Annotated in this window: 106 protein-coding genes, 2 tRNA genes and 1 pseudogene (1 of these 109 running past the window's edge); 69 read left to right on the forward strand and 40 right to left on the reverse strand. The window is 71.8% G+C overall.

Features of this window, described 5'->3' with window-relative positions; genetic code table 11:
• Together AC5L34_RS14885 and AC5L34_RS14890 are read right to left on the reverse strand one after the other, a co-directional pair.
• On the reverse strand, window positions 1–161 hold a 161-nt coding region (locus AC5L34_RS14885), incomplete at its 3' end, for a glycogen/starch synthase (protein WP_494825758.1).
• A gap of 144 nt (window positions 162–305) precedes the next feature.
• A complete protein-coding gene (locus AC5L34_RS14890; RefSeq protein ID WP_494825380.1) occupies window positions 306–2249 on the reverse strand; it encodes an amylo-alpha-1,6-glucosidase in 1944 nt (647 codons plus the stop codon).
• A gap of 42 nt (window positions 2250–2291) precedes the next feature.
• Here AC5L34_RS14890 and AC5L34_RS14895 point away from each other — a divergent pair, with 42 nt between their 5' ends.
• From AC5L34_RS14895 to AC5L34_RS14905, 3 genes are all read left to right on the forward strand, one after another.
• Entirely contained in the window at window positions 2292–5000 is a 2709-nt protein-coding gene (locus tag AC5L34_RS14895) for an MGH1-like glycoside hydrolase domain-containing protein (protein ID WP_494825382.1), read from the forward strand.
• Between the two features lie 72 nt (window positions 5001–5072).
• Window positions 5073–5693 carry a TetR/AcrR family transcriptional regulator gene (locus AC5L34_RS14900; RefSeq protein ID WP_494825384.1) on the forward strand — a complete coding sequence of 207 codons (621 nt, stop codon included), beginning with the start codon at window positions 5073–5075 and terminating at the stop codon, window positions 5691–5693.
• A 55-nt stretch (window positions 5694–5748) separates the two neighbouring features.
• The gene (locus AC5L34_RS14905) at window positions 5749–6456 is read left to right on the forward strand and encodes an HAD family hydrolase (protein WP_494825386.1); all 708 of its coding nucleotides are present in this window, start codon (window positions 5749–5751) and stop codon (window positions 6454–6456) included.
• An 813-nt stretch (window positions 6457–7269) separates the two neighbouring features.
• Here AC5L34_RS14905 and AC5L34_RS14910 read toward each other — a convergent pair.
• The 4 genes from AC5L34_RS14910 to AC5L34_RS14925 all read right to left on the reverse strand — a co-directional run bounded on the left by AC5L34_RS14910 (window position 7270) and on the right by AC5L34_RS14925 (window position 9297).
• Window positions 7270–7650: a YccF domain-containing protein gene (locus AC5L34_RS14910; protein ID WP_441176002.1), complete on the reverse strand. Its 381-nt coding sequence runs from the start codon at window positions 7648–7650 to the stop codon at window positions 7270–7272.
• A gap of 96 nt (window positions 7651–7746) precedes the next feature.
• Entirely contained in the window at window positions 7747–8022 is a 276-nt protein-coding gene (locus tag AC5L34_RS14915; RefSeq protein ID WP_441176001.1) for a hypothetical protein, read from the reverse strand.
• Window positions 8023–8069: 47 nt separating this feature from the next.
• Window positions 8070–8501, reverse strand: a complete 432-nt coding sequence (locus tag AC5L34_RS14920) for a RusA family crossover junction endodeoxyribonuclease (RefSeq protein WP_101411474.1) — start codon at window positions 8499–8501, stop codon at window positions 8070–8072.
• Window positions 8502–8718: 217 nt separating this feature from the next.
• The gene (locus AC5L34_RS14925; protein WP_441175999.1) at window positions 8719–9297 is read right to left on the reverse strand and encodes a mycothiol-dependent nitroreductase Rv2466c family protein; all 579 of its coding nucleotides are present in this window, start codon (window positions 9295–9297) and stop codon (window positions 8719–8721) included.
• Window positions 9298–9528: 231 nt separating this feature from the next.
• Here AC5L34_RS14925 and AC5L34_RS14930 point away from each other — a divergent pair, with 231 nt between their 5' ends.
• Genes AC5L34_RS14930 through AC5L34_RS14945 form a run of 4 tightly spaced genes read left to right on the forward strand, consistent with a single transcriptional unit; the run spans window position 9529 to window position 13913 of the window.
• Window positions 9529–10818, forward strand: coding sequence for an ABC transporter substrate-binding protein (locus tag AC5L34_RS14930; RefSeq protein ID WP_441175998.1), 1290 nt, complete (start codon window positions 9529–9531; stop codon window positions 10816–10818).
• Between the two features lie 46 nt (window positions 10819–10864).
• On the forward strand, window positions 10865–11863 hold the full coding sequence (locus tag AC5L34_RS14935) for a carbohydrate ABC transporter permease (protein ID WP_441175997.1): 999 nt from the start codon (window positions 10865–10867) through the stop codon (window positions 11861–11863).
• A gap of 1 nt (window position 11864) precedes the next feature.
• On the forward strand, window positions 11865–12698 hold the full coding sequence (locus tag AC5L34_RS14940) for a carbohydrate ABC transporter permease (protein WP_088999481.1): 834 nt from the start codon (window positions 11865–11867) through the stop codon (window positions 12696–12698).
• 9 nt (window positions 12699–12707) lie between these two features.
• The gene (locus AC5L34_RS14945; RefSeq protein WP_441175996.1) at window positions 12708–13913 is read left to right on the forward strand and encodes an ABC transporter ATP-binding protein; all 1206 of its coding nucleotides are present in this window, start codon (window positions 12708–12710) and stop codon (window positions 13911–13913) included.
• Between the two features lie 95 nt (window positions 13914–14008).
• Here the strand turns inward: AC5L34_RS14945 and AC5L34_RS14950 are convergent, their stop codons facing one another.
• Both AC5L34_RS14950 and AC5L34_RS14955 read right to left on the reverse strand, forming a co-directional pair.
• Window positions 14009–14743: a YsnF/AvaK domain-containing protein gene (locus tag AC5L34_RS14950; protein WP_441175994.1), complete on the reverse strand. Its 735-nt coding sequence runs from the start codon at window positions 14741–14743 to the stop codon at window positions 14009–14011.
• 170 nt (window positions 14744–14913) lie between these two features.
• The gene (locus tag AC5L34_RS14955) at window positions 14914–16023 is read right to left on the reverse strand and encodes a winged helix DNA-binding domain-containing protein (RefSeq protein ID WP_441175993.1); all 1110 of its coding nucleotides are present in this window, start codon (window positions 16021–16023) and stop codon (window positions 14914–14916) included.
• A 139-nt stretch (window positions 16024–16162) separates the two neighbouring features.
• On the opposite strand from AC5L34_RS14955, the gene AC5L34_RS14960 reads away from it, so the two are divergent.
• Entirely contained in the window at window positions 16163–16558 is a 396-nt protein-coding gene (locus AC5L34_RS14960) for a DUF4190 domain-containing protein (protein ID WP_441175992.1), read from the forward strand.
• A 211-nt stretch (window positions 16559–16769) separates the two neighbouring features.
• On the opposite strand, the gene AC5L34_RS14965 is transcribed toward AC5L34_RS14960, so the two are convergent.
• Entirely contained in the window at window positions 16770–17258 is a 489-nt protein-coding gene (locus AC5L34_RS14965) for a GNAT family N-acetyltransferase (RefSeq protein ID WP_441175991.1), read from the reverse strand.
• Between the two features lie 118 nt (window positions 17259–17376).
• Between AC5L34_RS14965 and wrbA the strand changes: the two genes are divergently transcribed.
• Complete coding sequence (gene wrbA / locus AC5L34_RS14970; protein WP_494825392.1) at window positions 17377–17994, forward strand: NAD(P)H:quinone oxidoreductase; 618 nt, start codon at window positions 17377–17379, stop codon at window positions 17992–17994.
• 136 nt (window positions 17995–18130) lie between these two features.
• Here wrbA and AC5L34_RS14975 read toward each other — a convergent pair whose 3' ends face one another.
• Window positions 18131–20059, reverse strand: a complete 1929-nt coding sequence (locus AC5L34_RS14975; RefSeq protein WP_494825394.1) for an anthranilate synthase family protein — start codon at window positions 20057–20059, stop codon at window positions 18131–18133.
• Window positions 20060–20313: 254 nt separating this feature from the next.
• Between AC5L34_RS14975 and AC5L34_RS14980 the strand changes: the two genes are divergently transcribed.
• From AC5L34_RS14980 to AC5L34_RS14990, 3 genes are all read left to right on the forward strand, one after another.
• A complete protein-coding gene (locus AC5L34_RS14980) occupies window positions 20314–21693 on the forward strand; it encodes an FGGY family carbohydrate kinase (RefSeq protein ID WP_441175988.1) in 1380 nt (459 codons plus the stop codon).
• Between the two features lie 99 nt (window positions 21694–21792).
• Window positions 21793–24342, forward strand: a complete 2550-nt coding sequence (locus AC5L34_RS14985) for a sensor histidine kinase (protein WP_494825396.1) — start codon at window positions 21793–21795, stop codon at window positions 24340–24342.
• The gene (locus tag AC5L34_RS14990; RefSeq protein ID WP_088999490.1) at window positions 24339–24761 is read left to right on the forward strand and encodes a roadblock/LC7 domain-containing protein; all 423 of its coding nucleotides are present in this window, start codon (window positions 24339–24341) and stop codon (window positions 24759–24761) included. The genes AC5L34_RS14985 and AC5L34_RS14990 overlap by 4 nt, the downstream gene beginning before the upstream one ends.
• A gap of 72 nt (window positions 24762–24833) precedes the next feature.
• Here AC5L34_RS14990 and AC5L34_RS14995 read toward each other — a convergent pair whose 3' ends face one another.
• Window positions 24834–26291, reverse strand: a complete 1458-nt coding sequence (locus tag AC5L34_RS14995) for a GH1 family beta-glucosidase (protein ID WP_441175986.1) — start codon at window positions 26289–26291, stop codon at window positions 24834–24836.
• 958 nt (window positions 26292–27249) lie between these two features.
• On the opposite strand from AC5L34_RS14995, the gene AC5L34_RS15000 reads away from it, so the two are divergent.
• The gene (locus AC5L34_RS15000) at window positions 27250–30141 is read left to right on the forward strand and encodes a glycoside hydrolase family 48 protein (protein ID WP_494825760.1); all 2892 of its coding nucleotides are present in this window, start codon (window positions 27250–27252) and stop codon (window positions 30139–30141) included.
• A 284-nt stretch (window positions 30142–30425) separates the two neighbouring features.
• On the opposite strand, the gene AC5L34_RS15005 is transcribed toward AC5L34_RS15000, so the two are convergent.
• Window positions 30426–31118, reverse strand: coding sequence for a DUF3159 domain-containing protein (locus AC5L34_RS15005; protein ID WP_494825399.1), 693 nt, complete (start codon window positions 31116–31118; stop codon window positions 30426–30428).
• A gap of 84 nt (window positions 31119–31202) precedes the next feature.
• On the opposite strand from AC5L34_RS15005, the gene AC5L34_RS15010 reads away from it, so the two are divergent.
• Window positions 31203–32099, forward strand: coding sequence for a phosphatase PAP2 family protein (locus AC5L34_RS15010; RefSeq protein ID WP_494825401.1), 897 nt, complete (start codon window positions 31203–31205; stop codon window positions 32097–32099).
• 4 nt (window positions 32100–32103) lie between these two features.
• Here AC5L34_RS15010 and AC5L34_RS15015 read toward each other — a convergent pair whose 3' ends face one another.
• The gene (locus tag AC5L34_RS15015; protein ID WP_494825403.1) at window positions 32104–32556 is read right to left on the reverse strand and encodes a YbhB/YbcL family Raf kinase inhibitor-like protein; all 453 of its coding nucleotides are present in this window, start codon (window positions 32554–32556) and stop codon (window positions 32104–32106) included.
• A 109-nt stretch (window positions 32557–32665) separates the two neighbouring features.
• On the opposite strand from AC5L34_RS15015, the gene AC5L34_RS15020 reads away from it, so the two are divergent.
• Window positions 32666–33334 carry a maleylpyruvate isomerase N-terminal domain-containing protein gene (locus AC5L34_RS15020; RefSeq protein ID WP_494825404.1) on the forward strand — a complete coding sequence of 223 codons (669 nt, stop codon included), beginning with the start codon at window positions 32666–32668 and terminating at the stop codon, window positions 33332–33334.
• A 73-nt stretch (window positions 33335–33407) separates the two neighbouring features.
• On the opposite strand, the gene AC5L34_RS15025 is transcribed toward AC5L34_RS15020, so the two are convergent.
• The 3 genes from AC5L34_RS15025 to AC5L34_RS15035 are packed head-to-tail and all read right to left on the reverse strand — an operon-like array spanning window position 33408 to window position 35795.
• Window positions 33408–34292 (reverse strand): DUF1028 domain-containing protein, encoded by an 885-nt coding sequence (locus AC5L34_RS15025; RefSeq protein ID WP_494825406.1) that lies wholly within the window; start codon window positions 34290–34292, stop codon window positions 33408–33410.
• 10 nt (window positions 34293–34302) lie between these two features.
• Window positions 34303–35067 (reverse strand): ABC transporter permease, encoded by a 765-nt coding sequence (locus AC5L34_RS15030; RefSeq protein WP_441175980.1) that lies wholly within the window; start codon window positions 35065–35067, stop codon window positions 34303–34305.
• Entirely contained in the window at window positions 35064–35795 is a 732-nt protein-coding gene (locus AC5L34_RS15035; protein ID WP_441175979.1) for an ABC transporter ATP-binding protein, read from the reverse strand. Before AC5L34_RS15035 ends, AC5L34_RS15030 begins: the two co-directional genes overlap by 4 nt.
• A gap of 112 nt (window positions 35796–35907) precedes the next feature.
• Here AC5L34_RS15035 and AC5L34_RS15040 point away from each other — a divergent pair, with 112 nt between their 5' ends.
• The 4 genes from AC5L34_RS15040 to AC5L34_RS15055 all read left to right on the forward strand — a co-directional run bounded on the left by AC5L34_RS15040 (window position 35908) and on the right by AC5L34_RS15055 (window position 39626).
• A complete protein-coding gene (locus AC5L34_RS15040) occupies window positions 35908–37014 on the forward strand; it encodes a sensor histidine kinase (protein ID WP_494825408.1) in 1107 nt (368 codons plus the stop codon).
• Window positions 37015–37067: 53 nt separating this feature from the next.
• Complete coding sequence (locus AC5L34_RS15045; RefSeq protein ID WP_441175977.1) at window positions 37068–37712, forward strand: response regulator; 645 nt, start codon at window positions 37068–37070, stop codon at window positions 37710–37712.
• A gap of 151 nt (window positions 37713–37863) precedes the next feature.
• Window positions 37864–38838 carry an LLM class F420-dependent oxidoreductase gene (locus AC5L34_RS15050; RefSeq protein WP_494825762.1) on the forward strand — a complete coding sequence of 325 codons (975 nt, stop codon included), beginning with the start codon at window positions 37864–37866 and terminating at the stop codon, window positions 38836–38838.
• Complete coding sequence (locus tag AC5L34_RS15055) at window positions 38835–39626, forward strand: SDR family oxidoreductase (protein ID WP_441175976.1); 792 nt, start codon at window positions 38835–38837, stop codon at window positions 39624–39626. Before AC5L34_RS15050 ends, AC5L34_RS15055 begins: the two co-directional genes overlap by 4 nt.
• A gap of 53 nt (window positions 39627–39679) precedes the next feature.
• Here AC5L34_RS15055 and AC5L34_RS15060 read toward each other — a convergent pair whose 3' ends face one another.
• Window positions 39680–41440: a substrate-binding and vWA domain-containing protein gene (locus AC5L34_RS15060; protein ID WP_441175975.1), complete on the reverse strand. Its 1761-nt coding sequence runs from the start codon at window positions 41438–41440 to the stop codon at window positions 39680–39682.
• Between the two features lie 644 nt (window positions 41441–42084).
• Here AC5L34_RS15060 and AC5L34_RS15065 point away from each other — a divergent pair.
• The 4 genes from AC5L34_RS15065 to AC5L34_RS15080 all read left to right on the forward strand — a co-directional run bounded on the left by AC5L34_RS15065 (window position 42085) and on the right by AC5L34_RS15080 (window position 47056).
• A complete protein-coding gene (locus AC5L34_RS15065) occupies window positions 42085–42906 on the forward strand; it encodes a DedA family protein (RefSeq protein ID WP_441175974.1) in 822 nt (273 codons plus the stop codon).
• Window positions 42907–42959: 53 nt separating this feature from the next.
• Window positions 42960–45164 (forward strand): MMPL family transporter, encoded by a 2205-nt coding sequence (locus AC5L34_RS15070; protein ID WP_441175973.1) that lies wholly within the window; start codon window positions 42960–42962, stop codon window positions 45162–45164.
• An 81-nt stretch (window positions 45165–45245) separates the two neighbouring features.
• On the forward strand, window positions 45246–46421 hold the full coding sequence (locus AC5L34_RS15075; protein ID WP_441175972.1) for a sensor histidine kinase: 1176 nt from the start codon (window positions 45246–45248) through the stop codon (window positions 46419–46421).
• On the forward strand, window positions 46412–47056 hold the full coding sequence (locus AC5L34_RS15080; RefSeq protein WP_441175971.1) for a response regulator: 645 nt from the start codon (window positions 46412–46414) through the stop codon (window positions 47054–47056). Before AC5L34_RS15075 ends, AC5L34_RS15080 begins: the two co-directional genes overlap by 10 nt.
• A 61-nt stretch (window positions 47057–47117) precedes the next feature.
• Here the strand turns inward: AC5L34_RS15080 and AC5L34_RS15085 are convergent, their stop codons facing one another.
• From AC5L34_RS15085 to AC5L34_RS15110, 6 genes are all read right to left on the reverse strand, one after another.
• Window positions 47118–48185: a DUF2855 family protein gene (locus tag AC5L34_RS15085; protein ID WP_441175970.1), complete on the reverse strand. Its 1068-nt coding sequence runs from the start codon at window positions 48183–48185 to the stop codon at window positions 47118–47120.
• An 88-nt stretch (window positions 48186–48273) separates the two neighbouring features.
• Window positions 48274–50511, reverse strand: coding sequence for a transglutaminaseTgpA domain-containing protein (locus AC5L34_RS15090; RefSeq protein ID WP_441175969.1), 2238 nt, complete (start codon window positions 50509–50511; stop codon window positions 48274–48276).
• A gap of 170 nt (window positions 50512–50681) precedes the next feature.
• Entirely contained in the window at window positions 50682–51848 is a 1167-nt protein-coding gene (locus AC5L34_RS15095; RefSeq protein WP_441175968.1) for a DUF58 domain-containing protein, read from the reverse strand.
• 12 nt (window positions 51849–51860) lie between these two features.
• Window positions 51861–52856: an AAA family ATPase gene (locus AC5L34_RS15100; RefSeq protein ID WP_494825413.1), complete on the reverse strand. Its 996-nt coding sequence runs from the start codon at window positions 52854–52856 to the stop codon at window positions 51861–51863.
• Between the two features lie 27 nt (window positions 52857–52883).
• A complete protein-coding gene (locus AC5L34_RS15105; protein WP_494825764.1) occupies window positions 52884–55454 on the reverse strand; it encodes a fibronectin type III domain-containing protein in 2571 nt (856 codons plus the stop codon).
• 219 nt (window positions 55455–55673) lie between these two features.
• Window positions 55674–56465, reverse strand: a complete 792-nt coding sequence (locus AC5L34_RS15110) for a fibronectin type III domain-containing protein (RefSeq protein ID WP_441176020.1) — start codon at window positions 56463–56465, stop codon at window positions 55674–55676.
• On the opposite strand from AC5L34_RS15110, the gene AC5L34_RS15115 reads away from it, so the two are divergent.
• Window positions 56443–57510, forward strand: a complete 1068-nt coding sequence (locus tag AC5L34_RS15115) for a hypothetical protein (RefSeq protein ID WP_494825769.1) — start codon at window positions 56443–56445, stop codon at window positions 57508–57510. The genes AC5L34_RS15110 and AC5L34_RS15115 overlap by 23 nt on opposite strands.
• A gap of 560 nt (window positions 57511–58070) precedes the next feature.
• On the opposite strand, the pseudogene AC5L34_RS15120 reads toward AC5L34_RS15115, so the two are convergent.
• Window positions 58071–58715 (reverse strand): annotated as a pseudogene (locus AC5L34_RS15120) (tetratricopeptide repeat protein); the annotation flags it as partial.
• Window positions 58716–58936: 221 nt separating this feature from the next.
• Between AC5L34_RS15120 and AC5L34_RS15125 the strand changes: the two are divergent.
• From AC5L34_RS15125 to AC5L34_RS15140, 4 genes are all read left to right on the forward strand, one after another.
• A tRNA-Leu gene (locus AC5L34_RS15125) sits at window positions 58937–59023 on the forward strand.
• Window positions 59024–59276: 253 nt separating this feature from the next.
• Window positions 59277–60482 carry a tyrosine-type recombinase/integrase gene (locus AC5L34_RS15130; protein ID WP_494825414.1) on the forward strand — a complete coding sequence of 402 codons (1206 nt, stop codon included), beginning with the start codon at window positions 59277–59279 and terminating at the stop codon, window positions 60480–60482.
• A 288-nt stretch (window positions 60483–60770) separates the two neighbouring features.
• A complete protein-coding gene (locus tag AC5L34_RS15135) occupies window positions 60771–61463 on the forward strand; it encodes a hypothetical protein (RefSeq protein WP_494825416.1) in 693 nt (230 codons plus the stop codon).
• A 108-nt stretch (window positions 61464–61571) separates the two neighbouring features.
• The gene (locus tag AC5L34_RS15140; protein WP_494825417.1) at window positions 61572–63470 is read left to right on the forward strand and encodes a DUF7380 domain-containing protein; all 1899 of its coding nucleotides are present in this window, start codon (window positions 61572–61574) and stop codon (window positions 63468–63470) included.
• Window positions 63471–63692: 222 nt separating this feature from the next.
• On the opposite strand, the gene AC5L34_RS15145 is transcribed toward AC5L34_RS15140, so the two are convergent.
• Window positions 63693–63875: a helix-turn-helix domain-containing protein gene (locus tag AC5L34_RS15145; protein WP_494825419.1), complete on the reverse strand. Its 183-nt coding sequence runs from the start codon at window positions 63873–63875 to the stop codon at window positions 63693–63695.
• Between the two features lie 173 nt (window positions 63876–64048).
• Between AC5L34_RS15145 and AC5L34_RS15150 the strand changes: the two genes are divergently transcribed.
• The 3 genes from AC5L34_RS15150 (at window position 64049) to AC5L34_RS15160 (ending at window position 66414) form a co-directional block, all read left to right on the forward strand.
• Window positions 64049–64120, forward strand: a tRNA-Gly gene (locus tag AC5L34_RS15150).
• A 36-nt stretch (window positions 64121–64156) separates the two neighbouring features.
• Window positions 64157–65500 carry a putative antirestriction adenine methyltransferase gene (locus AC5L34_RS15155; protein ID WP_494825421.1) on the forward strand — a complete coding sequence of 448 codons (1344 nt, stop codon included), beginning with the start codon at window positions 64157–64159 and terminating at the stop codon, window positions 65498–65500.
• On the forward strand, window positions 65497–66414 hold the full coding sequence (locus tag AC5L34_RS15160) for a ParB N-terminal domain-containing protein (RefSeq protein WP_494825423.1): 918 nt from the start codon (window positions 65497–65499) through the stop codon (window positions 66412–66414). The genes AC5L34_RS15155 and AC5L34_RS15160 overlap by 4 nt, the downstream gene beginning before the upstream one ends.
• Window positions 66415–66457: 43 nt before the next feature.
• Here the strand turns inward: AC5L34_RS15160 and AC5L34_RS15165 are convergent, their stop codons facing one another.
• On the reverse strand, window positions 66458–67066 hold the full coding sequence (locus tag AC5L34_RS15165) for a hypothetical protein (RefSeq protein WP_494825425.1): 609 nt from the start codon (window positions 67064–67066) through the stop codon (window positions 66458–66460).
• A 164-nt stretch (window positions 67067–67230) separates the two neighbouring features.
• On the opposite strand from AC5L34_RS15165, the gene AC5L34_RS15170 reads away from it, so the two are divergent.
• The 6 genes from AC5L34_RS15170 (at window position 67231) to AC5L34_RS15195 (ending at window position 72571) form a co-directional block, all read left to right on the forward strand.
• Entirely contained in the window at window positions 67231–67848 is a 618-nt protein-coding gene (locus AC5L34_RS15170; protein WP_494825427.1) for a hypothetical protein, read from the forward strand.
• Window positions 67849–67974: 126 nt separating this feature from the next.
• Window positions 67975–68331, forward strand: coding sequence for a hypothetical protein (locus AC5L34_RS15175; RefSeq protein ID WP_494825429.1), 357 nt, complete (start codon window positions 67975–67977; stop codon window positions 68329–68331).
• 3 nt (window positions 68332–68334) lie between these two features.
• Window positions 68335–69732: a terminase large subunit domain-containing protein gene (locus AC5L34_RS15180; protein WP_494825431.1), complete on the forward strand. Its 1398-nt coding sequence runs from the start codon at window positions 68335–68337 to the stop codon at window positions 69730–69732.
• An 86-nt stretch (window positions 69733–69818) separates the two neighbouring features.
• A complete protein-coding gene (locus AC5L34_RS15185) occupies window positions 69819–71408 on the forward strand; it encodes a ParB/RepB/Spo0J family partition protein (RefSeq protein ID WP_494825433.1) in 1590 nt (529 codons plus the stop codon).
• Window positions 71405–72262, forward strand: coding sequence for a hypothetical protein (locus AC5L34_RS15190; protein WP_494825434.1), 858 nt, complete (start codon window positions 71405–71407; stop codon window positions 72260–72262). The genes AC5L34_RS15185 and AC5L34_RS15190 overlap by 4 nt, the downstream gene beginning before the upstream one ends.
• Window positions 72263–72274: 12 nt before the next feature.
• Complete coding sequence (locus AC5L34_RS15195) at window positions 72275–72571, forward strand: hypothetical protein (protein WP_494825435.1); 297 nt, start codon at window positions 72275–72277, stop codon at window positions 72569–72571.
• A gap of 733 nt (window positions 72572–73304) precedes the next feature.
• Here the strand turns inward: AC5L34_RS15195 and AC5L34_RS15200 are convergent.
• A complete protein-coding gene (locus tag AC5L34_RS15200) occupies window positions 73305–73664 on the reverse strand; it encodes a hypothetical protein (RefSeq protein ID WP_494825437.1) in 360 nt (119 codons plus the stop codon).
• A 61-nt stretch (window positions 73665–73725) separates the two neighbouring features.
• Between AC5L34_RS15200 and AC5L34_RS15205 the strand changes: the two genes are divergently transcribed.
• Both AC5L34_RS15205 and AC5L34_RS15210 read left to right on the forward strand, forming a co-directional pair.
• Complete coding sequence (locus tag AC5L34_RS15205) at window positions 73726–74637, forward strand: hypothetical protein (protein ID WP_494825439.1); 912 nt, start codon at window positions 73726–73728, stop codon at window positions 74635–74637.
• 385 nt (window positions 74638–75022) lie between these two features.
• Window positions 75023–77602: a DEAD/DEAH box helicase family protein gene (locus AC5L34_RS15210; RefSeq protein ID WP_494825441.1), complete on the forward strand. Its 2580-nt coding sequence runs from the start codon at window positions 75023–75025 to the stop codon at window positions 77600–77602.
• 224 nt (window positions 77603–77826) lie between these two features.
• Here the strand turns inward: AC5L34_RS15210 and AC5L34_RS15215 are convergent, their stop codons facing one another.
• Window positions 77827–78609, reverse strand: coding sequence for a transposase family protein (locus tag AC5L34_RS15215; RefSeq protein ID WP_494825443.1), 783 nt, complete (start codon window positions 78607–78609; stop codon window positions 77827–77829).
• A gap of 581 nt (window positions 78610–79190) precedes the next feature.
• Between AC5L34_RS15215 and AC5L34_RS15220 the strand changes: the two genes are divergently transcribed.
• The 4 genes from AC5L34_RS15220 (at window position 79191) to AC5L34_RS15235 (ending at window position 87082) form a co-directional block, all read left to right on the forward strand.
• Complete coding sequence (locus AC5L34_RS15220; protein ID WP_494825444.1) at window positions 79191–81464, forward strand: type I restriction-modification system subunit M; 2274 nt, start codon at window positions 79191–79193, stop codon at window positions 81462–81464.
• Window positions 81457–82842, forward strand: a complete 1386-nt coding sequence (locus AC5L34_RS15225; protein ID WP_494825446.1) for a restriction endonuclease subunit S — start codon at window positions 81457–81459, stop codon at window positions 82840–82842. The genes AC5L34_RS15220 and AC5L34_RS15225 overlap by 8 nt, the downstream gene beginning before the upstream one ends.
• A 4-nt stretch (window positions 82843–82846) precedes the next feature.
• Window positions 82847–85816, forward strand: coding sequence for a type I restriction endonuclease subunit R (locus AC5L34_RS15230; protein ID WP_494825448.1), 2970 nt, complete (start codon window positions 82847–82849; stop codon window positions 85814–85816).
• A 231-nt stretch (window positions 85817–86047) separates the two neighbouring features.
• Window positions 86048–87082 (forward strand): DUF6615 family protein, encoded by a 1035-nt coding sequence (locus AC5L34_RS15235; RefSeq protein ID WP_494825766.1) that lies wholly within the window; start codon window positions 86048–86050, stop codon window positions 87080–87082.
• A gap of 42 nt (window positions 87083–87124) precedes the next feature.
• Here AC5L34_RS15235 and AC5L34_RS15240 read toward each other — a convergent pair whose 3' ends face one another.
• Window positions 87125–88363, reverse strand: coding sequence for a 5-methylcytosine restriction system specificity protein McrC (locus AC5L34_RS15240; RefSeq protein WP_494825450.1), 1239 nt, complete (start codon window positions 88361–88363; stop codon window positions 87125–87127).
• Window positions 88364–89884 (reverse strand): McrB family protein, encoded by a 1521-nt coding sequence (locus AC5L34_RS15245; RefSeq protein WP_494825452.1) that lies wholly within the window; start codon window positions 89882–89884, stop codon window positions 88364–88366.
• Between the two features lie 119 nt (window positions 89885–90003).
• Between AC5L34_RS15245 and AC5L34_RS15250 the strand changes: the two genes are divergently transcribed.
• The 6 genes from AC5L34_RS15250 to AC5L34_RS15275 are packed head-to-tail and all read left to right on the forward strand — an operon-like array spanning window position 90004 to window position 95050.
• The gene (locus AC5L34_RS15250) at window positions 90004–90318 is read left to right on the forward strand and encodes a hypothetical protein (protein WP_494825454.1); all 315 of its coding nucleotides are present in this window, start codon (window positions 90004–90006) and stop codon (window positions 90316–90318) included.
• 3 nt (window positions 90319–90321) lie between these two features.
• Complete coding sequence (locus tag AC5L34_RS15255) at window positions 90322–92202, forward strand: hypothetical protein (protein ID WP_494825456.1); 1881 nt, start codon at window positions 90322–90324, stop codon at window positions 92200–92202.
• Window positions 92199–92429 carry a hypothetical protein gene (locus tag AC5L34_RS15260; protein ID WP_494825458.1) on the forward strand — a complete coding sequence of 77 codons (231 nt, stop codon included), beginning with the start codon at window positions 92199–92201 and terminating at the stop codon, window positions 92427–92429. The genes AC5L34_RS15255 and AC5L34_RS15260 overlap by 4 nt, the downstream gene beginning before the upstream one ends.
• Entirely contained in the window at window positions 92422–92670 is a 249-nt protein-coding gene (locus AC5L34_RS15265; protein WP_494825460.1) for a hypothetical protein, read from the forward strand. The genes AC5L34_RS15260 and AC5L34_RS15265 overlap by 8 nt, the downstream gene beginning before the upstream one ends.
• Entirely contained in the window at window positions 92667–94877 is a 2211-nt protein-coding gene (locus AC5L34_RS15270; RefSeq protein ID WP_494825462.1) for a phage minor head protein, read from the forward strand. The genes AC5L34_RS15265 and AC5L34_RS15270 overlap by 4 nt, the downstream gene beginning before the upstream one ends.
• 14 nt (window positions 94878–94891) lie before the next feature.
• Window positions 94892–95050, forward strand: coding sequence for a hypothetical protein (locus tag AC5L34_RS15275; protein ID WP_494825464.1), 159 nt, complete (start codon window positions 94892–94894; stop codon window positions 95048–95050).
• A 96-nt stretch (window positions 95051–95146) separates the two neighbouring features.
• Here the strand turns inward: AC5L34_RS15275 and AC5L34_RS15280 are convergent, their stop codons facing one another.
• Together AC5L34_RS15280 and AC5L34_RS15285 are read right to left on the reverse strand one after the other, a co-directional pair.
• Complete coding sequence (locus AC5L34_RS15280; RefSeq protein ID WP_494825466.1) at window positions 95147–95671, reverse strand: hypothetical protein; 525 nt, start codon at window positions 95669–95671, stop codon at window positions 95147–95149.
• The gene (locus AC5L34_RS15285; protein ID WP_494825467.1) at window positions 95668–96000 is read right to left on the reverse strand and encodes a PadR family transcriptional regulator; all 333 of its coding nucleotides are present in this window, start codon (window positions 95998–96000) and stop codon (window positions 95668–95670) included. The genes AC5L34_RS15280 and AC5L34_RS15285 overlap by 4 nt, the downstream gene beginning before the upstream one ends.
• Window positions 96001–96184: 184 nt before the next feature.
• Here AC5L34_RS15285 and AC5L34_RS15290 point away from each other — a divergent pair, with 184 nt between their 5' ends.
• The 19 genes from AC5L34_RS15290 to AC5L34_RS15380 all read left to right on the forward strand — a co-directional run bounded on the left by AC5L34_RS15290 (window position 96185) and on the right by AC5L34_RS15380 (window position 107912).
• Window positions 96185–97876, forward strand: a complete 1692-nt coding sequence (locus AC5L34_RS15290; protein WP_494825469.1) for a major capsid protein — start codon at window positions 96185–96187, stop codon at window positions 97874–97876.
• A gap of 61 nt (window positions 97877–97937) precedes the next feature.
• The gene (locus AC5L34_RS15295) at window positions 97938–98765 is read left to right on the forward strand and encodes a hypothetical protein (RefSeq protein ID WP_494825471.1); all 828 of its coding nucleotides are present in this window, start codon (window positions 97938–97940) and stop codon (window positions 98763–98765) included.
• A gap of 8 nt (window positions 98766–98773) precedes the next feature.
• The gene (locus tag AC5L34_RS15300; protein ID WP_494825473.1) at window positions 98774–99193 is read left to right on the forward strand and encodes a hypothetical protein; all 420 of its coding nucleotides are present in this window, start codon (window positions 98774–98776) and stop codon (window positions 99191–99193) included.
• A 180-nt stretch (window positions 99194–99373) separates the two neighbouring features.
• A complete protein-coding gene (locus tag AC5L34_RS15305) occupies window positions 99374–99700 on the forward strand; it encodes a hypothetical protein (RefSeq protein ID WP_494825475.1) in 327 nt (108 codons plus the stop codon).
• Window positions 99701–99866: 166 nt separating this feature from the next.
• Complete coding sequence (locus AC5L34_RS15310; protein ID WP_494825477.1) at window positions 99867–100208, forward strand: hypothetical protein; 342 nt, start codon at window positions 99867–99869, stop codon at window positions 100206–100208.
• A 90-nt stretch (window positions 100209–100298) separates the two neighbouring features.
• Window positions 100299–101303 (forward strand): N-6 DNA methylase, encoded by a 1005-nt coding sequence (locus AC5L34_RS15315; protein WP_494825479.1) that lies wholly within the window; start codon window positions 100299–100301, stop codon window positions 101301–101303.
• A gap of 103 nt (window positions 101304–101406) precedes the next feature.
• Window positions 101407–101853, forward strand: a complete 447-nt coding sequence (locus tag AC5L34_RS15320; RefSeq protein WP_494825480.1) for a hypothetical protein — start codon at window positions 101407–101409, stop codon at window positions 101851–101853.
• A gap of 148 nt (window positions 101854–102001) precedes the next feature.
• Complete coding sequence (locus tag AC5L34_RS15325) at window positions 102002–102520, forward strand: hypothetical protein (RefSeq protein ID WP_494825482.1); 519 nt, start codon at window positions 102002–102004, stop codon at window positions 102518–102520.
• Window positions 102517–103023: a hypothetical protein gene (locus AC5L34_RS15330; RefSeq protein WP_494825484.1), complete on the forward strand. Its 507-nt coding sequence runs from the start codon at window positions 102517–102519 to the stop codon at window positions 103021–103023. The genes AC5L34_RS15325 and AC5L34_RS15330 overlap by 4 nt, the downstream gene beginning before the upstream one ends.
• Window positions 103020–103403: a hypothetical protein gene (locus AC5L34_RS15335; protein WP_494825486.1), complete on the forward strand. Its 384-nt coding sequence runs from the start codon at window positions 103020–103022 to the stop codon at window positions 103401–103403. Before AC5L34_RS15330 ends, AC5L34_RS15335 begins: the two co-directional genes overlap by 4 nt.
• Window positions 103403–103687 carry a hypothetical protein gene (locus tag AC5L34_RS15340; RefSeq protein WP_494825488.1) on the forward strand — a complete coding sequence of 95 codons (285 nt, stop codon included), beginning with the start codon at window positions 103403–103405 and terminating at the stop codon, window positions 103685–103687. The genes AC5L34_RS15335 and AC5L34_RS15340 overlap by 1 nt, the downstream gene beginning before the upstream one ends.
• 93 nt (window positions 103688–103780) lie before the next feature.
• On the forward strand, window positions 103781–104152 hold the full coding sequence (locus tag AC5L34_RS15345) for a hypothetical protein (protein ID WP_494825490.1): 372 nt from the start codon (window positions 103781–103783) through the stop codon (window positions 104150–104152).
• Between the two features lie 127 nt (window positions 104153–104279).
• On the forward strand, window positions 104280–105224 hold the full coding sequence (locus tag AC5L34_RS15350; protein ID WP_494825492.1) for a PKD domain-containing protein: 945 nt from the start codon (window positions 104280–104282) through the stop codon (window positions 105222–105224).
• Between the two features lie 8 nt (window positions 105225–105232).
• Window positions 105233–106027, forward strand: coding sequence for a hypothetical protein (locus AC5L34_RS15355; protein WP_494825494.1), 795 nt, complete (start codon window positions 105233–105235; stop codon window positions 106025–106027).
• Window positions 106024–106569, forward strand: a complete 546-nt coding sequence (locus AC5L34_RS15360) for a hypothetical protein (protein WP_494825496.1) — start codon at window positions 106024–106026, stop codon at window positions 106567–106569. Before AC5L34_RS15355 ends, AC5L34_RS15360 begins: the two co-directional genes overlap by 4 nt.
• A 5-nt stretch (window positions 106570–106574) precedes the next feature.
• Entirely contained in the window at window positions 106575–106844 is a 270-nt protein-coding gene (locus tag AC5L34_RS15365; RefSeq protein WP_494825498.1) for a hypothetical protein, read from the forward strand.
• Window positions 106844–107275, forward strand: a complete 432-nt coding sequence (locus AC5L34_RS15370; RefSeq protein WP_494825499.1) for a hypothetical protein — start codon at window positions 106844–106846, stop codon at window positions 107273–107275. Before AC5L34_RS15365 ends, AC5L34_RS15370 begins: the two co-directional genes overlap by 1 nt.
• A gap of 11 nt (window positions 107276–107286) precedes the next feature.
• Window positions 107287–107637 (forward strand): hypothetical protein, encoded by a 351-nt coding sequence (locus AC5L34_RS15375; RefSeq protein ID WP_494825501.1) that lies wholly within the window; start codon window positions 107287–107289, stop codon window positions 107635–107637.
• Window positions 107598–107912 (forward strand): hypothetical protein, encoded by a 315-nt coding sequence (locus AC5L34_RS15380; RefSeq protein WP_494825503.1) that lies wholly within the window; start codon window positions 107598–107600, stop codon window positions 107910–107912. Before AC5L34_RS15375 ends, AC5L34_RS15380 begins: the two co-directional genes overlap by 40 nt.
• Before the next feature lie 47 nt (window positions 107913–107959).
• Here AC5L34_RS15380 and AC5L34_RS15385 read toward each other — a convergent pair whose 3' ends face one another.
• From AC5L34_RS15385 to AC5L34_RS15420, 8 genes are all read right to left on the reverse strand, one after another.
• A complete protein-coding gene (locus AC5L34_RS15385; RefSeq protein ID WP_494825505.1) occupies window positions 107960–108277 on the reverse strand; it encodes a hypothetical protein in 318 nt (105 codons plus the stop codon).
• Window positions 108274–108663 carry a hypothetical protein gene (locus AC5L34_RS15390; RefSeq protein ID WP_494825506.1) on the reverse strand — a complete coding sequence of 130 codons (390 nt, stop codon included), beginning with the start codon at window positions 108661–108663 and terminating at the stop codon, window positions 108274–108276. Before AC5L34_RS15390 ends, AC5L34_RS15385 begins: the two co-directional genes overlap by 4 nt.
• Window positions 108664–108674: 11 nt before the next feature.
• On the reverse strand, window positions 108675–109532 hold the full coding sequence (locus AC5L34_RS15395) for a peptidoglycan recognition protein family protein (RefSeq protein WP_494825508.1): 858 nt from the start codon (window positions 109530–109532) through the stop codon (window positions 108675–108677).
• A gap of 360 nt (window positions 109533–109892) precedes the next feature.
• Window positions 109893–110111: a DUF397 domain-containing protein gene (locus AC5L34_RS15400; protein ID WP_494825510.1), complete on the reverse strand. Its 219-nt coding sequence runs from the start codon at window positions 110109–110111 to the stop codon at window positions 109893–109895.
• 50 nt (window positions 110112–110161) lie between these two features.
• The gene (locus AC5L34_RS15405; protein ID WP_494825512.1) at window positions 110162–110488 is read right to left on the reverse strand and encodes a recombinase zinc ribbon domain-containing protein; all 327 of its coding nucleotides are present in this window, start codon (window positions 110486–110488) and stop codon (window positions 110162–110164) included.
• 385 nt (window positions 110489–110873) lie between these two features.
• A complete protein-coding gene (locus AC5L34_RS15410; RefSeq protein ID WP_494825514.1) occupies window positions 110874–111311 on the reverse strand; it encodes a hypothetical protein in 438 nt (145 codons plus the stop codon).
• Window positions 111312–111520: 209 nt separating this feature from the next.
• Window positions 111521–111727, reverse strand: coding sequence for a DUF397 domain-containing protein (locus AC5L34_RS15415; protein ID WP_494825516.1), 207 nt, complete (start codon window positions 111725–111727; stop codon window positions 111521–111523).
• Window positions 111728–111740: 13 nt separating this feature from the next.
• Window positions 111741–112610, reverse strand: a complete 870-nt coding sequence (locus AC5L34_RS15420; protein ID WP_494825518.1) for a helix-turn-helix domain-containing protein — start codon at window positions 112608–112610, stop codon at window positions 111741–111743.
• A gap of 287 nt (window positions 112611–112897) precedes the next feature.
• On the opposite strand from AC5L34_RS15420, the gene AC5L34_RS15425 reads away from it, so the two are divergent.
• Window positions 112898–115343, forward strand: the 5' portion of a protein-coding gene (locus tag AC5L34_RS15425) for a phage tail protein (protein ID WP_494825520.1). Its footprint extends 377 nt past the window's final position; only the first 2446 of its 2823 coding nucleotides appear in the window; the start codon lies at window positions 112898–112900; the stop codon falls past the right edge of the window.

Raw genomic sequence — 115343 nt, forward strand, 5'->3', positions numbered from 1 at the left:
ACGACGGTGACCTCGTGCCCGGCGGCGGCCAGGGCGACCGACAGGGCGTGCACGTGCCGGCCGAGCCCGCCGACCAGCACCGGCGGGTACTCCCAGGAGAGCATCAGCACCCGCAGTCGCCGGGCGGGGTGGATGTCGATCACGTCGGCGTCAGGTGACATTCGGGCGGCCCCCTTTGAGTTGTCCCCGGGCGCACCGCCGGGTACCGGAGACCGGTGCCCGGTGCGGTCGCGAGCGGATCGGAACCCATCCTGCTGGCGGCCGGCTATCCGGCGGAGACGCCGCCGTTGCGGTCGTGTAAAGCGCTACCGGCCGTTTCTGCGGGCGCGTAGCAGCTCGGCGACCGACCACGCCTGGAACGGGCACCCGGTGGCGGCGTGCGGCGCGAGGCCGTCGGCCGTCTCACTCACCGATCCTAGGCCATATTCGGTCAGATGGGCCTCGATGCCGACGAAAAGGTCATCGACCGACATCTTGGCCCGTCGGGCGGCGTCGGCGTACGGGCCGAGCAGCCACGGCCAGACGGTGCCCTGGTGGTAGGCGCCGTCCCGCTCGGCCGGACCGCCCCGGTGCCGCCCGACGAACTCGGGTGAGTCGGGGGAGAGGCTGCGCGGGCCCAGCGGGGTGAGCAGCCCGGCGGCGACCCGGCGCACGGTGGCCTCGTCGGGCTCCAGCGGGGCGTACGGCAGCGACCAGGCCAGCAGCTGGTTGGGGCGCAGCAGGTCGTCGTCGTGGTGCGCGGCCCCGCCCAGCGGGTACGCGGGCGCGGGTGCGTCCACCACGTCGTGCAGCCAGCCCGACGGGGCCGGGAACCGGTCCCGGAACGCGGCGCCGGCGCGCTCGTGCAGCCGCCACAGCGCGCCCGCGTCCCGCCCCGCCAGCTCGGTCAGCTCGGCCAGGCCGGCCAGCCCGTTGACCCAGAGCGCGTTGACCTCCACCGGCTTGCCCGTGCGCGGGGTGACCGGCACCCCGTACACGCGGGCGTCCATCCAGGTCAGTGCCGTGCCCGGGGTGCCGCCCTGGGTGAGCAGCCCGTCGGCCGGGTCGACGGCGATGCCGAAGCGGGTGCCGGCCAGGTGCGCGTCGACGACGCCGTGCAGCGCGGGCAGCAGCTCGTCGCCGAGATCGGTGTCGCCGGTGACCGTGACGTGCCGGCTGACCGCGTGCAGGAACCACAGCGTCGCGTCGACGGTGTTGTACTCCACCCGCCCGGTGTCGGCGGTGTTCGCGAGCATCCCCTCCGACAGCGTCGCCGCGTACGCCCGCAGCAGCTCCCGGCCCTCGCCGGCCCGGTTGGTACAGAGGAACAGCCCCTCGTAGGAGATCATCGTGTCCCGGGACCAGGCGCCGAACCACGGGTAGCCGGCCACCACGTCCGGCCCGGTGGCCGTGTCGACCACGAACGCGTCGGCGGCCAGCGTCAGCGTCGCCTCGACCGCGTCGGCCGGCTTCGCCGCGGCCACCACCCGCCGGTTGCGCTCCCGCGCCGCCGCGACCACCTCGGTCGCCGGGGGCGGCTCCTCGACCAGCTCGTCGGCCCACGCGAGCACCGACACCGTGTCGCCCGGGCGCTCCAGCGCGCCCGAGAACCGGCCCGCGTACCAGAGGTCCTCGTCGGGGTTCAGGCCCCGCGCCGCCTCCTCCCGGTGGTGCGCGCCGAGCCACCACTGGCCCTCCGGGGTCCAGTCCGGCCCGGCGATGCGGAACGCGCCCTCGACCACCGCGCCGCCCGGCACGGACTCCGCCCGGGGGGCCGGGCCGTCGGCGCGGCGCTCGCCGTGCGCGTCCCGCCAGGTGCACACCGCCGCCAGGTCGAGGCGCACCGGCCCACCGGAGACCAGCCGGTGCACCACGGCGACGCAGGGGCGCCCGTGCGTCATCGCCAGCTCCCGCTCGATCACCACGTCGCCGATCCGCCACCGCCACCGGGGCAGGCCGTCGGTCAGGTCGAAGCGTTCCAGCAGCTCGAAGCCGCGCGGATCGACATCGCCGGAGGCCCACTCGTGCGCGCCCAGGCGCACCCGGGCGCCGGAGGGGAACAGCACGGCCGGGTCCAGGCCGACCAGTCCCACCCGGCGGGACGCCGGCGTCTCGCCGGCCACCACGAGCAGGCCGTGGTACCGGCGGGTGCGCAACCCGCTCACCGTGCCGGTGGCGTAGCCGCCGAGACCGTCGGTGACCAGCCACTCCCGGGCGGCGCCGCCGGTCAGGTCGCCGCAGACCTGCGAACCGAAGCGAATGTCGATCAACTTTCCTCCACCGGCGGCGGGGTGCAACACGCCACGACGAGAATGGCTCCTGTGGTGAAGTCCCCCGGCGACGTCGAAGATGTGCGAGTGATCACCGACGTGCCGCCCCCCGACGACCACGCGCCCGACCCCGAACGGCTCCGGCTGGCTCAGGCCGACGCCGGGGAACAGGACTGGCGCGCATGGGGTCCCTATCTGTCCGAGCGGGCGTGGGGGACGGTACGGGAGGACTACAGCGAGCACGGTACGGCCTGGGACTACTTCCCGCACGACCACGCGCGGTCCAGAGCCTACCGGTGGAGCGAGGACGGCATGGGGGGCGTCTGCGACGACCGGCAGACGTTCTGCTTCGCCCTCGCCCTGTGGAACGGAAAGGACCCGATCCTCAAGGAGCGGATGTTCGGCCTCGGCGGCGACGGCGGCAACCACGGCGAGGACGCCAAGGACTACTGGTGGTACGAGGACTCCACCCCCACCCACTCGTGGATGCGCTGGCGCTACCACTACCCGCAGGCCGCCTTCCCGTACGACGAGCTGGTCGCGGTGAACGCGCTGCGCGGGCGCGACGACACCGAGTACGAGCTGGTGGACACCGGCATCTTCGACGACGACCGGTACTGGGCGGTGACCGTCGACTACGCCAAGGCGACGCCGACGGACATGTGCGTCGTCGTCACCGTCGCCAACCGGGGCGACCGGGCGGCCACCCTGCACGTGCTGCCGACGCTCTGGTTCCGCAACACCTGGGCGTGGGGGCTGCCCGGCGGTGACCGGGTGCCCCGGCTGGTCGGCGAGGGATCGCGGCTCGTCGGCGAGCACCGGGTGCTGGGCCAGCTGCTGCTGGAGGGCGACGGGGAGCCCACGCCGCTGCTCTGCGACAACGACACCAACGCCGAGCGGCTCTGGGGCCTGCCCGGCCGCTCTCCCTACCCGAAGGACGGCATCAACGACCACGTGGTCGACGGGGCCCCGACGGTCAACCCGGCCCGGGAGGGCACCAAGGGCGCGCTGCACTACGTGCTGGACGTGCCGGCGGGGGCGCAGCGGCGGATCCGGCTGCGGCTGACCCGTACCGCCCCGCCGCCCGGCGGCACCCCGCCGCCCCCGGCGGACCTGGGCGACGGCTTCGACGCCGTGGTGTGGGCCCGCCGGGCGGAGGCGAACCGGTTCTTCGCCGGGGTGGTCCCGGCCGCCGCGACCTCGGACGAGGCACTCGTCGCCCGGCAGGCGATCGCCGGACTCATGTGGGGCAAGCAGTTCTACCACTTCGACGTCAAGCGCTGGCTGGAGGGCGATCCCGGCTCGTCGCCGCCGCCGTCCGGTCGCCGGCACGGGCGCAACAGCGCCTGGTGGCACATGACGAGCTTCGACGTGATCTCCATGCCGGACCCGTGGGAGTACCCCTGGTACGCGGCCTGGGACCTGGCCTTCCACTGCGTGAGCATCGCCCGGGTCGATCCGGGCTTCGCCAAGGAGCAACTGCTGCTCCTGCTGCGGGAGTGGTACCTGCACCCCAACGGCCAGATCCCGGCGTACGAGTGGGCGTTCGGGGACGTGAACCCGCCGGTGCACGCGTGGGCGGCGCTGAAGGTCTTCGAGATCGACGGGGGCCGTGACCACGAATTCCTGGCCCGGGTGATGCACAAGCTGCTGCTGAACTTCACCTGGTGGGTCAACCGCAAGGACACCGTCGGCAACAACGTCTTCGAGGGCGGCTTCCTCGGGCTGGACAACGTCGGCCCCTTCGACCGCTCGGCGGCCCTGCCGGTCGCCGGGGTGCTGGAGCAGTCCGACGGCACGGCCTGGATGGCCATGTACGCGCTGAACCTGCTCGACATCGCCGTCGTGCTGGCCGAACACGACCGCACCTGGGTCGACACCGCCACCAAGTTCTTCGAGCACTTCGCCTACATCGCCGCCGCCGCGTACGAGCAGGGCCTGTGGGACGCCGAGGACGCGTTCTTCTACGACGTGCTGCGCCTCGCCGACGGCACGAAGGTGCCCCTGAAGGTCCGCTCGGTCGTCGGCCTGCTGCCGTTGGCCGCGACGACCCGGCTCACCGCCCGTACCCTGCACCGGCTGCCCGAACTGCACGCCCGGCTGCGCTGGTTCCTCGCCAACCGCCCCGAGTACGCCGACGTCGTCGGCGCCCGGCGGCTCGGGCCCGACGGTCGCCAGCACCGGCTGCTGTCGATGGTCGGCCCGGAGCAGATCGTCCGCCTGCTCGCCCGGATGCTCGACACCGACGAGTTCCTCTCCGAGTACGGGCTGCGTACGCTGTCGCGCGCCCACCTCGACAAGCCGTTCTCGGTGACCCTCGGCGGCCAGGAGTTCAGCGTCGGCTACGAACCGGCCGAGTCGACCAGCGGCCTGTTCGGGGGCAACTCGAACTGGCGCGGCCCGATCTGGATGCCGACCAACTTCCTGCTGATCAGCGCGCTGCGCGACTACGCCGCCTTCTTCGGCGACGACCTCCAGGTGGAGTATCCGACGCGCTCCGGGGTGAAGCGGACCCTCGACGAGATCGCCGACGACCTCTCCGCGCGGCTGATCTCGCTGTTCACCCGCGACGGCTGGGGTCGGCGGCCGATCTACGGCGCCGCCCAGCTCTTCCAGACCCACCCGGACTGGCGGGACCTGATCTGCTTCCCCGAGTACTTCCACGGCGACAACGGCGCCGGGCTGGGCGCCTGGCACCAGACCGGTTGGACGGCCCTGGTCGCCGACCTGATCCTCACCCTGCGCCGCTGACCCGAGCAGCGTCAGAGTCGCCAATCCGTCGCGTGGGCGTCACCGCCGGTGACGCTCACTAGCATCGGCGGGGTGTCGTCAGCAGATGGAGCAGACGCCGGCCCGGCCGAGTGGGAGCGCGTCGTCCTCGCCGCCCGGGAGCTGGCCGAGGCCGAGGGGTGGGCGGCGGCCACCCACCGCCGGCTGGCCGAGCGGACCGGCGTCGACATCGAGGCCCTCTACCGCCGCTTCCCGGACCCGGCCGCGCTCATGTCCGCCGTGGCGGTGCGCGGCTTCGTCGACCTGGCCGCCGCGCTCGCCGCCGCCCGCGCCGCCCCCGCCGGCCACGGCGACTGGCCGGCGGTGGTGGCGGCCTACCTGGACTTCGCGTACGCCAATCCCGAGGTCTACGACGCGATGCTCGCCCACACCTCGGACCTGACCCTGGGCCGCGACCCGGGGCCGGGCGCGCCCGGCGCCGCCTTCGCCGAGCTGCGTGCCGGCGTGGCCCCGCTGGCCGCCGGCCGGGATCCCGACACGCTCGCCGAACTCGGCTGGGCGCTGCTGCACGGCACGGTCATGCTCACCCGGGGCGGGCGGCTGCGCCCCGACAAGCAGGAGCAGCGGGAGGACATGATCATGTCGGGGCTGCTCGCCGGCCCGGAGGCCCCGGTGCCCGCCAGGGACGAGCCGACCCCGCGAAAACCCGGCTGACCGGGCCGACGGGCCCGCAGTACCGTGGCCCCGGCCAGCACGGGGGAGGAGAGTCATGGGAAACGCCACGCGCCGCCGCGACGGGCAGGTGCTCGTCTTCGACGCCGACGACACGCTCTGGGAGAACAACATCCTGTTCGAGCGGGTGATCGACGACTTCCTGGAGTGGCTGGACCATCCGACCCTCGACCGGGCCGAGATCCGGGCCATCCTGGACGACATCGAGCGGGCCAACGCGGTCGCGCACGGCTACGGCAGCAAGGTGTTCCTGCGCAGCCTCGGGGAGTGCCTGGAGCGGCTGCGGCAGCGTCCCGCCACCGAGGCGGAACGCCGCCAGCTCGACGAGCTGGCGGCGGCCCTGGTGGCGCACCAGGTGGAGCTGATGCCCGGCGTGGCCGAGGCGCTGGACGCCCTGGCCGCCCGGCACCACCTGCTGCTGCTGACCAAGGGCGAACGCGAGGAGCAGCAGCGCAAGCTCGACGCCTGCGGCCTGCTGCACCACTTCCGGGCCGCGCACATCGTGCCGGAGAAGGACGTCGACACCTACCGCTGGCTGGTCCGGGAGCACGGCGTCGACCCCGCCGTCACCTGGATGATCGGCAACTCCCCGAAGTCCGACATCCGGCCCGCCCGCGCCGCCGGCCTCAACGCCGTGTTCATCCCCAACGACAACACCTGGGTGCTGGAGCACGACGAGCTGGATCCGGCCGACCCGGGGGTGCTGCGGCTGTCCGCGTTCCCCGAACTGCTGCGCCACTTCTGAGCCGGTCTTCGGGCCGCCGGCGGTGGGCGTACGGAGCGTCGGACGCAGTGGCCGCCTCGACGGGAAACAGCGCTGGCCGGTAGGGCCGTGTTACGTCGACATGCCGCTTTTTCGCCTTGACATCAATCACCCACGGGGGGCCCGACTCGTCCTTGTCCGGCCCCCTGCGGCACGCCTAGCCTGATTCGGCGCTCACGGCTCCTCGGGGTGAGTCGGGAGCGTGCCGAAGTCCGGTAGTTGGGCACCATGGAGCTGAGTGCAGGCGGCTGGCTCGTCGCGTTGAGCCCGGCGTGGGCGGCGTGCCACGCCCACGCGCTCAGCCGGCGCGCCCGCCACCACGCCGGACGGCTGGGGGCAGGACCGGGGAGTTGCGGCCCCGGTCCTGACACCCTCGGCGGTCGGCCATCGACTCGCCGCGCGGTGGCGGCGGAATGCTGCTGCCACCGAGCCGAAGGGCAACCTGACGCCGGGGGTCGAAGGCGCTTCGTCACCACCAACGGCTACGACGAGATCTGCCAGCTCACCAGCGTCGTCAACGCCGAGGGGCCACAGGATCACCTACGAGTACGACAACGTCGGCAACGTCCGCAAGGTGATCGACCCGGTCAGGAGGCCGACGAGGTCCGCGCCGAGCCGCGGGCGCGGACCGCGCGCCTGGAGGTGCACGGCGGACGCCGGCCGACGGGTGCCGGCTGATCATCGTCGCGGGCGGCTACGGTCGCGCATCGCGGAGGTTGGCAGGGCGGGACGTTCCGCTCCGGCCGGGATCCGACGGGGCGTCACCAGCGGCGCCGGCACGGACGGCCGGGCCTGTCACGGGGCGTCGACGACCTCGCGTCCGAGGGGCCAGATCGCGGCGGGGACGAGTTTGAAGTTGGCGATCCCGAACGGAATGCCGATGACCGTGAGGCACAGCGCGACGCCGGCCAGGACGTGGGACAGGGCCAGCCACCAGCCGGCGAGCACCACCCAGAGGGCGTTGGCCAGCCCGGAGGCGATTCCGGCGCCGGGCTTGGGCACGACGGTGCGCCCGAACGGCCACAGGGAGTAGACCGCGAGCCGGAGCGACGCGACGCCGAACGGAATCGTGACCACCAGGACGAAGCAGATCAGCGCGGCGATGCCGTAGCCGGCGGCGAGGACGATGCCGCCGCCGAAGACGAGCCACAGCACGTTGAGCACAAACCGGATCATGTTTCCGAGCATGACCGATCCGTGCCACCCGCTGTCGACCGGAACCTCCGGGCTGCGGCTTGCCGGCGACGGCCCCGGCCCGTCGGGAACGCTCTCTCAGGAGGTCTCGCCGCGCACGATCGCCACCGCCACCCGGCAGAACTCGTCCATGTCCGGGTTGAATCCGGCGGCGATGTCGGGGTGCAGCCCGGAGCGCGTCTCGTCGAGCAGCCGCTGGCAGACCTGCTCCACCGGCTCGCCGGCGTAGCTGGCGCTGACCCGTTCCGTGGCGGCCTGCAACGCCGAGGTCAGCTGGTTCTCCAGCGGGCCCCGCAGCTTCTGCTGCACGGGATCGAGCCCACGGGGGTCCAGCGTGACATGTGGCTCCGACATCGGCGCTCCCTTCGTCGGCGTCCGCGGTACCCCACCGCGGCCGTCGGTCAAACCACGTTCGGTACGGCGGCGACCCGAACCTGGTACGAGAAGTCCTCCGCCGGCTGCTCCGCGTACGACAGTCGCCGGATCTGCCGGTCGTCGTCGTAGAGTGCGACGTCCACCAGGACGCCGAGGTGCGCCAGGCCGATGCTGGCGACCCGCTTCTTGTCCTGGAGCACCGCGCACACCCCGCCCAGCAGGGTGCTGGCGTCGGAGGTGCGGTGCCCCGGCGGGCAGCGCAGCACGAGGTCCACCTCGATCGGCCCGGACAGCGGGGTCCAGCCGGTGCGCTGGGCCGCCGCACAGGCCGCCTGGAGCAGGGCGCGGACCCTCGTCGCCTGCCGGTGCCCGGCCGCGAAGATGGACAGCGCCTCGGTCTTCACCGGCGGCAGGCCGCTCACCTCGAACGTCAGGGCGAGAGCGCGGGTGTCCTGCACGACGGCACCTCCTCGTTGGGGACGATCCTGCCCAACCGGCCCGGCGGTGGAGGCAGGTTCGCGCGAGAACCCACCGATCGGGGGCGGGCCGGGCGGTCGGAGGCGTGTCGACGTCGACGGCGAACGCGCTGGCTGCGGAGCCAGGAAAACGCTAGCGGACCCACCCGACGCTGGACAGTTCCCGGCTCAACCCGTGGGACGCCCGCGTGGCGGCGGGTCAGTGGCGGGCGCGCTTGACCTCGTGGAAGGCGGGCATCCGGATCAGGGGCAGCAGCGAGTCCCAGATCGTCAGGGCGTCGTCGGTGCCGGGGACCTCGGTGAGGATCGGGCCGTGGATGCCCCGCTCGGCGCCCGGCACCATGAGCACCGGCGCGCCGATGTCCGGGCCGGCCGAGGCGTACGCCAGGGCGTGCGACTCGCGAACCGCCTCGTCCCAGCGGTCGTCGTCGAGAGCCGGCGCCGCGGCACCCAGGCCCGCCGCCTCGACGGCCGCGTCCACGATCGTCGCCGACAGCGGGTTGCCCGCGTCGTGGCTGCGGGCGCCGGTCTCGGCGTAGAAGCGCGCGACGTCGTCGTGGCGGCCCTCGGCGCGCAGCGCCTCGACCAACCGCAGCGCGCGGCTGGAGGCGGCGATCGCGTCGGCGCGCTCCGGCGGCACCTGCCCGGCGTTGAGGATGGCCAGGCTGAACGCCCGCCACTCGATGTGCAGGCCCCGGGCGTCGGCTACGGCGACCAGCCAGCGGGAGGTGCGCCAGGTCCAGGGGCAGGCGGGGTCCAGGAAGAAGGTGGCGTCCATCGGCCGAGCCTACGGGCGGCCGGGGCGAGCCGCAGGGCGGTGATCCGCGCCACGTCCGGCGGTGTCGGCGCCGTCGCGTCGACGCCAGGTTTCGCACCTCCGCAGGTCGGGCAGTGTTGGGCCACGTAACGTCCGGGCGGGCGCAAGCGCTGCTCAGAAGGCCCGAACGCTCGCCGTGCGCCGGGGCACGGAGCCTCACCCCGGCCTTTGGCCGACACGAGGGGAGGGGCGATGAGCGACCCTGACAAGGCCCGACGGCGCCGGCGGCGACGCGTGCGCGCGGTGGCCGCCGGGGCGGCGTTGACGCTGGTGGCGCCGATGGCGGCCGCCTGCGGATCCGGCGGGGACGGCGGCACGCCCACGATCAACCTGTACTACCCGCCGGAGCAGAACCTGCAGAAGGTCGTGGACGACTGCAACGCGCAGGCCCAGGGGCGCTACAAGATTGTCTACCGGGTGCTGCCCCGGCAGGCCGACGACCAGCGGGTGCAGATGGTCCGCCGGCTGGCCGCGCAGGACAGCGGCATGGACGTCCTCGGCCTCGACGTGACCTGGACCCAGGAGTTCGCCAGCGCCGACTGGATCAGGGAGTGGACCGGAAAGGACCGGGCCGAGGTCGAGCAGGGCACCCTCGCCGGCCCGCTGGAGACGGCGCGCTACGAGGACAAGCTCTACGGCGCGCCCAAGAACACCAACGTCCAACTGCTCTGGTACCGCAAGGACCTCGTGCCGCAGCCCCCCAAGACGTGGGATCAGATGATCTCCACCGCCCAGGAGCTGAAGCAGCAGGGCAAGCCGTACCAGGTGCTCACCATGGGCGCCCAGTACGAGGGCCTCGTCGTCCTCTACAACACCCTCGCCGAGAGCGCCGGAGGCAAGATCCTCAGCGAGGACGGCAAGCAGGCCGTCATGGACGAGGGCACCGTACGGGCGCTGGAACAGCTCCAGCGCTTCGCCACGTCGGGCGTGACGTCGCCGTCGTTCAGCAACGCCACCGAGGACCCCGTCCGGCTGGAGTTCCAGTCCGGCGACGGCGCGTTCCAGGTCAACTGGCCGTTCGTGTATCCGGCGATGCAGGAGGCCAACCCGGAGCTGGCGAAGCAGGTCGGCTGGGCGCGCGTCCCGGGCGTCGACGAGAACACCCCGAGCAAGGTCACCATCGGCGGGATCAACATGGCGGTCAGCGCCTACTCGAAGCACCCCGAGGAGTCCTTCGAGGCGGCCCGCTGCATCCGCAACGAGAAGAACCAGAAGTTCTCCGCCGTCAACGACGGCGTGCCGCCGACCATCGAGAAGGTCTACGACGACCCGGAGATGGCCGAGGCGTACCCGATGAAGGACACCATCCTCGAAGAGCTCAAGGAGCCGGCGGTCCGACCGCTCACCCCGGCGTACCAGAGCATCTCCACCGTCATGTCGGCGATCCTGTCGCCGCCGTCGGCGATCCGGCCCCAGCAGACCGCCGACGAGCTGCGTGACGCCATCGCCGACGCCCTCGAATCGAAGGGGGTCCTGCCGTGAGCGAGCGCACCCGCCGCCTCGACGCCGACGGCCGGGAGGTGGCGGCATGAGCGTCAACGCCACCCCGGCGGGCGCCGACGTGGCCGCCGACGAGACGGCCGCCCGGCCCGGCCGGGACGCCAAGGTGCCGGCCCAGCGTGCCGGTCGGGGCCGCAAGGCCCCGCTGAGCGAGAACAAGAAGGCCGAGCGCCGGCTGGGCTGGCTGCTCTGCGCGCCCGCCGCGCTGGTCATGGTGCTGGTGACGGCATACCCGATCATCTACTCGGTCTGGCTGTCGTTGCAGCGCTACGACCTGCGCTTCCCCGCCGAGCGCGAGTTCATCGGGCTGGAGAACTACGTCACCGTGCTGACCAACGAGTTCTGGTGGACGGCGTTCGGGGTCACCGCGCTGATCACGGTGGTCACCGTCGCCGTCGAGTTGGTGCTCGGTATGGGCCTGGCGCTGATCATGCACCGCACGCTGGTCGGCCGGGGCCTGGTACGCACCTCCGCGTTGATCCCGTACGGCATCGTCACGGTCGTCGCGGCCTTCTCCTGGCGGTACGCGTGGACGCCGGGCACGGGTTACCTGGCCAACCTGTTCAGCGACGGCGCGCCGCTGACCGAGCGGGCCAGCTCGCTGGCGATCATCATGCTCGCCGAGATCTGGAAGACCACGCCGTTCATGGCGCTGCTGCTCATGGCCGGCCTGGCCCTGGTACCGGAGGATCTGCTCAAGGCCGCCTCCACCGACGGCGCCACCTCCTGGCAGCGGTTCACGAAGGTGATGCTGCCGGTGATGAAGCCGGCGATCCTGGTCGCGTTGCTGTTCCGCACCCTGGACGCGTTCCGGGTGTTCGACAACATCTTCGTGCTGACCGCGGGCGGCAACGAGACCTCGTCGGTGTCGATGCTCGCCTACAACAACCTGATCCGGGGCCTGAACCTCGGCATCGGGTCGACGATGTCGGTGCTGATCTTCCTCACCGTGGCGATCATCGCCTTCGTCTTCGTGAAGCTGTTCGGTACCGCTGCCCCCGGCAGCGACGACGGGGAGAGGCGTTGAGATGGCTGACACCACCACCCGGGCCAAGCTGCGCTGGGGCCTGCTGGACGCCATCGTGGTCGTCTTCGCGCTGGTGCCGGTGCTCTGGATCATGTCGTTGTCGTTCAAGACCCCGGCGACCCTGACCGACGGGAAGTTCATCCCGCAGGAGTGGACGCTGGACAACTACCGGTCGATCTTCTCCACCGACCAGTTCGTCCGCGCCCTGGTCAACTCGATCGGCATCGCGCTGATCGCGACCGTGATCGCCGTGGTGCTCGGCGCCATGGCGGCGTACGCGATCTCCCGGCTGGACTTCCCCGGCAAGCGGCTGCTGGTCGGGGTGTCCCTGCTGATCGCGATGTTCCCGCAGGTGTCGCTGGTGTCGCCGCTGTTCGAGATCGAGCGGCAGCTCGGCCTCTTCGACACCTGGCCGGGCCTGATCCTGCCGTACATCACCTTCGCGCTGCCGCTGGCGATCTACACGCTGTCGGCGTTCTTCAAGCAGATCCCGTGGGACCTGGAGAAGGCGGCGAAGATGGACGGCGCGACGCAGGCCCAGGCGTTCCGGCGGGTCATCGCCCCGCTGGCCGCGCCGGGACTGTTCACCACGGCGATCCTGGTCTTCATCTTCTGCTGGAACGACTTCCTCTTCGCCATCACGCTGACGTCCACCGAGCGGGCCCGCACGGTGCCGGTGGCGCTGTCGTTCTTCACCGGTGAGTCGCAGTTCGAGGACCCCACCGGGGCGATCTGCGCAGCCGCCGTGGTGATCACCGTTCCGATCATCCTGTTCGTCCTCTTCTTCCAGCGCCGCATCGTCTCCGGCCTGACCTCCGGCGCAGTCAAGGGATAGGTGGTACTCATGGCTGACATCGTGCTCGACAAGGTGAGCAAGAAGTTCCCGGACGGAACCGTCGCGGTGGCCGACGTCGACCTGGAGATCGCCGACGGCGAGTTCGTCATCCTGGTCGGCCCGTCCGGCTGCGGGAAGTCCACCACCCTGAACATGATCGCGGGCCTGGAGGACATCAGCTCCGGCGAGCTGCGCATCGGCGGCGCGCGGGTCAACGACAAGGCCCCCCGGGACCGGGACATCGCGATGGTGTTCCAGTCCTACGCCCTCTACCCGAACATGACCGTCCGGGAGAACATGGCGTTCCCGCTGCGGCTGGCCAAGATGGACAAGGAGACGGTCACCCGGAAGGTGGAGGAGGCGGCGAAGGTCCTGGAGCTGACCGCGCTGCTGGACCGCAAGCCGGCCAACCTCTCCGGCGGCCAGCGCCAGCGGGTCGCGATGGGCCGCGCGATCGTCCGGCAGCCCAAGGCGTTCCTGATGGACGAGCCGCTGTCCAACCTGGACGCGAAGCTGCGGGTGCAGATGCGCACCGTCGTGTCGCGCCTGCAGAAGAAGCTGGGCACCACCACCGTCTACGTCACCCACGACCAGACCGAGGCGATGACGCTCGGCGACCGCGTGGTGATCATGCGGGGCGGCGCGGTGCAGCAGGTCGGCCCGCCGCAGGAGCTGTACGACCACCCGCGCAACCTCTTCGTCGCCGGCTTCATCGGCTCGCCGTCGATGAACTTCCTGCACGCCGCCGTCGAGGACGGCAAGCTGCGTACGGCGCTGGGCGACGTGCCGATCGGCGAGCGGATCCGGCGCGAGCTGGAGGGGGCCGACGCCCCGCGCGAGCTGATCCTCGGCATCCGGCCGGAGCACTTCGAGGACGCCGCGCTGGTCGACGACGACACCCGCCGCCGGGGCATGGAGTTCGAGGCGCCGGTGGACATCGTCGAGTCCATGGGCTCCGACAAGTACGTCTACTTCAGCGTCGAGGGGGAACGGGCCAGCGCCGCCGAACTGGAGGAGCTGGCGGCCGACGCGGGCGCCGACTTCAGCGGCGGCGGCGCCAACCTGGTGACCCGGCTGTCGGCGGAGTCCCCGGTCGAGGAGGGGCAGAACCGGCGGGTCTGGTGCAACCTGGAGAAGATCCACCTGTTCGACCCGTCCAACGGGCGCAACCTGACCCTGCACGAGGGCCGGGCGGCCGGCGCGCTCGGCGACTGACGTACGCCACCGCGCGGCACCGGCCGCCGACCCGACGTACGACGCGACGGGCGGGTGGGTCGCACCGACCCACCCGCCCGTTGCCGTGCCAGCGGTCAGCGGCGTCGCCGGCTGGGCTCCGGGATGTCCGCGTCCACCCGCTCCCGGCGGATCTGGTCGTCGACCGGCTGCTCCTCGACGACCTCCTCCTTGGCCAGGTGGACCCGCTCGACGGGCACCGTCTCCTTACCGACGACGGGTCGCTCGGCCCGCAGGGTCATCTCCTGCTCGGCCTCGCCGATGTCGGCCCGTACGCCACGCGCGTCACGGGCGGCGATGGGCTCCCGCTCCACGTACACCTCGTCGTGCTCGACCGGCACGGTGGTGTGCACGTCCTCGGTCACCACGTACTTGCGCAGCCGTGCCGTACCGGCGGGCTGGCTCTCCGTGCCGACCCGCATCCGCTCCTCGGAACGGATCAGGTCCCCGTCGGCCGACGGCGTGCGACCCCGACCGGCGGTCGGCGGTGCCTGCGGCGCCAGGCGGTAGTGCGCGTAGAGCTGCTCGATCTCCGCCGTGTCCAGCGGCTGTTCGGTGCCGGCGTCCACCGCCGGAGCGTTCTTCACGGTGGCCTTGTCGTAGTCGACCGCCAGCCCGCTGTCGGTGATCCGGGCCTTGTCCAGCGGAGCCATCGACTCCTTGTGGCCCATCAGACCGGTCTTCACACTGACCCAGGTCGGCTCACCGGAGGCGTCGGTCCAGATCTGACCCACACTTCCGATCTTCGACCCCGAGCGGTCCTTGACGTCCTGCCCGTACAGCGAGTTGGCCTGCTGTGCGTTGAGCTTCATGGTCGTCTACCTCCCTCTCGTGTCAGGGGCCGGATACCCGAGCGGCCGGCCCGGATTCGTCATCGGCCGGTCGGATAGGAGCAGCGCCACGGGCCGGCGGCGCCGGGAGCGACCGCCGAGGTCACCAGTGGGACGGGTGGGGCGGGTGGGACCGGCGGAACTTGCGCCGCTCAGCCGGGCCAGTCGACGCGCAGCGGCAGGCCCAGGAAGCCGGCGTAACGGCTCAGGGCACCCTCCACGCGGCCCCGGCTCGGCTCGTCGAGGGGCACCAGCGGCGACACGGTGACCGTCACCCGGTTCTTGCCGACCGTGCGTTGCCAGGTGCCCACGACCCGCCCATCGCGGACGATCGTGGCCCGGAACACGCCGTTGCGGCCCGGCACGATCGCGTCGGCGTGGGCGGGGTCCAGCATCAGTGCGCGGTCCTTGAAGCCCAGCAGGTATTCGTCGAAGCCGGGCAGCACCAGCAGGTCGTCGAGCGGCGTGCGGGGCGCGTCGAGCAGGGCCGCGTCGACGTGCGTCTCCTCCCCGTCGACCCGTACCACCGCCAATGCGTCGCCGGCCGCCGCGAAGCCCCGGCGCGCGTCGGTGAGGGTGAGCCCCGTCCAGCCCGCGAACTCCCGGGCGGTGACCGGCCCGTGCCCGCGGACGTAGCGGTGGGCGAGCATCGCCAGGGCCTCGTCCCGCTCCGGCCGGCGTGCGTCGGGCGCCCACTCGTCGAGCAGGGCGAAGGTCTGCTCGGTGCCCGCGTTGGGCGCGAGGCAGGTGACGCCGCGGACGCTGGCGTACCACAGCAGGTGGTAGCCGCGCTGGTCGCCGGTGTCGATGCCGGCCGCGTTCAGCGCGGCCAGGCACCGTGCGCGGGTGAGCCGGCCGCGGCCGGCCAGCGCGGCGCCGAGCACGTCGAGCGCGCGGTGCGCGTCGGCCTCGGTGAGCCCGAGCCGCGCGCGGCGGGTGGCGGCACCGGCCAGCGAGCGTACGCCGGTCAGCTCCAGCATCCAGCGGGCGTCGCGGGGCGGGACGAGGTGCACGGTGCCCCGCATCGGCCAGGTGCGCAGCGCCTCCCGGCGTTCCAGGGCGGCGTGCACGTCGGCGTGGCCGAGCGCGGGCAGACGCACCCCGAGCGACCACATGCCGCTGGCGAGGTCCTGCGCCTGCATGGCCCCGAACCACTCCACCACGTCGGCGACCCCGCCCGCCGCCGCCGTGGGGTGCGGGCGGAGCAGCAGGCTGGTCATCCGCAGCGCGAGTGCCTCGCGCCCGCCGAGGTCCACCGTCATCGGGCTCCCTTCGCAACAGGTCGGCGTCAGCCTAGGACCGCCCACCGACCTGTCGACGGCACAGGGCGTGCATAAGGGCGGCCGCAGTGGGAAAGCGCCCGGCCGAGATACGCGCAACGGTGCGCGTGGAGGGAGCGACATGACTGCGTCCAGCGAGCCGTCCCGGCGCCGCGCCGTACCGCTAGGCCACGGCGAGGGCGGGGCCGGCACATCGGCCAAGACCAGCGCCGCCGCCGCCTTCGCACTGGTCTTCGGGGTGGCCGCGCTGATCAGCGTGCTGACGGTGATCCTGTCCTGGTTCGGCCTGATCCTGGGCATCATCGGGGTGATCCTGGGCATCGTCGGGCTGAAGATGGCCGGCAGGCCCGGGGTGACCGGCCGGGGCGTGGCGATCGGCGGCCTGGTGCTCAGCGCCCTGGCGGTGTTGATCGGGCTGGCCTTCGCCGCCGGGATCACCACCTTCCTCAACAACGAGGGCGGCGTGGACCGGATCCAACGGGAGGTCGACGACCTGCGCGACCGCCTCGACAACTGAGCCGTGGCCACTTACGCAGGCCCGCCCCGCGCTGATCGCGCTTCGCCGGCGACGCTGCCGGCCAAGCGCGATCCCCCGTTCAGGTTGGCCGGTGCCGGGCGGCTGCCGGTCCGCCGGCACCGGTGCGACCAGCATCGCCGCCCGACGGCCGGATCGGCACCGCAACGCATCGAAACTTGCGGACATCTTGAGCTGTCGGCGGCGGCCGGGATCAGAGCCGGCGGTGCATGACGAGCAGGTCGACGTAGTCCTCGGTCGGGTGCCGGAACGCCTCCGGCACCCGACCGACCACCTCGAAGCCCAGTGACCGCCAGAGCGCCACCGCGCGGGTGTTGGTCGCCACGACGGCGTTGAACTGCATGGCCCGGTAGCCCTCGGCGCGGGCGAGCCCCAGCACGTGCTCACCGAGGGCGCGGCCCACCCCGCGCCCACCGGCGGCGGGATCGACCATGAAGCTGGCGTTGGCCACGTGGTCGCCCGGTCCGAGCTGGTTGGGCACCAGCTTCGCCGAGCCGAGCACCGTGCCGTCCCGGTCGACCGCGACGACCGTGCGCCCCGGCGGCGGCACCAGCCACATCGCCCGGGCCCGCTCCTCGTCGACGTCGCGGGGCCAGGTGTACGTCTCGCCGGCCGCCACGATGGTGCGCAGGAAGGGCCAGATCAGCGGCCAGTCGTCGGGTGTGGCGGGTCTGATCTGCATGCCCCCAGCATCCCTGCCGACGGGCGGGCCCGAGGGGGCGACCTCCGGGACGACCGTTTGACGACGCAAACATCGGGTAGTCGCCGGAGCTGACCCGACATGAGGAGGGAAACATCCGATGGCTGCCCAGACCAAGGTCGCGGTGATCTACTACAGCGCCACCGGCATCACGTACCAGATGGCCCAGGCGGCGTGCGAAGCCGCCGGTGAGGCGGGTGCCGAGGTGCGGCTGCGCAAGGTGCGTGAGCTGGCGCCGGACGAGGCGATCCGCTCCAACTCGGGCTGGCACGCGCACCACATGGAGACCCAGGACGTCCCCGAGGCACAGCTCGACGACCTGTCCTGGGCCGACGTGGTGATCTTCGGGACCCCGACCCGGTACGGCGTGATGGCCGCCCAGCTCAAGCAGTTCATGGACACCACCGGGCCGCTGTGGTCGCAGGGCGTTTTGGCGAACAAGGTCTACTCCGCGTTCTGCTCGACGGCCACCTCCCACGGCGGGCAGGAGGCCACCCTGCTGTCGATGTTCAACGTCTTCTACCACTGGGGCGGGGTCGTGGTGACCCCCGGCTACACCGACCCGAGCCAGTTCGTCGCCGGCAACCCCTACGGCGCCTCGCACACCAGCAACAACGGCGAGACGGCGCCGGACGACATCGCGCTCGGCGCCTGCGCGTTGACCGCCCGGCGGGCCGTGCAGATCGGTAAGGCGCTGAAGGCGGGCCTGGCCGGCTGAGCCGCCACCGGTGCGGCGGCACCGGCGTCCGGGTCGGCCGCGCGCCGCCGACGGGCCACGCGACCGGCGGTCCGGGCGGGGGCTCTCGGCCCGCCCGGCCCGCCGGTCGCAGCACCCCTACCCCCGTTCGGGTCGACTATGCACGCTCCGGCACCCTCCCGGCGGCCGCCGTCGACGGGTTCCGTGGCGGCAGCAGCCTGCCCAGCAGGTCGGCGAGCACGGCCATGCCGTCGGGGCTGAGCACCGACTCCGGGTGGAACTGCACCCCGGCGAAGCCGCGCCCGCGCAGCGCGTGCACCGCGCCGTCGGCCGCGTCGCGGGCCAGCTCGACCGGGCCGTACGGGGTGACCAGCCGGTCGGCGTCGGCGCGCGCCGTGAAGCTGGAGTAGAAGCCGACCCGGCGGCGCGTGCCGAAGAGGTCTATCTCCCGCTGGAGGCCCTGGTAGGGCGCGTGCCGGCGGTGCGGGGTCAGCCCGAGCAGGCCGGCGAGCAACTGGTGACCCAGGCAGACGGCCAGGGTGGGCCGGCCCTCGGCGAGCAGGCCGGCGAGCAGCCCGCGCATCGCACGCATCTTCGGCTCGGTGGCGCTGCCCGGGTCGCCCGGTCCGGGGCCGACCACCACCAGGTCGTGGGCGTCCACGCGGCCGGCGGCGTGCCACGGGCGCAGCGTCACGACGAGGCCGAGCGCGCCCAGTTGGTGGGCCAGCATGCCGGTGAAGGTGTCCTCGCCGTCGACGATCAGCGCCCGCAGCCCGGCCAGCCCGGGCGGGCCGGCGGCGCCCGGCGAGCGCTGGTCCAGCCAGAACCGGGCCAGCGGCGCGTTGCGCGCGGCCAGCGCGGCTCGCACCTCGGGGTCGTCGGCCAGGCGTACGGCGGGGCCCGGGCCGGCGGCGGGTGCCTGCGGGCCGAGGCCCAGCGCGGCCAGTACGCCGGCCGCCTTGGCGTGCGTCTCGGCCACCTCGCCCTCGGCCGTCGAGTGCCGCACCAGCGTGGCGCCGACCGGCACCCGCAGCTCGCCGGCGGGGGAGATCTCGGCGGTACGGATCAGGATCGGCGCGTCCAGGGTCTGCCGGCCGGCGTCGTCGCGCCCGAGCAGCGCCAGCACCCCGGCGTAGTAGCGCCGCCCGGTGCGCTCGTGGCGGGCGATGACGCGGCAGGCGTTCTCCATCGGGCTGCCGGTGACGGTGGGCGCGAACATCGTCTCCCGCAGCACCTCCCGCACGTCCTTCGTGCCCCGGCCGGCGAGCAGGTACTCCGTGTGGGCCAGGTGGGACATCTCCTTGAGGTGGGGCCCGACGACCTGGCCGCCGTGCTCGGCGACCGTGGCCATCATCTTCAGCTCCTCGTCGAGCACCATGTACAGCTCCTCGACCTCCTTGGGGTCGGCGAGGAAGCGCAGCAGCGCGGCGCGGTCGGCCTCCGCGCCGGTGTGCCGGAAGGTGCCGCTGATCGGGTTCATCATGACCAGGCCGTCGTCGACGCTGACATGCCGCTCCGGGCTGGCGCCGACGAGGATGCGGGTGCCGGTGTGCACCAGGAACGTCCAGTACGCCCCCCGTTCGCTCGCCAACAGCCGGCGCAGCGCGGCCAGCGCGGCGGCCAGCGGTGGGCCCTGCACGGTGGCGCGCAGACAGCGGTGGATGACGAAGTTGGCGCCCTCGCCGCGCCCGATCTCCTCGGCGAGGACCCGGCCGACGGTGGCGGCGTACTCGTCGTCGGTGACGTCGAAGCCGGCGTCGGCGGTGCGTACGGGCGCGTCGGGCAGCGCGGCGAGCACCTCGGCGAGGCCGACCCGCTCGTGCCGGGCGATGTGCAGGAACTCCAGCGGGACGCCGTCGTCGACGCAGGCGAGGCCCCGCTCGGTGACCTGCCGGTACGGCACCAGCGCCAGGGTGCGGGGGCCGGGCGGCCCGTCGGGCAGCGGGAGGTCGGCGAGCCGGTCGGCCGTGCGTACCGTGCCGGTGAACAGCTCCAGATGCGTGGCGCCCTCGCGTCGCACGAGCGCGAAGGGGCCGGGGTCGCCGCCGGCGGCGGCGGTGGCGAGCAGCGCGGTCAGGTCGGTCATCGGTTCTCCTCGGGCCGGGCGGCGCCCGGCGGGGCGGCCGGGAGGGCCGGGGAGAAGCCGGCGGCCGCCTCGTCGGGCGGCCGCGTGGGAAGCTACGCGCGGGGGGTGGCCGCCGGGTCGGCGGGCCACCAGCAGGACAGGTGCGCGGGCATGCGATCACCCTACGGTCCGCCGTGAGCGACGGAAAGCCGATCGGGCGTACGGCCCACCCGCTGGGACGCCGGGACACGGCGCACCGGGTAACTTGACCCGCGATGAACATTCTCGCGCTCGACCTGGGCACCTCCTCGGTACGCGGACTCGTGCTGGACACGGACGCCCGCCCGCTGCCCGGCGCGCTGGCCCGGCGCAGGGTGAGCCTCGTCGTGCACGACGACGGCACCGGCACCCTGGACGGTCCCGGCTACCTGGCCTGCCTGGCGGAGTGTCTGGACGAGCTGGCCGCCGGCGGCCACCTGCGCGACGTGTCGCTGGTGGCGACGTCCGCGCAGTGGCACTCGGTGGTGCCGGTGGGCGCCGACGACGTGCCCCTCGGGCCGGTGCTGACCTGGCTCGACACCCGACCGGAGGTGCCGGCCGGGGCGCCCGGCCCGGCCGACCCGGCGGACTTCCACCGGCGTACGGGCACGTGGTGGCACCGCTGCTACTGGTCGGTCCGGCTGCCCTGGCTGCGGGCGCACACCGGCGGCCGGATCGCCCGCTTCGTCGGCCTGGCCGAGTACGTGCTGGGCGAGCTGCTCGGTCGGGTGCCCATGTCGGTCTCCCAGGCCTCCGGCACCGGCCTGCTGGACCTGCGGACGCTGGACTGGGACGCCGAGGCGTGCGCGCTGGCCGGCAGCGGCGCCGGCGAGCTGCCCGAGCTGGCCCCGAGCGGGTGGCGGGGTCGGCTGCGGCCGGCGTACGCGTGGCGCTGGCCGCAGCTCGCCGACGTGCCCTGGGCCGGCCCGGTGGGCGACGGCGCGGCGTCGAACGTCGGCTCGGGCTGCGTCGAGCCGGGCCGGATCGCGGTGACGGTGGGCACGTCGGCGGCGGTGCGGCTGGTGCAGCGCGTTCCTGCGGGGCAGGCCATGCCGGCGCTGCCCGAACAGCTCTGGCGCTACCGGGTCGACCACGAGCACGTGGTGACCGGCGCCGCGTACTCCTCCGGCGGCAACCTCTTCGCCTGGGCCAACCGGGAGCTGCGGTTGCCCGAGGGCGCCGAGCTGGACGCGGCCCTGGCCCGGGTGTCGCACGACCGGGGCATGCCGGTCAACGTGCGCTTCGGCGGGGACCGGCCGCCCGGGATGGCGCCGGCGGGCTCGGGCGTGCTGGGGGGCCTGAGCTTCGGCACCACGGCGGTGGAGATCCTGGCGGGGCTGATGCGCGGCCTGTGCGACCTGGTCGCCGACGACCTGGTGACGTTGGAGTCCACCGTCGACGAGCCGGTCGAGGTGGTGCTCGGCGGGGGAGCGGTGGCGGCCTCCCGCTGGTGGCGTACGACGTTCGCCGCGGCGCTGGCGCCCCGGCCGGTGTGGTACGGCCGCAACCCGGAGGTCGGGGCGAGCGGCGCGGCACTGGTGGCGATGGATCGCCTGGGTGACGCCTCTCGGCTCGCCGCCATCGTCCGGACGGACGACACCGCCTCACCCTCCTGAGTCGCACCTCAGCCCGCCCCGTTGACACCGCTCCCGGGCCTGGTTGGATGGACTCCGCTCCCCGGCTCGCGGCGGACGCGGGACAGGCAGGAGGTAGGGGTGGGGGCAGGTCCGGAACCGTCCGACGGCACGGTGTCGCAGCACCGCCGACGCCGGTTCGACGTCCGGGTCGTGCCGCACCGCCGCCGCTCCCCGTTCCGGCTGCGGGACTGGCGGATGCGCACCAAGCTCGCCACCGTGCTGGTCATTCCGTCGGTCGCGTTCCTGGTGCTGGCTGGCGTGCAGACCCACACCCTGGTGGGGCGGACGACCGCGTTGGGCGACTTCGCCCAGCAGGTGGGCATCGGTCGGGAGGTCGTCGCGCTGGTGCACCAGCTCCAGCAGGAACGCGACCGGGCCGCCGGTGAGCTGGGCGAGCTGCGCCGGGGCGGCGCGGGCGTCGACCGGGACGCGGCGATCGTCGTGCTGAAGCCGTTGCAGGGCGCCACCGACCAGGCGTTGCGTGACCTGCGTCGGGCCGCCGAGCCGCTGGCCGACGCCGACGCCTCCTGGCGGGTCGCGTACTCGGAGGTGCTGGAGGCCTACGACCAGGTCGTCTACATCCGGGCGGCGATCCCCCCGGCGGTGCTGGGCAGCGACACCATCCTGAGCAGCTACCACCGGGCCGTCGACGCGCTGCTGCGCCTGCTCGCCGAGCCGTCGCCGGGCGAGGACCGTCCGGCGCTCAGCGACGCGGTGCTGCGCTACGTGCAGCTGGCCCGGGTCAAGGAACTCTCCTCGCGGGTCCGCGCCCAGCTCTACGAGGCCGCCCGCGCCGGCCGGTACGGCGTCGAGGACCGGGTGGTGCTGAGCGACCTGCGCGCCCAGCAGCTGACGGCGCTCGGGGCGTTCCGGGTCGTCGCCACCGCCGCACAGGTCCGCCGCTACGACGAGACCTCGGTGGACCCGGCGTTCCTGGCGGCCACCCGGCTGGAGGAGCAGAGCCTGCCGACCGGCGCCGCGCCGGCCGTGCTGCCGGCTCCACAGTGGTGGGCGGCCAGCGAGCAGCGTCAGGAGCTGCTGCGCCGGATCGAGGCGTCGGTGCTCGACGACGCCGTACGGCAGGCCGACGAGGTGAGCGCGTCGCAGCTGCGTACGACGCTGCTGGTCGTCGGCAGCATCGTCTCGGTGCTGCTGGTGGCCCTGCTCATCTCCGTGCTCGTCGGCCGGTCCATCGCCCGGTCGATGCGGCTGCTGCGTGGCCAGGCGCTGCGGATCGCCCAGCTGGAGCTGCCGGAGGCCCTCGACCGGCTGCGGACCGTGACGGGGGGCGTGCCCGCGATCGAGGTACCGCCGGCGGTGGTCCGTTCGCTCGACGAGATCGGCGAGCTGGCGGAGGCGTTCGTGGCGGTGCACCGCAGCGCGGTCAACGTCGCCGTCGAGCAGGCGACGACCCGGCGCAACGTCAACGCGATGTTCGTCAACCTCGCCCGGCGCAGCCAGGTGCTCGTGGAGCGCCAGCTGGAGCTGCTCGACGACCTGGAACGCGAGGAGAGCGACCCGGACCAGCTGGAGAACCTCTTCAAGCTCGACCACCTGGCCGCCCGCATGCGGCGCAACGACGACAGCCTGCTGGTGCTCGCCGGGACCGAGTCGACGCGCCGGTGGAACCGGCCGGTGGGGCTCGGGGCGATGCTGCTCGCCGCGAGCGCCGAGATCGAGCAGTACCAGCGGGTGCGGCACGGGGCGGTGGCCGACCTGCACGTCGTCGGCCACGCCGTCGGCGAGCTGGTCCACGTGCTCGCCGAGCTGCTGGAGAACGCCACCTCCTTCTCCCGCCCGGACACGGTCGTCGGGGTCACCGCCCGGGCCGAGGGCGCCGGTGCGGTCATCGAGATCAGCGACCAGGGGCTGGGCATGAGCGCGGCCGCCCTGGCCGAGGCGAACGCCGTCCTCGCCACCCCGCCGGCCGCCGACGTGGCGACGGTCGAACGGATGGGCCTGTTCGTGGTCAGTCACCTGGCCTCCCGGCTGGGCGTCGAGGTGCGCCTCGACGGCGGCGAGGGCGGCCTCGTGGCCCGGGTACGGCTGCCCGGCGGTCTGCTGGCGGCGGCGCCCGATCGGGAGGCGCCCGCCCCGGCGCGGATGCTGACGGCCACGGCGGCGGGCGCGGCGTGGGGCGGCGTGCCGCCGGCGGACGAGCTGCCGGTGGCGGGTCGTCCGCCGGCGTGGGGCGGCGCGCGGCCGGCGGGGGAGCTGCCGGTGGCCGGGCGCCGGGCGGAGACCGCGCCCCGGCAGGCCCGGTCGGTGCCGGTCCGGGCCGAGGACGTGCTCGCCTCGCCGGGACGCCCGCCCGCGTCGGCCGGGGGCGGCTGGTGGTCCCGGCAGGGGCCGTCGCCGGCTTCCGCGCCGCAGGGCTCGCCGACGCCGCCGGCCGTTCCGGTCACCGGTGGGACGAATGAGCGCGGCCTGCCCGTGCGGGTGCCGATGGCGCAGCTCTCCGCCGTCACCCGGCCACAGCAGCCGGTGGCGCGCCACGACCCGGACCCGGAGGCGGTCGGGGGGATGCTGTCGCGGCTCTACAGCGGGGTACGGCGGGCCGAGGCCGAGGACACCACGGAGATTTCCATGCCGCCGGGCGGCGTACGCACCGAAGGGGGACAGCGATGACGACGTTGAGCCGGGAGGCCCGCGACCTGAGCTGGCTGGTCAGCGGATTCGCGGAGCGGGTGCCGGGGGTGGTGCACGCCATCGTGGTCTCCTCCGACGGCCTGCTGGTCGCGATCTCCGACCACCTGCCCCGCGACCACGCCGACAAGCTCGCCGCGGTGACCTCGGGGCTGATGAGCATCACGGCGGGCGCGGCGCAGATGTTCGACGGCGACATCGTCAAGCAGACGGTCGTCGAGATGGGGCGCGGCTACTTCCTGGTCATGCAGGTGCGCGACGGTTCCATCCTGGCCACGCTGGCCGGTGCGGAGGCCGACATCGGCGTGGTCGGCTACGAGATGGCGCGACTGGCGAAGCAGGCGGGGGAGATGCTCACCCCGGCGCTGCGGGCGGAGCTTCAGCAGGCCCTGCCCCGCTGACCGGGGCGGCGCGCCCGCCCGGTGCCCACCCCGGCGCCGTCGACCGGTGCCGGGGTGGCGGGAGCCGGGTGGTCAGAGACCGTTGGCGGCGATGACCTGGCGGTACCAGTGCGCGCTGCGCTTGAGCACGCGCCGCTGGGTCTGGTAGTCCACGTAGACCAGTCCCCAGCGCTCGTCGTATCCCGCGTCCCACTCGAAGTTGTCGAGCAGGGACCACACGTGGTAGCTCTCCAGCGGTACGCCGGCGGCCACGGCCCGGTGGGCGGCGGCGAAGTGGTCGCGCAGGAAGGCCACCCGGCCGGCGTCGTCGACGGTGCCGGCGTCGTCGAGGGTGTCCGGGGTGGGCAGCCCGTTCTCGGTGACGGTGAGCGGGATCGGGCCGTAGTCGCGGGTCACCCGGGTCAGGATGTCGTACATGCCGTCAGGGTGGATCTGCTGCCAGGGGGCCTGTGAGGTGGGCCAGCGCGGGATCGTCGTGCCGTCGCCGTCGAGGTAGTACGGGGTGTAGTACTGCACGGCGAGCAGGTCCACCGGCGCCGAGATGGTCGCCAGGTCGCCGTCGCGGATGCCGCGGACCAGCCGGCTGTCGGGGCCGAGGTCGTCGAGCACGTCCTGCGGGTAGCGGCCGGTGAGGATCGGGTCGAGGTAGAGGCGGTTCTCGTAGCCGTCGTGCAGCCGGGCGGCCCGGGCCGCCTCAGGCGAGTCGTCGGCCGGGTAGCAGGGGTGCAGGTTGAGTGCCGGGCCGATCCGGCCGGCGCCGGTGGCGCGGTGCGCCGCGACGGCGAGCCCGTGGGCCAGGTGGAGGTGGTGGGCGACCAGGTACGCGGCGTCCGGGTCCTGCCGGCCCGGGGCGTGGTGGCCCACGAGGTAGCCGTTCTGCACCACGGTCTTCGGCTCGTTGACGGTCAGCCAGACCGGGACCTGGTCGCCGAGCGCGCGGAAGACGATCTCGGCGTAGTCGGCGAAGCGGTGGGCGACGTCGCGCGACTCCCAGCCGCCGGCGTCCTGGAGGGCCTGCGGCAGGTCCCAGTGGAACAGCGTCGCCATGGGTGCGATGCCCCGCTCGTGCAGCCCGTCGACGAGGCGGCGGTAGAAGTCCAGCCCGCGCTGGTTGGGCGCGCCGGTGCCGTCGGCCTGCACGCGTGGCCAGGAGATGGAGAAGCGGTAGCTGTGCAGCCCGAGGTCGCGCATCAGGTCGAGGTCCTCGGCGTAGCGGTGGTAGTGGTCGGCGGCGACGTCGCCGGTGTCGCCGTTGCGCGTGCGGCCGGGCGTACGGCTGAAGGTGTCCCAGATGGATTCGCCGCGGCCGTCCTCCTTGGCGGCGCCCTCGATCTGGTAGGCGGAGGTGGCCGCGCCCCAGCCGAAGCCCGGGGGGAAGCGCAGGGCGGCCGCCGGCGTCGCGTCGGGGCCGGCGGGCCGGTCCGCGTCGCCCGCCACGGCGGTGGCGTGCGTGCCGGCGCCGGCCGGGTCGGCGGGGGCGGTGGCGGAGAGCGCGGCGCCGTGGGGCGGGCGCGGGGTGGGCATCGACATCGGTTCTCCTCATGGTCTGCGTGGCCACCGCCGGGCCGGGAGCGCTCCCAGCATAGGGCAGGAGGCCCCGGGCGGTCGCCTCCGCCCGACGCTGGCGGGTGGGGCGACCGAAGGTGGAAGAGGGGTGCGTCGTACGCCCGTGACGGCGGTGCGGGAGCGGGGGCGCGGGTGGCGCGCCGGCGCTCGGGGCGACCGGCCGCGGGACGCCGGGGCGCCGGGGGCGCGGGGCGTCGACCGGGCGGTACGGGCGGACAGCGTGCGAGGCCGGTCGGAACGGCGACACGGCCAGTCCCGTCGGCCTCTTTTCCCATCGTGCAAGGGGGTTTAGTGTGGGGACGGGGGAGGGCAACCCCCGTCCCCACCATTGCTGCACACGCACGGGCGGAATTGGCGTCCTGTCGTGCGTGTCGCGCGGGAGCCGGGCCACGCGAGTGGCTAGAGGATCCACCTCCCTCCGTGTTGGCGGGATGGCTGACGGCGGTGTCCGGGCTGGCCCGCCGTCAGCCTCGGGCTGACTCCCCGGGTTCCGTCGTCCGACGGACCCCGGGTGATCTTCTAGTTGCAACTCCGTCGATGGAAGCGCTCCCATCGACCGATGCTGCGACTGTAACGCCCGTCACGGCTTTGTGAAAGCCCCAAAACGAGATCGAAACATGTTGCTGCCCCAACGCGCGACCGGCCATTGTGGGAGCGCTTCCATGCATGGCACACTGACGCCACCGCGACGCGGAGCCAGATCGCGCATGCGTGGGTCGCCGAGGGCAGCCGGTGTCTCCGGTACGGCATCCGACGCACCGGTGGAGTCGCCGCCCCGCACGGGGCGCCGCCCGCCGCACCCCGGCCTCGGGCCGGGGCGACCACCATCCCGGGCGCCCGGACCACCTTCGCGGGCAGGGCGCCCCGCCGGGGCCGCACCGTCCCCGGCCAGGTCCGAGGAGACACCGCGCACATGAGAAATCTGGCAAGACGTCGCCGCCTGGCGATGGTCGCCGCCGCCGCGCTCGCCGTGGGCGGGGTGACCCTGCCGGCCGGCGCCGCGCAGGCCGCCCCCGCCTGCGACGTGGTCTACGCGACGAGCGACTGGAGCAACGGCTTCACCGCCAACGTCACCATCAAGAACCTCGGCGACCCGATCAACGGCTGGACGTTGAAGTTCGCCTTCCCCGGCGACCAGAAGGTCACCCAGGGCTGGTCGGCCAAGTGGAGCCAGAGCGGCAACCAGGTCACGGCCACCAACGAGGCGTGGAACGGCAGCATCGGCACCGGCGCCTCCACCAGCATCGGCTTCAACGGCACGCACAGCGGCGCCAACCCGAAGCCGACCTCCTTCTCGGTCAACGGCGTCACCTGCGGGGGCACCCAGCAGCAGCCGCCGACGGTCGCGCTCAACGTGCCGGCCGGCCCGTTCGAGGCCCCCGCCGACGTGCCGCTGAGCGCCACCGCCAGCGACCCGGACGGCACGATCAGCAAGGTCGAGTTCTACCGCAACGGCCTGCTGGTCAACACCGACACCACCGCCCCGTACGGCTACACCCTCGAAGACCTGCCCGCCGGCGCGTACACCGTGCAGGCCAAGGCGTACGACAACGCCAACCTGACCGCCACCGCCGAGAAGTCCTTCACCGTCACGGCGGCGTCCGGGCCGGTGCTGGTCGCCACCCCGTCGGCGGTGAGCGTGACCGAGGGCGGCAGCTCGACGGTCAACCTCAAGCTCAGCGCGGCGCCCACGGCCAACGTGCCGGTCTCGCTGGCCCGCACCGGCGACACCGACATCACCGTCTCGCCGGCCTCGGTGACGCTGACCCCGAGCAACTGGAACACCGGGGTGAACGTGACCGTCGCGGCGGCCGAGGACGCCGACACGCTCGGCGGCACCGCCACCGTCACCGCCTCGGCCACCGGCTACGCCCCGCTGGCCATCACCGCCACCGAGATCGACAACGACACCGGCGGCGGGGACAACACCTACGTCAAGCGGTTCCTCGACCAGTACGGCAAGATCAAGAACTCGGGCTACTTCAGCCCCGAGGGCGTGCCGTACCACTCCATCGAGACGCTCATCGTCGAGGCGCCCGACCACGGCCACGAGACGACCTCCGAGGCGTTCAGCTTCTGGCTGTGGCTGGAGGCCCAGTACGGCCGGGTGACCCAGAACTGGGCGCCGTTCAACAACTCCTGGACGGTGATGGAGAAGTACATCATCCCGTCGCACGCCGACCAGCCCACCGCGGGCGCGGCCGGCACCGCGCAGTACGCCGCCGAGCACGACCTGCCCAGCCAGTACCCGTCGCAGCTCGAGCCGTCCGTGCCGGTCGGCCAGGACCCGCTGCGCGCGGAACTGCAGAACACGTACGGCACCGGCGACATCTACGGCATGCACTGGCTGCTCGACGTGGACAACACCTACGGCTACGGCCGCTGCGGCGACGGCACCACCCGGCCGGCGTACATCAACACCTTCCAGCGGGGCACCCAGGAGTCGGTGTGGGAGACCGTGCCGCAGCCGTCCTGCGACACCTTCGCCCACGGCGGCCCCAACGGCTACCTCGACCTGTTCGTCAAGGAGGCGAACGCGCCGGCGAAGCAGTGGAAGTACACCAACGCCCCCGACGCCGACGCCCGCGCCGTGCAGGCCGCGTACTGGGCCCTGACCTGGGCCAAGGAGCAGGGCAAGGAGGCCGACGTGGCGGCCACCGTGGCCAAGGCCGCCAAGATGGGTGACTACCTGCGCTACGCCATGTTCGACAAGTACTTCAAGAAGATCGGCAACTGCGTCGGGGCGTCCACCTGCCCGGCCGGCACCGGCAAGGACTCGGCGCACTACCTGATGTCCTGGTACTACGCCTGGGGCGGCGCGTACGAGCCGAACCAGAACTGGTCGTGGCGCATCGGCTCCAGCCACAACCACTTCGGCTACCAGAACCCGTTCGCGGCCTGGGCGCTGACCAACGTCAACGAGCTGAAGCCGAAGTCGCCGACGGCCGTCACCGACTGGACCAAGAGCCTGGAGCGGCAGCTGGAGTTCTACACCTGGCTCCAGTCCGCCGAGGGCGGCATCGCCGGCGGCGCGACCAACAGCTGGGGCGGGCACTACGGTCAGCCCCCGGCCGGCACGTCGACCTTCTACGGCATGTACTACGACGTCGACCCGGTCTACAACGACCCGCCGTCGAACCAGTGGTTCGGCATGCAGGCCTGGTCGATGCAGCGCATCGCCGAGCTGTACCTGGAGACCGGCAACGCCAAGGCCAAGGCCCTGCTCGACAAGTGGGTGCCGTGGGCGATCGCCAACACCACGCTGGGCACCAACTGGTCGATCCCGTCGGACATGAAGTGGACCGGCCAGCCGACCACCTGGAACCCGGCCAACCCGCAGCCCAACACCAACCTGCACGTCGAGGTCACGGTGAAGGGCCAGGACGTCGGCATCGCCGCCGCCTACGCCCGCACCCTCATCGCGTACGCGGCGAAGTCGGGCAACGCGGCGGCGAAGACCACCGCCAAGGGGCTGCTGGACGCGCTGCACGCGGCCAGCGACGCGCAGGGCGTCTCCACCGTGGAGAAGCGCGGCGACTACCGCCGCTTCGACGACGTCTACGACGCCAGCACCGGCCAGGGCCTGTACGTGCCGCCGGGCTGGACGGGGACCATGCCCAACGGCGACGCCATCGCCGCGGGCAAGAGCTTCCTCGACATCCGCTCCTTCTACAAGAACGACCCGGCCTGGCCGAAGGTCCAGGCGTACCTCGACGGCGGTCCCGAGCCGGAGTTCAAGTACCACCGGTTCTGGGCGCAGGCGGACGTCGCCATGGCGTACGCCGACTACGGCAAGCTGTTCCCCAACGGCTGAACCGACTCCTCCGGGTGGGCGGCGCGGCCCGCCCACCCGGGGGCCGACCGGGCCCTGGGGGAGCGGAGACACCCGGTCGGCGGACGGCCTGACTCCCACGGTCAGGCCGGGGTGGGCCGGCCAACCGGCCGACGCAGCGGGGCAGCCGGCCCACCCCACCACACCCGGATACGCACCGGGCGCGAAAACGCCCGAAAAACCGGCCACCACGGGATCACGTGCGAGGCCGTAACGGAGTAACGTACGTCACCGGAGAGGCCGCTCCCCCCGTGGCGGCCTCTCCCTTACTTTCCCGCCGGCTCCACCGGTGCAGTGGCCGGCACGACCGGGTGACGCAGCCCCGGATGGCCGGCCGGCAGCGACCGGCGCACCACCACCCAGCTCACCGCGAGCACCGCCGCCACCAGCGGCCAGGACAACGCGACCCGGGCCACCGTCAGCGCGACCACCTGACCGCCGAGCCACAGCGGCAGGAACACCGCCACCCGCAGCACGTAGGACAGCGCCCACACCCAGCTGCCCCGGCCGTACGCCCGCAGCAGCGCCGGATCCCGGCGCCACCGGGTCTTCTGGCCGAGCGCGGCGCCCACCACCACCCCGAGCAGCGGCCAGCGCACCACGATGCTGACCACCCAGGCGAGCGTGCTCGCCGCGTTGGACAACAACTGGACCAGGAAGAAGTCCTCGGCGCGACCGGTGCGCAACGCGACCAGCGCCGCCACGCAGACGGCCAGCAGCCCGATCAGCACCGAACGCGGCCGGCCGCCCCGGTGCAGCCGCCAGCCGGCCAGCGCCGCGCCGGTGAGCACCGCCGCGCCCACCCCGCCCCACAGCGAGTGCCCGCCGAGCAGCCAGCCGAGTGCGAACGCCACCGGCGGCAGGCTGGCGTCGATCGCGCCCCGGCGACCGCCGAGCAGGTCAGCGAGCGTCTCCGGCCGGTCCGCCGGGGCCGCCGCACGCTCCGGTGTACGCCTCACCGCACCCTCCTCACGTCCGCCACCAACCTAGCCGTCCCCGACCGGCAGGCCACCCGCCGACCGGGGGGCGCCTGCCGCTACGGTGTGCGGGTGCGAGCGACGCCGAGGGGTTGGACCGCGGTCTGGTTGGTCGTCCTGGCGATCGTCCAGGCGGCGGCCTTCATCGCGGTGTGGCGGGTCGCCGTGCACGTCGAGATCGGCCAGTGGGTCGACACCGTCGCCCTGACCGGCAACCGGATCGGGCAGGATCGCATCGACGGTCCGGTGGACCGGATCCTCAACGCCATGTCGGTCGTCTCGCTGCTGGCGGCCACCGCGGTGATCGGCTTCATCGCCCTGATCCGCGGCCGGGTCGCGCTGGCCGTCACGGCGACCCTGCTGATCGCCGGTGCCAACGCCACCACCCAGCTGCTCAAGTACGGCCTGACCCGGCCCGACTTCGGTATCGACCCCGAACGGATCTACGCCGGCAACAGCCTGCCCAGCGGGCACGCCACCGTCGCGGCGTCCGTCGCGGTGGCCCTGGTGCTCGTCCTGCCCCGCACGGTACGGGTCTTCGGCGCGTTCCTCGGCGCCGGCTACGCCGCGATCGCCGGGGTCGCCACCCTCTCCGCCGGCTGGCACCGGCCCAGCGACGCCGTGGCCGCGTTCCTGATCGTCGGGGTCTGGGCGGCGCTGGCCGGGCTGGTACTGCTGATCACCCAGCGGGAGCAGGCGCAGGTGGAGTCGGCCGACGCGCACCGCGTCGCCGCGACGGTGCTCGGCGTCGGCGGCGCCCTGGCGGTGGTGGCCTGCGGGTTCGCCCTCGCCTGGCTGGTCGACCTGCGCGGCGACCCGCCCGTGCTGCCCGCCGAGCTGGCCCGCCGGCCGCTGCTCGTCGGCTACTCGGGCAGCGCCGCCGGGATCGTCGGCACGATGGGCGTGGTGATGGCACTGGTGCTCGCCGCCGTGCACCGGCTGGTGCCCCGGGTCAAGGGCTGACGCCTCAACGGGAGTAGGTGCCCACCATCGTGCCGCTCGCGACGTCCCGCTGCACGAGCAGCCGGTGCACCTCGTCGGCCTGCGGCGCCCCGGGCAGCTCCAACGGTCGGTCCAGGGCGTAGAGCCGGAAGAAGTACCGGTGCGGATCGTCGCCCCGCGGCGGGTGCGGACCGCCCCACCCGGTCGTGCCGAAGCCGTTGGGCCACTCGCGGCCGCCCAGGGGCACGCCCCCCTCCGGCGAGCCGGCGGCGCTCGGCGCGATCCCGGTGACCAGCCAGTGCAGGAACGGCGTCTTCCCCGCGTCCGGGTCCTCGACGAGCAGGACCAGCTCGGCCACCGACTCCGGCACCTGCGCCCACTCCAGCGGCGGCGACACGTTGCCGCCCTCCTTCGAGAAGCGGCTCGGCAGCATGTCGTGGTCGTTGAACGCGGTGCTGCGCAGCATGATCCCGGCCATCCTGGCGCTCCTCTCGTCGGCCCGCCGCGCGTACCCGCCGGGCGGGCCCCGAAACGGCCCGCGCCGGGTGTGAGAGGGTCGGACGGGCGTACGGGACGGGGAGGGGACCGTGGAGGGCGTACGGGCGGCGTTCCGGGACGAGTGCGAGCGCCTCGGCGAGGTGCTGCGCGGTGTCGACGAGGCGGATCTCGACCGCCCGACCGACTGCCGGCCGTGGACCGCACGCGAACTGCTGGCCCACGTACGCACCGGTGCGGGCCGGCTGGTCGACATGCTCGCCGCGCCGGCCCCGGGTGAGGCGCGGATCGACGCCGCCGCCTACTTCGGCGCCGCCAAGTTCACCCCGCCCGTGGACGCCGCCCGCGTCGACGCCGGCCGGCGGGAGGCCCGGGAACTCGACGGCGCGGCCCTGGTGGCCGACTTCGGCCGGGCCTGGCGCGCCGCCCTCGACGCCGTCGACGCCGCACCGCCGGACCGGGTGGTACGCACCCGGCACGGCGACGCGATGGCGCTCGGCGAGTTCCTGGGTACCCGCGTCGTGGAGGTCGGCGTGCACGGCCTGGACCTGGCGGCGGCGCTCGGGCGGCGGCCGTGGCTGACGCCCACCGCGGCGCAGGTCGTCGCCGACCTGCTCACCGGCGGGCGGCCGGTCCCGGCCGCGCTCGGCTGGGACCGGCTCACGCTGATCCGCAAGGCGACCGGCCGGGCCGCCCTCACGGCCCGCGAGCGGGCCGTCGTCGACGCCGCCGGCTTCCGCTGGCTCTCCTTCGGCGGCTGATCCGGGCAGGGCCCCGATCCCGGCCCCGGGTACGCCGCCCCGCCAGGCCCGGACCGGCACGGCCCGGCGCGGGTCAGGCGTCGGCGGCGAGCGGGTCAGGCGCCGGACGCGGGGCGGGCACGTGCGGCACGGCCTTGCGCAGGTGGTCCAGCACGACCGGGTCGATGCGGCCGGGCACCAGGCGCTCCTCCAGGTTCTCCAGGCCCGCCCAGGAGAAGAGCGCCTCCTCCGGGCCCGCCGGATCGACCGGATGCCCGAGCGCGCTCAGCAGCGCGCCGACCTCGGCGGCGACCGCGCCCGTCAGGTCGAGCAGGGTGGCCGGGTCGGGCCGGGTGAACAGCAGGGTGTGCACCGCGAGCAGCCGCCCCAGCTCGGCGACCGGGTCGGGATGGTCGTCGACCCGCAGGTCGACCAGGACGTCGCCGGTGCCGTCGTAGCCGCCGCCGCGCTCGACCACGACCAGCCCGGCGCTCTGCCGGCCGCGCCGGTCGCCGCCGGCCTGGTCCCCGGCGCGCAGCGCGGCCAGCAGCCGGTCGGCGAACGGCAGCGCGGCCCCGCCCAGCCAGGCGTCGCGGACCGCGTCGATGACCTGCGGACCGACCAGGATGTTGCCCTGCGCGGCCCAGCCGTCCCCGGACTGGCCGCCGGCCCAGGGGTGGCAGGCGGGGCCGGTCCAGGTGGCGCCGGTGCCGGTGGCGGCGACCACACCGAGCTGGCGATGGTCGCGGTCCGGGTCGGCGGCGACCAGCCCGGCCACCACGTCGGCGGCAGCGACGCCGGTGCGCAGCAGCGCCAGCCCCTGCGGCCGGTAGGCGAGGTTGACGTGGGCCTGGGTGGCGAGCGCGCCGACCTCGGCCTCGGCGGCCGGGACCAGCGCGCCGGCGGCCAGGAACCTGCTGGCCACGACGACGCCGTGGCGGCGGCCGTCGGCCGAGCGGGCGACGAGCGAGAAGGTCACGCTGTGGAGCCTAGTTCCAGCGGAACAGCAACCCGGCGACGCCCGCACCGACGACTGCGGTGATCGCCAGGCCCGCCAGGTTCGACGCGTCGACCGAAGCCCCCGCCCAGGCGCTGGAGAGTGCCTCGACGGTGGCGCCGAACGGCAGCCACGAGGCGACCCGGGCCACCGGTTCCGGCAGGGAGGAGGTGCCGCCGAACAACCCGCCGAGGGCCCCGAGGGCGAAGAAGGCGACCAGGCCGATGGCGACCGCCGAGTTCGGGGTGGGCGCCACCGAGGCGACGATCATGCCCAGCCCGTACATCGCGGCCACCGAGAGCCCGGCCACGGCGAGCGCCATGCCGACGTCGGCCGGCGGACGGGCGCCGAAGCCGACGACGGCGACGGCGTACGCCAGCCCGATCCCCACCATCACCTGCACCAGGCTCACCACCATCTGGGCGACGAGCACCATCGCCGGCGACGCCGGGGTGACCGCGAGCCGCCGCAGCAGCCCGCTGCGGCGGTAGTAGGCCAGGAAGCTCGGCATGTTCACGATGCCGATCGTGGCGAGGACGATGGTGAAGACCAGCGGAAGGACGAAGAGGTCCAGCGCGGAGCGCCCGTCGGCGACCTCCTGGTCCCCGGCGGCAGCGGCGTTCATGACCAGGATCAACAGCGGCAGCCCTATCGGTACGACCAGCCCGGCCGTGTCCCGGACGACCATCTTCGCCTCGCACCCGATCAGGGTCAGCCACGAGCCCACCCCGGGCCGCCGTGCGGTCATTTCGCTCATGCGTACTCCTCCGTGACGAGTTCCTTGCCGGTGAGGCGGACGAACGCCTCCTCCAGGTTCGCGACGCCGGCCCGGGCGACCAGCCCGGCCGGTGTGTCCAGGGCGACGATCCGGCCGGCGTCGAGCAGCACGACCCGGTCGCAGAGCCGTTGGACCTCGTCCATCGCGTGGCTGACCAGCAGCACGGTCTCGTCGCGCAGCCCCTCCACACCCGCCCACATGCGTCTGCGGGCGCGGGGATCCAGCCCGGTGGTGAGTTCGTCGAGGATCACCACCCGCGGGCGGCCGACCAGGGCGAGAGCGATGGAGAGGCGCTGCTGCTGGCCGCCGGAGAGCTTCTCGAACCGCGTCCTGGTCTGCCCCCGCAGCTCGACCAGGTCGAGCAGTTCGTCGGCGGGCCGCGGGTCGGGGTAGAAGCTGCGGTAGAGGCCGATCAGCTCACCGACGGTCAGGGCCGCGTGCAGCTCGGCCTTCTGCAACTGCACGCCGAGCAGTTGGCGTACGGCGGGGCGGTCGCGGCGCGGGTCCAGGCCGAGCACCCGGACGCTGCCCCGGTCGGGGACCCGCAGGCCGGCGATCAGCTCGATCATCGTCGTCTTGCCGGCGCCGTTGACGCCCAGGACACCCAGCACCTCACCGGGGGCCACCGTCAGGCTGACGTCGTCGACGGCGACGACGTCGCCGTACCTTTTGTGGAGGTTCTCGACCTCGATGGCGGGTTGCGTCATGCTTCCCATGCTGGTCGGTGCCACCCGTCCGCCGCCCGTGCCGGAGGTCAGCCTCTCCGGCCATGACTTTCGGCACCCGAGGCCCGCCGGCCGCGGCGGCTAGGGTGGCCGCATGCGTCGGCTCGGCCTCGATGAGTGGTCCGGCCTGGTGATGCTCGTCGTGTGCGTGGGCGTCGGGTCGCCGGTGATGCTCGGCCTGGTCGACCCCGACATCCCGGCACCGGTGTGGGTGGGGCTGTTCGTGCTCACCCTGGGCGCGGCGCTCGTCGCCGTGGCCGAGGTGGGCCGTCCGGTCCTGAGGTGGGCGGCCTACGGCACGGCGGTGGTCGCCGGCTGGGGCGTGGTCGCGACGGCCCCCCGCGCCGGCATGCTGCCGATCCTGCTGGTGGTGATCGTCGCGCTCGGGCCGGAGGCCGTCCGGCTGCCGGTCAACCTGGTGGTGGTCGCGCTCAACACGGTCGTGATCGCCCTGACCGTCAGCCGGGTCCACGACGGCCCGGTCGAGCCGCTCGCGTCCGGGGTGTTCTACGGGCTGATCCAGATCGCGACGGCGTTCAGCGTCACGGCGGTCCGACGGGAGCAGCAGCACCGTCGGGAGCTCACCCGGGCGCACGTGGATCTGCGGGCGGCCAGCGTGCTGCTGGCCGGGTCCGCCCGCACGGCGGAACGACTGCGCATCTCGCGCGAGCTGCACGATCTGCTCGGCCACCAGCTCACCGTCCTCAGCCTGGAGCTGGAGGCGGCCCGGCACCGGGAGGGCGACCCCGCGCGGGAGCATGTCGAACGGGCCGGCAGGGTGGCCCGGGAGGTGCTCGCCGACGTCCGCGACACCGTCAGCGCGCTGCGCGCCGGGGGCGCCGCCGACCTGGCCGAGGCGCTGCGCGACGTCGGCCGCGACATCCCTGGACTCGCCGTGACGGTCGACGTGGGGGAGGACGTCGAGGCGAACGAGGAACAGGTCGCGGCACTCGTCCGGGCCGTACAGGAGATCATCACCAACACCCTGCGCCACGCCCGTGCGCGCGGGCTGGCGGTCACGGTCGTCCGCCACGGTGACGCGATCCGACTGACCGCCGTCGACGACGGGCAGGGCGCTCGGGACGTGATCCCCGGCAACGGGCTGCGGGGCCTAGCCGAGCGGTTCGCGGCACTGGGCGGGGAGGTCGCGTACGACGGCGGCGCGGGTTTCCGGGTGACCGCCCGGATGCCGGCCCGGTGACCGGCATGGTCCGGCCGGACGCCCCGGGCAGCCGGAACGACCGGAGTACCGGGGTGACCAGGGTCGTCGTGGTCGACGACCAGACGCTGGTCCGGCAGGGCATCCGCACCCTGCTCGAGATGGCCGGCATCGAGGTGGTCGGCGAGGCGGACGACGGCGAGGCGGCCCTGGACGTCATCGACGCGACCCGCCCCGACGTCGTCCTGCTCGACCTGCGCATGCCGCGTCGGGACGGCATCTGGGTCCTTCGACGGCTACGCGAGCGCGAGGCGGACGTACCGGTGCTGGTGCTCACCACCTTCGACGACGAGGCCCTCGTCCTCGACGCCCTCCGGGCGGGAGCGCGGGGCTACCTGCTCAAGGACGTCACGCTGGAGCAGCTGACCCGGGCGGTCGAGACGCTCGCCGCGGGCGGGACGCTCATCGCGGTGTCGATCACCGATCGGCTCCTGCGCGCCATCCGCTCGGCGCCGTCCCCGGTCGGGGTGAGCGCTCCGCCGTCGCAGGAACTCACCGAGCGGGAGCTGGACGTGTTGCGACTGGTCGCCGAGGGCTACACGAACCGGGAGATCGCCGGCCTGCTCTTCCTCGCCGAGGGGACGGTCAAGAACCACGTGTCGGCGATCCTGCTCAAGCTCGGCGCCCGGGACCGCACCAACGCGGTGCTGCGGGCGCTGCACGAGGGCGTCCTGAGGTAGCGCCGACCGAGTCTCGTCCGTCGTCGCGTCCGGGCCGACGGTCGCCCCACCGCGTTAGTCGGCTGGCTTCGATGGATGTGGGATCCTCAACGGGATCTTGCTCTGCGGCCCGGCGAGCGGGCACCATCGACCGATGACGACGCGATGGGGCATGACCGTGCCGCTGGACGGCATCCCGCTCGCCGAGCACGCCGCGATCTACGCGGCCCTCGACGGGGCCGGCTTCACCGACGTGTGGTCCTCGGAGGTCAACGGGGCCGACGCGTTCACCCCGCTGGCGCTCGCCGCCGCCTGGCAGCCCCGGCTGCGCCTGGGCACCGCGATCACGCCGGTCTTCACCCGGGGTCCGGGTCTGCTGGCGATGAGCGCGGCGGCGCTGGCCGACGCCGCCCCCGGCCGGTTCGCGCTCGGCATCGGCGCGTCCTCGCCGGTCGTGGTCGGCAACTGGAACGCCGTGCCCTTCGACCAGCCGTTCCGGCGCACCCGCGACGTGCTGCGGTTCCTGCGCGCGGCGCTGGCCGGGGAGACCGTGGACGAGGAGTACGACACCTTCGCCGTGCGCCGCTTCACCCTGGACCGCAGGCCCGCCGTGCCGCCGCCGCTGCTGCTCGCCGCGCTGCGCCCCGGCATGCTGCGGCTGGCCGGCGCCGAGGCCGACGGCGTCATCCTCAACTGGCTCGCCGCCACCGACGTGCCCCGGGCGCTCGCCGAGGTGGGCCAGCGGCGCCCCGGCTTCGAGGTGGTCGCGCGGATCTTCGTCTGTCCGACCGAGGACGCCGCGCACGCCCGCGCCCTGGGCCGCCGGCTGATCACCAGCTACCTCACCGTCCCGGCGTACGCCGAGTTCCACCGCTGGCTGGGCCGGGAGGGGGTGCTCGGGCCGATGTGGCAGGCCTGGGCCGCCGGGGACCGGCGCGGCGCGGGTGCGGCGGTGCCCGACGAGGTCGTCGACGCGCTGGTGCTGCACGGCTCGCCGGAGCACTGCCGAGAGCAGGTCCGCCGCTACGCCGACGCCGGCGTGGACGTACCGGTGCTGGCCCTGCTGCCCACCCCCGAGCTCGCCGCCGGTGGCGCGGCGGCGCTGGGGGACCTGATCACGCGCCTGGGTGGGGGTGGGTCGCGGTGAACCTGACCGACCGGGTGGTGGTGATCACCGGCGGGGCCGGGGGGATCGGCTCGGCCCTGGCCCGCCGCTTCGCCGCCGAGGGTGCCGCCGCCGTGGTGGTGGCCGACCTCGACGCCGACGCGGCCCGCGCGGTGGCCGACGGCCTCGGCCCGGTCGCCCACGCCGTCGGGCTGGACGTCACCGACGAGGAGCGGGTCCGCGCGCTGGTCGCCGACACCGAGCAGCGGTACGGGCGCATCGACCTGTTCTGCGCCAACGCGGGCGTCACCTCCGGCGGGGGGATGGAGGTCGACGACGCGGGCTGGGACCGTGCCTGGCGGGTCAACGTGCTCTCCCACGTCTACGCGGCCCGCGCGGTGCTGCCGGCGATGCTCGCCCGGGGCGGCGGCTACCTGCTGCACACCTGCTCGGCGGCGGGCGTGCTGACCTCGGTCGGCGACGCCCCGTACGCGACGACCAAGCACGCCGCCGTGGGCTTCGCCGAATGGCTCTCGGTCACCTACCGCGACCAGGGCGTCCGGATCAGCGCGCTGTGCCCGCAGGGCGTGGACACGCCGATGCTCGCCGACGGGCTGGCCGCCGGTCACCTGGGCGCCCGCGTCGTGGCCGCCTCCGGCGCGGTGCTCACCGGCGACCAGGTCGCCGACGCGGTGGTCGCCGGCCTCGCCGAGGAACGCTTCCTGATCCTTCCGCACCCCGAGGTGGCCGACTACGCCCGCCGCAAGGCCGAGGACCCGGACGGCTGGCAGTCCGGTCTGCGCAAACTCGTCCGCCGCCTGCGTTCCTGAACCCGGCCGCGCGGATCGCCGCCGCACCGCGTGCGGGGCGCTGTCGCGTGGCGCTAGAAGCTGCTGACGAGCTTGACGAACGCGTCGTCGATCTTCGCCGGGTCGCGGGCGTCGAACGCCTTGCCCGCGGACGCCTTGGCGATCCGGTCCAGCGTCCCGAAATCGGACTTCTCATCGAAGGCGATGCAGAAGATCTTGATCGGTCGTTCCGGATCCAACGCGACATCCTCCAGCAGCCGGGCGAGGTTGTTGTCCTTGGTGTACTCGTTCGTGCCGTCGGTCAGCACGACCACCGCGTTGATCCGGGACTGGTCGTAGTGATCGAGCATGTGCCGGTGTGCCGCCCGTACGGTGGCGTACAGCGCGGTGCCGCCCTCGACGTGGAGATTGTCGATCTCTCTGGTGAGTGACTTCTGGTCGAAGGGTGACAGCCGGACCTCCTCGCTGTACGGCGACTTCGGCCGCTGCTGGGTCTCGGACGAGAACGACCAGAGCGCGACCTTGTCCTCGGAGTTCAGGAGGCCGAAGCCCTTGGTGGCGGCCCTGGTCGCCACCTGGAACCTGGTCCGGTCACCGATCTTCGCGTTCATCGACCCGGACGTGTCGACGGCCACGAGGATGTTGGCCTTCTTCCGGAGCGTGCCCCAGCCGGTGAGGATCGCCTTGACCACGGTGGGATCCGGCGGGTCGAAGTAGGTGAGGTTCTCGGCCCCCCGCCCGCCGACGGCGGCGATCAGCGGGCCGGCCGCGTTCCGCTCGTGGTCGCGGAACCCGTGCCGGCTGAAGCTCTGCTGCTGCGGCGGCTCCTGGAGGAACTTCAGGAAGTCGGCGGCGGCGTCGCGTTGCTCCGGGCTGGCCGAGGGAAGCACCACGTACGGGTGGTCGAGGTTGAACGTGCCTTCCTTCGGATAGATCGCGACCAGCGGGACCCTCGGCTTCTCGCCCGGGGTCGGGCTCAGCTTCCCCTCGTTGTACTGGTAGACCAGTTCTTCCTGTGTCACCACGGCGCTCATGTCCGTCGGTGCCGCCGTGTCGGCGCTGGACAGGTCCGCCTCGGCGCGGTCCTTCAACAGGTCCACGATGTCGTCGCTGTAGTGGGACACGTTGGCCTCGATGCGGCGGACGAACTGGGTCACCGCCGGATTCGCGACGTCGCTCTCGGTTAGGTCGCTGGCCCGGTTGATGGCCGCGTAGTAGCTCGCGATCGTGGCCGCCAGTCCGGAGGTGGACAGGTTCGGGTTGACCTTGCCGAAGCTGAACCGTCCCCAGTCGGGGCGACCGAAGGTGGCCCAGCCCGTGCGCCCGGACGAGCCCAGGACCTCACCCCAGCCGAGTGGACCCTGTTGCTGGAGGTGCTTCCCCTTCGGCTGCGGCATCGCGATCACCAGCGGGCTGTTCGCGATCGACGGGTACCGGCCGGGGGTCTGCGCCGGGCGTCCGGCGGCCTCGTCCAGCAACTTCAACTGCCCGGTCCACAGGCTCGACGTCGGCAACCACACCTGCGGCCGTGGCAGGTTGGGCTGCTTGACCGCCCAGTCGCCGGCCAGCGCGTCCGTCGACGCACCGGAGGCGAGTCCGTGCACGGTCACCATGGCGCACCGGCCGCCGGCTCGCCGATCGCTCTTGTTGTAGCGTTCTGCCAGCTCGCCGAGTAGCACGTCCTTCTCGATCGACGAGCTGACCTCCAGCGGCGTGCACCCGACGTCCGCCGCCGGCCGGGCGATCAGGTAGGCCGCCGCGATGACCGCGGATCCGGCCACGATGGCCGCGGCGTACGGCAGCCACGGCCGGGCAGTCGGTCGACCTGAAACCATCTGGTCCCTCCAGGGGTGCGGTGGTGGCGTCGGCGATGGCCTGCCGGGGCGGCCGCTATCCGGCAGGCGTGTCCGTCCCTGCCCCGGTGGACGACGCCTCGGCCGCCCACGCCCGGCCGCCCGATGGGCTGGCAGGGCCCCGCCGTGCGCGGATCACACGGACCCAGCGGCGTGGTGCCCGGCATCGCTGCCCCTGTCAGCCCAGCCATCGTGACTCCACCGAAGCCTTGACGAGCCGCGCCGAGGCGACGGACGACAGAGGTATGGTGTCACGGCTCGGCGGCACGAAAGCCACTCGCCTTCGGCGTGTCGTGTCGTCTCGCAGTACGACCGGAAGTAACGACGGCGGTGGATTCGTCGCGCAAGAGGGCGTGAGTGGCTCGTCCGCCAGCAGCCGGTCGCGGGGCTGACGCCGCAGCGCCGCTCACAGTCGGACGATCTGACCCACGCGTGCCGGCGTACGGCTGGCGGGAACCTCCAGCCAGGCGCGCTCCAGGGCGTCGGGCCCGGATCCGGTGCGGACGGGCCTGCTACGGCCGTCGGTGGGGGTGCGGTTTTCCGCACCCCGGCGGTTGCGGTCTAACCGCTGAGGCCGGCGGTCGACCTCATGGTCCGGGCCGTAACGAGTTCATAGCGTCATCAGCATGATCCGTTTGTGGCACGTGTCGATGCACGCTGGCCGGTTGGCCGAGGAGTCTGATCCGTCGCAGGGCGGTCTGGTCGGGTTGGTGACCGAGCTGACGGAGCGGCTCGGCGCCCCCGGTGTCGGCCTGGCGGTCGCGTTGGAGAACCTGTTCCCGCCGATCCCGAGCGAGGTGATCCTGCCGTTGGCGGGGTTCACCGCCGCGCAGGGCAGGATGAACCTGTTCGCCGCGATCCTCTGGAGCACGATCGGTTCGGTGGCGGGCGCGGTGGCGCTGTACTACGTCGGCGTGGCGCTCGGGCGGGACCGGGTCCACGCCATCGCGGCACGGCTGCCGTTGGTCAAGGTCAGCGACATCGACCGGACGGAGACGTGGTTCGCCCGGCACGGGGTGAAGACCGTCTTCCTCGGGCGCATGATCCCGATCTTCCGCAGCCTCATCTCCATCCCGGCCGGTGTGGAGCGGATGCCGCTCGCCACGTTCCTGCTCTACACCACGTTGGGCAGTCTGATCTGGAACACCCTGTTCGTGATGGCCGGCTACCTGCTCGGGGAGAACTGGCACGCCGTCGAGCCGTACGTCGGGACGTTCCAGAACGTCGTCATCGTGGCCTGCGCGCTCGCCGTCGGGTACTTCGTCGTCTCCCGGCTGGTCAGGACGCGCCGTCCGCGACCGGCGGCGGGGAACGAGGTGGAGGCGGACAGGTGCGGACCGTACGGGCCGGTCGCACCTGTGGAGCCGTACGGTCACTCCGGCGTCCCGGCGCGAACCGTACGCGGCACGGTGTACGGAACCCCGCGCCGGTCGGAGGACGGCCGATGACGGGCGTGGGCAACCCCGCACCGGCGGGTCGCCGCCGACGGCATGCCGTCCGCGTGCCGTTCACCACGCGGGTCGGTCGGTGGAGCGCCAACCATCCCTGGCTCGCGATCACGGCCTGGCTGTGTTTCGTGGTGGCCAGCGTGGTCGGTGGCAGCCTGGTCGGCACGGTGAAGGCCACCACGCAGGACAGCCTGCACGGGGAACTGGCCCGCGCGGACCGCATCGAACAGGCCGGCGCGTTCCCCGCCGCCCCGGCAGTGGAGAGTGTCCTGATCACGGCGCGGACCGGCGAGCTCGATCTCGAAGGTGCCCGGGCGGTGGCGGCCGGCCTGTCGACGCAGCTGCGCACGATGCCCGAGGTGGCGAGGGTCGCTGACCCGGTCACCTCCCCCAACCGCGACGCGGTGCTGGTCGAGGTCGAGATGACCGGTGTGGCGAAGGACGCCGACGCGCGGGTCGGACCGCTGCTGGAGGCCATCGGGCGGGCGCAGCAGCGGCATCCCGACCTGTGGGTGGAACAGGTGGGGTCGGCGTCGCTGTCGAAGGCGCTGACCGAGACGCTGGCGGCGGACTTCGTCAAGGCGGAGCTGATCAGCGTGCCGGTGGCGCTGGTGATCCTGCTGTTCAGCTTCGGCGCGTTGATCGCCGCCGGAGTGCCCGTCGTGCTGGCGTTGTCGGCCGTGGCCGGCGCCATGGGACTCGCGCAGTTCGCCTCGCACATCTTCCCGGCCGGGGAACTGGTCAGCAGCATCATCCTGCTGATCGGCCTGGCGGTCGGCGTCGACTACTCCCTGTTCTACCTGCGCCGCGAGCGGGAGGAACGAGCACGTGGGCGTGACCATCGCAGCGCGGTCGAGATCGCAGCCGCCACCTCGGGGCACGCGGTCCTCGTCTCCGGCGTCGCCGTCATGGTCGCCATGGCCAGCCTGTTCCTGGTCGGCGACAACGCGTTCAGCTCGATGGCGACCGGCTCGATCCTGGTCGTCGGGGTGGCGGTGATCGGATCCCTCACCGTCCTACCGGCCATCCTCGTCATCCTCGGGCGATGGGTGGACCGGCCACGGGTGCCCTTCCTGGGGCGGCGGATCCAGAGGGCGGAACGCAGCCGCTTCTGGGCGGTGGTCCTGCGTCCGGCGCTGCGCGCGCCGCTGCCGACGTTCGTAACCTCCGTCGGCGTGCTGGTCGTCGTCGCCATCCCCGCACTGGAGATGAACCTCAAGCGGCCGACCTCCACCGACCTGCCCCGCTCGATCCCGATCCTGCGCACCTACGACCGCCTGGCGCAGGCGTTCCCGGGCAACGACCTGGGCACCAGCCACGTCGTCGCGATCCGTACCGACGCCGCGGGCGGGCCGGCTGTCGAGCGGGAGATCGCCGAGCTCGCCGCGCGGATCGAGGGGGACAGCCGGTTCGCCCAGGACCGCCCCCCGACGGTGCGCAGGTCCGCCGACGGCAGGGTCTTCCTGGCCACCGTGCGCGTTGCGGGCGCCAGCGACAGCAGCGACGCGACGCTGTCGCTGCGACGGCTGCGCGACGAACTGGTGCCGCAGACGGTCGGCACCGTCGCGGGCACGGAGTGGGCGGTGGCCGGGCGTACGGCGAGCGATGCCGACTTCCGCGACCGCATGGCGGCGGCGCTGCCGCCGGTCGTCGCGTTCGTGTTCGGCATGGCGTTCCTGGTCATGCTCGTCACGTTCCGGTCGGTGGTGGTGGCGTTGACCTCGATCCTGCTCAACACGATCTCGGTGGCCGCCTCGTACGGGCTGCTGGTGCTGGTCTTCCAGCACACCTGGGCGGAGGACCTGCTCGGGTTCACCTCCAACGGCGCGGTCGTGTCCTGGCTGCCGCTGATGCTGTTCGTGATCCTCTTCGGGCTCTCGATGGACTACCACGTGTTCGTGGTGAGCCGCATCCGCGAGGCGGTCCAGCGCGGCGTACCGACCCGGCAGGCGATCGAGCAGGGCATCGTCTCGTCGGCGTCCACGGTCAGCAGTGCCGCGATCATCATGGTCGCCGTCTTCTGCATCTTCGCGACCCTGTCGATCGTCGAGTTCAAGCAACTCGGCGTGGGGCTCGCCGCCGCGATCCTGATCGACGCCACCATCATCCGCGCGGTCGTCCTGCCGTCACTCATGCGACTGCTCGGCGAGGCGAACTGGTGGGCCCCGCGATTCCTCACCCGCCGCCGCAGGAGCGATGTCACATCGCGCGACAGCGACGCCGACACGCAGGTCATCATGGTCGCCGGTGACCGGTAGCCAGGGTGGGCGGGCGGACCCGCGGGTGCACGCGACCGCCCGCCACCGAACGGGACGACACGAGCTACGGAGGGAGGCAACGTGCCAGAGCGCGAGGCGTACGGTCGGTGGTCGTGGATCGAGGCCGTGGCCCGCAGGGGCCGGCCGGTGGCGGGCGTGGCGGTCGGTGTCCTGACCGCCGGGGCCGAGTTGCTGTTCCTGCTCCTCGCCGGGCTCGCCATGGTCGCGGTCTCGCCGGCGTCGGCGGCGCGCCACCGCGTCGGCGCCACCACCCTCCGGTACGCCCGAGGCTTCGCCGGGTGGGAGCGGCGCCGCCTGGCCGCCATCGCCCTGGAACCAACCCCGCCACCGGTCCGGGCGAGCGGACCGCGGGTTCTCGGCTATCTCGCCGCCCGGCTCCTGCCGGCGGCGCTCGGCGCGCTCACCGTCGGCCTGCTCGTGGTCGGTGCCGTGCTCGCCGCCATCGTGGTGCGGTCCTTCGTGGCGGGCACCATGACCCTGGCCGGTTTCCTGTCGCAGGGGCTCATCGGGGCAGCCCTGCTGGTCGTGAACCTCCAGGCGATGGCCAGCGTGGCCACACTGGACCGGTGGCTGGCCCGCAGCCTGCTCGAATCCCACACGCGCCAGGCGTTGCAGCGGCGGATCAGCGAACTGGCGGTCAGCCGGGCCGGCGTCATCGCCGCGGTCGACGCCGAGCGCCAGCGCATCGAACGCGACCTGCACGACGGGCTGCAACAACGCCTCGTCGCCCTCGGCATGCTGCTCGGGCGGGCACGCCGCAGCCGCGACCCCGACAAGGCGCGCGCACTTCTCGCCCAGGCGCACGAGGACGCCCAACGCGCCATCGACGAGCTGCGGGACGTGGCCTGGCGCGTCTACCCCGCCGCACTCGACCACACCACCCTGGACGAGGTGCTGAGCATGGTGGCGCAACGATCGGCGACCCCCGTCAAGATCAGCTATGACGTGCCCGTCCGGCCCGCCCGACCGATCGAGACCGTGCTGTACTTCGTCGCCTGCGAAGCGATCACCAACGCCACCAAACACGCCCGGGCTACCCTGATCGCCATCGACATCGAGGCGCGGGAGACGACGATCGAGATGCGCCTACACGATGACGGCATCGGCGGCGCCGACCCGCACGGCAGCGGCCTGCAGGGCCTCGCCCGCCGGGTCACCGCGCTCGACGGCCGGTTCGACCTGCACAGCCCACCCGGTGGCCCCACGACGATCCGAGCGGAACTGCCGTGCGCATAGTCCTCGCCGAAGACTCCACCCTGCTGCGCGAAGGGCTGGTCCGCCTCCTCGCCGACGAGGGACACCAGGTGCTGGCCGCCGCCGCGGACGCCGACCAGCTCGTCACCGCCGTCGAACAGCACCGTCCCGACGTCGTCGTCACCGACGTCCGCATGCCGCCCACCAACACCGACGACGGACTGCGGGCCGCGTTGGAGATCCGCCGCCGCTGGCCTGACATCGCCGTGCTCGTCCTGTCCCAGTACGTCGAGAAGCGCTACGCCGCGAAGCTCCTCGCCGACCGGTCCGAAGGCGTCGGCTACGTCCTGAAGGACCGTGTCGCCCAGGTCGAGGACTTCCTCGACGCACTCGACCGCGTCGCCGCCGGTGCCACGGCGCTCGACCCCGAGGTCGTCCGGCAGCTCATGTCCGCCACGAGCCACAGCGACCCGCTCAACCGCCTCACCCCGCGGGAGCGCGACGTGCTGCACCACATGGCTCAGGGGCACACCAACGCCGCCATCGCCGAACGCCTGCACGTGTCGCAGAGCGCGGTCGAGAAGCACATCAACACCATCTTCGACAAGCTCGACCTCTCCCACGTGACCGGCTACAGCCGCCGGGTTCTCGCGATCCTGCACTACCTCGGCAGCTAGTCGTGCAGGTTCGCCGGCCCGTAGCGCGACGGCTGCGTGCGGGCTCGCGCCGCGGCGTCGTTCACAGTCGGACGATCTGACCCACGCGCGGTGGCGTCCGGCCGGCGAGGACCTCCAGCCAGGCGCGCTCCAGGGCGTCGGGCCCGGATCCGGTGCGGACGTCGAGCCACCCGCTCACGACTCCCGTGAACCGTTGCCAGGCGTCGGTGAACCGCTGGTCGAGCCCGTCGCGACCCCAGTCCTGGCGGCGCTTGCGCATCTGCACCGGGGCGAAGAACACCTCCTCGGCGGCGTCGGCGTTCGGGGTCTGGGTGGTGAGCCCGACCGCGATGTCGCGGACGAGCCGGTCGCCGAGGCGCCGCCGCAGGGCCGCGCGGGTGGCGGGCGCCCCCGACAGGTCGAGGTAGACGGTCGGTACGGCGTCGAGGGCGTCGATGTCGTCGTAGGAGACGACGTCGTCGTAGCAGCCGAGGGACCGCGTGAACGCCAGGTTGCCGGGGGAGGTGAGCCCGACCAGGCGCGGGCCGCGACCGTGCAGCTCGAACGCGGCGGCGTACGCGGTCTTGCTGGACGCCGACGACAGCACCAGCGACTGCGCCCCGTAGAAGTCGTTGTCGACGACCTGGTCGGCCAGCATGAAGGAGGTGAAGAACAGCGGCCGGAACAGGACCAGCAGGTCCTCCTGGCCTTCCCGGTATGCCGGGTCGCCGGTGGTCGCCCGGTACGCGTTGTACGGCGAGGGCAGGTCGGCCCGGTGCCCGCTCGCGTCGCGGAACCCGGAGGCGTCCACCCGGTCCGGCCGGACCACCAGGTGGCCCGCCGGCGGGAGGTAGCCGTAGACGCGCTGCCCGGCCGTGACCCCGTCGACCGTCGACTCGACCACCTCGGCGAAGCCCCACAGTGGCGGCAGTCCCCACTGCGGTCCGAGTCCACGGGGGCCGGGCGGGAAGAACTGCCAGTACCGCATCGAGTCGCCGAGCACCGCGTAGGTGACGTTGTTGGCGGTGAGGCCGACGCGGTCGACCCGCAGCAGTGCCTCGCCGTCGGTGAGGGCGGGCGTCGCGCCCTCGACGAGGGTGGTCCGGCTGAGGTCGTCACGAGCGACGGCGAAGGTCCAGGAAGCAGGCATGGGCCGACGCTAAGCAGACCGCAGCGCCGAGACAAGTGCACTGTGAGTGCAAAATCCCACTCGCCGGCCGGGTTGACGGAGCACCGGTTCAGCGGGACCAGCGCAGGGGACCGGGGCGCACCGACCAGAGGAGCCGGCGCCACCAGGGCCGGGCGGCGCGCAGCGCGGCGACGTAGTCGCCGGCCGTCGTGGCGGCCCGCGCGGCCTGCTCCGCCGTGGCGGTGCCCGGGGCGAACGCCGTCCGGTTGAGCAGCCCCGCCAGCTCCTCGACGTCCGCCCCGACGGGGAGCACGGCGCGGGCGCGGGCGGCGACCTCGGAGGCGGAGAGGTCCCCGCCGACCGGGTGACCGGCCAGGCGCAGCGCGTCGGTGACCTCCCGCCAGGCGCCGGCGATTCGCTGGCCGGGGTCGCCCCGCTCCAGCCGCCCCCGGGTCAGCGACCGGCGCATCAGCAGCAGCGCGAGCAGCGCGGCCACGACCAGCAGCAGCATGCCGCCCGTACCGCCGCCGACCAGCAGCGCCGTCGACGGCCCGGCGTCGGCCGGCCCGCCCGGCGCGGCCACCGGCTCGGGCGACGCCGTCGGCTCGACCGTCGGCTCCGGCACCTCCGACGGGGGCGGGTCCTCCGGCGCGGGGCGGAAGTCCTCCTCCACCGGGCGCGGCTCCTCGTCGGGCCGGGGCAGCGGGTCGAACGGCACCCAGCCGAGCCCCTCGAAGAGCACCTCCGGCCACGCGTACGCGTCGCCGGCCCGGACGGGACCGTCGCCGGCGGCGCGGAAGCCCACCACCACCCGGGTCGGCAGCCCGGTCAGGCGGCCCAGTACGGCGAACGCCGCCGCGAACTGCTCGGAGGTGCCCCGTTGCCCGCCGGCGTTGCGGGGTCCGAAGAGGAAGAAGGTCAGGTTCGGGTACGCGTGCCCGCTGGGCGCGTCGGCGACGAGGCGGTAGTGCTCGGCGAGGAACTGCTCCACGGCGGCGGCCCGCGCGTACGGGGCGCCGTTGGACTCGGCGAGCTGGGCGGCGAGGCGGCGCAGCGGATCGGGCGCCCCGTCGGCGACCCGCAGCACCCGGGCCACCTCCTCGCCGGCCGGTACGTCCGCCGTGGCGAGCAGGTTGGCGTCCGGCGTCTCCAGCGCCGACGTCACGCTGTAGCGCAGCCCGGGGGTCAGGCCCTCCGGGCGGATCAGCGTCCCGGTCGTGGGGTCGTACGCGACCCGTGCGCCGGTGACCTGGCGTGGGGTGGCGACGGCGGGCAGCAGCCGGCCGCTGAGCCCGGCGACGGTGATCTCCTGCCGTACCGTCTCCACGGTGCTGTCGGGCGCCGGCGCCGTCACGGGCAGGATCCGCCCCGCGTTGCGGTACGTCGCGCCGACGCGCCAGGTCACCCCGTCGTAGTCGCTGAGCACCGCCAGCCGGATCGGCACCGGGCGTCCGGCGGCGCCCGGCCCGCCGTCCGGGGCGGGCGCGGAACCCGGCGGGCCCGGGCGCTGCGTGCGTACGTCGAGCAGCTGCTGCCCGGGGTTCAGCGCCCAGCCGGAGATGCGGATGAGCGGGTTCTCGTCGAGGGTCTCCACCTGCGGCGGCTCGACGTAGCGCCGGGGATCCACCGGCCGGCCGTCGACCTGGCCGGCGACCAGCGGAGCGAGCAGCGCGACCAGCCCGAGCACCACCGCGAGGCCGGCGGCGGAGGCGGCGGCGAGCCGGGCGCGGACGGCCGCGCGGACCGCCGGGGCCAGCCCGGCGGCCGTGTCGGCACCGGCCGCGCCGCGCGCCGGCACCGCCAGCCCGAGCACCGCCACGGCCACGAGGGCCAGCGTCGGCCCGATCGCCGGATCGGCGTTCGGGCCGACGACGTAGAGCGCGGCGGCGTAGAGCAGCACCGGCGGCAGGTAGCCGAGCAGCACCCGGCCCGCCCGCATCGCCACCTCCGCTCCGGCGAGGCCGGCCAGCCACGCGGCGACCAGCGGCACCAGCACCGTGTCGGGGGTCGGCTCCACCGGGATCATCGCCGTCAGCAGCCGGGGGATGCCGTTCGCGGCGGCGTCCGCGGTCACCTCGGCCAGGCCCCCGGGCAGCTCGGCCCGGGTCGCGGTGAGCCGCAGCGACCAGGCCGTCCAGCCCACCATCGCGAGCACCGAGACGGGCGCGACCAGCCACGAGGGCAGCCGGCGGGCCGCCACGCTGACGAGCACCGAGCCGACCGCCGCGCCGAGCACCAGCCAGGTCAGCAGCGGCCCGGCGTACACCCGGCCGAGCACCGCGCCGGCCAGGCCGATCATCGCGACCAGCGCCAGCGGCACCGGGACCGCCCGCAGCGCCCTCCCCACCGCCCGCGCCGCCCCGGCGGCCCCACCGCCACCTGCCGCCCCGGCGGCCCCACCGCCACCTGCCGGCCCGGCGGCCCCACCGCCACCGCCACCTGCCGGCCCGGCGGTGTCCGTCGCGACGCCGCCGGTGCTCCGCCCTGCCGGACCGTCGGGAACGCCCCCGGCCACCGTCACCACCTGCGCACCCCGTCCCACTCGGCGGCGAACGCCGCCCCGTCGGCGGCGTCGATCACCACCAGGCCGGCCGCGCCCGACGGTGCCGGCTCCGTCGCCCCGAAGACCCCCACGACCACCGACGGGTACGCGGCCCGCAGCGCCCCCACCGCGCCCAGGTCGTCGCGGCCGCCCGGCCCGGTGAGGAAGACCAGCGTGTCGCCGAGCCGCTCCCGGCGCAGCCGGGCGGTGGTGGGTTGAAGGTCGCCCGCGTCGGCGAGTTCCGCCGCCGCGAGCCGGTCCAGCGGCCCCTGCGCCGCCGCGTCGCCACCCGCCGACGTGTCGTCCGACTCCCGGGCGACCAGCAGCAGCACCACCGGCAGGGCCTCGCGGTACGCGGCGACCAGCACCGACGCGGCGGCCTCGCACGCCGACTCGAACGACTCGGCGACCCCGTCGACGCGCTGCGGGTGGGCCGCCGCCCGGTTGTCCAGCAGCACCACGATCCGGGGCAGGCTGGTGTCCACGTTCTCCCGCACCATCAGCTCGCCCACCCGGGCGCTGGTCCGCCAGTGCACCCGGCGCAGCTCGTCGCCGACCACGTACTCACGCAGCGAGTCGAAGGTGATCGACCCGTGCGGCACCTTGTCCACCCGGCCGTCCAGGCTGCGCCCCGCGCCCGTGGGCACCGCGTTCAGCGGGTGCACGCGTGGGTGCACCCAGACCGGCACCGTGCCGCCGTACGGGCGGGACAGCGCCACCAGGCCCAGCGGGTCGCGCCGGGTCACCCGCAGCGGCCCCACCGGCACCACGCCACGTCGGGAGGTCGGCACCTCGTAGCGGACGGTGCTGTCGCGGCCCGGCCGCAGCCGCAGCAGCGGCACCGGAACCGACCGGCCCCCGCAGCGGTCCTCGGCCACCAGGCTCGCCGCCCGCAGCCGCCCCGCGTTGCGCACCGTCAGGGTCATCATCGCCGGTTCGCCGCGCGCCACCCGGTCCGGATCCGCGCTGCGGGTCACCTCCAGGCGGGGTCGCCAGGCCGCGGTCAGCGCGGCGTAGCCGACGGCGATGCCGGCCGCCGCACCGAGCAGCGTCAGCTCCGGGTACGCGAAGCGGAAGCCGACGCCGAGCAGTACGACGGCGGCGACGAGCAGCCCGAAGCATCGGGCGGTGAGCGCGGACACCGGCGTCGCCGGTCAGCCCTGGGCCGGGGCCGGCTGGCCCGAGGGGAGCGGCACGGGCACCGAGGCGACGGCCTGGCGCAGCACCTCGGCGGCGCTCACCCCGCGTACCTGCGCGTCGGGGGTGAGCAGCAGCCGGTGCGCGAAGACCGGCTCGGTCAGCGTCTTCAGATCCTCCGGCATGATCCAGCCGCGCCCGTCGATCAGCGCGTACGCGCACGCCGCCCGCGTCAGCGCGATCACGCCCCGGGGGCTGACGCCGACGCGCACCTGCGGGTGGTTGCGGGTGGCCGCGGCCAGCCGCACCGCGTACGCGTAGAGCGGCTCGGCGATGTGCACCCGGCGGGCCATGCGCACCATCTCCCCGACGGTGGCCGTGTCGGTGACCGCCGTCAGCGCCTCGGGGGAGCGGACCGTCGCGCCGCGCAGGACCTCCACCTCGACGGCCTCGTCGGGGTAGCCGACGGAGAGCTTCACGAGGAACCGGTCGAGCTGGGCCTCGGGCAGCCGGTAGGTGCCGTCCATCTCCACCGGGTTCTGGGTGGCCACCACCAGGAACGGCTGCGGCACCGGGTGCCGGACGCCGTCGACGGTGACGGTGCGCTCCTCCATCACCTCCAGCAGCGCCGACTGGGTCTTCGGCGACGCCCGGTTGATCTCGTCGGCGATGACGATGTTGGCGAAGACCGGCCCCGGGTGGAACTCGAAGCCCCGGGTGGCCTGGTTGAAGATCGTCACCCCGGACACGTCGGAGGGCAGCAGGTCGGGGGTGAACTGGATGCGCCGCCACTGCCCCTTCACCGTCGCCGCGACGGCCCGGGCCAGGGTGGTCTTGCCGACCCCCGGTACGTCCTCCAGCAGTACGTGCCCCTGGGCGAAGAGCGCGGTCAGCGCGAGCCGGACCACCTGGGGCTTGCCCAGCACCACCGCGTTGACGTTCTCGGCCAGCCGGGCGGCGAGAGCGGCGAAGCCCTGCACCTCCGGCTGGGTGAGCGGTTCTGGGGTGTTCACGGCGGTGGTGCTCCTTGCCTGGGTGGGTCAGCAGGTGGGCAGATCCTTGATGTCGTCGCCGCCCTCCAGGTTCAGCCAGGCCCAGGGGATGTAGTTGCGTCCCTTGTAGTCGACCTGCACCCACCAGGTGCTCTGCTTCTGGTCGTTGTAGATCCAGGAGTCGACGTTCTCGCCCGACTTCTTGCAGTACGCCTTGAGCCGGGTGCCGGGCTTGGCCCAGCCGACCTGCCGGTCGTTGTCCTGGCGGGGCACCGAGAATATCTCGTTGCCGTTGCGGCCGTCGACGTCCTTGTCGCAGTACGTCCGTTGGTCGCCGTCAGGCCCGTTGCGGCAGGTCGCGATGCCGTAGAGGGCGCCGGTGGCCTGGGCGCGGGTGGCGGTGCCCTCGCCTGCGGCGTTGCTCGCCGTCACGGTGAACGTGTACTTCGTGCCCGGCGTCAGGCCCGTCATCGTGATGCTGGAGCAGCTCCCGGTCTTCGCCGGCTCGCCGCCGGTGCTCAGTGAGCAGGTCGCCTTGCCGCCCCCGGCGTCCACGGTGAACGTCACCGTCGCCGAGGTGGCGGTGGCCGAGGAGCCCGTCACGGTGACGCGGGGCTCGGCCACCGTACGGGCCGTGGTGGTGGCCTCCGGGCCGGGGCCGGCCTCGTTGACCGCCCGCACCTTCACGGTGACGTTCTGGCCGTTGCCCAGCCCGTCCACCGTGGCCTGCGTGTCGGTCACCTCGCTGCTGCGCCCGCCCACGTCCACCACGTACTTCGTCACGGGGCGACCGTTCGCCGCCGCCGGGGACCACCGCACCGCCACGGCGCCCGGCCGGTCGGCCACGGTGCTCGCCCGCAGCTCGCCCGGGCGCTCCGGCGCCGCGTACGGCACGACGGTGTTGCTCACCGGCGAGGCCGCCGAGCCGGCGCCCCGGTCGTTGACCGCAACCACCGTGAACGCGTACTGCGTGCCGTACTCCAGCTCGCCCGCCGGCACCACCAGCTCGGTCCGCCGGGACTCGCCGGCGGGGGCGTTGGTGCCCGCCGACGTGGCCGTGACCACGTACTTCGCGATCCTGTTGCCCTGCCCGTTCGCGGCCGGCCACTTCACCAGCACCGTGCCGTCGGGGCGCTCCTGGGCGGTGACGGCGGCCGGCGGGTCCGGCACGGCGGCCGTGGGCGTCACCGGGTTGCTGGTGCGCGCGGGACCGTCGCCCTTCGCGTTGACCGCGTGCACCGAGAACCGGTACGTCTCGCCGTTGGTCAGGCCCTTGATCTCCACGGCCCGCTGGTTGGCGCCCACCTGCACGCGCTGGCCCGCGCCCTGCACCACGTACCGGACGATCTCCGCCCCGTTGGCCGGGGCCGGGCGCCAGCTCACCCGGGCCTGCGAGTTGCCGGCGGCGGCGGTGACGCCGCGCGGCGCGCCTGGCTTGCCCACCTCGGGCTTCTTCGGCGGGGGCGGCGGCGGGGGAGCCGGCGGCGGGTCGCCGCCGAGCACGTCGTTGGCGTACTTGTCGACCTCGCGGACCTGGTGCCTGTCGTTCACCACCTGTGCGGTCGCCGAGTCGGGGGCGTTGATGAACAGGTGGTTCTCCCGCACCTCCAGCTCCAGCGGCCCGGTCCCCCGTCCCCGGATGGTGTCGACGAGTTGCCCGCCGGAGTCGAACGCGTAGACCGTGCCGGACGCCTCGTCGGCGCAGTAGTAGCGGCCGGCCCACGCCACGGCCGGGCTGATCTTGTCGCCCGCGCCCGGCACGGTGAACGCGCGTACCGCGCCGTCGTCGTCGACCACGTGCACCCGCCGCTCGCCGGGCACCGTCACGGGCACGTCCGGCCCGCTGGTGCGCGCCGGCAGGGCGCCCGGCGCGGTCATCGTCAGCGGTGTGGTGCGTACCTTGCCGCGCTGCACGGTCACCAGCGTCCCGGCCGTACGGTCGAGCACCGCGACGCCGTCGTCCAGGGTGGAGACCACCAGCTCGTGGCTGGCGTCCGCGACGTCGTACGTCTCGACCTTCTTCGGGCTGAGGCCGGCCCCGGCGGGCGCGGCCGACGCGGGCGCGGACGGCAGCGGCGCGGCGGTGATCGCCGAGACGGTGCCCTCGCTCGGCACCGCGATCCACAGCCGCCCCTCGCCGTCGAAGGACCCGCCGGTGATGCCCGGCGGGTAGCGCACCGGCTCGCCGACCGGCGTCAGCGACCGCGGGTCGAGCTGCCGGACGACGCCCTGCACGGCATCGACGACGAACGCCGCGTCCTCGTGCAGGGCGACGTTGACGCCCAGCCCAGGGGTGGTCCGGGCGGTCGCGGTGATCTGGAGGGTGGCCAGGTCCAGGGAGCTGACCTGCCCGGTGTTCAGGTCCCGCAGGACCAGCAGCCGGTCGGTCTGGGTGACCTGCATCGGGTGCCGGCGGGCACCCGGGACCCCGACCCGGGTGTCGACCCGGGCGGTGATCCCGTTGACGCGGGCCAGCTCGCTGCGCGCCGCGCTCCACAGCCAGGAACTCGCGTCGTGGCTCGCCACCGCGTTGTCCGCCGCGCCGAGCCCGTGCACGGTGAGCCCCATGGCGGCCAGCAGCGCGGCGACCGTCGCGATGGTGACGACCCCGCCGCGCATCCGGCGGGGCCGGGGACGCGGGGGACCGGTGCCGGCGTGCCCGGCGTCGTCGATGGTGGCCACTACCGGCTGCCTCCCGTGTCGTCCCTGGCAGGTGGCGCGCCATGTCCGGCGACCCTCCCCTGAGCCGGCTGCCATCATATGGCCCGGTCGGGGGCGGGGGAACCCGCACCGTCCCCCTGTGGACACCCAGCGTGTGCGCCACGCCGCGACGACGGGTCAGCTCGACGGCGTGTCGCCCTCCCGTTCCGTGCAGACCTGCCCCGACGTGGCGAACGAGTCCGTCGAGTAGACCGCCAGCACCGTGAAGCAGTAGTCCACCCGCGAGTTCAGCCCGTTGACCGTGTAGCTGGTCCGGCCCGGGTCCACCGTGGCCATCACGCCCAGCGCCTGCCCGACCCGGCCGCCGGCCACCATGAACGGCACCCCGCCACCCGCCGGGTCCGTCCACTTCAGGGTGACCGTCGCCGAGTCGTCCGTCAGCGTCAGCCCGCCCGGCGGCGGGCCGGCGGCCGACGTCGCGGCAGCCGCCACGGGCGTCGCGGGGCCCGCCGGCGGCGCCGCGTCGCGGGTGAGCACCAGCACGCCCACACCGACGAGCGCCACCACAGCCAGGACCGCGACGACCACCGCGACGATGATCGCCGTCCGGTTGCGGCCGCCCTCCTCGGGCTCCGGCATCATCGGGTACGCCGGTGGCGGCGGGAAGGCCGGCGCCTGCTGCTGTACGGGGTGCTCGGCCGTCGGCCGGGCCCGTACGGGCTGCGCCTTCATCGGGAACGTCTCGTCGATGTCGAGGTACGCCGGCGGCAGGTCGTCGACCCGCTCCCGCTCCGGCTCCGCCTGCTCCACCTCGTCGCGCTGCCGTTGCGACTCGGCCCGCTCCAGCTCCTCCTCGACGTCCGGCTGCTCGGCGTCGCTGTCGGCGTCGGTCGTCGGGCCCGTGAGCGCCTGCGGGGGAGCCGTGCTGCTCCACGGCGGCGCGGACATGCTCCACGGCGGCGCGCTCACCGGCGACTGCACCCCGGGCGGGGCGCTCACCGGCGGTTGGACGCCGGGGGGTGTGCTGAACTGCTGCGGAAGAGCGGGCGGTGCGCTGACCGGCGGTGGCACCACCGGCGGGGGCGGGATCGGGGGCAGCGGGGGCACCGGCGGCGTACTGACGCCCCGCGGCGGCGCGCTGACGGGCGCGCTGCTCGTCCCGCGCGCGGGTGGCGCGCTGACCGGCGGCGCGGGCGGCGCGCTGCTGGGCGGGCCGCTCGTGGGGTGGGCAGGGGGTGCGCTGACCGGCGACCTGCTCGTGGGGTGGGCGGGCGGTGCGCTGATGGGTGGGCTGCTCGTCGGTGGCGCGGGCGGTGCACTGACCGAGGGCGTCGGCGGTGCGCTGATCGGCGGCGCGCTGACCGGCGGTGCGCTGACCGGCGTGGCGTGCGCCGCCGCCGGTGGGGTGCCGGGCGGCGACGCCTCGGACGACCGGGCGGGGCTGAGCGGAACGTCCGGTTCGGCGGGAGTGCCGGCAGCGCGAGCGATCTCCTCGGCGAGCAGCGGTTCGATCTGCTTGACCTGGATGGTCGGCTTGGCCCACCCGGGGGCCGGCCCCGCCGGGCGCTCCGGCACCTCCGGCGGTGCCGCCGCCTCCGACGTCGGGACCGCCGCCTGCGACGTCGAGGCGGCCGCCTCCGGCGCGGATGCGCGCGGGGCCTCTACGGTCGGCCTTGCTGCCGTCGATGACTGGACGTCGGCTGCGGCAGGTTCGGGAGCGGCGGCCACCTGGCGTGGAGGCGGCGGAGCGGGCGGGGCCGCGGGCGGCGTCACGGCAGGCGGGGACGACACCGGGGCCGCCGTCGTCGGCGCTGGCCTCGGAGCGGGAACGACCGAGGCCACCCCGGCCGCCGCCGGCGGGGCGGCACGTGGCGGTGACGGCGTGGCGGGACCCGGCACCGCCGGCGGTTGGGTCGGCCCCGAGGAAGGTGCCCAGGGAGACTGCGGCGACGCCGGTGCGGGGCGCTGCGCCGGGACGACCGGGGGCGGCGGCACGGGCACCGGCGGCACCTGAGGGGCGGCCGTAGGCACCGGCGGCACGACCGGGGGCGGCGGGATGGGCACCGGCGGGCCGTACGGCGGCTGCGCCGGGACGGCCGTCGAGGGCGGCACGGCCGGAGGCGGGGGTACGGCGGCGCGGGCCGAACCCGGCGGAGCGGGCACGACCGGCGGCGGCGGGATGGTCGGCGGCTGGGGGATCCGCTGCGGCGGAGTGGCGTACGGGGTGGCCTGTCCCCGCCCTGGGGCATGCGGTGCCTGCGGTGGGGCCGGAACCTGGGGCGGCATCGGCGGGGCCCACGCCTGCCGGGGCGGAACGGGCACCATCGGCGGTGGCGGCACGTGGGCGCCCTGCGGGGGCGGCGGAATCTGAGCGCCCTGCGGTGGGAGCGGAACCTGTGCGGCCTGGGGTGGGGGCGGAACCTGGGCGGCCTGCGGTGGGCCCGGGTACGGCTGCGGTGGTGCGGGCGGCACCTGTGGCGTGTGGCCGGCAGGGCGAGGTGGCTGCGGTGACACCGCAGGGTGCGGCGTCGGGGCGACGGGGGCGGCCCGTCCCACGCCGCGTACGCCCGGAACGGGTGGCGGCGGGATCGGCGGAGTGTGCGGGGGTGCCGGTGTGGCCGGCGGGCCGCTCGCGATGGGCGGCGTCGGGCGCGCGGCCGGCGGCTGCGGGGGGCCGACGGCGGCCGGCTCGTGCGGCCGCCAGGTGGTGGAGAGGACCGCCAGCGACATCGTTGGCTCGGAGAGCGCAGACATGTCGGGCCGCGCGACGGGTGCGGGCTGAGGGGCGGGAGCGGCGTCGCCGAGGTACTGCCGTGCCGTGCGTACCGCCGGGTGGTCGACGCCGAGCACGGCGGGCCCCAGGGTGGCGACGCGGGTGTAGTTGCGGCGGGCCTCGTGCCGGTTGCCCAGCTCGTCCGCCACCGCGGCCAGCTCGAAGGAGAGCGCCAGCATCAGCGGGTCGGACGGCGGCCAGAGCCGCTCGCCTGCGGCGAACGCCTCCTCCAGCACGCGCCGCGCGGCACCCGGGTCGTCCGCCTCCCGGTGCAGGCGGGCCAGCAGGTGCGCGGTGCTCAGCACATCCGGGTGGTCCTTGCCGTACGGCGGTCGGGCGGAGCCGACGGCGTCGTTGAGCAGTCGACGGGCGGAATGGAGATCGCCCGCGGCGCGCAGGGCGAGGGCCCGGTGCTGCACGGCGGCCAGGGGGGAGGGATGGGACACGTGGCCATGCTGCCGCGTGAGGCCCGTCGGACGCTACCCAGCCCCTCCGGTTTGCCACGGTTCGCCCGGGGCGAGACGCCTTCCGACCTGCGTCGGTCCAACCGCCGGAAGCCGATGTGCATGATCCACCCCGGGCGTGTACAGTAACTCCCCGTGCGGCCCACCAGGGCGGCCGACGGGCGGAAGACCGCCTCGGTCGACACGGTAGGCTGGACGAGCAGGTCCGGGTGGCGGAATGGCAGACGCGCTAGCTTGAGGTGCTAGTGCCCGTATAGGGCGTGGGGGTTCAAGTCCCCCCTCGGACACCAAACAAAGAACTCACGTAGATGGCCGTTGACCTGGCATAACTCAGGTCAGCGGCCTTGATCGTTTCTAGGGCGCTCACCGCCGTGGGATCACCGTGGGATCACGGGCCCGGACGAGCGTCGTCGAGCACAGCCGGCGGCGCGATCTTGCCCGGCTCGGCCCAGACGGCTACGGTCCCACTGTTGCGCATATAGGCGCGGCCGGCGGCAGAGCCCGCGAAGCCGGGTCGAGGCCGCCTGTTCACGTGGAGGAACAGTGGCGCAGATCGAGAAGAGGACCACGAAGGACGGCAAGACAACCCGCTGGCGGGTGAAGTGGCGTGCCGGCGGCCGCCGCGACGGCGAGTGGGACGGCGAGACGCTCGACTACCAGGCCGACGCGAAGCGCTTCAAGGCGCTCGTCGACGCCGCCGGCAACCACCGGCCCACGCCGGACCAGCTCGCCCAGCACGGCTTCACCGCGCTGCTGCCGGCCGGCGCCGCGCCGACGTCGGCACCGGAGCCCGCCGAGGAGAAGCTGACGTTCCGCGCGTACGCCGAGGACTGGCTGGCCACTCTCGTCAAGCCGCACCCGGAGACGGTGCGGAAGTACCGGGAGCGCCTGGAGAAGCACGTCTTCCCCCGGCTCGGAGACCGGCCGATAGCCGAGATCACCCGGCGCGAGATGCGCGAGTGGCAGCAGGGCCTGCGCGACGCCGGCCTCTCAGCGAAGACGATCGCCAACATCAGGGGCGAGTCGGTCGTGCCGATCTTCAAGGCGGCGTGCCGGCCCGGCGAGGACGAAGAGCCGGCCGTGCGGACGTACAACCCGATGGACGGCCTGGCGCTGCCCGAGGGGCCGCGCGCCGAGCGGGACATCCTGGAGAGCCCCGACGAGGCCCGCACGTTCCTCCAGGCGGCGTACGAGGTCGACCCGGAGGCGGCCGACCTGCTGCTGTGCAAGCTGGCGACCGGGCTGCGCTGGGGCGAGGTGAGCGCCCTGCCGCCCCGGGCGGTCCACGTCGCCCGAGGCACCGTGTCGATCGTGCAGGTCCTGCGGAAGGTCAACCGGCGGTGGGTCGTCGAGCCCAAGCCGAAGACGAAGCAGGGCTACCGGGAGGTGCCTCTGCCGGCGTCGGTCATGCGGATGGTCGCCGAGCGGGTGGCGCAGCGGGGCCGGGAGTTCGTGTTCATCGCGCCGCGCGGCAACCACTGGCGGTACGAGGACTTCTACACGGACCGGTGGGTGAAGATCCGCGACCTGGCCCGCGAGAAGGGCCTGCCGAGGAAGATGACGATGCACGGGCTGCGGCACTCGCTGCTGACCCTGCTGGCCACCGAGGGCGTCGACCTGGCGGCGCTGCGGACGATGGCCGGACACGCCAGCGTCACCACGACGATGAACGTCTACGTGCATGCGACGCGGCGGCACCACGAGCCGGTCCGCCGCATCGTCGGCAGCTTCCTGCCGGACAGCCTCTGAGCGGGCGAGGCGCAGCACGCCGCTGGCACCAGTCGGTATAACGAGTTCCGGGGCCGGATTAACCGCTCGACGGGGGAGGTGGGCTGCGAGACGCGGCCGGTGGACGCGAGGCCGTTGACCAGTTCCGGGGGATCGACCGGGTCGACGCGGTTACGTGGCCGGCGGACGGGCGGCGGGGAGCCGCCCGCCGCACGTTCCGTTGCGCCCGCCTCTGCCTTTGCTTCGTAAGACCGGGTTGACGGAGAGCACTACCGACCATGGTTGCGGCAGTGCGGCATCATGCCATGCGTGGATCCGTACCCTGAGGACACCGACCGAAGACAAGGACTCACGAAGGCCGCCGAGATGGGCATTTCGTTTGTGCCCGTCGCGGGCAGTGCCCTTCAGGTCGCCTTCAATGATCTCGCTGGGCGGCGCCTTGCGGATCGGCGCACCCGATGGCTGAACGACCTTGCTGCGAAGGTGCACCAGCTCGAAGAGCAGGTCGGCGACTTCGCGCAGCTCACCAGCGAGGACGCGTTCATGGACGCGCTGACCACGGCCGCGCAGATCGCCGACCGCACCTCACGCGCCGAGAAGCTCGAGGTGCTGCGCAATGCGGTCGTCAACTCCGTGATGCCCGACGCGCCGGACGTCGACACGCAGCAGCTTTTCTTCGACATGATCGACCGGTTCACCCCGACCCACGTACGAATGCTGCAGCTGCTCTCCGATCCGCCTGGCTGGTTCGACCGCCACGGAATGCCTCGGCCGGGCATCTCCATGGGCCCGAAGACCGCCATCATCGAGGCCGGTATGCCCGAGCTTGCCGGCCGCCGCGACCTGATTGACCGGTACGCCGGGCCGCTTACCACCGCTGGCCTGATCAACCAGTCGCTCAGCGGGATCATGTCGGCTGGCGGATTGTGGGTGCCGGCGACGACTCCGCTCGGCATCGAGTTCCTAGCGTTCATCGCCGACCCCGAGAGCAAGGTCGACTAATCCTTGGGCCGCCGCGGGCCGTTGACGGGTTCGTCGCGCGCGGCTTTGGCCACTGCCGCTGAAGGATCGTGATCGGGCACGCCGCGCCGGGCCCGTGCAGGCGAGAGCATGGAGGAGACACAGGTGACGAGTACAGCCTTGGACGGAGGAGCGGCGGAGGAGTCGATCGACCCATCGTGGTGGGCCCCCGCGGTGGTAGATGAGAACGGCCTCTCACGCGGGAACGAATGCCCCGAGGTGCTTTCGCTCGACCTCGCCCGCCTGAAGGCTGAAGCGCAGGTAGATGCAGGAGAGGACAGCCTCAGGACGCGCGTGCTGGACGTGCTAGCGAAAGCGGCGTCCCCCATGTTGGTTCCCGACAATTGGACGAAGCCGTACGCGCCCGCCATGCAGATCGGGAACCGCCGATCGTTCGTCCCGGAAGACTTCAGCGAGCCGGAGCTCGAGTTGCTGGCGCGCCTCGTGCCCCTCATTGAGGAGCCGGCCCTGAGGGCCAGGGCCGCTGACATCGCGTGGTCCTACGGCAACCGGCGCAACATGGACCTGCTGTCCGCTGCGGTGGATGCTTACCGTTCGGTGCCGCTGGAGCGCGACGCCTGGCTTGAGGCGGGTCGTGACGGCTGGCGACGGGCGCTTGAGCTGTCGCTGCGCCGGGGCAAGGCTGGCCGCCAGACCGTCATGGAGATGACAACGGAGCTGGCCGAGTTTCTGCTTGCCAAGGATGGCTCTGCAGGTTTCATGCTGACCCAGATTTCGGACCTGCTGCGCAAAGTCAGGTCCGTTGATCAGGCACCTCGGGATCTGGCCGACCACTTCGTGTCGCTTGCCGCTACTGTCGCCGCGAACCATCGGCTCAGGCGCGCGTACGAGCGCCACGCCTGTACCTGGTTCTCGCGGGCGGGCGAAACAGACCTTGCCAATGAGTGCATCGAGCGCGTCGCGCAGGCGTACATCGACGAGGCGGACGAGCGACTAGCGCAGGACAAGGGCGCGCTCGTTGCCGGCATGTTTATCGAGAAGGCCATCGCGACGATACGTGGTCTTCCCCGGAAGTACCGCTCCGCGCGCGGTCTCGACGGGCAACTCCAGCAGCTGCGGGACCGGCTCGCTGACATGCGAGAGCTCTCGCTAGAGGAGATGATGCTCATCCAGTCGGACCCGATCGACATCACTCCCTATGTTGAGGATGCGCGCAAGGTGGTGTCTGGGAAGGAGCGACTCGAAGCACTCGTGAGTCTCGCAGGAATCGTGCCGCTGATCGACGCCACGAAGGAGATGGCCGACGAGCGAGAGCGTATGCAGGGGAGCGTGTCGCATCTGTTCGGAAGTTCGACGTTCAGCACGGATGCACGGAAGGTCGCCACACGGGCAGGGCTTGGCGTGGGCGAGCCGTCTGACGAGGCAGTCTTCGCCGAGGTGGTCCGGGCATTCAGGTGGAGGATCGACCTCTACGTCAAGGCACTCATCTACCCTGCCCTCGAGGTGCTGATGCTCGAACACCGCTTCGACACCGGATTCCTCACAGACATCTGCGACGAATCGCCAGCCGTCCCCCCGGGGCACGCCGGCCTGTGGGCGCGTGGGCTGTGGCACGGGCTTTCCCGTGACTTCCCGTCGGCAATTTCGATGCTCGTACCCCAGGTCGAGCAGATGGTGCGCGTTTACCTGAAGGCCCACGGGATCTTCACACTCTTCGTGGACGAGAACGGCGTCGAGACGGAGAAGGGGCTCAACACCCTGCTTGAGATGCCGGAGTCCCTGCAGCTGCTGGGACCTGATCTCACCCTAGAACTGCGTGCCCTGCTGTGCGAACAGCTCGGCCCAAACCTGCGCAACGACCTGGCGCACGGGTTGCTCAACGACCCCCAGTCGTGGAGTGCTGCAGCGGTCTACGCGTGGTGGTTGTGCCTGCGACTGGTGGTCCTGCCCTACTACGGCATGCTCATGAAGGCGCAGGCAGAGGCCGGTTCTGCGGGTGAGACAACGGACGTGGAGCGATCGAGCTGAGGGCCGCTGCGGGAGCGATCAGGTCAGGGGGCCGCATGGACCGCAGCAGCACCACCTAGTAGCGCGGGCGGCGTGCCAGGTGGAGTGCTGGACGCCCACTTTGAAACCGATCCTCCTAGGACGGTCTAGGGATGGTGCGGGGGACCTCCGGGTGCCGGCATCGGGCCGGCGCGAGAACCGATGAGTGCGACGTAGCGATCGCTGCTCCGGAGGCCCCCACGATCAGCGGTGCCCGGCCAGTGCGGGGAACGCCTTGTAGGCGCCGGCCAGGTCCTCCTCCGTGAAGCGGACGTTGCGGCCGAGGCGGTGGCAGGAGATGCGGTTCTTCGACACCCAGCGCCGCAGGGTGCTCTCCGCGATGCGCAGCTTCGCTGCGGCCTCCGCGTAGGTGTAGTCCTGTGCCACCTGCCAGACCTCCCGTTCTCAACGCTTGGTGGGGGATCACCATAGACCATTGCGGCCCTACTGGTCCACGGTGGGCCACGCCGAGCCACGCAGCGATCAGAGCCGTTCGGCCCCTCTCGCCCACCGGCCGATGTACGGCTACCATCGCACTGCGCGTGCTTGCCGCGCGCGATGCGCTGGAAGTGCTGTTGGTGGCACGCCGCCCTACCAGGGTGGAGGCCCAGGTTCGAGACCTGGCCGGCGCTCGACGCCCGGCCACAGGGGAAGGTGGTGAGAGGCGCGTGTTCCACGGCAGCATCCCGGCCGACCTGCGCTCGATCATCTACGAGCACGCCGAGTCCTGGCCGGACACCGACCTCTACGTCGGCTGCTCGGGCAACTTCACGATCGAGCGGACGCTGCACAGCCGCCCCGGCGAGCGCCGCACCATCCACAGCAACGACGTCCAGGCGTACTCGAGCGCCCTCGGCTGGTGGCTCGCCGGCCGGGACCTGGACTACCGGCTCAAGGACGAGCACCGCGACGAACTGGCCTGGCTGGAGCCGTACCTCACGACGTCGACGGACACCCTCGCGTCGCTGATGCTCGGCACCCGGTTCCTCCAGTACGTCGGCCGGCAGGGCGTCTACTACGAGCGGATGGTCCGGGCGACCGTCGGCCAGTTCCCGACGATGCACGCCAAGACCGTCGCCAAGCTCAACGCCCTGACCCTGCGCCTCGGCTCCTACTACTGCGGCGACGTGCGGGACTACCTGCGCGACGTGGTGCCCGCCGAAGCGCCGGTGGCGATGTTCCCGCCGTTCTACGCCGGGGACTACGAGGCGCAGTTCGCCGGCATCGACGAGTTCTTCGACTGGCCGGCCCCGACGTACGACACGCTCGACGAGGACGGCAAGGAAGAGATCATCGGCGCGGTCCTCGACCGGCCCCACTGGATCCTCGGCCTGCACATCGCCCGCGAGGAACTGCGCCCCTGGCTGCGCGGCGTCGTCCAGACCTCCAACCGCGGCATGCCAATCTACGTCTACGCGTCGTCCGGCGCGCGCCGCGTCGTCGCGCCCGCCCAGCAGATCGCCCCGATCCTCATGCCGAAGATCGGGCCCGCCGACGACCTCGGCAACCGCATGGCCATCCACGTGCTCAACGGTGGCCAGTTCGCCGCCGTCCGCTCGCAGTTCATGAGCAAGACGATCCTGCCCGGGTCGCCGCTGCTCGCCTGCGGCGTCAGCGTCGACGGCAAGCTCGTCGGCGCGTTCGCCTACCTGCCGCCGAAATTCGACCCGGCCTGCGCCTACCTGATGAGCGACTTCCCCGTGTCGTGGACCCGGTACCGGCGGCTGGCGAAGCTGATCGTCATGGCGGCCGCCAGCCGCGAGGCGCAGTTGCTGCTCCAGCGGTCCCTGTCGAAGCGGCTGACCGCCTGGTCGACGACCGCCTTCACCGACCGGCCGAACAGCGCCAAGTACGGCCGGGGCATCCCCGGCGTGAAGCTCCAAAAGCGCAGCGAGCCGGCCGCCGACGGCATCCACCGGTACCAGCTCCAGTACGGCGGCCCCCTGGGCGACTGGACGTTGGCCGAGGCGCTGGCCGAGTGGAAGCGCCGCCACGGGAAGGACAAGCGATGAGCGACGCCGACAAGCCGCTGACCCTGCGCCGGGAGACGGTTGACCCGGCCGACCTGACGCTGCTGGAAGTCAACGCGCGGTACATGCGCAAGGAGACGTTCGACCGCCTGGTGGCCAACGTGCGCCGAGACGGCGCACTGACCAGCACGCCGCTCGTCTGGCACGACGCGGCCACCGAGCGGATGGTGGTGCTCTCCGGCAATCACCGCATCATGGCCGCCCGTGAGGTCGGCCTGACCGCCGTCGACGTCATCGTGGTCGACCAGGAGCTGTCGCGCGCCCGACAGGTCGCGCTCCAGCTGTCGCACAACGCCATCGAGGGCGAGGACGACCCGGCCACGTTGAAGCACCTCTACGAGGAGCTGGACGACGTGGACTGGCGGGCCTACTCCGGCCTAGACGACAAGCAGCTCGACCTGCTCGCGCAGGTCGACCTGGAGGGCCTGTCCGAGGCGAACCTCGACTTCGCCACCGTGCAGCTGGTGTTCCTGCCGCACGAGCTGGACGCCGCCTGCGCCTCCTTCGACGAGGCCCGCAAGCTCGTCCAGGCCGACGCCCGCTGGCTCGCCGGCTACGGCGACTACGAGACCACCCTGGACGCGCTCGCGACGACCCACGGCGCCCACAACGTCGGCAACGTAGCCACCGCGCTCGGCCTGATCCTCCAGGTGTTCGAGCGGCACCTCGGCGAGCTGCGCGACGGCGTGTGGTTCGACCCCGAGTCCGGGGAGCCCATCGGCAACGTCAACCGGCTCGTGCCGGTCGAGACGGTGATCGAGACGCGCTCGATGCCAGCCGATGCGGCCGCTGTGCTCGCCCGCGCCGTCAACAAGCTGGTCCAGTCCGGCGACGTGCCCACCGACCAACGGTGGCGGGCGCTGGAACTCCTGGCCGCCGACTACCTGGGCGGCTGAGGTGCCGGACGACTACGCGTCGCCCGGCACCACCCGCCAGATATCAGTGAGCGGCGTCCGGCGGTGCCTCGGCACCGTCGAACTCCAGCTCCGGGCGCTGGCCCGGGTTTACGACGACCCGCCATCTCAGCCGGGCCTGTCGGCTGAGGGCCACCCAAGACATCTGGTTGTTCCAGTCGAACTTGAGGATGGTGACCTCGTCGTGGTGGTGCACGTCGGACTTGTACATGTAGCCGTCGAAGCTAACCAGCGCGTCGACCTCGACAGTGCCGACCGTTGTCTCGCCTTCCAGGCGGTCGGCCGGGTACCAGCGGAGGGTGTCGACGTCAGGCTCGACGACGTCGATCGTCGTGCCCTCCAGGTACCCGTCCGGCACACCGATTTGCGTGAAGTCCAGTTCGCTTCCCCAGGGAAACTCGTCTTCCAGGTTACGGATCTCCTCGCCAGCCATGCCCTCGCAGACCGACGCTACTTCCTCGCCGAGCCGGGTGATGAGCGGCTTCTCGCCCTTCTGGTGTTCCCGGACTCGGTTCAGGGCCTCCACGTAGGAGATGCCCTCTTCCTGCGCGATGCGGCGCGCAGCACGACTCTTACTCACGGCTATGTCCTCTTCCACTGGCGGATCCCACGCGACCACCAGGTACTCAGACATGACCAGGGATCGACAGCTGCGCGAGCTTTTCGCCCTTGTCCCTCGGTGTCGCGTCGTGCGTGGGCCGACAGGCGACAGGAGAGCGGGTGGCGCAGCGCCACCGGAACCCAAGTATACCTCGCCGTCGCGACCGCGTCCGCCAGCCGCTTTGCGGGCAGCCGACTGTGAGTGAGCCGGAGATTCTGCCCTGGGACAGGCAGCGCCGAGAGCCCGAGAAGGCGTACGGGTACTTCCTGCTGTACCGCGACCTGGGCCGCACCCGCACCGTCGCCAAGGTCGCCACCGAGGTCCACAAGAGCCGGGATTACCTCCACAAGCTGGCGAGCGCCTGGAAGTGGGTGCAACGGGCGCAGACGTGGGACCGCGAAGAGGACCGGCTGTACGTCGAGGGCTTGGCCGAGCAGCGGCGCGACATGGCGCGGCGGCACGCCCGGATCGCGAGCGCGCTGCAGGCGAAGCTCGTGACCCGGTTGCAGAACCTCGACGCGTCGAAGCTCAGCCCCGGCGACATCGCCCGGTGGCTGGAGGTCGCGACCCGCGTCGAACGCCTCGCCCTAGGCCTGCCCGACTCGACCACCGCGCACACCGGCCCGGACGGCGGCCCGATCCGCGCCGAGGTCGAGCAGATGACCGAGCAGCAGCGCGCCGACTTCTTCCGGGCGCTGATGGCCGAGGCAGCGAACCGCGCCGGCCAGGCCGCACCGCACAGCGACCCGGACCCGGCCGGCGACCACGACGAAGACGACGAGGAGGGGACCGGTGGGCCGGCGGCGGAAGCCTGACGCGGAGGCGTGGATCGTACTAGAGGTGCGGGCACCCCGCTGGGCGGTGTGGTCCATCGGCGGCGGCGTGGTGCTGCTGGCCGCCGCCAACGCCGCCGCCGTGGTGGTGCTCCTGGCGGTCACCCGGTGAGCCGAGGCATTCGTTCGGCGCGGCTGCTCGTCGGGCACCGCGCGCCGGCCGCCGCCCCACCGCCGGCGCGCGGGCCGCTCGACGTGCAGCCCCACCGGCGGCACCTCGGCCGGGCCTGCGTCGGCCTGACCCTGGCGCAGCGGCGCGCGTTGCGGCGCCGCGCCTGGGTGTGGCGGCTGCTGCTGTTGGGCTGGCTGCTGCTGACCGCGCTGGTGCTGTGGGTCGCGGTGCAGTGGATCGGCCCGGCCGGGGCCGGCTGCCCACTGCTGATGGCGACGGTCCTGCTCGCCCTCGCCTGGTGCGGCTCCGTGGACCTGCGGGACCAGGAGCGCGAGATGCGGAACGGACGCTGACCGATGCTGCTGGCGTACCCGGACCCGGCGCTGATGACCGACGCCGAGCTGGCCACGTACCTGCGCGAGGTGTCGGAGGTGCAGGGCCTCGTCCGGTACGACTGGCCCCGGCACGCCCGGTCTGAGCAGCTGGAGCCGAACAGGGCGTACCGGATCTGGATGCTGCTCGCCGGCCGTGGCTTCGGGAAGACGCGCACTGGTGCCGAGACGGTCCGGAAGTGGGCGACGGCGAAGCCGGGCGGGCACTACGCGGTGATCGCGAAGACGCACCGCGAGGTGTACAACGTCTGCTTCACCGCCCGGCGTGCCGGCCTGCTGGCCGTGGTGCCGCCGAAGGACGTGAAGACGTTCAACAAGAGCGAGCCGTACCTGGAGCTGAAGAACGGCGCGATCATCCGCGGCTTCGGCGCGCAGGACCCCGACGTGCTGCGCGGCTACGACTTCGACGGCGTGTGGTGCGACGAGTACGCCGCCTGGCCCGTGCAGACGGCGCAGGGCGTGTTCGACATGCTGTGGTTCTGCATGCGTGAGGCCGAGAGCCCGCACATGGTCATCAGCACGACCCCGAAGCCGTTGCCGCACGTGAAGAAGCTGCTGACCCGGGCGGCGAAGCAGAAGGCGCGTAGCCGCTGGCCCCGGGTGGTCATCACCCGAGGCCGGACGCTGGACAACGCGGCGAACCTCAGCCAGGAGGCGCTGGAGGAGCTGCTGAAGCAGTACGGCGGCACCCGGCTCGGCCGGCAGGAGCTGGACGCCGAGCTGCTGACCGACGTTGAGGGCGCGCTGTGGAAGTCGGCGTGGATCGAGGCTGGCCGCGTCGACAAGGACGACGTGCCGAAACTGGTCCGGACCGTCGTCAGCGTCGACCCGGCGGACACCGTGTCGGAGACGAGCGATGAGACTGGCATTGTGGCCGTCGGCCGTGGCGAGGACGGCGAGCACTACGTGCTGGCCGACCGGAGCATGAAGATCGCCGGCATGGCTGCCGCCCGGCGGATCTGGCAGTGCTACCTGGACGTCGACGCGGACGTGGTGATCTACGAGGGCTCGTCGGCGTGGCTGCGGGACATCCTGGTCGACGCCTGGGGGGCCATGCAGAAGGAGGGCCTGCTGCCGGGCGGTGATCCGCCGCTGGACGTGGTGCAGGCCCGCGTGTCGAAGCGGGTGCGGGCGGAGCCGGTCGCGGCCCGGTACGAGGTGGACCCGCCGCGCGTGCATCACGTCGGCGCGTTCCCGGCGCTGGAGGACCAGATGACGACCTGGACGCCGGAGTCGGGGGACTCCCCGGACCGGCTCGACGCCCTGGTCCACGGGGTGACGTACCTCCGGTCGAAGGAGACGCGCCGGGCCACGGTGGCGTCGCCGCTGAGGCGCAAAACCGCAGGTCAGGGCGGTTCCTGATTGGACGGTAGATGATCTTGACTGACACAATGTCTATGTACGGCACGAGTCGTACGCCTGTTCACGTGGAGTAGGAAGGACCAGGCATGGCACCAGCCACCAAGGCGCGGAGCCCGAAGAAGAAGGCCCCGTACCTCGCCCAGATCGACCCGCGCGACCTGCTCGCGCACCCGAAGAACCTGCGGACCCAGCTCGGCGACCTGACCGAGCTGCGCGCCTCCATCGCCGCCCACGGCGTGTGGCAGGCGCTGACCGTCGTCCCCGAGGACGACGGCCACCGCATCGTCGCCGGCCACCGCCGGGCCGCCGCCGCGAAGGAGGCCCTGGAAGCCGGCGAGTGGCCCGAGGGCCTGTCGCAGACCGTGCCGTGCCTGGTGCGGCCGGACATGGTGGGCCTTGCCCCCGACCAGATCGTCGCGATGCTCGTCGAGAACGACCAGCGTGTCGACCTCACCGAGTCGGAGCGGGCCGCCGGGTACGCGCAGCTGGAGCTGTTCGGCCTCGACGTCGCCGAGATCGCCCGGCGCACCGGCCGGCCGACGCAGCACGTCCAGTCCGCGCTCAAGCTGACGAAGCTCGGCCCGGCCGCCACCGCGGCGGCCGACGCCGGACGCCTGAGCCTCGACGACGTTGCCGAGCTGGCCGACTTCGAGGACGACCCCAAGACGATGGAGAAGATCCTCAAGAACGTCAACAGCGGCTGGGGGATCAAGCACCAGGCCCAGGAGGAGCGCCGCAAGCGGCAGGTCAAGGAGGCCGTCAAGGCGGCCACCGCCGAGCTGGAAGCAGCCGGCGTGAAGATCGTGAAGCGGCCGAAGGAGTGGCCGTACAACTGCCAGATGGCGCGCGTCGACCAGCTGGAGACGGCCGACGGCCAGAAGATCGACCCGGAGGCCGTGAAGGCGCTCGACGGGTACGCCGCGCTCATCGAGGAGCGGTGGGACTCGGCCGGCGCGATCATCGTCTGCCTCGACCCCGAGGCCCACGGCTACCAGCGCACCGGGCACAGCTACTACAAGAGCCCGGCCGAGATCGCCGCGAAGGAAGCGGCCGACAAGGCCAAGGAGGAACTGCGGGCCCGCCTCAGGGAGTCGGCGGCGGTGCGGCGCCGGTTCCTCGTCGAGAAGTACGGCAGCGCCAAGGGCGCGAGGACGCTGCTGGTCGACGCGATGCGCTTCGCCGTGGTGTGGCCCGACTTCCTCCAGCACCGCGTCGACGGCGAGCTCATCAAGGAGCTGGCCGGCGGCGCCTTGGCCGACGGGCTGACCGCCGGGCAGGACCGGCTCAACCGGCTGCTCGTCGCCCGGCTGATCGGCGCGCAGGAGCACAACGTCGAGCAGGTCGCCGACGGCCGGTGGATCGCGCACAAGGACCTGATCGTGCTGTGGCTGAACCGGCTGGAGGAGGACGGCTACGAGCTGTCGGGGGCCGAGGCGGACATGCGCGCGGCGCTCATCGCCGAGGAGGAGGAGCGGAAGCGCGTCGCGGCCGAGGAGGAGGCGGAGGAACTGGCGTACGAGGCGGAGCTGGCCGCCGAAGAAGCCGACGACGAGGACGACGAGCAGGAGGTCGTCGACGTGCAGCTGCCGGAGGAGGACGTCGACCCGGACCCGTGCGCCGAGGCCGACCTGACGCCGGAGGACGCCGAGCAGCCCGAGGACCAGGGAGACGAGTGAACCCGACGCTGACGCGTCGGACCGCTGAGGGGGCGCGCACCTGGTTCGACCAGGTGCGCGCCGCCGGCGAATCCGACCAACCCGTGCCGGACGGCACGGCGGCCGCCATGTGGCGGCGGATGACGCCCGAGGCGCGAGCGATGACCACCGCGGTGGTTGAGGACCTGCTGGAGAGACTGACGATGGACGACAGGCCGCTGCGCGGCACCTGCCCCGACTGCCACGCCGGCATCGGTGAAGAGCACGCCGACGTGCGCGACGTCGCCGAGTGCCTGGCGTGCGGCTTGAAGCGCCGGCACTGCCCGGCCTCGGCCGGCACAGCCGGCCACGACCCGGGCCGCTCAGTGTGGACCGGTGACTGGCCGGGCCACCGGGAGGCCCGCGAGTTCGGCTGGCACGTGCGCTGGGACGCCGAAGCCCAGCGGTGGGAGCGGTGCTCCCCGGACGTGGAGGGCTCGGGCCCGGACCTGAACCGGCTGTACGAGCACGCGCGGTGGGACGCGAACGGGCGCCGCTGGCGGCGGTGCCGGGCAGTGCTGTTCGCCCGGGCCGTGCGCGGCGGCCGGGCCACGGTCGAGGAGCTGACGAAGGTCGCCGACCGCTGGTGCGCCGAGCAGGGCTACGAGGTGGTCGGCTCGCACGTCGGCACCCGCGGCTGGCGGGAAGCCGTCGCCGACGTCGACGAGGGCTCGGCGGACCTGGTGGTGGTGCCGTCGGTGGAGCGCCTAGGGCTCGGCAAGCAGGTGTTCGAGCGGATCACGGCGGTGCGCGCGGCGGGCGGCGACATCGCCGGTCCCGGCGTGCGGATCGACCGCGACGGTCGGCTGGTCGCCGCGTCGGCGAGCGAGAAGTGAGGAAGATTCACGATGGAGCGAGAGAAGCGGGTCATCCTGGCGTGCCCGCCGACGAACATCAACGAGCTGCTGGCCGGCATGGGTGTCCCCGAGTCCGTGCCGACCGTCGACCACAGCCTGATGCAGTGCGTGGACTGCGGCACGGACATGTGGATCGGCCCGAACCAGCGGGCAGCGGCCGGACGGGCGCCGGGCGCGACGCTGCTGCTGTGCATGACCTGCGCGGTGGTGGAGACGAACCGGCGCGGAATGCCGGCGGCGGTCGGGCACTTCGGCGACGGCCGAGGAAGGCCACGGCTGGCGAGCTAGTCCGCTGAGCGGACCAGCGAGCTAGTCCGCTTAGCGGACCAGGCGGCCCCCGCACCGACGACGGTGCGGGGGCCGCTCTGCATCAGCGGCGGACCTGCCGGGTCACCTGGTCCATCACCAGGTACGCGACCAGGCCCAAGCCCACCGCGCTGCCGATCTCGTCCGGAGCGAAATACGCGCAGACGCCGATACCGGAAGCGATTGCGAGCTTGGTAATGATGTTGATGGGAAGAGTCCGTCCGGGCGTTGGTTCCGCCGTTGTAATTACAGTCGTAACGAACGGGACTGATTGTGGGACTGATTGAGGAACTGGATTTCCGACCCCATGATGCGGTTCTGTGGTGCAGGGACGTACGCTGTTCATGCGATGAAGCCTTTCGACTGGACCCGAATCGGTTTCTCGTGCCTGACGGGCACCCGGTTGCAGCCGGGTGCCCGTCGCTCGTTGCGTGCCGCGAGGCACGTCGCCCGGCGTGCCGAGTGGGCTCACGCGACGGCGTTCACCCTCGGCAGCACCGGACGATGAAACTGTAGATGCGCAAGGCGACATATTCCAAGCCAGGTGCGCTATCGGGCCCCGACGGGCTGCATTAGTCGACAATCAGTCGTCCGGCAGGCCCGATAGTGGCCCGCGAGGAATGCTGCCTGACACGATGGGTGGCGTCCAGGATTTCACGGTTTCGCCGCCCGGCCAGGCGGGTTATGTGACCCGGCGCGGGGCGAGCCGCGAGTCCTACCTCGGGCGGGCGTCGCAGTCGCTGTCGATCACCGGCTCCACGCGGACGTCGCCGCAACGGCAGTGGATGACCAGGTGCCCGCCGCACGAGCAGGCCCACCAGTCGCGCGCCTCCCGGGTCGCCGAGCCGCCCGCGTAGAGGTGCCCGGCCCCGCAGCGGTCCGGCTCGTCGCCGACCAGCTCGCGGACCTGGCAGAACGGGAAGGCGACCACGTGCGGGTCGGCGCGGGCCCGGCCGACCAGGTGCCGCAGCTCGGCGGGGGAGTCCGCGACGCGCTCGATGACGGTCACGCCGGCGGGCGAGTTCTCGGCCCGGTCCCAGCGGATCGTGATGCGCCAGTGCGTACGCCACTCCACGACCGGCACGTTACTCGCACAGGTGTTCGATGGTGTCGGACCTGGGGGTCATGCTGGCGGGATGTCCAGTGAGATCAATGTGACGTACCGGGTGGCCCGGGCCTTGCCCGCCGCCCAGCAGGCCACCTGCCGCTCGGTGGCGGACGAGATGGCCGGCGAGGTGCCGGAGCCGGAGAATGTCGAGGTCATCGTCACCGACGAGTTCGACAAGGTGGTCGCGGAGTATCTGGCGACCGAGGTGGACCTCGCGTTCGACCCGGCTCTGGCCAGCCAGTACCGGGCGGACCGAGCTGACGGTGCCCGCGCCGCCGCCAGAACATCGCCGCAGCCGGACGGCGTTGTAGTGATCGTCGGCAGCGACATCTTCGCCCGCGGGCTGCGGTCCGTGCGGCACTGCCTGCTACACGAGGCCCAGCATGTCCGCCTGCACCAGCGGGGCGATGTTGCCCGCGCTGTGCACCGCCAGGTGCCGTTCGCGCTGCCCGAGGACGAGTTCATCTGGGAGTTCCTGTGGCGAGCCGAGAGCGCGATCGACGAGTTCCGGTGTGAGCGAACCGTGCACGAGCGAGGGTGGACGGATCCGATTAACACCCACGGGCCGAGCGACCTCGACGGCGTGCTCGGCACCTTCTGGGCGGTCCGGGCCGAGTTCGATCGCACGGGAGACCGGATGCGCGCGTACGAGGGGGCGTTCGCCGCGCTCGAGCGCCTGTCGACGGTGCTCGGCTACGGGGCGGCTGCTCTTGTCGCGGGCGTGACTCCGCCGGCGACCTGGGCGCAGTCGCCGGCGATGGGCCGTCTCCTCGACGTCCTGGAGGATCTGCCCGGCGCGCACGTGGCGGTGCCGCTTGAGAGGGTGCTTGCTACTGCTGCGGAAGTCGCCAGGAGGCTGCGGCGGATCTTCCAGGAGCTCGGCTTCGACTGCTACTTCGAGGGCGACGATGGCGATAGGTGGTTCGTGGTGAGTAGCTGAGCTCGGCTCGCCGGGATCTGGCCGGCGAGCTGCCTGACTGTCTCCTGTCCTCCGACAGGCCGAGGTCGTGCCGCATCTGCCCGACGCGCCACGTGCAGGGGCGGTCCAGGCCGCTGCGCGCCGCATGAGGGGTCGCCGAACTGGCTCGGCGTCGATGGCTGCTGCGGTGCCGTAGTGATGGCAGGGTGTGGGAAGTCCGAGCCGAGCGGACCCTGCTTGATCCTGGTACATCACCATATAGCTCAGTCCGCCCGGCTCTCGCCGCAGCAGTCTGACTTTCGCTAGCGCGGCGGTGCGGCGTGGAATTGGCTAGGCCAGTTCAGCACCCAGCACCGTAGAGTCCACTTCGCGGACGGCGGAGGAGTGAACGGTGGCACATGTAGCGGTGGACTTCGAACAGCGCCTTGTCGACTTCGGTTCCGCGAGGTTCACTCGGCTCCGGCCGGGCCAGGGTCAGGTCCTGGCTACGTACGCCGAGCAGCACCTCGACACCGCGGACTTGGCCATTGAGATGCCGACCGGCGAGGGTAAGACGTTGCTGGCTTTGCTGATCGCCGACTACGCCCTTGACCGCAGATGGTCGGTGGCGTACCTGACCGGCACGCGCCAACTCGCCGAACGTGTCCAGGAGGAAGCTGAAGCGCTAGGACTGGACGTCGTCCGCTTCGCCTCGCGCGACTATGGCGGGGCCAAGCTCGACGACTATCACCAGGCCATCGCCGTCGGGGTGATGAACTACTGGGTCTACTTCAACAGCAGGCCGGTCCCGCAGCCTGCTGACTTGGTCATCTTCGACGACGCCCACCTCGCGGAGCAGCCCCTCAGCGGACTGCAGACCCTGCGCATTCCCGACAAGCGCGGCGCCACTCGCGAGCTCTACCAAACGATCTGCGAGCTCGTAGTGGCGCACACCGACGCCTACCCGGGCTTGCGCGCGATGCTCGACAGCACGGCTCGCCCAGGCACTCCGCCGGAGCTACTGTCCTTTAGCGACTGGGCTGCGATTGCAGACCCAGTCCGTGACGCGATAGAGGCATCGCCCCTGATCACTGACGATGGGAGCAAGGACGAGATCAAGTACGTCTGGCCCACGGTCCGCGACCACCTCCGCCAGTGCGGCGTGCTCATCGGCCCCTCCGGCATCGAGATCCGCCCCTACCACCCACCGACCGCGCTCAACTCCCAGTACAGCCGAGCGAAGCAACGGATCTACCTGTCCGCCACCCTCGGCTCGATGGACGACCTACAACGGCGCATCGGTGGCCGCCCAGTCACCCGCCTGACCATGGCTGAACCGCTGCCGCCGGGCGCGACGGGCGAGCGACTTCTGGTGCTCAACCCCAGCACGGAGCAACCCTTCGATCAGAGCGTCCTGGGCTGGGCGCTTAGCCAGGCCCAGGCTGCAGGCGGACGAGCTGCCTGGTTGTGCGCCAGCCACGCCGAGGCCGACGACCTTCAGCAGATGTTGACCGCAGACGGTCAGCAGGTCTACCGCCTTCGCCCTGGCGACGACGCGATAGTCGACACCTGGAGCCGAGCCGCGAACGGGCACCTGATCACCGCTGGCCGCTACGACGGACTCGACTTCGCCGGGGACGTCTGCAAGCTGGTCATCATTACCACCGTCCCCCAGGCCAGCAGCGAATTCGAGCGGTTCGTCGTCGCTTACCTCGGCGACGCCAGCTTCATGCGTCACCGCGTCGGCCAGCGGATCACCCAGGCCCTCGGCCGCGCCAACCGCGACGCCACCGACCGATCCCTCTACCTCGGCTTGGATCCAACCTTCGCCCAGATGCTCGCCGACCCGGCGGTCCGCCAGTCGATCCCCGCTGGCGCCGAACCCACCATTCGCACCGCGCTGGAAACCTATGACCAGGGCTGGGACGGCACCCTGCGGGCGTGCGTCGACTTTTGGCAACCAGCCAGGCACGTCCCAACCCAGGCCGGGCCCGCCGACCTCGGTCCTCGACGCAAGGCGCGACCGGGCCGCAGAACTGGTGGGAGCAGCGACGTGTCCAGCGCCGACGCCGAGGTCTCAGCGGCGACGGACCTCTGGCTGGGAGACCATGCGGGAGCGGCAAGAAATGCCCGCAAAGCCGCAACCCAGCTCGCCGCTGCCGGAGAAACCGAACACGCCGCGTTCTGGCGCTACGTCGAGGCACACGCCCACTTCGACCGAGGCCGTCCGCAAGACCTGGCCGCCGCCCGCGTAGCACTGGAAGACGCCACGTCTAACGGCCCCCACACCACCTGGTTCCGCCGGCTGGCCCGCACCGTGGCCGACCTCGAAGGCTACGAACAGACAGCTGACGACACCGACCGGTTCTTCCTCGCCTGGGACGAATGGCGCCGCGAAGCCGGTGCCCGGCTCGACCGTGTCCTGTCCACAGGTCGCACCCTGCTCACCGGCAGCCACGACCAACAATGCGAAGGGCTGAGGATGCTCGCCCGGCTCGTGGGCGCCAGTGGAGAACGCCCACCCAAGACCGAACAGAGTGCCACGGACTGTCGCTGGACCTGGTCCACTGTCAAGCGCGCCGAACGTCGGGTCTGGGAGGTCAAGACCGTCCCCCGCGGTGAACCCAAACCGCTCATCCGCGACGATGTGAACCAACTGCTCGGGCAAATCGAGGTCGAGACCAGGCGCTCGGCGAAGACCCGCGTCTACGGCTGCCTGCTCACCCCGGCGACGACCACGATGAACGACGCCGCAGAGGCGGCCCACGACAAGATCGTGCTGGTCAACCACGGCGCGGCCGTCCGGCTCTACGACATACTTGCCGACCGGCTCCGCCAATACGACGCGCTGTGCGGCAACGGAAACGCTGAAGCGCGCGGCGAAGCCCGCACCAAGATCGAGGCGCTCCTACCTCGAGAAGACGGCTGGCTCGGCAAGCTACTCAGGCCGTCACATGGAAAGCTCATCACCGCCGACAACGTAGCTGCCATCTTCCCATCGACTTAACCGGGCAGGAATCGCCCACAGCACTGCGAGTGGGACCAAACGTCTGAGTGGGTGTTCGACGACGTGCGGAAGTTGGCAGAAGTGGATGTTGCCGCATCCGCACGTGGACCAGGGGTTCTAGGGCCTGGGTGCGACCTCCTGATGTAGGCAGTGTCCGCAACGCAAGGCATGGGTGCGGGCCACGTCCACAGTCCCATGCATTCGTCATGCCTGATGAGCCGTTTTCATCCTGAGTAGCGGCTGGTTTCGACGCGGTGCAGGACGAGGATGGCCTGCACGATCGCGGTGGCGCGGCGGGGACAGCGTCGCAGCTTGACCAGGACCTTCCAGGTCTTCAGCGTGGCGATCGCTCGCTCGCCGCGAGCTCGGAGCCGGGCATGACCACGGTTGACGGCCCGCTGACGGCGGGACAGTTTCGGTCGGTGTCGGTGGCGCTTGAACGGCGTGCGCACGCTCCCGCCGCCTGCCTGATAGCCCTTGTCCGCGAAGGTCAGCACGTTCGCGCTGGTCAGCGCGTCGATTAGGCCGTGGGTGCGGGCGGCGGTGAGATCGTGGACCGCGCCGGGCAGTGCAGGCGACGCCCAGACCAATCGCCCGGCGGCATCGGCCAGGACCTGCACGTTCACCCCGTGGCGCTTGTGTTTGCCCGAGTAGTACGGGCGTTGGTCGGCGACCCGGTCGATCGGAATCAGCGTGCGGTCGAGGATGGCGTACGCAAGCCGGACGGCCCGGCGCATCGCGGCGGCGACGTCGTCGGCGCAGGCGGCGAGCAGGTCGACGGCCTCGCGTAGGTACCGCCACACGGTGCTGACCGACACCTCGAAGCCGGCCGCGAGGCGGATGAGGGTATCGCCGTTGCGCAGATGGGCCAAGGCCATCAGCGCCTGCTGCTGCGCCGGCAACCTGCGCCAGCGGCCGCCGAGCGCGCGGCGCCGGTCGCGGATCAGCTCAGTCAGGCGGGTCAGACTGCGCGTGGACAGCGGGATGCTGGCAGGATAGGTCAGCAACGAAGCTCCCGTGCTGGGCGGTCGTTCTTGGTCGACTGCTGTCCTACCGGGAGCTTCGTCCTATCTGGAGCAATGACACGCCGCTGGGTACCTGCTCAGGCCCCCTTCATCACGATGAAAATGGCTCGATCTTCGTCCGGGGCCGCTCCCGCTGGCTGACGATGTGGGGACCGTACGCGCCGAAACCTGCCTAGAATCACGGCGCTGAGTATGTGCCCACGCTTCCAGCGGTTCTGGCGGTCGCCGTCGGGGCCTCCGGCTCCAGGATGCCCCGAAGATCATCGGCGGTCGCCGAGTCCATGGGTGGTTGCGGAGAGATCCATCCCGCCTGCCCGGGCAAGACGAGTAGACCACCGCCCGACCCGCCAGCGTCCGCGCTCGTCACGGTAAGCCGGTCGTGGCCGGTGGGGCGGCCCGCTCCCGCGGAGGGCGGGTCGTCGGCATGTGAGGTCACCGGGATCGCGACATATGTGACGAGTAAGGGTCGTCCGATGGACGACGAGGACCGGCTTTTTAGGCAGCCAACCATCGTCTAGCATCGTAAGACTTGCTCCCCCTCACCCGACGGAGATTGCCGCCCCATGACGAACGCCGAGGTTGCCTGGATCGCACACTTCATCTGGGGCATCGCCGACGACGTCCTGCGGGACTTGTACGTTCGGGGGAAGTACCGCGACGTCATCCTTCCCATGATCGTGCTTCGCCGCCTCGATGCGGTCCTCGAGCCGACCAAGGCTGAAGTGCTGGCGATGAAGGAGAACCTGGACGCGAAGAGGATCGTGAACCAGGAGGCGGCGCTGAAGGTGGCGGCCAAGCAGCCCTTCTACAACACGTCCAGGTTTTCCCTGCGAGACCTCCGCAACCGGGCGGACCAGCGGCAGCTGAAGGCCGACTTCGAGGACTACCTCGACGGATTCTCCAGCAACGTCCAGGACATCCTCACGAGCTTTGAGTTCCGTAATCAGGTGCCCCGGCTGTCCAAGTCGGACGCCCTCGGCACGCTGATTGAAAAGTTTCTGGACCCGAACCTGAAGCTGAGCTCCCTCGACAACCACGCCATGGGGTCGGTATTTGAGGAGCTGGTGCGCCGGTTCAACGAGGAGAACAACGAGGAGGCCGGCGAGCACTGGACCCCCCGAGACGCTGTGAAGCTCATGGCCAATCTCATCTTTCGTCCGATCGCCGACCAGATCACCGACGGCACGTACCTGCTTTACGATGCAGCGGCCGGGACCGGTGGGATGCTCACCGTCGCCGAGGCCACCTTGACGGAGTTGGCCGAGAAGCGCGGCAAGCGAGTCTCGACCCACCTGTACGGCCAGGAGATCAACGCCGAGACGTACGCCATTTGCAAGGCGGACCTACTCCTGTCCGGTGAAGGCGAAAACGCCGACAACATCGTGGGCGGGCCTGAGCACTCTACGCTCTCGAACGACGCATTCAAGGGCCGGAAGTTCGACTTCATGCTTTCAAATCCGCCCTACGGCAAGTCTTGGAAGACGGACCTTGAGCGAATGGGCGGCAAGGGCGGGATCACGGACCGGCGGTTCAGCGTCGACCATGCGGGCGACCCAGAGTTCTCGCTGGTCACCCGCTCCAATGACGGTCAGATGCTCTTCCTCGCCAACATGATCTCGAAGATGAAGCACGACTCCGCGCTCGGGAGCCGCATCGCCGAGGTCCATTCCGGGTCGTCGCTGTTTACAGGAGATGCAGGTCAAGGTGAGTCGAACGTCCGGCGCTGGGTCCTTGAGAATGACTGGCTCGAGGCGATCATCCAGCTGCCGCTGAACATGTTCTATAACACCGGCATCGCTACCTACATCTGGGTGCTGTCCAACCGGAAGCCCGAGCACCGCAAGGGCAAGGTGCAACTCATCGACGCCAGCGGTTGGTTCTCACCGCTGCGACGGAACCTCGGCCAGAAAAACTGCGAGCTCTCGGACGCTGACATCGAGCGCATCGTTCAGACCTTTCTCATGTTCGAGGAGACAGAGCAGTCGAAGATTTTTGACAACGCCTACTTCGGCTACCGCAAGGTGAGGGTCGAGCGCCCACTGCGGCTGCGTAGCCAATGCTCCCCGGAGCTCGTCGAGCAGCTGCGCTTCGCCTCGGGTGACCAGGCGCTGCGCGCCGAGCTGTACGACCAGTTCGGCGACCAGCTCTTCGACGACTTCGCAAAGGCCAAGACGGCGGTCGAAGAGTACCTGGACGGGGGCAGCGACGACGAGGACGAGGACGCCGAGCCGCGAGTAAAGCCAGCGGTGCGCAAGCGGCTGCTCGACGAGAAGCGCTGGGCCCGCGACAAGCGCCTCCACGCCCTCGGCGAGCGACTCGCCGAGGAGCTCGGGACCGAGGTGTTCGACGACCATAACGAGTTTGCCTCGCGCGTGAATGCCGCCCTGACCGCCTGGGGCGAGAAGCTTGGCGCGGCAGACAGGAAGGCCCTCCTCCGCGGCCTTTCTTGGCGAGACGAGCAGGCGCCGCCGGTCGTCAAGAAGGTGTCGAAGGGAGTCAGGGCGGTTCCAGACCCGCTGCACGGCAAGTTCGAGGTGGAGGTCGACGGGAAGCCGGCGGTGATGGAGTACGAGGCAGACCCGGAGCTGTCGGACTTCGAACAGGTGCCCCTGCTCGAACCAGGCGGTGTCGCTGCCTTCATCGCTCGGGAGGTCACGCCGTACGCGCCGGACGCGTGGGTCGAAGAGAAGTCCGAGAGCAAGATCGGCTACGAGATCTCCTTCACCCGCCACTTCTACAAGCCCAGCAGGCTTCGGCCTCTCGGCGAGATCGAGGCCGACATTCGCAAGCTCCTTGTCGAGAGCGACGGGCTCGTCGAGCGAGCGCTGGATGCCTGAGATGGCGGCGATCAAGGACAGTCACGAAATCCTGTGGCCGACCATGCCACTGCGTCGGGTAGCGGAGGTCCGCAACAGCAACGTAGACAAGCTCGCACACCCCGCCGAGGTTCCAGTCAGGCTGTGCAACTACGTCGACGTCTATCGCAATGACCTCATCACCGGACGTATCGAGTTCATGCGCGCGACTGCTACGGCCGAGGAAGTTGCAAAGTTCAAGCTGCGCCGCGGCGACGTGCTAATCACGAAGGACAGCGAGCTCTGGACTGACATCGGGGTCCCGGCAATCGTCGCGGTCGAAGCGGACGACCTTGTCTGCGGCTACCACCTGACGATGCTGCGCGCCCGACAGCAGATCATGTGGCCCGGATTTCTTGCCCGCGCACTGCGTGTTCCAGAGGTGGCAGTGCAGCTGCATCTGGCAGCGAAGGGCGTCACTAGGTTCGGTCTGACCCAGCAAGGCATCAAGTCCGCGCTTGTGCCGGTCCCGCCGCTGGACGCCCAGCAGGCGATCGCTCGGTACCTGGACCACCTTGACCTTCGTGTCGGACGAGCAGTCAACAAGAAGCACCAGCTCGTTCAGCTTTTGGACGAGCGACGGCGGGTCGTAAGCCAGGAACTGGTTACCCGGGGGCTTCAACATCCCGCAGAAAGCCGCGCTTCCGGAGTTGACTGGCTGGGCGATGTGCCGGCGCACTGGGATGTGCGGCCAGCGAAGTGGTTCTACCGGGAGGTGAATGAGCGCTCGCAACGGGGTGAGGAGCAGCTCATGTCCGTCTCCCACCTCACCGGCGTGACACCGCGCGCCTCCAAGAACGTCACCATGTTTATGGCCGCGTCATACGCGGGCCACAAGCTCTGTCGGCCAGGCGATCTCGTGATCAACACCATGTGGGCCTGGATGGGCGCTCTCGGTGTGGCGGTCGATACTGGAATTATCAGTCCGGCTTACGGCGTTTACCGGCCCCTGCCTGGCAGTTCTCTCCACCCGGCCTACGCCGACCTCCTGCTCCGCACCCGCCCCTATATTGACGAGTACACGTGCCGCTCCACGGGCATCCGCTCGTCACGCCTGCGGCTCTACCCGGACCGCTTCCTCACCGTCCCAATCGTCTGTCCGCCGAGAGGGGAGCAGCAGGAGATTGTCGCGCGCGTCGCTGATGCTACGCGCGATCTCAACGCTGCAATCGACGCGACAATGCGCGAGATCGAGCTTCTCCAAGAATATCGGGCGCGCCTCATGGCTGACGTCGTCACCGGCCGCCGGGACGTGCAAGGCGAAGCGGCGTCGCTACCTGATGTCGACCCCGAGGAGTTGGACGCTGTCCTCGCGGCAGCATCCACTGATGACGATGATATAGACGACGACGGGGAGTAGCGGGATGCCGGCAGACACGTCCGAAAAGGGGCTAGAGACCATACTCGTCGAGGGCCTCTGCGCCCACGGGTGGACGCACGGAAAGTCTGCCGACTACTCGCCTGCGTTCGGCCTGGATCTGGTTCAACTTCGCAGCTTCCTCAACGACACCCAGCCTGCGCTGGCGGCTGTGCTGGACCTCGATCCGTCCAGCCCCGCCGGGCTAAAGACGCTATCGCGTATCCAGGGGGCTATCACCAAGCGCGGGGTCATCGACGTTCTGCGCAACGGCGTCCAGCACGGTCCGCACGACATAAACCTCTTCTACGGCACGCCATCGAAGGGGAACGCCAAGAGTGCTGAGCTGTTCGCAAAGAACCGGTTCACCGTCACCCGGCAGTTGCACTACTCCGAGGACGAGACCAAGCTCGCCCTCGACGTCGGCCTGTTCATCAACGGCTTACCCGTCAGCACGTTTGAGCTGAAGAACAGCCTGACCAAGCAGACCGTCGCCGACGCCGTCGAGCAGTACAAGCGCGACCGCGATCCGAAGGAGCTTATCTTCGGGTTCAAGCGAACCCTCGCTCATTTCGCCGTCGACGATGCTGAGGTCGAGTTCTGCACGAATCTCGCCGCCAAGCCGCCCTGGTTCCTGCCGTTTAACCGCGGGTTCAACGACGGCGCCGGCAACCCGCCGAATCCAAACGGTTTGAAAACCGCCTACCTGTGGGAGGAGATCCTTACCCCGGCGAGCCTTACCAAGATCATTGAGGCGTACGCGCAGGTGATCGAGGAGGTTGACGAGACGACCGGGAAGAAGTCGATCAAGCAGCTCTTCCCTCGCTTCCATCAGCTCGACGTCGTCCGCAAGCTGCTAGCCGACGCTGGGAAGAATGGTGCTGGACGCCGCTACCTGATTCAGCACTCAACAGGCAGCGGCAAGTCGAACTCAATTGCCTGGCTCGCCCATCAGCTGATCCGCGTCGAGGACCCAAAGGTTGAGATCAAGCCGGTGTTCGACTCAATCATCGTGGTCACCGACCGGCGGGTCCTCGACCGGCAGATCCGTGACACGATCAAGCAGTTCGCTCAGGTCGGCGCCACTGTCGGCCACGCCGAGCACTCCTCGGACCTGCGGGACATGATCGAGGCTGGTAAGAAGATCATTATCACGACGGTCCAGAAGTTCCCGTTTATTCTCGCCGAGATCGGCGACAAGCACCGGGAGCGAAACTTCGCCATCATCATCGATGAGGCCCACTCCAGCCAGGGTGGCAGAACCGCGTCGGCGGTGTCGAAGGCTCTGGCAGCCAAGAAGGCGCTGGCGGCCAAGGTGGACGACGACGGGTCCGGCGAAGGCGACGACGACCCCGTCCAGGACCTCATCAACGAGGCGATGGAGGCACGAAAGATGCTGCCGAACGCCTCCTACTTCGCCTTCACCGCTACGCCCAAGAACAAAACGCTCGAGATGTTCGGCGATGCCTACGTCGAGGACGGCAAGACGAAGCACAAGCCCTTCCACGCCTACACGATGAAGCAGGCCATCGAGGAGCGGTTCATCCTCGATGTTCTCAAGTGCTACACGCCCCTCCAGAGCTATTACCGGCTCGTAAAGACAGTGGCGGGCGACCCGGAGTTCGACACGAAGCGTGCCACGAAAAAGCTGCGGGCCTACGTCGAGGGTAACCAGACGGCCATCGCGAAGAAGGCCCAGATCATGGTCGACCACTTCCTTGAGCAGGTCATCGCGCTGCAGAAGGTCGGCGGCGAGGCTCGCGCAATGGTCGTCACCGGCAACATCATGCGTGCGATCGAGTACTTCAATGCGATAGGGGAGTACCTGGAGAAGCTTGGCAGCCAGTACAAGGCGATCGTGGCGTTCTCCGGAGAACACGAGTACGCCGGCGAGATGGTGAACGAGGCGAAGCTCAACCGGTTTCCGTCTGGGGAGATCGCCGAGCGAATCCGTAGGGAGCCGTACCGCTTCCTCGTCTGTGCCGACAAGTTCCAGACGGGTTATGACGAGCCGCTACTACACAGCATGTACGTCGACAAGAAGCTGTCGGGCGTCAAGGCAGTCCAGACGTTGTCGCGCCTGAACCGGGCGCACCCGAAGAAGCACGACGTATTCGTGCTCGACTTCCAGAACGATGTCGAGACGATACGCAAGTCGTTCGAGTCCTTCTATCGGACCACCGTCCTTTCGGACGAGACCGACGCCAACAAGCTCCACGACCTGAAGGCCGCCCTCGACGGACATCAGGTCTACGACCAGGACGAGGTCGATGCCCTCGTCACGAAGTATCTCACCGGAGCGCCTCGTGACGAGCTCGATCCGATCCTCGATGTCTGTGTCGCCCGGTATAACGCGGACCTAGACGAGGACGCGCAGGTCGAGTTCAAGGGCGACGCGAAGAGTTTCGCTCGCACCTACGACTTTCTCGCTTCGATTCTGCCGTACTCCAACGCCGCTTGGGAGAAGCTGTCGATCTTCCTCAACTTCCTCGTCCCGAAGCTCCCCGCGCCGAAGGAGGACGACCTCTCCAAGGGGGTCCTCGAGGCAATCGACATGGACAGCTACCGTGTCGAGAAGCAGGCCGCGGTGCGCCTTCTGCTCCCGGACGCTGACGCCGAGATCGACCCTGTTCCGGCCGGTGGTGCGGGGCGCAAGCCCGAGCCCGAACTCGACAAGCTGTCGAACATACTCAAGACCTTCAACGATTTGTTCGGCAACATCGCCTGGACCGACGAGGACCGAATCCAGAAGTTGATCACCAAAGACATCCCCGAAAAGGTCAACTCGGACCCTGCCTATCAGGCTGCCAAGAACAACTCCGACAAGCAGAATGCCCGCATCGAGCACGACAAGGCGCTCGAGAAGGTCATCCTCAACCTCATTGCGGACGACACCGAGCTCTTCAAGCAGTTCATGGATAATCCGGAGTTCAAAAAGTGGCTGGCCGAGACCACCTTCGGCATTACGTATTCATAGCGGCTCCTGACGCCCTGATCCCCGGAGCGGCCGCCTTTCATCGCCAAGGAATGACTTCAGCCGACGTTCAGCCCATGCGTCGCGGCTCGCCCGTCGGCCAATTGCGTGACCGCGAGGCGCTCCGAGAATACGGGATGTAACGTGATCGACGTTGACGAACTTGCTCGGTGGATTTTGGTCGCCCTGGGTGAGCTTGGCGGCACCGCCCAAAGAGCCGACATTCTCCGTGTCATGGAACGGCTACTCGGAAGCCGGCTAAGGGCCGACGACCTTGCTCCACGTCCGAGCGGTCGGGACCTTGTCTGGAAAAACAATGCCTCTTTTGCTCGGAACCGGCTGGTTGAGCAGGATTTGCTCCATTCGACAGAGGTTTCTGGCCACGGTAGGTGGTCCTTGACGCCTAGCGGAGCACGGGAATCGGCCTTGCTGCGGTCGCTTCGGACCCCGCCGCTGTGCCCGACCTTTCGGTCGATTGCCACTGACGTGATATGGCGCACCCAGGTGGGACGCTCGGTGGGGCTGGTACCCGGCGAGACGACTTTCACGGATAATGCCCTGCTTCATCTAGCGGTCAGCCATCCCGCGCACATTTCGATCCAGCGATTCGCTTCCAAGCGGGAGGCCGAGACCGGCGCGGACTGGGAGTGGTGGATCCGCGACCTGCGTGGCTACGTGGGATTCCGCACCCAGGCGAAGCGTGCCGATCCGAGGACAGGTCGCATTGGACTCGACCAGCGTGCGGCGCCGTCCGTATCCTCCGGCTATCAGATCGAGGTCTTCGTCGAGCGGTGTCTCGCTGACCGCATCGCTGGCCTCTACTGCATCTACAGCGATGGCCGACCAACGTGGCGATCCGACCTACCCGAAGCCGGCCCGTGCCCGCACGGGCCGGTTGATATCGGCCAGTGGGGATGTACGGTCGTGCTGGCTGATACGGCCCTACGGTTAGCGTTGGAGAAGGATTTCCATCGCGAGACCGTTCTGGCAGCCGGAATGCCCTGGTACCACCTCGTCTGCCATCACCCTGTCACCGGCCTAACCACCGGCATACACCATCTCTTCTCAAGGCTGAGAGCAGCCGAAATGATGGTTACAGTTCGGGTCGACAACCCCTTCGACCGGCAGTATCCCAGTCCGCCACCCGCCACCCAGCCGCCAAGCGAGGTGGAGGCGTACTTCCTTGGCGAACATCGCACCATCGAGCCATGGTCGGATCTAGCGGGCGTTGTGATGGTTGACGCGACGGAGGACGATACCAACCGCTGATCACGCGGTCTTGGTGCTCGTAGTAGCCGCCCACGAACCTCCCTATGTATGATGCGCGGATTCGGAAGGTCCGATCTGTCGGCTAGGAACGCTTGTCTCCGCAGGAGTTGCGGCGTGAATCCGGGCCGCCGGCAGCGTTGAGCTGAGAACCGGCACGCCTATCGTGGCGAGCCGGAGGTCGCCGACGCTGACGTGGCTGTCCTGGCCGTCGCGGCCTGGGTAGAGCAGTGCTGCTCGATGCACGCGGAGTCGGTGTGCGTAGGTGCTCAGCTGGTAGAGTTCGTCGGCCTTGGGCCTGGCCTGCCAGTGCCGGTACTTGGCGTCGTACACCGCGACGGGCTTGTGCTGATCGTCGAGGATGACGAAGTCCGCGTACGCCGTCATCGGCTGAGAGTCGTCAGTGAGAACGACCGGATGCTGTGCTGATATCCGATGTCCGGCTGGTAGTTGGTTCGCGAGCCAATGGCCCACGTAGGTCTCCCAAACCTTGGTCATGTTGAACAGCACCGTGACGCCGGAGGCGCCGGAGGCGGTGGGAAGCACGGTTTGGCCAGCGAGTACGAGCGATGCCAGCGCATAGGCTTCACGGTATCGCGGCGGTACCAAGGTTGGGCGGCGCTGAATCAGCCGTTGAGGGTCCGTGACTCGCGAGATCGACGTGAAGCATGGGCCGAGCGCTCGTAGCCGTGCCGACAGCGCGGGGTCTGAGTAGTGCTGCTGTACGAGCACCCGGTGCGCGGCGGCGATGGTCTGATTGAGCAGGATGTCCTGGGTCAGGCGCTTGGCCTTGGTCACCAGGCGGTCGGGGCGCCCGAGATACTTGGCGAGGTGCACAGTCACATCCGGGGTGCCGGGGTAGGGCGGCCGGGTAAAGCTTCGTGACTGGTACTCCTTGGCCAAGCCAAATCCGACGAGACGTTCAGTCTCCCGAGCGAAGGCTGTGGCGATCAGATCGACCAGGCCACGGCTGCCGGTGCCTGCGGCTTCGGTGTCGCGTAGCAGCGCGGGCTGGCGTGCGGCCAGCCGCAGCAGCTCCCGGAAGTCTGTGAACGGAAAGCGGCTGGCGATGTCGACCGTGCATCCGGATCCGAGCGTGAGTCGTCCAACGTACGGCCCGGGCTGAACGTCAAAGAGCCCTGCCTGTCCAGACGGCAGAACCTGCTGGATGACCCGCGGCTCGTCGCGTCGGCCTGCCGAGCCGCGGGTCAGCCCTGCCAATTCACCGGCTTCCCGGTCGCTCAGCCGGACCCGGCTAATCTCGTACTCGCGCAGGTGCAGCATTCAGCTTCGCTCCGCGATAAGCGCGCGGATGTCCACGTCCAGCCGGTCCAGGTCTTCTGGCCGCTCGAACCAGTGCTCTGCCAAATACGGGTACAGCTGGTAGGACCAGATGGCCTCGGCTGTTGCGGCGTCGATCTGCTCGACCATCCAGTACGAGTGGCCAGGGCTGACGGGTGATTGGCGACCGACCCGGTCGCGGATCAGTCGGAACATGCCGAGCAGCAGGTCACCGTCTACATCGGAGCGTGTGCTGGACCACCTGGCCAGCACGTCGTCGCTGGGGTGCAGGTGAAAAGCGTTGAACCGGCGGCGCAGGGCGAAGTCGACGAGTGCGAGGCTGCGGTCTGCCGTGTTCATCGTCCCGAGAATGATGACGTTGGGGGGCACCGAGAACTGCCGTTGTGAGTACGGCAGGACTGCTGGTTTGACACCCCGATACTCGAGCAGGAAAAGCAACTCACCGAAGACGGCAGCAAGGTCAGCTCGGTTCATCTCGTCAACGACGAGGACGAACACGTCATCGGAGGGGGCCTTGCGTGCCCGCTCGCACAACTTGAAGAACACCCCATCCCGTGGGGTGTAGCGAAGGGCGCCGCCGTCGGCCAAGTCGGGCCGCAGGCCTTCGACAAAGTCCTCGTAGGAGTATGCGGGGTGAAACTGGACGAGTTCGACGTGGTCCGGCGAGGTCGCGAGGTGGTGGGCGAGCTTCAAGGCGACCCACGTCTTGCCTGTCCCGGGCGGCCCAAAGAACACCGCTTGGCGCATGGGTCCGTGTAGTGCTGTGACCCATTTGTCTATCTGCTCCACCGGCAGGTAGCACTGATCTGCCACCTGTTCGGCTGTGAGTCGCCCGCTAGGCGGAACGTCGATAGCTGTGGCTGGTTCGGCGACGGAGCCGGCGACGCTTGGCGTGGTGGCGGCCCGCATGATGTTCGTGAGCACAGCGTCCGCTTCCTGCGGAGCGACACCGTACTGTTCACGCCACGTCCGCAGGACCTGACAGAAGCGCTCGTAGCCGACCTGACCGTCCGCGCGGAAGGTCCTCCCGGATACCCGAGCGAGGCCCTTCATCGTGGCATTGATGCACACCGCGAACCGCTCCGGATCGCGTAGATATAGCAGCATGCTTGGCAGTGACGAACCCGCACCGGGCAGCACAGAACGGTCGCCGTACATACGGCCGAGCAGCGCCAACGCCTCGTCGACCGGGGAGGTCCACAGCTCCGCGACGACCCGGTTGAACCGGTCGATGTCTTCGGTCAGCTTGTGCATGACCGCCCCGGCAAAGCCGGGCGAAAACCGGTCCATACGCACCTGGCCAGTCTTTTCATGCCTGTTGAACAGCCGGCCCAGTTGCAATGCCTCGTCGGCGCTCATGGAGCCGGCGCGTTTGTCGAGCAGGTCGCGCGCATCCGTCTCCGCCTCGACACGTCCCGCCACGAACCGCTCACCGAAGAGCTCCCGTGCCTCGGTTAGCGATTGGCGCGTCGGGTCAACTGGGGACTGCGTTTCGTAGCCCATCGCTCTCCCTACGACCGCGGCGGCCAAGACTGGCCGCGTCTGCCATGGCCACACGCTAGGGCAGTCACGCGCGTCGCGCTCCCTATCCGGCCGCAATGTCATTGCGTATTGTCATAGCCGTGACGGGGCTGTTTGAGATCGTGGTGGTGCTCTTCGTCGTTGCGCGGGTGACCCGGCTGATTGTTGCCGACGAGATCACCCGGCGACCCCGAGAGGCAATCGTGAGGCGGCTGCCCGAGGGCAGCGCCTTCACGTACCTGCTGTTCTGCCGCTGGTGCCTGTCGGTGTGGATCGCCATGCCGGCCGCTGCCGGCTGGTGGCACCTGTCCGACGTGCCCCGCTGGTCGGACTACTGGTGGGTCGACGCGCCGACTGTCGCTATGGCCCTCTCCCACGCGACCGGCCTGCTGGTGCGCGCCGAGCCAGGGGAGTAGCCCATGGCCTGGTGGGGCACCAAGCCCAACGTCGAGAGCGACGTCGGCAAGGCGACTGCCGTCGTCGCGTCGGCGGCGAAGATGCGCTATGACTCGTCCGGCAGCCTGCGGAAGGTCACCAAGCAGGAGTGGCAGGAAGAGGCGTGGCAGCACTACGAGGAGTGCGGCGAGCTGGCCTACCTCGTCGACCTCATCGCGAAGGCGATGGGCCGCGCCCGGCTGTACATAACGCAGGTCGACGACGAAGGACGGCCCGTCGAAGCGCCCGACCAGGCGCCGGCCGGCGTCAACGAGACGTTCCTCGGCGGGCCCGGCCAGCAGGCCGAGCTGCTGCACGACGCCGGGATCCAGCTCGGCGTGCCCGGCGAGTGTTACCTGATCGGTGAGCCGGATCGCGATGAAGCCGGCACCGCCACCGACCGGGAGCGGTGGTTCATCGCGTCCGTCGACGAGCTGCAGGAGCGCACCGGGAAGTACGTCCTCGACCAAGGCGACGGGCCGCGCGAGCTGGAAGCCGATGAGACGGTCATCGTCCGGATCTGGGCCCCGAGCCCTCGCAAGCACGCCCTGCCCAAGTCGCAGGTGCAGGCCAACCAGCGGGTGCTGCGGCTAATCGAGCGGCTGACGCAGTACGTCCAGTCACAGATCGACTCCCGGCTCGCTGGCGCCGGCATCCTGCTGCTCCCGAACGAGCTGTCGTTTGCCGCCGCCGAGCAGGAGGAGGACGCCGAGGATGGGGTGTCGTCGTTCCTGGCGACACTGACCGAGGCGATGACCACCGCGGTGAAAGACCGCGACTCCGTGGCCGCTCTCGTGCCGATCGTCGTGCAGGGCCCCGCCGAGCACCTGGAGAAGGCCCGGCTGCTGTCGTTCGCCACCGAGCTGTCCGGCACGGTGCCGTCGATGCTGGACGGCGCGATCCGGCGGCTCGCCCTCGGCCTGGACGCCCCGCCGGAGATGCTGCTCGGCATGACCCAGGCGAACCACTGGGGCGCCTGGATGACCGACGAGGCGACGATCAAGTACCACGTCGAGTCGAAGCTGGAGCTGTTCTGCGCGGCCCTGACCCAGCAGATGTTGTGGCCGGCGCTGGAAGGCGCGCCCGGCGTCGCCGACGCGAAGCGGTGGATCGTCTGGTACGACACCAGCGAGCTGACGCAGACCCCCGACAAGGGCGCCGACGCGAAGGACCTGTACGGCCTTGGCGAGCTGTCCGGTGACGCGCTTCGCCGGGAGACCGGGTTCGGTGAGCACGACAAGCCGACCGATGACGAGCGGGAGCTGCGCCGCTTGCTGGAGATCATCCGTACGGTGCCGGCCGCCGGCCCGCTGCTTGTGCAGCGGCTCCTGGAGGTCGCCGGGGTGTCCGTGCAGATCGACCCGGAGGCGTTGAAGCCGGCCCCGCAGCCGGCTGAGCTGCCCGGCGGCGAGCCGCCCGCCGAGGACGAGGAGCCGACGACCGACGATCCGCCGGACGGCGACACCGAGGACCGCGGCCCGCCCGAGCAGAACGCGACCGCGGCGTCGGCCGCCGATCCGCTGTCCGGGCCGTTCGTCGCCGCCTGCGAGGTCCTCGCGCTGCGGGCGCTGGAGATCGCCGGGAAGCGGGTCCTCGGCCGCGACCGGTACCGGCACGCCGACTTGAAGGCGTGGGAGTACCACACGGCGCGGCAGTCGACGCCGACGTCGGTGCCTCGCCTGCTTCAGGGCGCGTGGACGGCCGTGCCGGCGATCGCCACTCGGCTCGGCGTCGACGCGGTGAAGCTGGAGGCCGCCCTGACCGCGTACGTCGGCGGCCTGCTCGTCACCGGCACCCGGCACGACCCGGCGGAGCTGCGCGAGCACCTGACCCGCACGGTGCGCGGAGAGCTGGTGCCAGCGTGACCGCCCCGACCGCCCTCGTCCCCGACCTGGTGCAGGCGCACGGCCATGCCTGCCGCCGCTCCGGGCGCGGCAAGGGCTGCGAGCTCCTTACCTGGTCGCTGTGCCAGACGTGCGGCTGGTGGGGCGAGCTGTGGGACGGCGACCAGCCGCCCCTGACCGATGCCACGGACGTCTGCGACCCCACGGACGTGGAGCGGCATCAGCACACGAGGAGGAACGATGGCTGACCCGGAGCGGCTTACCCTGACCATGATCCAGGACGCGTTTGCGCTGCTGGGCGTCACTCTCGACAAGGACTTCGTGCGGCTGGAGCTGTCCGAGGACAAGCTGACGATCTACCGGGTCGAGCGCACGCCCGCCGGCATGCCGGCCGGCCGCTCGGACGGTGGCGTGCGGAGCATCGCGTCGACGATCGCCGTGGTGGCGGTTCTGCCGCTGGCGCCGGCGGTGGCGGCCGAAGAACCGTGACCGACGGGCCGGACCGCTGGCTGCCGCTGCGCCTCGACCACGAGGCGCGGGTGCTCGCTGCCGAGAAGCGCGTCGAGCAGGCCGCCCGGGCGGCGCTGCGGGCCTGGCTGCGGTCCGCCCGGACCGCGACCCTGCCGGTCACCGCGGCGGCGCTGCCGCCGGACCCGTCGGCGCTCGCGGGCGCCGGGCAGGCGTGGTTTGAGGCGATGACGGTCCACCTGCTCCCTGCGGTCGACGCGACGTTCCTCGCCGGGGTCGCGGACGCGGGCGGCGACGTCGAGCTGCTGCGCGTCGCGCAGATGAAGAACGAGTACCTGGCGGCGCTGCCGAACAGGTTGCAGGGCGTGCCCGACAGCGCGTGGACGCAGGTCACGGCGGCCATCGCCGAGCTCACCGCCGAAGGCGCGAGCATCCCGAGGATCCGCGACGCCATCGAGGCGATCCTCGGCGAACAGGCGTGGGAGGACCGGGCGGTGACGATCGCCCGGACCGAGACGATCGGCGCGTACAACGCGGGCACGCTGACCGCCTGGCTGACCGCCCAGGCGGCGCTCGACGAGAAGCTGGACAAGGTGTGGGTGGCGACCCACGACGAGCGGACCCGGCCGGACCACCGCGACGCGGACGGGCAGCGCGTCGCCCTGGACGGCGTGTTCATGGTCGGCGGCGTGCCGATGCGGTACCCGGGCGACCCGGCGGCACCGCCCGGACAGACGGTGCAGTGCCGCTGCACGATGATCGAGGTGGAGGCCGGCGAGCCCCTGCCTGCGGTCCCTGAGCACCCCTGGCCCCGACGGGACCGGGCCAGCGGGTTGGACATCACGGTGACAGCGGCGGGAGCCGCGAAGGGTGGCAAGCAGATGGCGACGTGGAAGGGGACGCTGGCGCCGCTGGGTGCCAGGTCGGGCGACCGGCGGATCTTCGCGGCGGACGGCCAGTGGTCGTTCCGCGACCTGCCGCTGCCCCTGCGGTGGGCCCGGCAGGACGCGCCGGGGCACGAGGGCGCGGTGACGATCGGCCGGATCACCGCCGGGGAGGTGAAGAAGTCGGAGCTGTCCGGCGCGGGCGACTTCATCGACGCCGTGCCGGAGGTGACGGAGGCCCTGGAGCTGTGGCGGGCGGGCGTGCTGTTCCCGTCGGTGGACCTCGACGAGTTCGAGTTCGTGTACGCGAACGCGGACGGCAAGCCGATCGAGGACATGACCGACGAGGAGTGGGAGGCGTTCGTCGAGGCCGGCGAGGAGCCGCACCTGCTGGTGACGAAGGGCCGCGTGATGGCGGTGACGATGCTCGGCACGCAGGCGTTCATGGAGGCGCACCTGGAGCTGGTCGACGAGGATCCCGCCGACGACGAGACGCCCTCCGACGAGGTGGAGAAAGAGGAAGAGCCGGTCACTGCGGCCGGCGCGGCGGCGACGAGGAAGCAGGTCACGCCGGTGTACCCGCCGAGGGCGTGGTTCGACGACCCGGGCCTGGAGGAGCTGACGCCGATCACCGTGACGGCCGACGGCCGGGTGTTCGGGCACCTCGCCGACCGGGACTGCCACCTGTCGTTCCTCCAGGGCGGGCAGTGCGTGATGCCGCCGGAGGAGGGCGGCTTCGACTGGTTCCACCGGCCGGAGATCCAGACGGCCGAGGGGGAGCTGGTCGCGGTCGGGCACATCACCGCGGCGACCGGGCACGCCGACCTGGCGGCCAGCGCGGCGAGCGCGGTCGCGCACTACGACGACACCGGCACGCAGGTCGCGGTGGTCCGGGCCGGCCGGGACGCGCACGGCACGTGGGTCGCCGGGTCGCTGGTGCCGGAGGCCACCGAGGAGCAGGTGCAGCTGCTGCGCCGGTCGCCGCTGTCCGGAGACTGGCGGTGGATCGGCGGGGCCCGGCAGCTCGTCGCGGCGCTGTGCGTCAACGTCGGCGGGTTCCCGGTCGTGCGGGGCCGCACGTCCGGTGGCCGGGCATACGCGATGGTCGCCTCCGGCTGGTCCGGGTGGCAGCCGTCGGCGCCGACCCGCGGCCGCCGGCGGGAGCCCGCCCTGACGTCGCCGGCCGCCCTCGACGCGGCAGTGCGGCGCGCGGTGGCCGCCGGGTTCGCCGCCGAGCGGCAGCGCGCCGCCGCGGCGGCGACGGCCGAGCGGATCGCGGCGTCGATCGGCCGGGACCGGAAGACCCTCGTGGCGGCGCTGGCCGCCCAGGTGCATGGCGAGTAGGGAGGAGAGCAGGCGTGGGCTGCAACTGCGGCAGCAAGGCCAGGGGCACGACGGTGTGGGTGCTGTCCTACGGGGACGGGCGTCGCGGCGGCGAGTACGGGTCGAAGACGCTGGCGGAGGTCGCCGACGTGCAGAAGGGCGGCGGCGGCGTCATCCGCCAGGTGCAGAGGTAGAGAGCGGGGGTGCGGCGCCCATCGGCACCGCACCCCCAAGAGCACCGTCTGGGCAGCGGGCTGCCCGTTCGGTGGCTACAGGGTCGGCGTGCTGGCCTACTTGGGTCGAAGCTTGGGGCGGCGCTTGATCGACGACATCTTGGCATGTTCGTCTGCCGGCATGAGCAGTATCCGCTTTTGCCAGAGCTTGTCGTCATGCCAGGGCTTAACCTCAATCGGAACATTCAGCTTAATGTGATCGACATTCGTAGCAACGAAGAGACGCTCTTTCGCTGCCTCGCGTTTGACGCTTCGCTGGTATTCCCTGGCATAGGCGGTGAGGGTCCTCTGTAGCCGGTACGCACGGACCGTGCGGACGGCCTGAGTGGCTGCCCTGGGCGTAGCTCGACCGGCGGCCCCCAGGGCGAACCGCAAGGCGGTCAGGAGCTTGAGCAGTTTGCCGGGCCGGTCGTCGAGGACTGCCGCCCATTCCTCGGCGTATCCTGCGGCCATCTCGGGGTCTGTCGTCCAGCGGTAGGCCGACCATCGGGCCAGCTTCCGCGCGGCCCAGGGCGAGATGTCGGTGACCTCGTTGACGAGGAGCCCGAACACGATGCCGAGGATGATTTCCCAGTGGTTCACGCCTGGCACCAGCCGAAGGCCAGGCGGGTCCGAATCGCCGGCGCGGTCTTGGCCTGCCGTTGGGCGATCAGCTCGCGGGCGCTGGCTACGCCGTGTCCGGTGAGCTGGTAGTAGCGGCGGCGAGGCTTGCCGGGTTCGGTGTTCGTGTCCCAGCGGGAGGTCACCCACCGCGATTCGGCGAGCCTCTCCAGGATCTTGTAGATGGTCGGTCCGGACTTCCCCGTGGCCTTCATGATCGCCCAGCCGTGCAGCTCGTAGTCGTCGGCTTCGAGCAGGGCGTTCAGGACGGCCAGGAGCGGTCCCGTTACGCGCACAGGTCCGTCAGGCATGCGCTTAACGATAGTAGGTGAAATAAGGAGCGTCCACTCGCGACCTGCCGACGCGCAGGAGCGCGCCCCTCGGCCGGTGATGACCCGTGCTCACGATCGCGTGGGCTACGCTGTGCCCTGAACTACCGATGCTGGCTGCGGGCCGGTCGGGGATGAGATCCCTACCGTGCTTGAGGAGCCGACGGTGGAATTCGAGATCCCTGGGAGCCTGGACGGGCTCGACCTTGACGCGCTGGGTCAGCTGGAGACGCAGGCCGTGGTGGCGTTCGACGCTCTCCGCGACGACCCGGCCCTGGACGCTGCCGGTCTGACCCGGCTGCGGGAGCTGGCGACGTTCGTGCAATCGGTGCGGACCCAGCAGACGCAGATCGAGCAGGCGGCGCTGCAGGTGGCGTCGGAGCTGGACGATCTGGACGCGGCGGTCCACGGCGCGCAGGAGGGCGGCGACGGCGACGGCGAGGGCGGCGAGGGCGCCGGCGAGGGCGGCGAGGGCGAGGAGGCTCCGCCGGAGGACGCCCCGGTTGAGGAGCAGCCGGCCCCGCAGCCGACGCCGGTCGTGGCGTCGCTCGCGCGGCGGGCGGCCCGCCGGCAGCCAAAGCCGAAGGTCGGCAAGGGCAGCCAGTCAGCGGTTATCAAGGCGGCGGCGGACGTGCCGAACGTGCCGCACGGGCACGTGTTCTCGTCGGTGGCCGAGGTCGCGGCGGCGTTCGACGACAAGTTCGCAGGCTTCCCGCGCGGGGGTGGGGTCGCGACCCGCATCAAGCAGAACGTGGCCCGGGTAGAGCTGCCCGTCGACCAGGCGCTCGTCGCGGGGGGCAGGGGCCTGACCGACATGGAGCTGGTGGAGCTGGCCGCGTCGGAGTCGCGGCTGTCGGGCGGCAACCTCGTGGCGGCCGGTGGCTGGGGCGCCCCATCGGAGACGCTGTGGGAGCTGTGCGAGGGCCTGGAGACGACCGAGGGTCTGCTCGACCTCCCGGGCATTACGATCCCCCGCGGTGGCGGTATCAAGGTGCCAGCCAACCTCGACTTCCGCGATATGTATTCGGGGATCGGGTTCGTGCAGACCGAGGCCGATAGCACCGCGGGAGTTGACAAGTCCTCGTACCGGGTGCCGACGGTGAACTGGGCCGAGACGCGCCTCGAGGTAGACGGGGTGCAGATCGAGCAGGACATCGTGCAGAACGCGGTGTGGCCGGAGCTGACCCGCGACGTGGTGCGCCGGGCGCTCGTCGCGCACCAACACAAGATGAACGCGCGGACGATCGCGCGGATGGCCACCACCCCGGGCCAGTCGACGACGTTCAGCCTGACCCTCGGCGGCGACATCGACGGCGACGAGACGACCACCGCGCTGCTCGGCGCGGCGTCCCTCGCGTCGACCGACTACCGCTACCGGTACCGGATGGGCCGTCGGGCGCTGCTGGAGTGCGCGGCGCCGATGTGGCTGCTGGAGTGGATCCGGGCAGACATGAGCCGGCGGGCCGGGATGAACTACTTCGACATTACCGACGAGCAGATCATCGCGTGGTTCACCCGGCGAAGGTTGCGCCCGCAGTTCGTGTACGACTGGCAGGACGGCTACGTCGACGCGGGCGGCACCGGGTTCGGCGGCACGACCGCGCCGGGCCAGTGGCCGGCGACGGTCGACATGCTGATCTACGCGCCGGGCACGTGGGTGAAGGGCACCAAGCCGATCATCGACCTGTCGGCGGTCTACGACTCGACGAAGCTGAAGGACAACGAGTACATCGCCCTGTTCACCGAGCAGGCGTCGTTGCTGGTGAAGCGGTGCTACATGTCCTACAAGGTGTCGGTGCCGCTGTGCCCGACCGGCGTGACCGGGCAGACGGTCGCGTTCGATTGCACGGCGGTCTGAGCTACCCGTTCGACGGGGCCACGCCCGGCTGGCGCGGCCCCATCTCCGGAGGAGGTGACGGGTGACTCAGCCCTTCGTGTACGTGGAAGCCCCGGCGACGACGCCGTACCGGTACGGGCTGTTCTCGGCGGCTGCCGTGGTCGACCCGGCGGACCAGCGCGAGTTCCAGGCCGGCGTGGAGTGGGAGCCGCAGTGCGTCGACGCGCCCGCGCCGACGAACGTGGCGGCGGCCTCGGACCCGAACCGGGCGCCGATGGCGCTGCCGGACCGGGTGCCGCTCGTGCAGGCCGGGGTGATCCGGCTGTACACGGGCCTGTCCGGCCGGTCGCCGGCCCGCCCGGACCTGCTGGAGCGGGCCCGGCGGGCGATGGGCATGGTCGAGCAGCAGTCGCTAGAGCACTACGCCTGGACCGGCGAGGCCGGGAACGCGGACTACCTGGCGGCGGCCGACACGGAGGTTCTGGCGGGCTCCGACGCGGCGGCGGTGCCGCTGGAGACGGGCGTGGGTCTGCTGGAGGCGCACATCGGCGACCGGTCGGGCGTGCTGGGCGTGCTGTGGGCTCCCCGGTGGACGGCCGGGTGGTTCGCGGAGAAGGGCCAGTCGCGGATCGAGGGTCCGCGGCTGGTGGGCCCGCTGGGCAACCCGATCGTGTTCGCGCAGACGACCGGCGTCGGCCCGGGTGGTGCGGCGCCGGCCGCCGGTGAGGCGTGGCTGTACGCCACGGGTCCGGTGATGGTGCGGCGGTCGGCGGTGTTCCTGCCGAAGCTGCCGGAGGCCCTGGACCGCAAGGACAACGAGGTGTTCGCGGTCGCCGAGCGGTTCTACACGGTGGGGTGGAGCTGCACGGTGGCGGCGGTGAAGGTGAAGCTGCCGGGCGTGCCGGCGTAGGAGGAGAGATGGCCCCGCTGATCTACCCGAACAGCCGCGAGGACGCCAGAGTGCTCGCGCGGCAGCTGCTCGACGCCGCCGGCCCGGACCGGCACGACGAGGTGCGGACGACGAGCGACGGCCCGCTGGGGCTGGCGTTCGACGTGCCCGACGACCTGGCCCAGGAGGCGGCCGGCGGGTACGAGGTGGTCGACCTCAAGGAGGACGAGGGCGACGGCGAGACGTCGACGCCAGAGCCGGACCGCGAGCCCGAGCCGAAGCCGGAGCCGAAGCCGGCCGGCGAGCCGGAGCCGGAGCCGGTGAATGCCGGCGAGAAGAGCACGTCGGCTGACGCCGGGGCCGACGTGTCCGAGGTGGACGCCAAGACGGACGGGGCCTCCCAGCCGCCGTCGAAGGCGTCGCGGTCGCGGTCCCCCCGGAGCCGCTGACCGTCGACCCCACGCCTCGGACTCGCGCCGCCCTGCCTGGTTCTTCCCCGTGCCAGGTGGGGCGGCGTTTTGTGTGACCCGCTCCACGGCCCAGGGCGTACATAAAATTTGTACGCGGGACTGAAAGTTGCATACAATGAATGTGTACGCAACGCGCTACCCCTACAGGAGGGCTGAGAGATGGAGAAGCGGGTCAACGAGCTGCTCGCCGAGTTCAAGGTGGAGGCCGAGGGTGCGGACCGGTGCGGCCTGGTCGCCAAGCTGGCGTTCCGGGTGGTGGAGGCGGAGCGGTCGCTGGAGCGGCTGGCCGGCGAGCTCACCGCGGCGACCGAGGTCGCGGTGTGCAACGCGAAGGCGGGCGACCTGCGGGCGTCGGTGCGCGGCGACCTGCTGGCGGCTGTGAGCGGCAAGGCGGCGGCGGTCGACGCGGCGCTGATGAAGGTGGCCGAGCGGCGGGAGGCCCTGGCGATCGTTGCCGAGAGCGTGCGGGGGACGGCGGCGATCTGAGCGGCGGGCCCCGACGCCCCTCGCGCCCCATGCGGGCGCGGGGGGCGTCTCCGTTTGTGTGGCCCGCTCCACAGCCCGAGCGTACATAAAACCTGTACGTCAGGCCCTCCGTCTGGATACAATGAATATGTATAGCAAGCTACCCCGACTGTGTGAGGAGAGCCCGATGAGCGGCCTGAACTTCGACGTGACCACCGACACCGGCCGGAAGGTCATGAGCTGGGCGGACACCGTGCGCGTCAACAAGCTGAACGCGATGGCGGACGCCTTGCAGGAGGCGCTGCGGGCGCCCGTTCGTCGCCCCACGGAGGAGGAGGACCAGGCGGTGCTGGCCTACAACCGGCGGGTGCGGGAGCACAACGCGCGGGTGCTGGCCGAGCGCGAGCGCCAGGAGGCCGCGCGCCAGCGGCGCGAGAACGAGCGCGAGGCCGCGAAGGTGCGCAAGTCGATGTGCGGGGAGTGCTTCACGGTGCTGCCCGCCTCGGGTGTGTGCGGCAACTGCTGCTGACCGACCCCGAGCGCCCCCGTAGCCGACGTGGCTGCGGGGGCGCTGCCTTTCCCGCCGGCGGGAGGCCGGCGGTTCACGTGGAGGAAGAGCATGACGACAACGACGATGGCGCGGCGCGCGAACGCCGTGCCGGAGGACCCGCGGCAGCACGCGCGGGACATCGCGGAGGCGGTCGACCTGGCGTGGCACAGCCGGTACGGCGGCTCGCGGATCGAGGTGCCGATGAGCGTGGTGGCCGCCCTGGCGCTGGTGGCCCGGGAGGCGGAGGACGTCGACCAGCTCGCGGCGCTGGGCGAGACGATCGAGCGCCTCGACCACGAGGGGTTCGGGCTGCTGATTCAGCGGCTGTGGTGCGAGTTCGCGATGCTGCGGCCCGACCTGAACCCGCGGACGAAGCACCTGTGGTCGTGGACCGACGAGGACCAGGACGAGACGGTGCTGCGCGCGGTGCAGGCCGTCGGCCAGGCGGCGCTGCGCAAGGGCGTGTTCGGGCGGTGCGGGCCCGACGGGTGGGGCGAGACGGACCTGCTCGGGATGCTGCTCCAGACGATGAAGAGCCACGGCGGGCGCAAGGGCATCGGGCAGTTCCTGACGCCGGAGAGCGTGACGCTGCTGCTCGGCAGGATGGTGGCGCCGGCCGAGGGCGCGAGGATCCTGGAGCCGTGCGCCGGCACCGGCACGATGCTGCTCGGCGCCGCGCAGGCGATGCGGGAGGACGGCCTCGACCCGACGACGTGCGAGTGGTGGGCGAACGACATCGACCCGCTGGCGGCGGCGCTCTGCGCGGTGAACCTGCACCTGTGGGGGCTGGGCTTGCGGGTGGTCGTCGGCTGCGGCGACGGGTTGCTGGACGTGTGGATGCGTGAGGCGCTGGAGCACCGGCAGATCGCGATCGACGAGATGCAGCGGGCATGGCGGCAGGCGTGGCAGATCGCGGCGGTGCGGCAGCTCTTGGAGCTGCCGACGCCGGAGGGCGCTCTGGAGCGGCACATGCGCAAGGCGAAGCCGAAGCCGCCGCCCCCGCCGCCGCCCGCGCCGCCGGCCTCGTCGACGTTCGACGCCGAGGCGGTGTTCCGGCAGGGCCGGCTGTTCTGACTGGCCGGTTGTGTGACGCGCTACACGGCCCCTCGCGTACATAAAACGTGTACGCGAGGGAGCCGGTCGCATGCAATGAATATGTACGACATGCCCTGTTCACGTGGAGGTCGAGATGGGCAAGAGCACGATTCAGGCAGGCAAGCGGGCGGCGGTCGACGAATGCGGGCCGCGCAGCTGCATGGACGAGGACGGCTGCTGCGTCCACTGTGGGGCGGCCCGCGACGAGCCGCACCAGCCGGACTGCAAGCCGGACTGCAAGAACGCCGATGAGCTGGACGACGAGCCGGACGACGAGTGCGACGCGCGGCCGGCGGAGGAGGAGTCGTCGGTGGAGTTCCTGGTGACGAGCTGGGGTGGCGGGGCGGTGCGAGTCGTCGGCAACCGCGAGGGCGTGTGGGCGTACTGCCAGATGCGGGTCGCGCGGCGCTACCGCGAGCAGGTGGCCGAGAAGATGCTGGCCTGGCTGGCGGAGGGTGCGCCGTCGCCGCACACGGTCGTGGCGCGGCACGGCGAGACGGAATCCTGGTCGGTCGACGCGATCGCCTAGTGGCTGCGTAGGCGGGGCCGGGCGGCGTGCCCGGCCCCGGTGCGGAGTCCCTAGACGGGCTCTAGCTGTCCGGTCGTTATTGACGATTGCGACCGGACAGCGGCAAGGTATCTGTTCGAGCAAGACCCGGTTCACGTGGAGGTAAACCATGGGTCTACGCGCGCTGATCGGCACCGAACGTGCCGACGGTTCGTACGAGGCGCGGCACGTGCACTACGACGCCGTGCCGACGGTGATCGTGCCCGCCCTGTCGGCGCTGGTGCACGACGAGCTGCACCACGACCTGCCGGCCGCCGTCGAGCGGCTGATGCAGACCAACTGGCGGCGGATCTACGCGCTGCCCGGCTGCCCGCAGATGATCGGCATCCCGTTGGACGAGCCCGGTGAGCGGCTCACCGGCCGGGTCGACGCCACGGCGGCGGACGACCGGGAGTGGGCGTACCTGTTCGGCGGCCACCGGCTGCACGTCTACCTCGGCGTGCCGACCGCGCCGTTCGTGCGCAAGTGGGAGCCGTGGGCGTGCTGGTCGGTCGACGAGCTGCCCCTGGTGCCGCTCACGGAGCTGCTGGACGTGCAGCGGTCCGGCAACCGGCGGCAGTGGCTGGCTGGCGACCGGCTCAAGTTCGAGACGGCCGCCGGCTGCTGCGACCTGGAGGAGGTGCGGTGAGGGCGCTCGTCGGGCAGTTCGCCCCGGGCAGCCGGTGGTACCGGGCCCGGACGGTCGAGCTGGAAGGCCAGCCGAGCTGGACCCTCGCCCAGCTGCGGACGATCTGGGCGCGCACCTTCCAGCGGGACACCGCGGCGATGGTGGAGGCGCTGCTGCACCGGGACTGGTCGGTGCTGGCGTGCACGCCGTGGCCGGCGCAGGCCGTCGCCGAGCGGCGGCCCGAGTGGGCGTACGTGTGCGGCATGGGCCGCGCGGTGCGCACCGGGCAGTCCGGCCGGGCGCTCGTCGGCCAGATGGGCGTCGACGCGCCCGTCGACGGCGACCGCTGGGCCTACCTGTGGGAGGCCGGGCACGGGGCGCTGCACGTCTACGCGGCGCACAGCGGCCGGTGGCACCACCTGGCGACGCTGCCCGCCGACGTGTGGGCGGCGCTGACCGAGCAGCTGGTGGTCGATGTGGAGGCCAGGTTGTGCTGGCTGGAGCGAGAGGAGGCGGCGGCGTGACCGCTGTGACGATGGGACAAGGCAGCCAGCCGATCCGGACGGACGAGCTGCACCGCCGCGACGAGGTGCTGCTGTTCGGGCAGCTCGTGGAGATCGCCGACGTGCAGCCGGTGCGGGACTTCCCGACCTGCGTCAACCTGGTGATCCTGCCGCGCGGCGGGCAGCCGAGGGAGACGCTGGTACCCCGAGACATGCTGCTGCTGGGCATGAGGCTGCCCCGGCTGCTGCCGCTGCCCTGCGGGGGCTGCAAGACGCCGGTGCGCACGCCGGTGGACCTGGCGCAGAGCGTGCCGTCGGAGACGGTGTGCAGCGGGTGCCGCGGCAGGATCGTCGAGGGGACGGCGCGGCTGACGTCGCCGGCCCCGGCGGGGCGGTACTGATGAACGACGTGCTGGCGGCCCTGATGGCCGACAACGACGCCGACCGGGAGAAGTTCCTGAACCGGGAGGTGCTGCGGCACGCGGTGATGCGGCAGATCACCTGCGAGCGGACGGGGCAGGTCCTCGACGTGCGCTCGGCGGTGATGGTGACGTGGATCCGCGGCGACAACCGCAGCGCCGTGGTGGTGACCGGCAACGCGTGGGACGAGGTGGCCGAGCAGATCCGCGCGAAGGTCGCGGAGCTGGGCGCGGAGCTGGAGGTGATCGACGGCCGCCAGTTGTGACGGGACCGCTGACGCTGCGTCAGCCGTGAGAGTATCGGGGCCGCACCCAGGGGGTGCGGCCCCGTTCACTGCGGAGGGAACACAATGGAGCCGTTGGCGCGATTTGAGAGTCACGTCGCCGGACGGAACGCGCAGGTCGCGATCTGGCCTGACCGGATCGAGTGGAGCCGGCCCGGCCGCACGACCGTCGCGAACGTGCTGCTGGTGATCCTGGCCGTCTACACGGTGGCGCTGTCCCTGCTGATCCCTGCGTGCCGGCCGCGCTTCAAGCAGCAGGGCCGCCAGATGCTCGCCATGAAGGCGGTCCAGTCGGTGGCCAGCCAGCGCGACGGGCTGCACACCGCCGTGGCGGTGGTGGCCGGCGCGACGACAATCTCGTTCCGGGTGCCGCACGGCGACGCCGAGCGGATCGAGGCGCTGATCCGCGACCTGGTGCTCGGCACGCACCCGGCGGCGCGCGGGTAGCGGCTGCGCGACGACGCCGAGAGGGCGCTGTGTCCCCCATGGGGCCAGCGCCCTCTCGGCTACGCTGACGGGGTATTCGCCGCTGGCTGCGGGCCGGGCATGGAGCTCTCCTGTTGAGGATGTGCCGATGTCCGCGGTGTGCGACACCCCCGTCAAGGGGAAGATGCTCCGGGCCACGAAGCTCGGGGTGTGCGGCGACCCGATCCTGGGCGCCGGGAACTGGCCGGTCCACGTCACGTCGAAGGGCTTCGTGACGGTCGAGTACGCGCCCGAGGTCGACGAGGGCGAGGAGATCGACCAGAAGGACGCCAACGGCGACAACCTGGTCTACGAGCCGGCCCGGCGGCGGATCAAGATGTACAACGTGACCGTGACGGCCGGGCGGGTCGACCCGGAGCTGTTCACGCTGTTCACCGGGATGCCGGTCGTGCTCGACGAGAACGGCGACGCGACCGGGATGCGCTTCACCAGCAAGCTGAACCTCGACTCGGCGGTGGCCCTGGAGCTGTGGTCGGGCACGTCGCAGAAGAAGTGCGTGGCCGGCGCGGTGCAGCGGCCCCGGTTCGGCTACTTCCTGCTCCCGCAGCTCATCGACGGGATGATCGGCGACTTCACGATCGAGAACGCGGCGGCGAGCTTCACGCTGACCGGCAAGGCGATCGAGAACCCGGCGTGGGGCGTCGGCCCGTACGACGTCTACCTGCGGTCGACCGGCGTCGAGCCGCTGCTGGACCCGATGGGCGACTTCGACCTGCTCCACATGGACTGGACGATGCTGCCGCCTCCGGCACCGACGTGCGGCCTGACCGCGCGGCCGCCGGACGGCACGGTGGTGAAGCTGGCGACCGACGCGACGAACATGACCGCCGAGTTCACGGCGACGTACGTGCCGCCCGGCCCGCCGGTCCACCCGTACACGGTGGATTGGGGCGACGGTGCGCAGACGCCGGGCCCGGCCGAGGAGGCGGCGGTCAGCCATCAGTACGCGGCCCCCGGGACGTACCTCATCACGGTCACCGACACGACGACGGGCGCGCAGCGCTTCAAGTCGTTCGTCGCGCCCTCGCTGTAGGGACCGCCGTGACGCAGCCGGTGCGGACCGGCCCGTGCTCCTGGCCGCTGAACACGGCCTACCTCAAGGGCTGGACGGAGCTGGACGAGGCGGTCCGGACGACGGCCACGGACCTCGCCACAGAGGTGCTGTGGGCGCTGTCCGGGCGGCGCTTCGGCCTGTGCTCGTCGACGGTGCGGCCGTGCCGGCGCGACGACCGGGACCAGTGGTGGCGGGAGGGGTGGCTGCCGCTGACGTACGCCGGCGCGCTGCCGTACGGGAGCCTGCTCATCAGCCTGTGCGGCTGCGCCGACTGGTCCTGCGGGTGCCTGCCGCCCGGGACGGAGGTGAGCCTGCCGGGCCCGGTCCACGCCGTCACCCAGGTGCTCATCGACGGGCAGGTCCTGCCGGCGGCGGCGTACGTGGTCCACAACCGGCGGTGGCTGGTCCGCGTCGACGGGGAGAAGTGGCCGGCCTCGCAGGACCTGAGGGCCGCCGACGACCAGCCGGGCGCGTGGGCGGTCACCTACCAGCGGGGCGTCGAGGTGCCGGCCGGCGGCCGGATCGCCGCCGGGCAGTACGCGGCCGAGGTGGCGAAGGCGCTGACCGCCGACAACTCGTGCCGGCTGCCTCGCCGGGTGCAGTCGCTAGTGCGGCAGGGCGTGCAGCAGACGTTCGTCGACCCGGCGCAGCTCGCCAAGGACGGCATGACCGGGCTGCCCGAGGTCGACCAGTGGTTGCGGGTGGTGAACCCGCACCGGCTGCCCCGCGACACGGTGGTGTGGTCGCCGGACCTGAACCGCGGCCGACGGAGGACGTCGTGACGGAGCCGGTGCCGGCACCCGCCGACGACGTGGCCTGGCCGGTCGCGGTGCGGCTGCGCGAGCTCATCGGGGAGGCCCTGGCCGACGCGCTCGGCGGCGCCCCGGCGGTGTGCGCGGTGGTGCCCGGCCGGGACGTGGCGATCGACTCGTGCTGCGAGGGCCAGGCGTGGGTGCGGATCGTGCGGACGTACCCGGTGCTGGCGGGTGAGTTCCCGAACGGGCGGGGCACGCCCCTCGACGACGGCGCGGACCCGGGCGCGTTCTGGGCGGTGGAGTTGGGGGCGGGCACCGCCCGGTGCGCGCCGACCCCGGACGACCAGGGGTTCCCGCCGACGGCGGCCGAGCTGGAGCAGTCGGCGGCGGAGCTGGCCGACGACGCCGGCCGGATCCGGCGGGCGGTGCTGTGCGAGCTGCGGAAGGTGCCGGCGGTCGACGAGGTGTGGATCGGCGAGCAGTCCAGCGTCGGGCCGTCCGGCGGCTGCGTCGGCCAGGAGGTCCTGGTCGCGGTGCAAACGAACGTGTGCGTGTGCGAGAAGGAGTGAAGGCGATGCGCGAGGGTCAGCAGGTCACGGTGCGGGCGTTGACGGCGATGCCCGGCGTCGCCGACGGCGAGGTGCGGCACGTCCCGTGGGATGCGCGGCTGGCGACGCTCGTCGACGCCGGCCGGTACGAGGTCCTGGACGACGGCGACCGGCAGCCGGCCGCCGTGGTGGTCGACGGCGGCGAGCCGGCTGGCGACGTCGACGAGCCGCCGGCCACCGCGGCAGCCGGCGACGTCGACGGCGAGCCGACCGCGAGACGGGCGCGGCGGCGCTGATGGCGGTGCGCGTCAACGCGCGGGTCGAGCTGTTCGCGGGGGAGATGCGGCAGCTGCTCACCGGCCCGGTCGGGCCGGTGCTGCGGTTCGTCCGGAGCGTGGCCCGCCGGGTCCGAACCCGGGCAGTGCTCAAGTGCCCGGTCGACACCGGCCGGCTGCGGTCGGCGCACCGCGAAGAGGTCGGTGTGCGGCGCGGCCAGGTCTACGGGTTCGTCACCAACGACGTGGAGTACGCGGCGGCTGTGCACGGCGGCACCCAGCCGCACCAGATCCGGCCCCGGCGGCCGGGCGGCGTGCTCCGGTTCGAGACGGGCGGCCAGGTCGTGTTCACCACGCTGGTGAACCACCCGGGCACCAGGGCGCAGCCGTGGCTGCGGGAAGCGATGGAAGAGGTGGCGGTGCCGGCGGGGTTCCGGCTCGTCCGCTCCTAGGGAGGGAAACGATGAGGGAGTTCACGACCAGCGCGAAGGTCGCGCAGCAGGCCGGCGACGGCAAGAAGCTGCACGACGTCGACTTCAAGCTGGACAAGGTGAAGATGACGTGCCGGGCGCCGAAGGATGCCCAGCTGGCGTACCTGGTGGCGGCGGCGTCGACGAGCCGCACGCAGGAGGACCAGGTGGCGGCGGTGCTCGACTTCTTCGAGCAGACGCTGGATCCGATGAGCCTGCGGGTGTTCCGCAAGCGGCTGCTCGACACCGACGACGAGTTCGACTTCTCCGACGCCATGGGGATCTTCACGCACGTCGTCGAGGAGTGGTCGGCCCGCCCTACTGGGTCGGGCAGCGACTCCTGACCCTGGCGGTCAAGCGCTGGCCCGAGTTCCACGGCACGATGCTGCTGCGTACCGGCCGGGAACCGCTGGACCTGCCGCTGCCGTCGCTGCTGGACGTGATCTACGCCTGGTGGGTGGAGGGCGGCACCGAGAAGGACGTGGCGAAGTTCCGGCAGGCGTTGGAGGCCCCGCCGCCGTCGGCGGAGCTGGACGGCCGCGAGGAGTGGTCGGACGAGGAGACGGACGAGTCGTTCGCTCGGGCGCTGGGCGGGATGCAGCGCGCGGCCGGCAGATAGCGAAGGAGGGCGCCCCCGGGTGGGGGCGCCCTCCTCGCGTCGGCGGGTCAGCGGAAGTCGTTGTCGCGGAACGTGGTGCGGGTCGGCAGCGGTGCCGGCGGGACCGGCGGGGCCGCCGGCTCGTCGCCGACCGGGGCGGCGGCGAGGAACGGCAGGAACCGCTCCAGGAAGTCCTCGACGCCGGGCAGCGCGAGCACACGCGTGATTGCGGCGGCGACGGCGACGACCTGGGCGACGGCGGGGAAGGTGTCGATGCCGCCGGCGACGGCGATCGTCGGCAGCAGCGTCAGCGCGGCGACGGTTGCCGCGAAGATCGTGCGGGCGGTCGCCCGCCACGGGTGGCGGGTCTGGGTGGGTGCGGTCACAGGTGGCCTCCGAGAGAGACGATCTTGGCTTTGAGCTGGGTGTTCTCGACCTGCAAGCGGTCGCGTTCAGCGATGACGACCTCGCGGGCCCGTAGCTCGGCCCGGAGGTGGGCGACCTCGCCCCCGGTGATGGCCAGCTCCTCGCGGAGCTGTGCGATGGTCAGGTTCGCGGCCGCCATCTGCGTCTCGGCGAGCTGGAGCTTCGTCTCCGCCCCGGCGAGCTGGGCGTCCATGCGGCCCAGCAGCCGCTCGGCGATCTGTGTCCCGTAGTCGGCGAGGGCGACCTTCTCCTTGCGCCGACCGACGAGCCACGTGAAGATGCGGTCGATGACGACGCCCGCGATCGACCCGCCGCCGAGCAACGCGACGATCCACTCGGGCTTCATTGCGGCCGGCCCTAGCTGACCGGGTTGCGGTAGGCGGCGTTCCAGGTGTTGACGCCGAGGAGGCCGTCTTCGCGGAGGCCCTGGTCGTCCTGGAAGGCCAGGATCAGCGCGCGGTACTCCGGGCCGTAGATGCCGTCGTTGCCGGCCCCGCCGAGCCAGCGGCGGCCCTTGCCGACCGACCAGCCCCGGCGGCCGAGCTGGGTGGCCCAGTCCTTGAGCCAGGCCCGGTCAGTGCGGCCCCGGAAGTAGCGCTCGTGCTTGCCGGACACCGAGTAGTCCGGACCGGACGCCGGCCCGAAGTACCAGCCGGCGGGCAACGGGAACGCGACCGGCGTGCCGGGCGCGGGCTTCGTGCCGGCCGGGGGCTTCGGCGACGGCTGCGGCGTCGGGCTCCCGACGATGGGCAGGCCCGCCTTGAGCCAGGAGTAGATCTCGTCGCCGGGGCATTCGGTGGACCCGCGGTCGCGGTGGCCGAGGAGCGTGAGCCGCTTGCCCTTGCGGTCGTTGGCTTCCTCGTAGAGCCACTTGAAGGCGCGGCGGGCGGCGTCGGAGACGTCCTGGCGGCCCTTCTGGTCCTTGCCGATGATGCAGACGCCGATGGCCTCGGTGTTGTGGCCGGCGCAGTGCGCGCCCACCGTCGTCCACCCGCGGCCCTCGTAGATGAGGCCGCTGACGGAGTTGATGAGGAAGTTGTAGCCGATGTCGCTCCAGTTCCGGGCCCGCATGTGGAAGTCCTGGATCTGGCGGGGCGTCTGCGTCGCGCTCGCGGCCGAGTAGTGGCCCATGAAGACGGTCCGCTTGGACCAGGGCACGGTGGAGCGGGACTCAGGTGGCCGGGCGCCCCATTCGGCGCGGCTGATGATGTCCACGGGTGACCCTCCAACAGCTCGAACTAGCTGTCGGGGGACAGGTCTTACGGTAGCGGGCCGTCGTGCGGCGCGCGGTCCGGGCTGGGGTGGGGCGGGCGGGTCGCTGGTGCTTTGTGAGCACGACCCGCCCGCCCCGCGAGCGGCACGTCCAACGACGGAAAGGCGTGCCTGCTCGGGCCTGGGGGAGCGGGCCCGCTGCGGCTGCGTCGTGTTCTGCGCAGCGGGCCCGCTCGGACCGCGCGACCGAGGACACGGGGGGGGGGGGGGGGGGGGGGGGGGGGGACTCGGTAGCGCGGGCTGAGGCCCGCCGGCCGCCGCATCGCGGGAAGCAGCGGCCGGCGGGTGTTCATGGTGAGACGGTCAGCGGGCGTGCGCGGGGATGTCGAACTCGCCCGCCTTCGCGCCGGCGATGAAGGCGTCCCACTCGCCCGCGTCGAAGACGCGCGTCGGGCCCTGCGGGTCGCGGCTGCTGCGCAGCTCGACGTTGCCGCCGCCGATGAACTTGATCTCGACGCAGTTGTCGCAGTTCGGGCCGGACTTGGTGCTCTTGAACCACGAGTTGAGGTGTCGCTGGGCCATGACGTGCTCCTCTTTCTGTCGCCGGCCGCTCGGGTTGCAGCCGGGCGGGATCAGGTGCGCCACACGAACGCGAGGTCGTCGGGCGCGTCGCTGACGACGATCACCTTGACCAGCAGCAGCTCCAGGACGGACTGCCGGCAGGGCGGGGCGATCGCGTCGAGGGTGGCCCGGCGCTCGGCGGCGGTCCAGGTCACCGACTCGATGGCGTCGGCGGGCAGCGCGATCCGGCGGCAGCCGAGGCCGCACTTGTAGGTGCGCTGCCCCCACGCGGGGTTGGGGTGCATCGGCACGTCGCACGGGCCGCACCAGATCAGGTTCCGCAGCAGGTACGGGTCGTCAGTGGTGGCGAGGCCCGCCCGGGCCGGCGCGGGGATCATCGTTCGGCCCCATGGTGTCCAGTCGCCGGGGGGTGGGGCTGTGCTGCCCACCCCCCGGCCAGTGCCGGCCGGGCTGCGTCGGAACCTGACGCGATGCCCGTCGGATTCGCCGGCTCCTGCACCGACCCGGCACCCCCTGCGGGGTCGGCGGACGGGACGGGCCGCTCGTGCCACAGCTGGGGCGCTGCGTCGGCGGCCGTGACCGAGGCGGGGTTGACCCCTGCCGCCTCGATCACCACGGAAGCGTTGTAGCGGGACCGGCAGCCGACCTGCCCGCAGAGGCAGGTCCCCATCGGGCCCGGCTGGTGTCGCAGGTAGACCTCGACGCAGTGCCGGTACATGACGCCGCGTGAGAGGTTCGGGATGACGTCGGGCAGGCGCACGGTCATGGCCGCACTCCCTGGCCGCGCCGCCGTTGCCCGAGGGTGAAGAGTCCGGCCATCGGCCAGTCGATGGCGGTCGGGCTGTTCCACCGTGGTGGCGCGGGCGGTGCCGGAGGGCCCGGCGGTGCCGGTTCCCCCGGGCCCTCCGGCACCGTCCGCGCCCACCGGGCGGCGGTACACACCCACGAGTCGTCGCACCAGGTGCAGCGCCGCTGCACCTGGAGGCGGGGCAGCCAGCCTCGCCGCAGGTCCAGGTGTCGCCGGCCGGGCCGGTGGACGGCCAGCACGTAGTCGGCGAAGGCCCGGCGGTGGCCGTCGCCGCCGAACACGATGTAGCCCTCGTGGGGGACGAACTCGCCGGGCGGCGGCGGTGGAACGTCGCCGTCGACGAGCAGGGTGGTGCGCGCTGCTGCTTGTAGACCGTGTCCTACCTGGACCATGAGATGCCCCCAAGGGTGCGGTTCTCCATCTTGGTCTTGCTTGGCACCGTGCTGGTTTAGCACTGTGCCGGCTGGCACGGTGCCAGCATGGCACGGAGCCGGTCGATGTCACAAGGGGCGCGCGGGAACTGACTCGGCGTGTCTGGTGCGGACGCGCCGAGGGGCCGGCACCGTGCGGTGCCGACCCCTCGGGTGTGGACTGCTGGACGTCAGGCCAGGTCGAACGCTCCGGCCTTCGCGCCGGCGATGAACGCGGCCCAGCCCTCGCCAGCGAAGGAGAGCACAGGGCCGGTCTTGTCCTTGCTGTCGCGGACGCGCATCACGCTGCCGTCAACAGCGTCGGACACCTCGACGCAGTTCTGGCCGCCGTCGGACCGGGTGGACTTCCGCCAGTGGCGGAAGGTGGGATCGCTCATGGAGGACTCCTGCTCAGGCTTCGGCGGCCAACTTGTCGACCGCCTTCTGGATGAGGTCTGCGCTGTCCTCCTCGGACAGCGCGGCATCGCGCAGCTGGTCGAACAGCCGCGCGTACCGGTCCGCCTCCCGAGGATCGGTGACCAGCAGATCGGCCGTCACGGTGTCGACGGCGACGAGCGTCAGGTCCTCCGGGTCCGGGTAGGCGTAAAGGGAGAACGGCGAGCGCGGTACGTACCCGCGACCGAGCCGGGCGTCAACCGGCAGGACGCGGACCCGCACGTTCTCCCTCGTCGTGGCCAGGGTGAGCAGGTGTTGCAACTGCTCCCGCATGACCGTCGGCGGCACGGGCAGCCGCTCGATGGCCTGCGGTTCCAGCACGACGTCATACTCCGACCGGTCCGGGCCGGAAATCTGCTGCTGCCGGCGCATCCGGCCGGCGACGGTGCCGCTGAGGTCGAAATCCGCGCCGTCGTCGAGCGCGACCTGGCCCCGGTGGCGGGAGTACGCCTCGGTCTGCACGAGGCCGGGAAGCAGCGAGTTCTGGTACTCGCGGATGGTGCGGGCGCCGCTCTCGATGTCGGCGGTCTTGGCCTGCCGGTCGCCCATTCCGGCGTACTCGAGGTTCGTCCACCATCCCTTGGCGAGGCCGTCGCGGGCGACGCGCTGGAGTCCGCGGTACCGCTCGTCGCTCTCGGGCAGGAGGACGTCGAGGAGCTTGAGGATCGTGTCGAGCGGCCGGCGCTCGCCGTTCTCGACCTTGCTCACCGCGGTCCGGTCCAGCCCGGCCGCGCGGCCGAGTTCGGTGCCGGTGAGCCCGGCTTGGTCCCGCAGCTCGCGGATGGCGGTGCCGAGTCGAAGACGGCGGGCGAGGGGGCTGATCACCGGGTTGCACCTCCGAGCATTGGCACTGTGCCAGGCTGGCACGCGCCTGTCGTGAGGGTACGCGGACGGGGCGGTGGGCGGTACGCGCGAGGGCTTCCGGCGCTCACGGCGTCGTCGCTACGCTGTGCGGAGATCCGGCGCGGGACGGGTCCGGCTCTGGATGAGCGAATGGCGTGGGGCTCCGGTTGCGTCACCGGAGCCCTTCGTCGTAGGGGCAGGTCAACGGCGCAGGCCTATACGGTCGCAGTGATGGATTGCGGCCGTCGAAACTGATCTACGCTAAGTGCGTGGCGCTAGGGCGTGCGTACATCGAGATCATCGGCGACGTGAGCAAGTTCGGTCCGGACTTGCGCAAGGGGCTGGCGAAGGCTTTCAAGATCGGCGCGATCGGCGCGATCGCTGCCACCGCGTCGAGCAGCCTCGTCGGCCTGGCGGGGTCGCTCGCGTCAGTCGGCGGGGCGGCCCTGGCCATCCCCGGCGCGATCGCGGTCGGCGCGGCGGCGATCGGCGCGTTGAAGATCGCCACCGCCGGCCTCAGCGACGCCTTCAAGGCGGCGGCCGGCGACGACGCCGCCGCCTTCCAGAAGGCGATCGAGGGCCTGTCCCCGCAGGCGCAGCGCCTCGCCCAGGACTTCCGCGCCGTCAAGCCGGCGCTCGACGAGATCCGCACCGCGTCGCAGGACGCCTTCGCCGGGCCGCTCGTCGGGCAGATCGGGCAGACCGCCGCCGTGCTGTCCGGGCCGCTGCGGTCCGGCCTGGCGGCGGTGGCCGCCGAGTATGGCTTGGCGGCGCGGCGGGCGCTGGAGTTCCTGCGGGAGTCCGCCACGGTGTCGGTGCTCAGTCAGATCCTCGACACGGCCAAGGTGTCGGTCGGGAACCTGACGGTGGCGACCGGGCCGCTGCTCACCGGGCTGCGGGACATCGCCGCGGTGGCGCTGCCGTCGCTGACGCAGCTGTCCGGGCTCACCGGCAACCTGGCGGCCGACTTCGGGCACTGGCTGTCCGCGATGGCCGCCAGCGGCGCCGCCGTCTCGGCGATCGAACGCGCGTCCGGGGTGCTCGCCCAGCTCGGACAGGTCGCGGCCAACGTCAAGGGCATCCTCGGGTCGGTCTTCCAGGCGGCCACCGAGGCGGCCGGGCCCGGTGGGCTGCTCGGCAGCCTGGTCGCCGCCACGGCGACGCTGCGGGAGTTCTTCGCCTCGGCGCAGGGCGGCGCGGCGCTGCAAGGCGTGTTCACCGCCCTCGGCACCGTAGCGGCCGGGCTGTCGCCGGTACTGATGACGCTGCTCGGGATCATCGGCAACTCGCTGGTGCCGGCGCTCCTGCCGATCGCGCAGGCCGTCGTGCCGGCGTTGCAGGCCCTCGCGTCCGCCCTCGCGCCGGCGCTCGCCGCGCTCGGCGGCGCCCTCGGGCCGGTGTTCGCAGCCCTGTCGACGGGCATCCAGGCGCTCGCCCCGGCGCTCGGGCCGATCGGCCAGCTCATCGCGCAGATCGCGCTGGCCATCGCGCCGGTCCTGCCCGTCATCGGCCAGCTGGTGACGATGCTCGTCGGGCCCCTCGCGCAGGCCCTGACGGCGCTCGGCCCGCTGATCGGGCCGCTGGTGACGGCGCTCGGCCCGGTCCTGCTCCAGATCGGACAGACGCTCTCCGCGGTCCTCGCCCCGGTCGCCGGCCTGCTTGCCGAGTTGTTCACGCAGCTCGGTCCGCCGCTCGGCGAGATCGTCGCCGCCCTCGGCACCGCCCTCGCCCCGGTCCTCACCGCGCTGGGTCCGCTGATCGTGCAGGTCGTCCAGGCCCTCATGCCGCTGGTCCCGACGATCGTGTCGCTGCTGCCGCCGCTGGTGGAGATCGTGGTGGCGTTGACGCCGCTGATCGCGCTGGTCGCGCAGCTCGCCGCCGTGGCGGTCGCGGTCGTGGCGCCGCTCATCAAGGTCGCGGCGCTGCTGTTGCAGTTCCTCGCGGCGCAGGCCGTCGCGCCGCTGGTGTCGGCGATCGCGTCGGCGCTGGCGTGGCTGCTGTCGCCGCTGTCCAGCGTCGCCGGCTGGCTGGCCCAGGTCGCTGGCTGGCTGAACGGAATCGATTGGGCCGGCGTCGGCTCGGCGATCGGCGGCGCGTTCTCGTCGGCGTGGACTGCGGTGGTCGGGTTCTTCCAGTCGATCGGCACGTGGTTCGCGGAGCTGCCCAGGAAGATCGGCGCGTTCCTGGCCAGCCTCCCGCAGATGCTGTGGTCCCTGTTCACGTCGGCGGCGCAGATGGCGTTGCAGGCCCTGGGCATCGGCATCGGCCTGATCCTCTACGCGGTCACCATCCTGCCGGGCCAGATCCTCGGCTTCCTGGCGTCGCTGCCAGGCCGGCTGCGTGACCTGTTCAACCAGGCGGTGACCCTGGCAAGGACCGCCCTCACGACGGGCTTCAACGCGGCGGTGTCGTTCGTGACGGCGCTGCCGGGCCGGATCGCCTCCGGCCTGGCGAGCCTCGGAAGCCGTCTGCGGTCGATCTTCACGAACGCGGTCAGCTCGGCCAAGTCGGCGGCGGTGAGCGGCTTCAACTCGATCGTGTCGTTCATCGGCTCCGTGCCGGGCAAGATCACGAGCCTGGCCGGGAAGTTCCTGTCGGCTGGGTCGGCGCTGGTGAAGAAGCTCGTCGACGGGCTCAAGAGGGTGCCGTCGCTGGGCGCGATCGCCGACGCGATCTCGGGCACGATCCGGTCGCAGCTCAACCGGATCATCAGCG

The organism is Micromonospora sp. ZG13 (genome assembly GCF_059359355.1).

Coding starts and splice junctions, on each gene's coding strand:
- AC5L34_RS14895 (WP_494825382.1), top strand. CDS start 2,292: ATGGCTCCTGTGGTGAAGTCCCCCGGCGACGTCGAAGATGTGCGAGTG.
- AC5L34_RS14905 (WP_494825386.1), top strand. CDS start 5,749: ATGGGAAACGCCACGCGCCGCCGCGACGGGCAGGTGCTCGTCTTCGAC.
- AC5L34_RS14910 (WP_441176002.1), bottom strand. CDS start 7,650: ATGATCCGGTTTGTGCTCAACGTGCTGTGGCTCGTCTTCGGCGGCGGC.
- AC5L34_RS14915 (WP_441176001.1), bottom strand. CDS start 8,022: ATGTCGGAGCCACATGTCACGCTGGACCCCCGTGGGCTCGATCCCGTG.
- AC5L34_RS14925 (WP_441175999.1), bottom strand. CDS start 9,297: ATGGACGCCACCTTCTTCCTGGACCCCGCCTGCCCCTGGACCTGGCGC.
- AC5L34_RS14930 (WP_441175998.1), top strand. CDS start 9,529: ATGAGCGACCCTGACAAGGCCCGACGGCGCCGGCGGCGACGCGTGCGC.
- AC5L34_RS14935 (WP_441175997.1), top strand. CDS start 10,865: ATGAGCGTCAACGCCACCCCGGCGGGCGCCGACGTGGCCGCCGACGAG.
- AC5L34_RS14940 (WP_088999481.1), top strand. CDS start 11,865: ATGGCTGACACCACCACCCGGGCCAAGCTGCGCTGGGGCCTGCTGGAC.
- AC5L34_RS14945 (WP_441175996.1), top strand. CDS start 12,708: ATGGCTGACATCGTGCTCGACAAGGTGAGCAAGAAGTTCCCGGACGGA.
- AC5L34_RS14950 (WP_441175994.1), bottom strand. CDS start 14,743: ATGAAGCTCAACGCACAGCAGGCCAACTCGCTGTACGGGCAGGACGTC.
- AC5L34_RS14955 (WP_441175993.1), bottom strand. CDS start 16,023: ATGACGGTGGACCTCGGCGGGCGCGAGGCACTCGCGCTGCGGATGACC.
- AC5L34_RS14960 (WP_441175992.1), top strand. CDS start 16,163: ATGACTGCGTCCAGCGAGCCGTCCCGGCGCCGCGCCGTACCGCTAGGC.
- AC5L34_RS14965 (WP_441175991.1), bottom strand. CDS start 17,258: ATGCAGATCAGACCCGCCACACCCGACGACTGGCCGCTGATCTGGCCC.
- wrbA (WP_494825392.1), top strand. CDS start 17,377: ATGGCTGCCCAGACCAAGGTCGCGGTGATCTACTACAGCGCCACCGGC.
- AC5L34_RS14975 (WP_494825394.1), bottom strand. CDS start 20,059: ATGACCGACCTGACCGCGCTGCTCGCCACCGCCGCCGCCGGCGGCGAC.
- AC5L34_RS14980 (WP_441175988.1), top strand. CDS start 20,314: ATGAACATTCTCGCGCTCGACCTGGGCACCTCCTCGGTACGCGGACTC.
- AC5L34_RS14990 (WP_088999490.1), top strand. CDS start 24,339: ATGACGACGTTGAGCCGGGAGGCCCGCGACCTGAGCTGGCTGGTCAGC.
- AC5L34_RS14995 (WP_441175986.1), bottom strand. CDS start 26,291: ATGTCGATGCCCACCCCGCGCCCGCCCCACGGCGCCGCGCTCTCCGCC.
- AC5L34_RS15015 (WP_494825403.1), bottom strand. CDS start 32,556: ATGGCCGGGATCATGCTGCGCAGCACCGCGTTCAACGACCACGACATG.
- AC5L34_RS15030 (WP_441175980.1), bottom strand. CDS start 35,067: ATGAGCGAAATGACCGCACGGCGGCCCGGGGTGGGCTCGTGGCTGACC.
- AC5L34_RS15035 (WP_441175979.1), bottom strand. CDS start 35,795: ATGACGCAACCCGCCATCGAGGTCGAGAACCTCCACAAAAGGTACGGC.
- AC5L34_RS15040 (WP_494825408.1), top strand. CDS start 35,908: ATGCGTCGGCTCGGCCTCGATGAGTGGTCCGGCCTGGTGATGCTCGTC.
- AC5L34_RS15050 (WP_494825762.1), top strand. CDS start 37,864: ATGACCGTGCCGCTGGACGGCATCCCGCTCGCCGAGCACGCCGCGATC.
- AC5L34_RS15060 (WP_441175975.1), bottom strand. CDS start 41,440: ATGGTTTCAGGTCGACCGACTGCCCGGCCGTGGCTGCCGTACGCCGCG.
- AC5L34_RS15065 (WP_441175974.1), top strand. CDS start 42,085: ATGATCCGTTTGTGGCACGTGTCGATGCACGCTGGCCGGTTGGCCGAG.
- AC5L34_RS15085 (WP_441175970.1), bottom strand. CDS start 48,185: ATGCCTGCTTCCTGGACCTTCGCCGTCGCTCGTGACGACCTCAGCCGG.
- AC5L34_RS15105 (WP_494825764.1), bottom strand. CDS start 55,454: ATGCGCGGCGGGGTCGTCACCATCGCGACGGTCGCCGCGCTGCTGGCC.
- AC5L34_RS15115 (WP_494825769.1), top strand. CDS start 56,443: ATGCTCCACGGCGGCGCGCTCACCGGCGACTGCACCCCGGGCGGGGCG.
- AC5L34_RS15140 (WP_494825417.1), top strand. CDS start 61,572: ATGGAGGAGACACAGGTGACGAGTACAGCCTTGGACGGAGGAGCGGCG.
- AC5L34_RS15160 (WP_494825423.1), top strand. CDS start 65,497: ATGAGCGACGCCGACAAGCCGCTGACCCTGCGCCGGGAGACGGTTGAC.
- AC5L34_RS15165 (WP_494825425.1), bottom strand. CDS start 67,066: ATGTCTGAGTACCTGGTGGTCGCGTGGGATCCGCCAGTGGAAGAGGAC.
- AC5L34_RS15180 (WP_494825431.1), top strand. CDS start 68,335: ATGCTGCTGGCGTACCCGGACCCGGCGCTGATGACCGACGCCGAGCTG.
- AC5L34_RS15185 (WP_494825433.1), top strand. CDS start 69,819: ATGGCACCAGCCACCAAGGCGCGGAGCCCGAAGAAGAAGGCCCCGTAC.
- AC5L34_RS15195 (WP_494825435.1), top strand. CDS start 72,275: ATGGAGCGAGAGAAGCGGGTCATCCTGGCGTGCCCGCCGACGAACATC.
- AC5L34_RS15205 (WP_494825439.1), top strand. CDS start 73,726: ATGTCCAGTGAGATCAATGTGACGTACCGGGTGGCCCGGGCCTTGCCC.
- AC5L34_RS15220 (WP_494825444.1), top strand. CDS start 79,191: ATGACGAACGCCGAGGTTGCCTGGATCGCACACTTCATCTGGGGCATC.
- AC5L34_RS15225 (WP_494825446.1), top strand. CDS start 81,457: ATGCCTGAGATGGCGGCGATCAAGGACAGTCACGAAATCCTGTGGCCG.
- AC5L34_RS15230 (WP_494825448.1), top strand. CDS start 82,847: ATGCCGGCAGACACGTCCGAAAAGGGGCTAGAGACCATACTCGTCGAG.
- AC5L34_RS15235 (WP_494825766.1), top strand. CDS start 86,048: ATGGAACGGCTACTCGGAAGCCGGCTAAGGGCCGACGACCTTGCTCCA.
- AC5L34_RS15240 (WP_494825450.1), bottom strand. CDS start 88,363: ATGCTGCACCTGCGCGAGTACGAGATTAGCCGGGTCCGGCTGAGCGAC.
- AC5L34_RS15245 (WP_494825452.1), bottom strand. CDS start 89,884: ATGGGCTACGAAACGCAGTCCCCAGTTGACCCGACGCGCCAATCGCTA.
- AC5L34_RS15255 (WP_494825456.1), top strand. CDS start 90,322: ATGGCCTGGTGGGGCACCAAGCCCAACGTCGAGAGCGACGTCGGCAAG.
- AC5L34_RS15265 (WP_494825460.1), top strand. CDS start 92,422: ATGGCTGACCCGGAGCGGCTTACCCTGACCATGATCCAGGACGCGTTT.
- AC5L34_RS15285 (WP_494825467.1), bottom strand. CDS start 96,000: ATGCCTGACGGACCTGTGCGCGTAACGGGACCGCTCCTGGCCGTCCTG.
- AC5L34_RS15300 (WP_494825473.1), top strand. CDS start 98,774: ATGGCCCCGCTGATCTACCCGAACAGCCGCGAGGACGCCAGAGTGCTC.
- AC5L34_RS15305 (WP_494825475.1), top strand. CDS start 99,374: ATGGAGAAGCGGGTCAACGAGCTGCTCGCCGAGTTCAAGGTGGAGGCC.
- AC5L34_RS15310 (WP_494825477.1), top strand. CDS start 99,867: ATGAGCGGCCTGAACTTCGACGTGACCACCGACACCGGCCGGAAGGTC.
- AC5L34_RS15315 (WP_494825479.1), top strand. CDS start 100,299: ATGACGACAACGACGATGGCGCGGCGCGCGAACGCCGTGCCGGAGGAC.
- AC5L34_RS15325 (WP_494825482.1), top strand. CDS start 102,002: ATGGGTCTACGCGCGCTGATCGGCACCGAACGTGCCGACGGTTCGTAC.
- AC5L34_RS15340 (WP_494825488.1), top strand. CDS start 103,403: ATGAACGACGTGCTGGCGGCCCTGATGGCCGACAACGACGCCGACCGG.
- AC5L34_RS15350 (WP_494825492.1), top strand. CDS start 104,280: ATGTCCGCGGTGTGCGACACCCCCGTCAAGGGGAAGATGCTCCGGGCC.
- AC5L34_RS15365 (WP_494825498.1), top strand. CDS start 106,575: ATGCGCGAGGGTCAGCAGGTCACGGTGCGGGCGTTGACGGCGATGCCC.
- AC5L34_RS15370 (WP_494825499.1), top strand. CDS start 106,844: ATGGCGGTGCGCGTCAACGCGCGGGTCGAGCTGTTCGCGGGGGAGATG.
- AC5L34_RS15375 (WP_494825501.1), top strand. CDS start 107,287: ATGAGGGAGTTCACGACCAGCGCGAAGGTCGCGCAGCAGGCCGGCGAC.
- AC5L34_RS15390 (WP_494825506.1), bottom strand. CDS start 108,663: ATGAAGCCCGAGTGGATCGTCGCGTTGCTCGGCGGCGGGTCGATCGCG.
- AC5L34_RS15400 (WP_494825510.1), bottom strand. CDS start 110,111: ATGGCCCAGCGACACCTCAACTCGTGGTTCAAGAGCACCAAGTCCGGC.
- AC5L34_RS15405 (WP_494825512.1), bottom strand. CDS start 110,488: ATGATCCCCGCGCCGGCCCGGGCGGGCCTCGCCACCACTGACGACCCG.
- AC5L34_RS15410 (WP_494825514.1), bottom strand. CDS start 111,311: ATGGTCCAGGTAGGACACGGTCTACAAGCAGCAGCGCGCACCACCCTG.
- AC5L34_RS15415 (WP_494825516.1), bottom strand. CDS start 111,727: ATGAGCGATCCCACCTTCCGCCACTGGCGGAAGTCCACCCGGTCCGAC.